96 protein-coding genes and 14 pseudogenes are annotated in these 112,695 nt (G+C 41.7%); 48 read left to right on the forward strand and 62 right to left on the reverse strand.

The features are described from left to right. Positions 1–214 (reverse strand): transposase (locus tag B9T29_RS11480; protein WP_143223887.1); only part of this gene is annotated, 214 nt, incomplete at its 3' end. A 456-nt stretch (positions 215–670) separates the two neighbouring features. Here B9T29_RS11480 and B9T29_RS16595 point away from each other — a divergent pair. Together B9T29_RS16595 and B9T29_RS11490 are read left to right on the forward strand one after the other, a co-directional pair. Beyond that, positions 671–979: a DUF6088 family protein gene (locus B9T29_RS16595; protein ID WP_228146602.1), complete on the forward strand. Its 309-nt coding sequence runs from the start codon at positions 671–673 to the stop codon at positions 977–979. 58 nt (positions 980–1,037) lie between these two features. Further along, complete coding sequence (locus B9T29_RS11490) at positions 1,038–1,646, forward strand: HAD family hydrolase (protein WP_086176063.1); 609 nt, start codon at positions 1,038–1,040, stop codon at positions 1,644–1,646. Between the two features lie 103 nt (positions 1,647–1,749). On the opposite strand, the gene B9T29_RS16390 is transcribed toward B9T29_RS11490, so the two are convergent. Next, a complete protein-coding gene (locus B9T29_RS16390; protein ID WP_086176064.1) occupies positions 1,750–2,016 on the reverse strand; it encodes a transposase family protein in 267 nt (88 codons plus the stop codon). Between the two features lie 62 nt (positions 2,017–2,078). On the opposite strand from B9T29_RS16390, the pseudogene B9T29_RS11505 reads away from it, so the two are divergent. Then, positions 2,079–2,303 (forward strand): annotated as a pseudogene (locus B9T29_RS11505) (cation transporter); the annotation flags it as partial. 47 nt (positions 2,304–2,350) lie between these two features. Here the strand turns inward: B9T29_RS11505 and chrA are convergent. Next, positions 2,351–3,691: a chromate efflux transporter gene (gene chrA / locus B9T29_RS11510; protein WP_086176065.1), complete on the reverse strand. Its 1,341-nt coding sequence runs from the start codon at positions 3,689–3,691 to the stop codon at positions 2,351–2,353. Next, a complete protein-coding gene (locus tag B9T29_RS11515) occupies positions 3,691–4,614 on the reverse strand; it encodes a chromate resistance protein ChrB domain-containing protein (RefSeq protein ID WP_086176066.1) in 924 nt (307 codons plus the stop codon). The genes chrA and B9T29_RS11515 overlap by 1 nt, the downstream gene beginning before the upstream one ends. A 1,550-nt stretch (positions 4,615–6,164) precedes the next feature. Between B9T29_RS11515 and B9T29_RS11520 the strand changes: the two genes are divergently transcribed. After that, a complete protein-coding gene (locus tag B9T29_RS11520) occupies positions 6,165–6,764 on the forward strand; it encodes a hypothetical protein (RefSeq protein WP_086176067.1) in 600 nt (199 codons plus the stop codon). 122 nt (positions 6,765–6,886) lie between these two features. Then, positions 6,887–7,176: pseudogene (locus tag B9T29_RS11525) on the forward strand (transposase); the annotation flags it as partial. Between the two features lie 60 nt (positions 7,177–7,236). Here B9T29_RS11525 and pcaU read toward each other — a convergent pair. After that, positions 7,237–8,061 carry an IclR family transcriptional regulator PcaU gene (pcaU, locus tag B9T29_RS11530; RefSeq protein ID WP_086176068.1) on the reverse strand — a complete coding sequence of 275 codons (825 nt, stop codon included), beginning with the start codon at positions 8,059–8,061 and terminating at the stop codon, positions 7,237–7,239. A 277-nt stretch (positions 8,062–8,338) separates the two neighbouring features. Between pcaU and B9T29_RS11535 the strand changes: the two genes are divergently transcribed. From B9T29_RS11535 to B9T29_RS11605, 15 genes are all read left to right on the forward strand, one after another. Then, positions 8,339–9,019, forward strand: a complete 681-nt coding sequence (locus B9T29_RS11535) for a 3-oxoacid CoA-transferase subunit A (RefSeq protein WP_086176069.1) — start codon at positions 8,339–8,341, stop codon at positions 9,017–9,019. Positions 9,020–9,032: 13 nt separating this feature from the next. Continuing rightward, a complete protein-coding gene (locus B9T29_RS11540; protein WP_086176070.1) occupies positions 9,033–9,689 on the forward strand; it encodes a 3-oxoacid CoA-transferase subunit B in 657 nt (218 codons plus the stop codon). 117 nt (positions 9,690–9,806) lie between these two features. Then, entirely contained in the window at positions 9,807–11,012 is a 1,206-nt protein-coding gene (gene pcaF, locus B9T29_RS11545) for a 3-oxoadipyl-CoA thiolase (protein ID WP_086176071.1), read from the forward strand. Between the two features lie 22 nt (positions 11,013–11,034). Then, positions 11,035–12,390, forward strand: coding sequence for a 3-carboxy-cis,cis-muconate cycloisomerase (gene pcaB / locus B9T29_RS11550; RefSeq protein WP_086176072.1), 1,356 nt, complete (start codon positions 11,035–11,037; stop codon positions 12,388–12,390). Then, a complete protein-coding gene (pcaD, locus tag B9T29_RS11555) occupies positions 12,387–13,175 on the forward strand; it encodes a 3-oxoadipate enol-lactonase (RefSeq protein WP_086176073.1) in 789 nt (262 codons plus the stop codon). The genes pcaB and pcaD overlap by 4 nt, the downstream gene beginning before the upstream one ends. A gap of 42 nt (positions 13,176–13,217) precedes the next feature. After that, on the forward strand, positions 13,218–14,573 hold the full coding sequence (locus B9T29_RS11560) for an MFS transporter (protein WP_086176074.1): 1,356 nt from the start codon (positions 13,218–13,220) through the stop codon (positions 14,571–14,573). A 14-nt stretch (positions 14,574–14,587) separates the two neighbouring features. Further along, a complete protein-coding gene (pcaC, locus tag B9T29_RS11565) occupies positions 14,588–15,022 on the forward strand; it encodes a 4-carboxymuconolactone decarboxylase (RefSeq protein ID WP_086176075.1) in 435 nt (144 codons plus the stop codon). 26 nt (positions 15,023–15,048) lie between these two features. Then, complete coding sequence (pcaH, locus tag B9T29_RS11570; RefSeq protein ID WP_086176076.1) at positions 15,049–15,774, forward strand: protocatechuate 3,4-dioxygenase subunit beta; 726 nt, start codon at positions 15,049–15,051, stop codon at positions 15,772–15,774. A gap of 15 nt (positions 15,775–15,789) precedes the next feature. Then, a complete protein-coding gene (pcaG, locus tag B9T29_RS11575) occupies positions 15,790–16,419 on the forward strand; it encodes a protocatechuate 3,4-dioxygenase subunit alpha (RefSeq protein ID WP_086176077.1) in 630 nt (209 codons plus the stop codon). Between the two features lie 151 nt (positions 16,420–16,570). Beyond that, the gene (gene aroD, locus B9T29_RS11580) at positions 16,571–17,425 is read left to right on the forward strand and encodes a type I 3-dehydroquinate dehydratase (RefSeq protein ID WP_086176078.1); all 855 of its coding nucleotides are present in this window, start codon (positions 16,571–16,573) and stop codon (positions 17,423–17,425) included. Between the two features lie 45 nt (positions 17,426–17,470). Beyond that, the gene (locus B9T29_RS11585) at positions 17,471–18,931 is read left to right on the forward strand and encodes a NosD domain-containing protein (protein ID WP_086176079.1); all 1,461 of its coding nucleotides are present in this window, start codon (positions 17,471–17,473) and stop codon (positions 18,929–18,931) included. Between the two features lie 103 nt (positions 18,932–19,034). Then, entirely contained in the window at positions 19,035–20,342 is a 1,308-nt protein-coding gene (locus B9T29_RS11590) for a carbohydrate porin (protein ID WP_416202490.1), read from the forward strand. Between the two features lie 178 nt (positions 20,343–20,520). Continuing rightward, entirely contained in the window at positions 20,521–22,950 is a 2,430-nt protein-coding gene (locus B9T29_RS11595; protein WP_086176081.1) for a glucose/quinate/shikimate family membrane-bound PQQ-dependent dehydrogenase, read from the forward strand. Between the two features lie 149 nt (positions 22,951–23,099). Further along, positions 23,100–25,151: a TonB-dependent receptor gene (locus B9T29_RS11600; protein ID WP_228146603.1), complete on the forward strand. Its 2,052-nt coding sequence runs from the start codon at positions 23,100–23,102 to the stop codon at positions 25,149–25,151. Between the two features lie 712 nt (positions 25,152–25,863). After that, positions 25,864–26,982: a Fic family protein gene (locus tag B9T29_RS11605; protein ID WP_086176083.1), complete on the forward strand. Its 1,119-nt coding sequence runs from the start codon at positions 25,864–25,866 to the stop codon at positions 26,980–26,982. A gap of 497 nt (positions 26,983–27,479) precedes the next feature. Here the strand turns inward: B9T29_RS11605 and B9T29_RS11615 are convergent. Continuing rightward, a pseudogene (locus B9T29_RS11615) lies at positions 27,480–28,815 on the reverse strand (ISNCY family transposase). Between the two features lie 156 nt (positions 28,816–28,971). Next, positions 28,972–29,481, reverse strand: coding sequence for a MerR family transcriptional regulator (locus tag B9T29_RS11620; RefSeq protein ID WP_171264041.1), 510 nt, complete (start codon positions 29,479–29,481; stop codon positions 28,972–28,974). A 224-nt stretch (positions 29,482–29,705) separates the two neighbouring features. On the opposite strand from B9T29_RS11620, the gene B9T29_RS11625 reads away from it, so the two are divergent. From B9T29_RS11625 to B9T29_RS11630, 3 genes are all read left to right on the forward strand, one after another. Then, entirely contained in the window at positions 29,706–30,056 is a 351-nt protein-coding gene (locus B9T29_RS11625) for a DUF3147 family protein (RefSeq protein WP_086176086.1), read from the forward strand. A gap of 396 nt (positions 30,057–30,452) precedes the next feature. Continuing rightward, positions 30,453–30,599: a hypothetical protein gene (locus B9T29_RS16300; RefSeq protein ID WP_171264042.1), complete on the forward strand. Its 147-nt coding sequence runs from the start codon at positions 30,453–30,455 to the stop codon at positions 30,597–30,599. A 319-nt stretch (positions 30,600–30,918) separates the two neighbouring features. Continuing rightward, entirely contained in the window at positions 30,919–31,620 is a 702-nt protein-coding gene (locus B9T29_RS11630) for a VIT1/CCC1 transporter family protein (protein ID WP_086176087.1), read from the forward strand. Positions 31,621–31,789: 169 nt separating this feature from the next. Here the strand turns inward: B9T29_RS11630 and B9T29_RS11635 are convergent. Next, positions 31,790–32,059, reverse strand: a pseudogene (locus B9T29_RS11635) (DDE-type integrase/transposase/recombinase); the annotation flags it as partial. Between B9T29_RS11635 and B9T29_RS16600 the strand changes: the two are divergent. Both B9T29_RS16600 and add read left to right on the forward strand, forming a co-directional pair. Beyond that, a pseudogene (locus tag B9T29_RS16600) lies at positions 32,050–32,280 on the forward strand (haloacid dehalogenase); the annotation flags it as partial. The pseudogenes B9T29_RS11635 and B9T29_RS16600 overlap by 10 nt on opposite strands. Positions 32,281–32,592: 312 nt before the next feature. Continuing rightward, complete coding sequence (gene add, locus B9T29_RS11645) at positions 32,593–33,615, forward strand: adenosine deaminase (protein WP_086176088.1); 1,023 nt, start codon at positions 32,593–32,595, stop codon at positions 33,613–33,615. Between the two features lie 521 nt (positions 33,616–34,136). Here the strand turns inward: add and B9T29_RS11655 are convergent. Then, complete coding sequence (locus B9T29_RS11655; RefSeq protein WP_228146596.1) at positions 34,137–37,094, reverse strand: EAL domain-containing protein; 2,958 nt, start codon at positions 37,092–37,094, stop codon at positions 34,137–34,139. Between the two features lie 369 nt (positions 37,095–37,463). Next, complete coding sequence (locus B9T29_RS11660; protein WP_171264043.1) at positions 37,464–38,351, reverse strand: diguanylate cyclase; 888 nt, start codon at positions 38,349–38,351, stop codon at positions 37,464–37,466. A gap of 396 nt (positions 38,352–38,747) precedes the next feature. Here B9T29_RS11660 and B9T29_RS11665 point away from each other — a divergent pair, with 396 nt between their 5' ends. The 3 genes from B9T29_RS11665 to B9T29_RS11675 are packed head-to-tail and all read left to right on the forward strand — an operon-like array spanning position 38,748 to position 40,497. Next, positions 38,748–39,323: a nuclear transport factor 2 family protein gene (locus B9T29_RS11665; RefSeq protein ID WP_086176146.1), complete on the forward strand. Its 576-nt coding sequence runs from the start codon at positions 38,748–38,750 to the stop codon at positions 39,321–39,323. Further along, positions 39,299–39,799, forward strand: a complete 501-nt coding sequence (locus B9T29_RS11670) for a chalcone isomerase family protein (protein ID WP_086176091.1) — start codon at positions 39,299–39,301, stop codon at positions 39,797–39,799. Before B9T29_RS11665 ends, B9T29_RS11670 begins: the two co-directional genes overlap by 25 nt. Positions 39,800–39,810: 11 nt before the next feature. Then, the gene (locus tag B9T29_RS11675) at positions 39,811–40,497 is read left to right on the forward strand and encodes a response regulator transcription factor (RefSeq protein WP_086176092.1); all 687 of its coding nucleotides are present in this window, start codon (positions 39,811–39,813) and stop codon (positions 40,495–40,497) included. A 5-nt stretch (positions 40,498–40,502) separates the two neighbouring features. Here the strand turns inward: B9T29_RS11675 and B9T29_RS11680 are convergent, their stop codons facing one another. From B9T29_RS11680 to B9T29_RS11730, 10 genes are all read right to left on the reverse strand, one after another. Next, entirely contained in the window at positions 40,503–41,837 is a 1,335-nt protein-coding gene (locus B9T29_RS11680) for a sensor histidine kinase (protein ID WP_086176093.1), read from the reverse strand. A gap of 39 nt (positions 41,838–41,876) precedes the next feature. After that, a complete protein-coding gene (locus B9T29_RS11685) occupies positions 41,877–42,926 on the reverse strand; it encodes an SAM-dependent methyltransferase (protein WP_086176094.1) in 1,050 nt (349 codons plus the stop codon). A gap of 8 nt (positions 42,927–42,934) precedes the next feature. Continuing rightward, a complete protein-coding gene (locus tag B9T29_RS11690; RefSeq protein ID WP_086176095.1) occupies positions 42,935–43,714 on the reverse strand; it encodes a DUF1295 domain-containing protein in 780 nt (259 codons plus the stop codon). 25 nt (positions 43,715–43,739) lie between these two features. Next, on the reverse strand, positions 43,740–44,936 hold the full coding sequence (locus B9T29_RS11695; protein ID WP_086176096.1) for an SAM-dependent methyltransferase: 1,197 nt from the start codon (positions 44,934–44,936) through the stop codon (positions 43,740–43,742). After that, complete coding sequence (locus B9T29_RS11700; RefSeq protein ID WP_086176097.1) at positions 44,933–45,727, reverse strand: DUF1365 domain-containing protein; 795 nt, start codon at positions 45,725–45,727, stop codon at positions 44,933–44,935. Before B9T29_RS11700 ends, B9T29_RS11695 begins: the two co-directional genes overlap by 4 nt. A 9-nt stretch (positions 45,728–45,736) precedes the next feature. Further along, a complete protein-coding gene (locus B9T29_RS11705) occupies positions 45,737–47,020 on the reverse strand; it encodes an NAD(P)/FAD-dependent oxidoreductase (protein ID WP_086176098.1) in 1,284 nt (427 codons plus the stop codon). Further along, positions 47,017–48,003: an acyl-CoA desaturase gene (locus B9T29_RS11710; RefSeq protein ID WP_086176099.1), complete on the reverse strand. Its 987-nt coding sequence runs from the start codon at positions 48,001–48,003 to the stop codon at positions 47,017–47,019. Before B9T29_RS11710 ends, B9T29_RS11705 begins: the two co-directional genes overlap by 4 nt. A 138-nt stretch (positions 48,004–48,141) precedes the next feature. Further along, complete coding sequence (locus B9T29_RS11715; protein WP_086176100.1) at positions 48,142–48,690, reverse strand: lipocalin family protein; 549 nt, start codon at positions 48,688–48,690, stop codon at positions 48,142–48,144. Between the two features lie 1,308 nt (positions 48,691–49,998). Beyond that, positions 49,999–50,490 (reverse strand): GNAT family N-acetyltransferase, encoded by a 492-nt coding sequence (locus B9T29_RS11725; RefSeq protein WP_086176102.1) that lies wholly within the window; start codon positions 50,488–50,490, stop codon positions 49,999–50,001. Further along, positions 50,480–50,746 carry a DUF1778 domain-containing protein gene (locus B9T29_RS11730; protein ID WP_086176103.1) on the reverse strand — a complete coding sequence of 89 codons (267 nt, stop codon included), beginning with the start codon at positions 50,744–50,746 and terminating at the stop codon, positions 50,480–50,482. Before B9T29_RS11730 ends, B9T29_RS11725 begins: the two co-directional genes overlap by 11 nt. 365 nt (positions 50,747–51,111) lie before the next feature. Here B9T29_RS11730 and B9T29_RS11735 point away from each other — a divergent pair, with 365 nt between their 5' ends. Further along, the gene (locus B9T29_RS11735) at positions 51,112–51,339 is read left to right on the forward strand and encodes a hypothetical protein (RefSeq protein ID WP_086176104.1); all 228 of its coding nucleotides are present in this window, start codon (positions 51,112–51,114) and stop codon (positions 51,337–51,339) included. Positions 51,340–51,609: 270 nt separating this feature from the next. Then, a protein-coding gene (locus B9T29_RS11740) for an IS3 family transposase (RefSeq protein WP_143223888.1) occupies positions 51,610–52,769 on the forward strand; the annotation gives its coding sequence in 2 pieces (ribosomal slippage) (positions 51,610–51,847 and positions 51,847–52,769; 1,161 coding nt in all). Positions 52,770–53,098: 329 nt separating this feature from the next. On the opposite strand, the gene nudC is transcribed toward B9T29_RS11740, so the two are convergent. Beyond that, positions 53,099–53,872: an NAD(+) diphosphatase gene (nudC, locus tag B9T29_RS11745; protein WP_171264044.1), complete on the reverse strand. Its 774-nt coding sequence runs from the start codon at positions 53,870–53,872 to the stop codon at positions 53,099–53,101. A 383-nt stretch (positions 53,873–54,255) separates the two neighbouring features. On the opposite strand from nudC, the pseudogene B9T29_RS11750 reads away from it, so the two are divergent. The 3 genes and pseudogenes from B9T29_RS11750 to B9T29_RS11760 all read left to right on the forward strand — a co-directional run. Next, positions 54,256–54,399, forward strand: a pseudogene (locus B9T29_RS11750) (cryptochrome/photolyase family protein); the annotation flags it as partial. A gap of 261 nt (positions 54,400–54,660) precedes the next feature. Then, positions 54,661–54,888: a hypothetical protein gene (locus B9T29_RS11755; RefSeq protein WP_086176148.1), complete on the forward strand. Its 228-nt coding sequence runs from the start codon at positions 54,661–54,663 to the stop codon at positions 54,886–54,888. Positions 54,889–54,995: 107 nt separating this feature from the next. Beyond that, positions 54,996–55,127, forward strand: a pseudogene (locus B9T29_RS11760) (transcriptional regulator); the annotation flags it as partial. 44 nt (positions 55,128–55,171) lie between these two features. Here the strand turns inward: B9T29_RS11760 and B9T29_RS11765 are convergent. Continuing rightward, on the reverse strand, positions 55,172–55,798 hold the full coding sequence (locus tag B9T29_RS11765) for a hypothetical protein (protein WP_143223889.1): 627 nt from the start codon (positions 55,796–55,798) through the stop codon (positions 55,172–55,174). Positions 55,799–55,990: 192 nt separating this feature from the next. Here B9T29_RS11765 and B9T29_RS11770 point away from each other — a divergent pair, with 192 nt between their 5' ends. Beyond that, complete coding sequence (locus B9T29_RS11770) at positions 55,991–56,119, forward strand: DUF2256 domain-containing protein (RefSeq protein ID WP_086176107.1); 129 nt, start codon at positions 55,991–55,993, stop codon at positions 56,117–56,119. Here the strand turns inward: B9T29_RS11770 and B9T29_RS11775 are convergent. After that, positions 56,116–56,367, reverse strand: a complete 252-nt coding sequence (locus B9T29_RS11775) for a TIGR03643 family protein (RefSeq protein WP_409976742.1) — start codon at positions 56,365–56,367, stop codon at positions 56,116–56,118. The two genes, B9T29_RS11770 and B9T29_RS11775, sit on opposite strands and share 4 nt — an antisense overlap. Before the next feature lie 388 nt (positions 56,368–56,755). Here B9T29_RS11775 and B9T29_RS16850 point away from each other — a divergent pair. Together B9T29_RS16850 and B9T29_RS16855 are read left to right on the forward strand one after the other, a co-directional pair. Continuing rightward, positions 56,756–56,902 (forward strand): annotated as a pseudogene (locus tag B9T29_RS16850) (hypothetical protein); the annotation flags it as partial. Between the two features lie 31 nt (positions 56,903–56,933). Beyond that, positions 56,934–57,587 (forward strand): hypothetical protein, encoded by a 654-nt coding sequence (locus tag B9T29_RS16855; RefSeq protein ID WP_416202491.1) that lies wholly within the window; start codon positions 56,934–56,936, stop codon positions 57,585–57,587. A gap of 380 nt (positions 57,588–57,967) precedes the next feature. Here B9T29_RS16855 and B9T29_RS11785 read toward each other — a convergent pair whose 3' ends face one another. The 5 genes from B9T29_RS11785 to B9T29_RS11805 all read right to left on the reverse strand — a co-directional run bounded on the left by B9T29_RS11785 (position 57,968) and on the right by B9T29_RS11805 (position 64,654). Then, positions 57,968–59,869 (reverse strand): bifunctional metallophosphatase/5'-nucleotidase, encoded by a 1,902-nt coding sequence (locus tag B9T29_RS11785; protein WP_086176109.1) that lies wholly within the window; start codon positions 59,867–59,869, stop codon positions 57,968–57,970. A gap of 455 nt (positions 59,870–60,324) precedes the next feature. Further along, positions 60,325–61,503 (reverse strand): acetyl-CoA C-acetyltransferase, encoded by a 1,179-nt coding sequence (locus tag B9T29_RS11790; RefSeq protein WP_086176110.1) that lies wholly within the window; start codon positions 61,501–61,503, stop codon positions 60,325–60,327. Between the two features lie 83 nt (positions 61,504–61,586). Next, positions 61,587–63,356, reverse strand: a complete 1,770-nt coding sequence (phaC, locus tag B9T29_RS11795) for a class I poly(R)-hydroxyalkanoic acid synthase (RefSeq protein ID WP_086176149.1) — start codon at positions 63,354–63,356, stop codon at positions 61,587–61,589. A 119-nt stretch (positions 63,357–63,475) separates the two neighbouring features. Continuing rightward, on the reverse strand, positions 63,476–63,820 hold the full coding sequence (locus B9T29_RS11800; protein ID WP_086176111.1) for a phasin family protein: 345 nt from the start codon (positions 63,818–63,820) through the stop codon (positions 63,476–63,478). 87 nt (positions 63,821–63,907) lie between these two features. Next, a complete protein-coding gene (locus B9T29_RS11805) occupies positions 63,908–64,654 on the reverse strand; it encodes a beta-ketoacyl-ACP reductase (RefSeq protein ID WP_086176112.1) in 747 nt (248 codons plus the stop codon). A gap of 418 nt (positions 64,655–65,072) precedes the next feature. Between B9T29_RS11805 and ppk1 the strand changes: the two genes are divergently transcribed. Further along, positions 65,073–67,151: a polyphosphate kinase 1 gene (gene ppk1, locus B9T29_RS11810; protein WP_086176113.1), complete on the forward strand. Its 2,079-nt coding sequence runs from the start codon at positions 65,073–65,075 to the stop codon at positions 67,149–67,151. A gap of 117 nt (positions 67,152–67,268) precedes the next feature. Further along, positions 67,269–67,496 carry a hypothetical protein gene (locus B9T29_RS11815; protein WP_086176114.1) on the forward strand — a complete coding sequence of 76 codons (228 nt, stop codon included), beginning with the start codon at positions 67,269–67,271 and terminating at the stop codon, positions 67,494–67,496. A gap of 224 nt (positions 67,497–67,720) precedes the next feature. On the opposite strand, the gene B9T29_RS11820 is transcribed toward B9T29_RS11815, so the two are convergent. The 10 genes from B9T29_RS11820 to B9T29_RS16610 all read right to left on the reverse strand — a co-directional run bounded on the left by B9T29_RS11820 (position 67,721) and on the right by B9T29_RS16610 (position 75,792). Beyond that, entirely contained in the window at positions 67,721–69,355 is a 1,635-nt protein-coding gene (locus B9T29_RS11820; protein WP_086176115.1) for a SulP family inorganic anion transporter, read from the reverse strand. Then, on the reverse strand, positions 69,352–69,768 hold the full coding sequence (locus tag B9T29_RS11825; protein ID WP_086176150.1) for a hypothetical protein: 417 nt from the start codon (positions 69,766–69,768) through the stop codon (positions 69,352–69,354). Before B9T29_RS11825 ends, B9T29_RS11820 begins: the two co-directional genes overlap by 4 nt. 264 nt (positions 69,769–70,032) lie before the next feature. After that, entirely contained in the window at positions 70,033–70,389 is a 357-nt protein-coding gene (locus tag B9T29_RS11830; RefSeq protein ID WP_086176116.1) for a hypothetical protein, read from the reverse strand. A 46-nt stretch (positions 70,390–70,435) separates the two neighbouring features. Then, entirely contained in the window at positions 70,436–71,395 is a 960-nt protein-coding gene (locus B9T29_RS11835; RefSeq protein WP_086176117.1) for a hypothetical protein, read from the reverse strand. A 109-nt stretch (positions 71,396–71,504) separates the two neighbouring features. Continuing rightward, positions 71,505–71,861: a roadblock/LC7 domain-containing protein gene (locus tag B9T29_RS11840; RefSeq protein WP_086176151.1), complete on the reverse strand. Its 357-nt coding sequence runs from the start codon at positions 71,859–71,861 to the stop codon at positions 71,505–71,507. A gap of 71 nt (positions 71,862–71,932) precedes the next feature. Further along, complete coding sequence (locus tag B9T29_RS11845; protein ID WP_086176118.1) at positions 71,933–72,475, reverse strand: GTP-binding protein; 543 nt, start codon at positions 72,473–72,475, stop codon at positions 71,933–71,935. Positions 72,476–72,819: 344 nt separating this feature from the next. Beyond that, a complete protein-coding gene (locus B9T29_RS11850) occupies positions 72,820–74,040 on the reverse strand; it encodes a tyrosine-type recombinase/integrase (RefSeq protein WP_086176119.1) in 1,221 nt (406 codons plus the stop codon). A 433-nt stretch (positions 74,041–74,473) separates the two neighbouring features. After that, positions 74,474–74,866 (reverse strand): GntR family transcriptional regulator, encoded by a 393-nt coding sequence (locus B9T29_RS11855; RefSeq protein WP_228146598.1) that lies wholly within the window; start codon positions 74,864–74,866, stop codon positions 74,474–74,476. Positions 74,867–75,083: 217 nt separating this feature from the next. Beyond that, positions 75,084–75,617, reverse strand: coding sequence for an SDR family NAD(P)-dependent oxidoreductase (locus B9T29_RS11860; protein ID WP_228146599.1), 534 nt, complete (start codon positions 75,615–75,617; stop codon positions 75,084–75,086). Next, positions 75,610–75,792 (reverse strand): hypothetical protein, encoded by a 183-nt coding sequence (locus tag B9T29_RS16610; RefSeq protein ID WP_228146600.1) that lies wholly within the window; start codon positions 75,790–75,792, stop codon positions 75,610–75,612. Before B9T29_RS16610 ends, B9T29_RS11860 begins: the two co-directional genes overlap by 8 nt. A gap of 383 nt (positions 75,793–76,175) precedes the next feature. Here B9T29_RS16610 and B9T29_RS16615 point away from each other — a divergent pair. Beyond that, positions 76,176–76,365 (forward strand): annotated as a pseudogene (locus B9T29_RS16615) (Y-family DNA polymerase); the annotation flags it as partial. 261 nt (positions 76,366–76,626) lie between these two features. Here B9T29_RS16615 and B9T29_RS11870 read toward each other — a convergent pair. The 6 genes from B9T29_RS11870 to B9T29_RS11895 form a co-directional block, all read right to left on the reverse strand. Continuing rightward, positions 76,627–79,824 carry a site-specific integrase gene (locus tag B9T29_RS11870; RefSeq protein ID WP_086176120.1) on the reverse strand — a complete coding sequence of 1,066 codons (3,198 nt, stop codon included), beginning with the start codon at positions 79,822–79,824 and terminating at the stop codon, positions 76,627–76,629. Positions 79,825–79,828: 4 nt separating this feature from the next. Further along, positions 79,829–82,162 (reverse strand): hypothetical protein, encoded by a 2,334-nt coding sequence (locus tag B9T29_RS11875; protein WP_086176153.1) that lies wholly within the window; start codon positions 82,160–82,162, stop codon positions 79,829–79,831. Between the two features lie 12 nt (positions 82,163–82,174). Continuing rightward, a complete protein-coding gene (locus B9T29_RS11880) occupies positions 82,175–82,639 on the reverse strand; it encodes a hypothetical protein (protein ID WP_171264045.1) in 465 nt (154 codons plus the stop codon). Positions 82,640–82,891: 252 nt separating this feature from the next. Beyond that, entirely contained in the window at positions 82,892–83,947 is a 1,056-nt protein-coding gene (locus B9T29_RS11885; protein WP_086176121.1) for an NAD(P)-dependent alcohol dehydrogenase, read from the reverse strand. 48 nt (positions 83,948–83,995) lie between these two features. Then, positions 83,996–84,634, reverse strand: a complete 639-nt coding sequence (locus tag B9T29_RS11890) for a carboxymuconolactone decarboxylase family protein (RefSeq protein WP_086176122.1) — start codon at positions 84,632–84,634, stop codon at positions 83,996–83,998. A gap of 107 nt (positions 84,635–84,741) precedes the next feature. Then, positions 84,742–85,236, reverse strand: a complete 495-nt coding sequence (locus B9T29_RS11895; RefSeq protein ID WP_086176123.1) for a cupin domain-containing protein — start codon at positions 85,234–85,236, stop codon at positions 84,742–84,744. A 211-nt stretch (positions 85,237–85,447) separates the two neighbouring features. Between B9T29_RS11895 and B9T29_RS11900 the strand changes: the two genes are divergently transcribed. Further along, on the forward strand, positions 85,448–86,335 hold the full coding sequence (locus B9T29_RS11900; RefSeq protein ID WP_086176124.1) for an AraC family transcriptional regulator: 888 nt from the start codon (positions 85,448–85,450) through the stop codon (positions 86,333–86,335). A 33-nt stretch (positions 86,336–86,368) separates the two neighbouring features. Here the strand turns inward: B9T29_RS11900 and B9T29_RS11905 are convergent, their stop codons facing one another. After that, entirely contained in the window at positions 86,369–87,271 is a 903-nt protein-coding gene (locus tag B9T29_RS11905; RefSeq protein ID WP_086176125.1) for a LysR family transcriptional regulator, read from the reverse strand. Positions 87,272–87,609: 338 nt separating this feature from the next. Next, positions 87,610–88,791 carry an MFS transporter gene (locus B9T29_RS11910; RefSeq protein WP_086176126.1) on the reverse strand — a complete coding sequence of 394 codons (1,182 nt, stop codon included), beginning with the start codon at positions 88,789–88,791 and terminating at the stop codon, positions 87,610–87,612. A gap of 333 nt (positions 88,792–89,124) precedes the next feature. Between B9T29_RS11910 and B9T29_RS11915 the strand changes: the two genes are divergently transcribed. From B9T29_RS11915 to B9T29_RS11925, 3 genes are all read left to right on the forward strand, one after another. After that, positions 89,125–90,189 carry an alpha/beta hydrolase gene (locus B9T29_RS11915; protein ID WP_086176127.1) on the forward strand — a complete coding sequence of 355 codons (1,065 nt, stop codon included), beginning with the start codon at positions 89,125–89,127 and terminating at the stop codon, positions 90,187–90,189. Positions 90,190–90,266: 77 nt separating this feature from the next. Next, complete coding sequence (locus B9T29_RS11920) at positions 90,267–91,439, forward strand: MBL fold metallo-hydrolase (protein WP_086176128.1); 1,173 nt, start codon at positions 90,267–90,269, stop codon at positions 91,437–91,439. A 92-nt stretch (positions 91,440–91,531) separates the two neighbouring features. Continuing rightward, positions 91,532–92,671 carry a catalase family protein gene (locus B9T29_RS11925; RefSeq protein WP_086176129.1) on the forward strand — a complete coding sequence of 380 codons (1,140 nt, stop codon included), beginning with the start codon at positions 91,532–91,534 and terminating at the stop codon, positions 92,669–92,671. Positions 92,672–92,714: 43 nt separating this feature from the next. Here the strand turns inward: B9T29_RS11925 and B9T29_RS11930 are convergent, their stop codons facing one another. The 7 genes and pseudogenes from B9T29_RS11930 to glnT form a co-directional block, all read right to left on the reverse strand. Beyond that, positions 92,715–93,116: a hypothetical protein gene (locus B9T29_RS11930; RefSeq protein WP_086176130.1), complete on the reverse strand. Its 402-nt coding sequence runs from the start codon at positions 93,114–93,116 to the stop codon at positions 92,715–92,717. A 579-nt stretch (positions 93,117–93,695) separates the two neighbouring features. After that, a pseudogene (locus tag B9T29_RS11940) lies at positions 93,696–94,292 on the reverse strand (IS4 family transposase); the annotation flags it as partial. Next, positions 94,286–94,509 (reverse strand): annotated as a pseudogene (locus tag B9T29_RS11945) (hypothetical protein); the annotation flags it as partial. The pseudogenes B9T29_RS11940 and B9T29_RS11945, both read right to left, overlap by 7 nt. 299 nt (positions 94,510–94,808) lie before the next feature. After that, a complete protein-coding gene (locus B9T29_RS11950; RefSeq protein ID WP_086176133.1) occupies positions 94,809–96,143 on the reverse strand; it encodes an FMN-binding glutamate synthase family protein in 1,335 nt (444 codons plus the stop codon). A 27-nt stretch (positions 96,144–96,170) separates the two neighbouring features. Next, entirely contained in the window at positions 96,171–96,896 is a 726-nt protein-coding gene (locus B9T29_RS11955) for a protein glxC (RefSeq protein ID WP_086176134.1), read from the reverse strand. Positions 96,897–96,929: 33 nt separating this feature from the next. Beyond that, positions 96,930–97,844: a class II glutamine amidotransferase gene (locus B9T29_RS11960; RefSeq protein WP_086176135.1), complete on the reverse strand. Its 915-nt coding sequence runs from the start codon at positions 97,842–97,844 to the stop codon at positions 96,930–96,932. 66 nt (positions 97,845–97,910) lie between these two features. After that, on the reverse strand, positions 97,911–99,308 hold the full coding sequence (gene glnT, locus B9T29_RS11965) for a type III glutamate--ammonia ligase (RefSeq protein ID WP_322853472.1): 1,398 nt from the start codon (positions 99,306–99,308) through the stop codon (positions 97,911–97,913). A gap of 294 nt (positions 99,309–99,602) precedes the next feature. Between glnT and B9T29_RS16860 the strand changes: the two are divergent. Then, positions 99,603–99,821: pseudogene (locus B9T29_RS16860) on the forward strand (helix-turn-helix domain-containing protein); the annotation flags it as partial. On the opposite strand, the pseudogene B9T29_RS16865 reads toward B9T29_RS16860, so the two are convergent. Next, positions 99,820–99,882: pseudogene (locus B9T29_RS16865) on the reverse strand (hypothetical protein); the annotation flags it as partial. The pseudogenes B9T29_RS16860 and B9T29_RS16865 sit on opposite strands and share 2 nt — an antisense overlap. Before the next feature lie 92 nt (positions 99,883–99,974). Between B9T29_RS16865 and B9T29_RS16870 the strand changes: the two are divergent. The 3 genes from B9T29_RS16870 (at position 99,975) to B9T29_RS11985 (ending at position 103,568) form a co-directional block, all read left to right on the forward strand. Continuing rightward, complete coding sequence (locus B9T29_RS16870; RefSeq protein WP_410169417.1) at positions 99,975–100,202, forward strand: cupin domain-containing protein; 228 nt, start codon at positions 99,975–99,977, stop codon at positions 100,200–100,202. A gap of 324 nt (positions 100,203–100,526) precedes the next feature. Beyond that, positions 100,527–101,840: an ammonium transporter gene (locus B9T29_RS11980; protein ID WP_086176137.1), complete on the forward strand. Its 1,314-nt coding sequence runs from the start codon at positions 100,527–100,529 to the stop codon at positions 101,838–101,840. Between the two features lie 414 nt (positions 101,841–102,254). After that, positions 102,255–103,568 (forward strand): ammonium transporter, encoded by a 1,314-nt coding sequence (locus B9T29_RS11985; RefSeq protein WP_086176138.1) that lies wholly within the window; start codon positions 102,255–102,257, stop codon positions 103,566–103,568. Positions 103,569–104,219: 651 nt separating this feature from the next. Here the strand turns inward: B9T29_RS11985 and B9T29_RS11990 are convergent. The 8 genes from B9T29_RS11990 to B9T29_RS12025 all read right to left on the reverse strand — a co-directional run bounded on the left by B9T29_RS11990 (position 104,220) and on the right by B9T29_RS12025 (position 112,140). Further along, positions 104,220–104,885 (reverse strand): sarcosine oxidase subunit gamma, encoded by a 666-nt coding sequence (locus B9T29_RS11990; protein WP_086176139.1) that lies wholly within the window; start codon positions 104,883–104,885, stop codon positions 104,220–104,222. A gap of 2 nt (positions 104,886–104,887) precedes the next feature. Further along, the gene (locus tag B9T29_RS11995; protein WP_086176140.1) at positions 104,888–107,800 is read right to left on the reverse strand and encodes a glycine cleavage T C-terminal barrel domain-containing protein; all 2,913 of its coding nucleotides are present in this window, start codon (positions 107,798–107,800) and stop codon (positions 104,888–104,890) included. Continuing rightward, positions 107,797–108,132, reverse strand: a complete 336-nt coding sequence (locus B9T29_RS12000; protein WP_086176141.1) for a sarcosine oxidase subunit delta — start codon at positions 108,130–108,132, stop codon at positions 107,797–107,799. Before B9T29_RS12000 ends, B9T29_RS11995 begins: the two co-directional genes overlap by 4 nt. Positions 108,133–108,143: 11 nt before the next feature. Next, positions 108,144–109,382 (reverse strand): FAD-dependent oxidoreductase, encoded by a 1,239-nt coding sequence (locus B9T29_RS12005; protein WP_004704294.1) that lies wholly within the window; start codon positions 109,380–109,382, stop codon positions 108,144–108,146. A gap of 38 nt (positions 109,383–109,420) precedes the next feature. Continuing rightward, the gene (gene folD, locus B9T29_RS12010; protein ID WP_086176142.1) at positions 109,421–110,320 is read right to left on the reverse strand and encodes a bifunctional methylenetetrahydrofolate dehydrogenase/methenyltetrahydrofolate cyclohydrolase FolD; all 900 of its coding nucleotides are present in this window, start codon (positions 110,318–110,320) and stop codon (positions 109,421–109,423) included. Continuing rightward, the gene (gene purU / locus B9T29_RS12015) at positions 110,317–111,183 is read right to left on the reverse strand and encodes a formyltetrahydrofolate deformylase (RefSeq protein ID WP_086176143.1); all 867 of its coding nucleotides are present in this window, start codon (positions 111,181–111,183) and stop codon (positions 110,317–110,319) included. Before purU ends, folD begins: the two co-directional genes overlap by 4 nt. Positions 111,184–111,415: 232 nt before the next feature. Next, on the reverse strand, positions 111,416–111,649 hold the full coding sequence (locus B9T29_RS12020; protein WP_086176144.1) for a hypothetical protein: 234 nt from the start codon (positions 111,647–111,649) through the stop codon (positions 111,416–111,418). A 170-nt stretch (positions 111,650–111,819) separates the two neighbouring features. Then, positions 111,820–112,140 carry a DMT family transporter gene (locus B9T29_RS12025; RefSeq protein ID WP_086176145.1) on the reverse strand — a complete coding sequence of 107 codons (321 nt, stop codon included), beginning with the start codon at positions 112,138–112,140 and terminating at the stop codon, positions 111,820–111,822. A 254-nt stretch (positions 112,141–112,394) separates the two neighbouring features. Here B9T29_RS12025 and B9T29_RS12030 point away from each other — a divergent pair. Beyond that, a pseudogene (locus B9T29_RS12030) lies at positions 112,395–112,695 on the forward strand (formyltetrahydrofolate deformylase); the annotation flags it as partial.

Here is a 112,695-nt window from a genome sequence, read left to right on the forward strand (position 1 = left end):
GTTTGACTTCTTTTTCTAGATCTATGATCCTCTGTTGCTCAGGGGTGAGTTGACGTTTACTTGAACCATCTGGATTAGCCATACGAATCCATTTATCTAATGTCGAATATCCGACACCAAGTTTTACAGCAATTGATGCTAATGATTCATGTGAGTTCACAAGTGCATAATCGATTGCTTGCTGTTTAAATTCTGGACTAAAGCGTTTAGCCATTTGTACATCTCCAAAGTTAACATTACGTTATCTGTAGAGGGACTATGTGTCCATTATTTTGTCTAGGATCAATATTTATTTGCTGCAAAGCCAAATGAGGACACGCCCTAGTCAAAAATAAATTTTTTCCCTTTGTATTATGCAAAATTCTTATGTGTAAATTTGTAATTTTTTTATCGGGCTTTACACCTTTTATGTCTGAAATTATATGAGTTAATAAATATTAATTTTTTGAAAAAATTGTATATTTTTTATTCAAAAACTAAAGTATTCTATGACAGGTAAAGCTCAGTTACATTTTACTGTTACTGGCAATGTAAGACATCAAATTGCAAAGTTTAACCGTGGGCGTGTTTTTTAGACAGTATTTAAGTGGAATCTGGTTCACGCCAAACAATTCAACGCAGCCTATATCGTCTGGTGGAGGAAGGTCTTATTAAACGTATCTAAAACGGAATTTATTACAAATCAGCAATAAGTAGAATTTTAAATGGCAGACAAATGCCTCCACACCCCAATAGAACTATCAAAATTATTACCGCTAAAAACAAGGAAAAAATCCAATTATATGGTGGAGCAGCAGCGAATAGATTAGGCTTAAGTACTCAAGTGCCGATGTATAAAACATTTCATACGAATGGCATAATGAGAGAGATCAAGATTGCGGGTACTAAAATATATTCATTTATATGGATAATGCTAAATTACTTCAATATTCTGGAACTGATTAGCCACTGCTTTAGTAGAAATGTTCTTTCTAGATAAAATGGTGAATTAACAAGTTATTTATGAGTGGTAAATGTTAGTCTAAAGAATTACTTATATGCTAAATAATCCGGCTGATTTCAAGGTCATCGTTTTTGATGTATTCGGTACTCTGATAAAAGCAGAACCGAAACGTTCACCCTACAGGAAATTAATGAAATGGCTAAAAGATCAAGGTCGAAGGCCTGCTTCTGACGATGTTGCCGTAATCATGTCTACATTTGGAGAATTTACAGAAGTAGCAAAACGATTTGGGAAAGATATTCCTGCTCCACTACTTCAGGAATTAAATGAGGATTTAAGTGATGACCTACAAGCGATGACACTATACGAAGATACGGTTACAATTTTAGAAAAATTAAGACAATCTGGATTTAGAGTAGCGCTTTGTTCTAATCTAGCTAAACCATATGGTGAGGCTGTATTTTCAATACTTCCTAACCTGGAAGCATATGCATGGAGCTATGAAGTGGGAAATATCAAACCAGAACCAGAAATTTATCAGTACTTAATTGACCAGCTGAATTGTCAACCGAGAGAAGTATTGTTTATAGGAGATACCCTGTTAGCTGATGTAACTGGACCCCAGGCATTTGGCATGTCAGCCAGATTAATTGATCGTAAAAAAGGACAGAAAATTTCAGATATTCTGAGTGACTTGCTTTAATGATTTTCAAATTTTTAGATGAGTAAAAACTCCTCAATATCAGGAAAAGATTGACTAAAAATGCCGGTATTGTGGTTGTCTATAAATAGACCTCTTTCATAAATCATTTTTTACTCAACTCCAAGTTATAGATTCCAGCGATTAAACTGAATCTCAAACCCAATCTTTTACCTCTGTTTCGGTAATGTCCAGTAAGGATTTTAAAGGTCTTCAGGCGACCAAATACATGCTCGATCCCGATTCTTCTTTTGTTGATTTCCTGATTATAGATTTTGAGTTCAGAATCCAGTTTACAGCCTAATTTACAATACCAACGAACAGCCCAAAGAATGATTTCACCTTGAAAGTGCCGACCGTGGAAGGGAGTCATCTGCTGTATCTCGAAATAAATAAGATATTTAGCTTATCATGTCAGCCTATTTACAACAGTGCCAAGAGATTCAAGAAGTTATTGAAGAATTAGATAGTCAAATTACGATTACGGATCTCCATGTCTGGAAAGTAGGTAAAGGTAAATTTTCATGCATTCTTTCTTTAGAATTGCACAATGTTAATTTAACCGCAGATGATGTTCGAAAAGCACTCTCTATACATGAAGAAATCGTTCATGTGTCTGTAGAGATTAATTGTAAATATCGTCTTCTTGCTGCGGTTTAAATATTCTTGCTATATGAGCCATGTCTAATGACATGCTCATATATCTATTAAAAACTGAATTTAACAATCAGCCCTAAAATTGCGGCTATTCCAATAACTCTCAATACGCTTTGATTAAATTTAAATAAGGCGATACAGGCTGCTAAGGTAATCAAAGCGGCTATATAGTCAAAGTGCCCCTCAAAGCCTTTTGGCCACAATACATGATAAGCGAAGAATAACGCCAGATTTAATATTACCCCTACTACAGCAGCAGTAATAGCAGCAAGGGGGGCGGTAAACTTAAGTTGATTATGTGTGGATTCTATAATTGGAGCGCCAGCCAGAATAAACAGGAAGGAAAAAATGAAGGTGAACCAAGTTACGATAATTGCCCCTAAAGCCCCAGCAATAAACTGATAATCTGCACCTAGTAAATCAGGACTATAAGCACCAATGAAGCCAACAAAAGCGACTACCATAATTAAGGGACCGGGTGTACTTTCACCCAATGCCAAACCATCAATCATTTGTGTCGGGCTTAACCAATGATAGTAATTTACTGCACCTTGATAAACGTAGGGTAAAACAGCGTAGGCTCCTCCAAAGGTCATTAATGCAGCCTTGGTAAAAAACCATGCCATTTGGGTATATGCATGATCCCATCCAAAGATATAGAACAAACTTAATAATGGAATGAACCATAAAAAGGCAGCAATAACAATAATCTTAGCAAGTCGTGACCACTTAAATAGAGCATGTTCAGGTGTCGGCGTATCATCATCAATGATAGCTTTGCCGTACGATTTACCATTCGATTGATGTGCATTACCGGAAAAAAGTTCAGGATATTTTTTACTGGTGAAATATCCAGTTAAAGCTGCAAGTAAAACAATTAAGGGGAATGGTGCGTTAAATACAAAAATGGCAATAAATGCAAAAATGGTAATCAACCAAAGAAATCTGTTTTTAAGAGATCTACTTCCAATGCGGTAAGTTGCATGGAAGACGATAGCGGTTACAGCAGGCTTGATGCCGTAAAATAATCCAGCAATGATGGGAACATCACCAAATTTGACATAGACCCAAGACAAGGCGATTAAAATAAAGAGCGAGGGTAAGATGAAAAGAATGCCGGCAATTAATCCCCCTTTGGTTTTATGCATGAGCCAACCAATATAGGTGGCTAATTGCTGGGCTTCAGGGCCGGGTAACAACATGCAATAATTCAAAGCATGCATAAAACGTTTTTCAGAAATCCATTTCCTTTCTTCTACCAGTTCCTGATGCATTACTGCAATTTGTCCAGCAGGCCCACCAAAACTTATAAAGCCGAGTTTTAACCAAAACCATATAGCTGCCTTAAAACTGACTTCTGTTTCGATTTCTTTTGAGTCAGGTATTATCATTATTGTTCAACATTGAAGTTGGCAAATAGGCCATCAAAGATTTGATGAGTAAGTTGGATTAGTTGGTCATCATTTTGAATACTTGACCGTAAGCCATGCATAATTTTTTCTAGACCAATGGCTTCAGGTGGTTCTTGTCCACCAATATCTAAATAGTGAACAATTTCAGCAATCTTTTTTAAGGCAGTATTTTCTAATGCAAAGCTATGTATCAGAACTTCGAAGGAAACATAGTGATTAACATGAGTGAATGTTGCACCATCAAAGTCAAAACCAATCGCTTCAGGCGGGCAGTCATTAATATTGTCTAGCCAAAGAAATGTAGGATTATCATCAATAAATTTTTGAATGAGCCAAGCACAAGCTAAGCGATCTATCCAGGGACGTTTTCGTGTAGCCCAGACTTTATTTTGGAATGTGTGCTTAGACAAGGTCTGAATTTGATCATGTTGTACATTCGGTTCATCAATTTCACCCAAATGCGCAACCTTAAGTTCCAATCTGCTTAAACTGTTGAGAGTGATGTGTTGAAGCTCATTTGGAAAGAAGTCAATTTCAATCAGCGCAGTTAAATTTTTTCTCAATTTCCGAATGGTTTTTAAATGTTCATTTTTCTGATCAACATTAAGATTTTTTTCTAATACTTTAAGTTGAGCTATAAATTCATCATATTCAGCTCTACGATCGAACAGTTGGATTAAATTGAGATTGTCTGGGCAATCTGCATGAAAAATATATGCGCTGCCATCAGCCGTGGTGTGTTCTTCAATAATTGAGTCGAATTTTGAATTGAACTTGAATGGTAATAAGTAAACGCCATCCCTAAGCGTCACTGCACCACAACTTTTTATGGAGCGCCAGATTCTCATCCTGACAGTGGCACTTTGTGATGAAAGGCTAGAAACTAAAATTGATAAATTCATGTAATAATCTCTACATTTTATGTAGATAATAGTACAGGTTAAAATTATTTTAAATAATTTATTATGTGTTTTTGAAGTACACCCCAAAGTAACGTCATGGTGACCAAAATCCTGAACCTGAAATCAATGGTTTATAAGCCGTGGAACATCAATTTTAGTAAGCTTTAAGCGAGTCTTAGATTTATACGTGACATTAAAAAGCTTTACCCTACAAAATCAGTGATCTATGAATACCTATGACAGTCTAAGTCCAGGGTAATAATTTTGAAGTTTAATTAAAAATCTATTTCAGTCACATTAATTTACATTTTGATGAGTAGATTGTGAATTATTGTTATGAAAAATTAATTAGCAAGTGATTTAATCAACCTCATAATAACAATAAATAAATATAAATAGAGAAGGGTAACAGAACTTTAACTCTCTAATTTTTTGTTATAAAAACACGCTCAAAGAAGCAAATAAAGAATTAGAGAGTTATGCTTTCCTTACCCAATTTACTACACTTTATATTGTATAAATCATATGAAGCATGGGCATATAATCCGTACTTTTTTGTGTTCTTCCTAACTATAAATATCCTACATGCATATTTCCAAATTAAGCACAGGATTCAGCGACCATATTTAATTTTACATATGTCTATAAAATCTTTAAAGATATTTTTAATATTCAGCCATATATATAAAATGCCTACTATTCTCAGCTAAAATTAGATGATTTTTCATTCATTATTTAGTTGTTAATTTTCATATTATTACCGTTAAATTTTATCAAAAATTAAAAAATAACTTATATGTAACACATTATAAAGAAAATTTATTTTTAAATTAATATTTATTTAATAAATTAAAATTGACCTTTATAGTTTTTTTAGAGTTAAACATATTACATTTTGTTTAAATTTTAACACATAAATTGGCATTTTTAGTAATAGAGTACTCAACCATTAAATGTTTTAATTTTTTACATAAAAACAATAAATAAGTACAAAAAAGCATTGCAGAAAAGTTCTGGCTTTCTAATTTTTTATTATAAAAAATGTTCAAAGAAGCGAATGAAGAGTTAGGGAGTTCCAGAGAGTTAGGATGTCAACCACCATGAAAAATTGTTAACAGTTTAAAAGAGGAAGAATTGGTTAATATTTATTCTTGTGAAAATAACGGTCGAATTACACGAGTTAGATTAACTGACAAGGGACAAAAAATGACAAAAAATCTTAATGATCTCAGTGGAATCATTTTATATAAATTTTTTGAAGGATTAACCCGCTACAAATTGAAAAGAATGTCAAAAAGCCTTAAATGTATTTTCAAAAATTTAGCCTGTTAATATAAATTTAATTAAAGGTTTTATTCTTTATTTAATGTTAGAAAGCTATGAATAATCCAACTTTAAGTTAGGGAGCCTTTGTTGAATAAATCTATTATTAAAGGCTTATTCAGCAATATATATTTTAAATATTTATACCACAACTCTATGTTGAAGTATGAAAATATACACTTATTAATAATCAAACTTTATATTAACTAATTAGGGTACTTTAAAAAATGAATGCTTTAGAAAAAATTTTACCATCATTTATGACTAAATCACATCAGTTTAATGGTAATGAAGAACGTAAAAACCAATTAAAAAATGATCTATTTGATATCAATGCTAATCTAAAAAACTTGGCTAGTAATATTGAAGAATCTATACATAGTCTAGTTTTTATTGATCTTGATGATTTTTTGACAACACGAGGTTGGAATTCAAAAATTGACACTGCAAAAAATAAGACCTACAAAAAAAATAATAAATTCATTAAGTTGTCTCCAATAAGTACATTAAATAAAAACATTTCTTTCTTGGTTGGTCATAACTTAGTTCGAATTCAAGATCATTGTATTGAATTATCTTTTAAAGATGTTGTTCTACAGAGTGCTATTCATACAGCTAAGCTAGGTATAGAAATTAATAATAAGTCAATTGAAGAACTTGAGGATTGTTTAAAGAAATTTCAGATGATAAAAAGTAAGTTAGAAGAATCAATAGCGAAACTGGATTTAAGCCAAATTAATTTAGAAACATTTAAAGCTAATTTAAATAGCCGTACAAAACAGCCTAATTTACGTGAAGCACTTATAAAAATTTTGGAAACTATTTAATTTTATAGATTATCTAAAATTAACATACTAAGGATTATACGGACTGAATAGCCACCGATTTTGTAGACACCTTTTAGTTAGGTAATGGACTGCCACCACTCTCCTAGACACCTTTCAGTCCAGTGATTCCACCAAGAAAAAATGAGAACCTTGGAAAGACAAAAAGCTGAGGTCTTTAGAGAGAAATTAATTATTGAAAACGGTCAAATTCCTAGGAAGAACAATTTGGAAAAAGTGGTCTGGGTATCATCGCCGAAGCTTGGTAGAAACTAAGATGCATTGCATCAAATTATTGGGAGATAAACTCAGTGCTAGGAACTTTCAAAGCCAAGTGAATGAGATTCATGCACGTGTGACAGTATTAAATAAATTTACGGAATTAGGCCGACCTCATACCCAAATTGTCACTTAAACCTGAGTAGATTCGGGTAGCTATAATCTTTAAATCTTTGTGCAACAAAGCCTTAATAAATTATAAAATATTACGCAGTTCTCGAGCTGTTTCTTGAAGTAAAGGTAAAATATTTTGAACTAAGTAGTCTTTAGTTGTTCGAATGGTTGGAGAAACAATATTTAATGCAGCAATTACTTTAAACTTATGATCATAAATTGGTACAGCAAGGGCATGTACTCCCAATTCATGTTCCTCACATGAATAGCACCAATCATCCTCTTTTATTTTATACAAAAGTTCTAGAAAGAGCTGATTGTCAACAATAGTATATTTAGTCAGTCGTTGCAGAGGGTATTTTTCTAACCATTCTATTTGCTGATTGCGTTCTAAATGTGCTAATAAAATCTTTCCTGCAGAGGTTGCATGTGCAGGTAAACGGTTTCCTAAATGTAAACCGTAGGGATTAACGCGATCTGTTTGCTGATGTGCTGCACTGCGAGCGATCGTAATAGCCTCATATCCATCTAGCACCATAACTGAAAAGATCAAAGATGTCTGATTGGTCAATAAATTGAGTAAGGGTTGAGACATTTTAGGAAGCTGAGCACCACCAAGATAAGAACCTGAAAATTTTAAAATTTTAGGGGTTAGGTAGAAATAATGACCATCAGATTCTAAATAACCTAAATATTCAAGGGTGAGTAAATGGCGTCGTGCAGCAGCTCGTGTCATGCCTGTTCGTTCTGCTGCCATAGAAATATTTAAACGATGTCGGTCAGTACCAAAGCTGTCCAGAATCGCCATGCCTTTACTGATGCCAGCGACAAAGTCTTCGTGCCGAATGGTTTTTTTATTGTCTTTATTGTGCAGCTGCTTTTCGGTGTGCTGTATTACTTTACTCATATTGTCTCTTTCTCCATTTTATTGCATGCATATTTTTACTATAGCGTGAAATCAGACTGTATTAATCAGGTTTTGTTCGATATGTAGATAAATTGTTCGATGATCGAACAAAACATGTGATTACTATCTAGTCCAAAGTAAAGAAATTATAAAGAATGAACGGATAAGGAAATCGAACTAAAAAACTAGGGAATGTCGTTTTAGCTGAATCGTCCTCCAGTACAAGTTAGTTTTCCGCGCCTTTTCAAATTTGCATGATGCACAATGGAGTTATCTAATGATAGATAAAAGTGCGGCATCCCTCGCGGAAGTGCTCTCCCAAATCACCGACGGCTCAACCATCATGATTGGTGGTTTTGGTACAGCAGGACAACCTGCTGAACTAATTGATGGCTTAATTCAACTCGGTATTAAAGACCTCACCATCGTCAGCAATAATGCAGGCAATGGTGACTATGGTCTCGCGAAGCTACTCAAAGCGGGTGCAGTAAAAAAAGTCATCTGTTCGTTCCCGCGTCAGTCCGATTCTTGGGTCTTCGATGAACTCTATCGTGCAGGCAAAATCGATTTAGAGCTGGTTCCACAAGGCAATCTGGCCTGTCGTATTCAAGCGGCTGGTATGGGCCTGGGTGCAGTGTTCACTCCAACCGGCTATGGCACCTTATTGGCGGAAGGCAAAGAAACCCGTCACATCGACGGTAAAGATTATGTTTTTGAATATCCAATCAAAGCGGACTTTGCTCTGATTAAAGCCCAGCAAGGCGACCGTTGGGGCAATCTGGTTTATCGCAAATCGGCACGTAACTTCGGCCCGATTATGGCAATGGCAGCAGGCGTGACCATTGCACAAGTCTCTGAAGTAGTGGACTTAGGTGCTTTAGACCCAGAGCACATCATCACCCCAGGCATTTTCGTTCAACACGTGGTACAGGTTCAACCTGAACCTGTTGCTGTGTAATCGGGAGAACATCATGAGCTATCAAAAACTCAGTCGTAACCAAATCGCTGAACGTGTCGCACAAGATATCCCTGATGGGGCTTATGTTAATTTAGGCATTGGCTTACCGACCAAGATTGCCAGCTATCTCCCTTCAGACAAGGATGTGTTCCTGCATTCTGAAAATGGTTTATTGGCTTTTGGCCCACCACCAGAAAAAGGCCAAGAAGACCCTGAACTGATCAATGCAGGTAAAGAATATGTGACCATGCTGCAAGGCGGCAGCTTTTTCCATCATGGTGATTCTTTTGCCATGATGCGTGGTGGGCATTTGGATATTGCAGTACTCGGTGCCTTTCAAGTGGCGGCGAATGGTGATTTGGCCAACTGGCATACAGGCGCACCGGATGCGATTCCTGCGGTAGGTGGTGCGATGGATTTAGCCGTAGGTGCCAAGAAAGTCTTCATCACCACCGATCATGTCACCAAACAAGGTGAACCGAAAATCGTCGCTGAACTGAGCTACCCAGCTACGGGTTTGAAATGTGTAGACCGGATCTACACCGATCTATGCGTGATTGATGTTACTAAGACAGGGTTAAAAGTGATTGAAAAAGTCGACGGTTTGAGTTTTGCAGAATTGCAGGGGATGACGGATGCCACTTTGGTGGATGCGACACAACAGAATTAATGATTTGAATCCCCCTAAATCCCCCTTTGCTAAAGGGGGACTTCTCTAGCATCAAGTGCGGTAGGTCTCCCTCCTTTTTAAAGGAGGGATTAAGGGAGGATTAAGAGAAGAATAGATATGAAAAACGCATATATTATCGATGCCATCCGCACCCCATTTGGACGTTATGCAGGTGGACTCGCTCCAGTACGTGCCGATGACTTGGGTGCCGTACCAATTCAAGCCTTGATGCAACGTAACCCCAGTGTCGATTGGACCCAAATTGATGACGTGATCTATGGTTGTGCCAACCAGGCCGGTGAAGACAACCGCAATGTCGGTCGTATGTCGGCATTACTTGCAGGTTTACCTGTAGAAGTCCCTGCAACCACCGTCAATCGTTTATGTGGCTCATCACTAGATGCGATTGCGATGGCAGCACGTGCCATTAAAGCTGGTGAAGCAAACCTGATCATTGCAGGTGGTGTGGAAAGTATGTCACGTGCTCCCTTTGTGATGGGCAAATCAGAAACAGCGTATGGCCGTAGCCAGAAGATTGAAGACACCACCATGGGATGGCGTTTTATCAATCCTAAGCTGAAAGCCATGTATGGTGTAGAAACCATGCCGCAAACCGCAGAGAATGTGGCACAACAGTTTAATATTGATCGAGCAGATCAAGACCAGTTTGCCTTGACAAGTCAACAGCGTACAGCAGCCGCTCAGGCCCAAGGCTTTTTTAAACATGAAATCATCCCTGTGAATATTTCACAGCGTAAGGGTGATCCAATTGTGGTGGATACTGATGAACATCCACGTGCATCGACCACCTTAGAGGGTTTGGCAAAACTCAAGCCTGTGGTGACAGCAGAGGGCAGCGTCACAGCGGGCAATGCATCAGGTATCAATGACGGTGCGGCTGCTGTACTGATTGCTTCGGAACAAGCGATTGAACAGTATCAGCTCAAGGCACGTGCCAAAATCATTGCTTCAACGGCAATGGGTGTAGAACCACGCATCATGGGCTTTGCTCCAGCGCCTGCCATTAAAAAGCTATTGAAACAGGCTAATCTCAGTATCGAGCAGATGGATGTGATTGAACTGAATGAAGCTTTTGCAGCACAGGCACTTGCGGTGACGCGTGACCTTGGTTTAGCCGATAACACCACGCAAGTAAATCCAAATGGTGGTGCAATTGCGATTGGCCATCCACTCGGTGCATCGGGTGCACGTTTAGTCACAACAGCTTTAAACCAATTAGAACAAACCGGTGGTACTTATGCCCTATGCTCGATGTGTATTGGTGTTGGTCAAGGCATTGCAATGATTATTCAGCGCGTTTAAAGCAGATTTAAGGATAGCGATCATGAGCCAGTTATATGCCAGCTTATTTTACCAAAACGAGGTGACTGAAATTTTTAGTGATCACGCGTTGGTGTCATACATGATTGAGGCTGAAGTGGCCTTGGCACAAGCGCAGGCTCAGATCGGGGTGATTCCAGAATCTGCGGCAACAGCGATTTTTCAAATTGCACAGACTGCGATTGATCAGATTGATTTTGATGCTTTAGCTGTTGCAACAGGTTTGGCAGGCAATATCGCGATTCCTTTTGTGAAGCAGTTGACTGCGATTGTAAAACAAAGCGATGAAGATGCTGCGCGTTATCTGCATTGGGGCGCAACCAGTCAAGACATTTTAGATACCGCATGTATTTTGCAATGTCATGCTGCAATGACGCATGTTGAACCTTTAATTCATCAATGTTACCGCACTGCATTGACCCAAGCTGAACAGTATCGCTCACAAGTGATGATTGGACGCACATGGTTGCAGCAAGGGTTGCCGATTACTTTGGGGCATAAATTCGCGCGTTGGGCCTCGGCATTTCATCGTGATTTAGCCCGTATTGAAGCCATGAAATCACGCGTGTTTACTGCTCAATTGGGTGGTGCGGTTGGTTCATTGGCATCTTTGCAGAATCAAGGCACAGCAGTTGTGCAAGCATTTGCAGCACAGTTACAACTTTCTGTTCCAAGCTGTACTTGGCATGGCGAGCGAGATCGTATTGTTGAGATTGCCAGTGTTTTAGCCATGGTGACTGGCAGTTTGGGCAAGATGGCGCGTGACTGGTCGTTGATGATGCAAACTGAAATTGCAGAAGTATTTGAGCCAGCAGCGAAAGGGCGTGGTGGGTCATCAACCATGCCACATAAACGTAATCCTGTTGCTGCGGCATCGGTTTTAGCCGCAGCCAATCGTGTGCCTGTGCTTATGTCGAGTTTGTACCAAAGCATGGTGCAAGAGCACGAGCGTAGTTTAGGTGGCTGGCATGCAGAATGGCTGGCATTGCCTGAAATTTTCCAGCTTTGCGCAGGCGCCTTGGAGCGGACTTTGGACGTTTTAGAAGGGATGCAAGTCAATGCTAAAAATATGCAACGCAATCTTGATTGTACGCAAGGCTTAATCATGGCGGAAGCCGTGATGATGGCTTTGGCACCACATATGGGGCGTTTACAGGCTCATCATCTGGTGGAAGCGGCATGTAAAACAGCCGTGGAAAAAGGCGTGCATTTAAAAGAGGTCATTTGCGAACTCGATCAAGTTAAAGCCTATTTTAGCGCAGCCCAGATTAACGACATTTTTAAACCCGAATCTTATCTTGGCAATATCCAAGACCAAATTGATGCGGTTTTGCAGGAAGCAAAAGGAGAGGCAAAGTGAATATCGCGATGACCAATCGTCAGGGTAAGACCTTATCCATTGCAATCAGTGGGCAAGACCATGCCCCTGTGATTGTATTTTCAAACTCGCTCGGTACTGATCAAGGCATGTGGCAGCCGCAAGTTGCTGCTTTCGAACAGCAGTTCAAAGTAGTGACCTATGACACCCGTGGTCATGGTCAAAGCGATGTGATTGAGCAGACCACTGTACAAAACCTTGCAGAAGATGTGATTGATATTTTGAATGGTTTAAACATTGAAAAAGCACATTTTTGCGGGATTTCAATGGGCGGCATGACGGCTTTGTGGCTCGGTATTCACCATGCAGATCGTTTTCATAGCATAACTGTGGCGAATTCAGCAGCCAAAATCTGGAACGAAGAAGGATGGAATGCGCGTGCCGATGCCGTGATTGAAAATGGTTTGGCAGATTTGGTCGCGACTACACATACACGCTGGTTTAGTGAACAGTTTGACTATCAACATGATGCTTTGGCGCAGCGCACCATTCAGTCTTTAGCCACTACGCCGGCATTGGGTTATGCAGAATCTTGTCGAGCATTGGCAAAAGCGGATTTGAGTACTGAAATTCAGCAAATTTCGGTTCCGACTTTGATCATCGCTGGGGCGTTTGACCCAGTCACCACAGTGTCCGATGGTATCTATATGCAACAACAGATTCAAGACAGTGAATTGGCGATGATAGACGCATCGCATCTTTCCAATATTGAGCAACCTGAGCTGTTTAACCAAACCCTCAGTCAGTTTATTGGATCGATTCAATAGTTTAAGAATTTTTAAAAGGACTTTCAGCCCAAGGAGGCAGGTATGGCGTCTCAGGAATACGCTACTCAAAAAACGAGTATAGACGCACAAGCACTGATTAATGATGCACCGATTAGCAAATATCAGTGGTTGATTGCAATTGTATGTTTTCTCATTGTTTTTGTTGACGGTATTGATACTGCGGCAATGGGTTTTATTGCTCCAGCCTTGGCACAAGACTGGGGGATAGACCGCTCGCAACTGGGTCCAGTTATGAGTGCAGCCTTAGGCGGCATGATTATTGGCGCTTTGGTGTCTGGTCCAACCGCTGATCGCTTTGGGCGCAAGATTGTTTTAAGTGTTTCGATGCTGATATTCGGTGGCTTTACTTTGGCATCGGCGTATGCGGCTGACTTAAATACCTTAGTGATCCTGCGCTTTTTAACCGGTATTGGTTTGGGTGCGGCTATGCCGAATGCAACCACGCTATTTTCTGAATACTGTCCACAGCGCTCTCGCTCTTTGCTCGTGACTTGTATGTTCTGTGGATACAACTTGGGTATGGCGACAGGCGGTTTCATTAGCAGTTGGTTGATCCCAAATTTTGGTTGGCACAGCTTATTCTTATTGGGCGGTTGGTCGCCACTGATTTTGATGATCTTGGTGATTTTCTTCCTGCCAGAGTCTTACCGTTTCCTGATTGTGAAAGGTCGTGACAGCGAAAAAGTCCGCAAAATTCTAACGCGTATTGCACCGACGCAAGTACAGGGTGTCACTGAGTTTCATGTACCTGAAGAAAAAACCGAAGGTACCGAGAAGAAAGGCGTGTTTGGCATGCTGTTCTCTCAGAAATATGTCAAAGGTACGGTTTTATTGTGGCTGACCTATTTCATGGGTTTGGTGATGATTTATCTGCTCACCAGCTGGTTGCCAACCTTAATGCGTGAAACAGGTGCAACCATGGAACGTGCAGCATTTATCGGTGGCTTGTTCCAGTTTGGCGGTGTACTCAGTGCTTTATTTATTGGTTGGGCAATGGACCGTTTCAACCCGAACCGCATTATCGCAGGCTTCTATTTTGTCGCAGGGATCTTTGCTTTTGCCGTAGGGCAGAGCTTAGCAAATCCAACCTTACTTGCCATTTTAGTGCTTTGCGCAGGTGTTGCGATTAATGGTGCACAGTCGGCTATGCCAGCCTTAAGTGCCCGTTTTTATCCAACGCAATGCCGTGCAACAGGTGTGGCATGGATGTCAGGGATCGGGCGTTTCGGTGCGGTATTTGGTGCATGGATCGGCGCAGTTTTACTGGGCAATGACTGGTCGTTTACTGCCATTTTAAGCCTGCTGTTAATTCCAGCAACAGCAGCAGCAGTCGCTATTTTTATTAAATCACTGGTCGCACATACAGATGCGACTTAATTGAGGTTTCTCCCATGAATGATGATCAACGTTATGAACAAGGGATCAAAGTCCGAACTGAAGTGCTGGGTGAAAAGCATGTCGGTCGTTCACTTGAGAACCTGAATGACTTTAACGCAGATTTTCAAAACTTCATCAGTCGTTTTGCCTGGGGCGAAGTCTGGTCTAGACCAGGCATGCCGCGCCACACCCGTAGCTTAGTCACTATTGCCATTTTATTGGCACTGGGCCGTGAAGATGAGCTGCGTATGCATTTACGTGCTTGCTTCAACAATGGTGTGACCAAGGATGACTTAAAAGAGTTGATTTTGCACTGTTCACTGTATGCCGGTTTGCCCGCAGCGAATGCAGCCATGCACATGGCAGAAGAAGTTTTTGCAGATTTGGGCATCGCCCCGCAAAAGCTGAGTGAACAGCAGCTCAGCCCAGAACAAACGAATCAAGAGTAATGGAACAAGATTAAGAGGGACGTCACATGTCACAACTTATTTTAGGTGCTTATGCACAACGCAATACCGAAGATCATCCGCCAGCATACGCACCCGGCTATAAAACCAGTGTATTACGCTCGCCAAAGAATGCCTTGATCTCAATTGCAGAAACCTTAACTGAAGTGACTTCACCGCAGTTCAGTGCCGAGCAATTTGGACCTAAAGATAACGATTTGATTTTGAACTATGCCAAAGAAGGTTTGCCGATTGGTGAGCGCATTATTGTGCATGGCTATGTATGTGACCAGTTTGGTCGTCCAGTCAAAAATGCATTGCTCGAAGTCTGGCAAGCCAATGCTTCAGGTCGTTATCGTCATCCGAATGATCAGTTTATTGGTGCGATGGACCCGAACTTTGGGGGCTGTGGTCGCATGATGACTGATGCCAATGGCTATTTTGTATTCCGTACCATTAAGCCGGGTCCTTATCCGTGGCGTAACCGGATTAATGAATGGCGTCCAGCGCATATCCACTTCTCTTTAATTGCCGATGGTTGGGCGCAGCGTCTGATTTCGCAGTTCTATTTTGAAGGCGATACGTTAATTGATTCGTGTCCAATTATTAAAACCATTCCTTCGGAAGAACAACGTCGTGCATTGATTGCCTTGGAAGACAAGAGCAATTTTATTGAAGCAGACAGTCGTTGTTATCGTTTTGACATCACTTTACGTGGTCGTCGTGCGACTTATTTCGAAAATGATTTGACTTAATTCAGGGAGAACAACATGAACCATTGGAACTTTCAAGAATTGCATGAAACGCCATCTCAAACAGGTGGGCCATATGTACACATTGGTTTGTTGCCACAACAAGCCAACATTGAAGTGTTTGAAAACAACTTTAATAATCAGTTGGTTCAAGAAAAAACCTTAGGTGAACGTATTCGCTTAGAAGGTCAAGTGTTTGACGGCTTAGGTTTACCGCTACGCGATGTATTGATTGAAATTTGGCAGGCGGATGCCAACGGTGTCTATCCAAGTGCAGCCGATATTCAAGGCAAAGCGGTCGATCCAAACTTCCTTGGTTGGGGACGTACAGGGGCTGACTTTGAAACTGGTTTCTGGAGTTTTAATACCATCAAACCGGGTGCGGTTCCGGGACGTAAAGGGACAACTCAGGCACCGCATATTGCACTGATCATCTTTGCTCGCGGGATTAACATTGGCTTGAATACCCGTGTGTATTTTGAAGATGAAGCTGAAGCCAATGCGCAAGATCCTGTACTGAAAGGTATTGAATGGGCGCCTCGTCGTCAGACCCTCATTGCAAAACGTGAAGAGCGTGATGGTGAAGTGGTGTATCGCTTTGATATTCGTGTGCAAGGTGAAGACGAAACGGTCTTTTTGGATATCTAAATTTTCCAAGATTTAGTGCGAGACATCTTGAACTAATTCTAAAGATAAAAAGTTTATGCGTGGTGATGGCATGACTCATTTCGTTCATCCCACGTATATTTGCCACTGATGACAGAAGTCAGGCAATAGTTTGAAAATACAAGGAAATGTAATGATTAAGATTAAAAAAATTGCGATGCAACTCTGCTTAAGCAGTGCTGTTTTAGCGGCAATGCCTGCGGCATTTGCAGTCGAAGCTGCTGCGACACACCACTATGTGGTGAAAAAGCTCAATATTGGTGACTTACCTGTCAAAACCATTGTACCCATTACCGCAAAAACAGCAGAGCAAGCCATAGCCCAAGCGCAAGTGATTGCCAACAACCCTAATGCAGATGTGGCTGAGTTTCGCATCGACTTACTTGAGTTTTCTGCCGACACCAAAAAAGTGATTGCATTGGGTCAGCAGCTGAATCAAATTCTAAAAGATAAACCTTTAATTGCCACCATTCGTACCCACAATGAAGGCGGCAAAATGACGGTGTCTGATCAAGACTATGAAAAGATTTATCGCGAATACCTGAAAAAACCGTTTATGCAGTTGCTGGATATTGAAATGTTCCGTGATGCTGGCAGTGTGGCGAAATTAACCCAATTGGCACATGACAAGAAAGTGTTGGTAATCATGTCGAATCATGATTTTGCCAAAACACCTGACCAACAAGACATTGAAAATCGCCTGCTGAAACAAGATCAGATGGGCGCAGATATTCTCAAAATTGCGGTAATGCCAAAGTCAAAACAAGATGTCTTTACCCTCATGAATGCCACGCTGGCGGTGAGTCAAAAAAGTCAAAAACCACTACTGACCATGTCGATGGGGCAGTTGGGCACGATTTCACGTGTCGCGACTGCCAATATGGGCGGTAGCCTAAGTTTCGGCATGATTGGTGAAGCCTCTGCGCCAGGTCAAATTGATGTGACCCAATTGAAGCAGTTGCTGAAAACAGTACAACCAACCCCTTAAATGCACTGCGTTATTCATCTTCAAGGACAGAAAAGGATTTAAAATATGAAACCATCAACTTTACGTTTGACCACATTGGTTTTGAGTTTAGCGGCATCAGGTTTTGCCAGTGCAGAAACTTATATTGTTGACCGCTATCAGGATGATAGTGCAAAAGGTTCACTGCGTTGGGCAATTGAACAATCGAATGCCAATGCAACGCAAGAAAATGAAATTCAAATCCAAGCTGTGGGCAAAGCACCCTATACAATTAAATTGAATCAGCCTTTACCGCCAATTAAGTCTTCAGTGAAAATTATTGGTACCCAGTGGGATAAAACGGGCGAATTTATTGCGATTGATGGTTCAAACTATATTAAAGGTGAAGGCGCGAAAGCGTGTCCGGGGGCAAACCCTGAACAATATGGTACCAACGTCCGTACTACGACTTTACCCGGTCTGGTTCTGCAAGATGTGAACGGTGTGACCTTAAAAGGTCTGGATATTCACCGTTTTTGTATTGGCGTTTTGGTGAACCGTTCAAGCAATAACTTGATTCAACATAACCGTATCAGTAATAACTACGGTGGCTCAGGCGTGATGTTGACGGGTGATGATGGTAAGGGCAATCCAACCTCAACCACCACCAATAACAACAAAGTTTTGAATAACTTGTTTGTAGATAATGGCGATGGTTTAGAACTCACCCGTGGCGCGGCATTTAACCTGGTGGCCAACAACTTATTTACTTCAACCAAAGCCAATCCAGAACCGTCGCAAGGTATCGAAATCCTGTGGGGCAATGACAATGCGGTGGTCGGTAACAAATTTGAAAACTATTCGGATGGTTTACAAATCAACTGGGGCAAACGTAACTATGTTGCTTATAACGAACTGACCAACAACTCGATTGGCTTTAATCTCACGGGTGATGGCAACATTTTTGACAGCAATAAAGTTCACGGTAACCGTCTGGGCATTGCCATTCGTTCAGAAAAAGATGCCAATGCCCGTACAACGTTGACCAAAAACTTAATTTGGAATAACGCTAAGGATATTAAACGCTGTGAAGCGGGTGGTTCTTGTGTGCCTAATCAACGTTTAGGCGCAATTGTGTTTGCTGTGCCGGCCCTAGAGCATGCAGGTTTTGTGGGTTCTCGTGGTGGTGGTGTGGTCATTGAAGCGGCGAAACTGCAAAAAACCTGTACACAGCCGAATGAACAAGGCTGTAATGCGATGCCAAACCAAAACATCCACGCGCCACGTTTAAGCTATAGCAAAGGACAAATTACCGCTGTTGTCCAAGCACAACCAAATCAACGCTATCAGGTTGAGTTCTTTGCGAATCGTCAAGCGAATGGTCAAGAAGCTGAACAGTATTTAGGAATGCAAGTTGTGACGACGAATGCTCAAGGTCAAGGTCAAGCAACGTGGAAAGCATTGAATAGTACTGCAAGTGTGACGGCGAATGTGACCGACCATTTGGGTGCAACTTCTGAACTGAGTCCAGCCGTTCGCATTAAATAATAAAAACCGCATGGAAAGCTCACTTGAGTTGAGCTTTCCTCACAAAAAAGGATGTTTGGTTATGCAACAACAATTATTAAAACCATCGATTTTAAAAACACATATGGTAAAAATTGGCACACTGTCTTTGGCGCTACTCGGTTGCCAATTGGCTTCAGCCAATGAATTTTATTCGGCAGATCGTCAATGGTTATTCGGTGATTGGAACGGTGAACGGAAGCAACTGGAAGATCAAGGTTATAAATTTACAGCAGCAATTATGAGTCAGGCGGCGACCAATTTGGCTGGTGGTTATAACGATGACAACACTTTGGAAAATGCGGGACAACTGACTTTAGGTGCTAATTTTGATTTAAGTAAAATAGCAGGTTGGGAAAATACCACAGCAGGCTTGATGATTACCAAACGTGATGGTAACTCATTAACTTTAGAGCGGATTAAAGACCCGCGTGCCAGTACTTTAGGCAATACTCAAGAAATTTACGGGCGTGGCAAGATCTGGCGCTTAACTCAGGCTTGGATCAAAACAGGATTTGATGATAACCGTGTCCAATTTAAGATTGGACGTATGGGCATGTCGGATGACTTTAACAGCTCACAATGTGAATTCCAGAACTTACTGCTCTGTGGTGGACAGTTAGGTAAATCAATTGGTTCGATCTGGTACAACTGGCCTGTAGGACTCTGGGGCACCAATATTAAATACCAATTTGCACCTGCATGGTCACTTGGTTTGGGCGTGTATGAAGTTAATCCAGACAATGTAAAAACACAATCCAATAGTGATGGTTTTAACCTTGACATGGACAATGTTGAGGGGGCAACCATTCCTTTAGAGTTGGCTTGGAAACCAAAGTTAGCCGCATTTAATAGCTTACCTGGTGAATATAAACTCGGTGCATTGTATTCCACGGCTGAAGCAAAAGATATTCGCAGTGGTGAAATACAAGATGGTAAATACAGTTTTTGGTTGAATGCACAACAACAACTCACACAACATGGAGCTGATCCGAAGCGTGGTTTATATATCAGCTTTAATGGTGTAGTGAACGATAAGGCCACAACATTTGTAGAAAGTACACAACAACTCGCTCTTTGGTACAAAGGGCCTTTTGACAGTCGTCCGAATGATTCCATCGGTTTTGGTTTAGCCAATTATGTCGTGAATGATCGTGCGACGGACAAGCAAATCGCTACCAACGAAGGTCGTGGTTATTACAGTTACGATGCGCTTGCCAGTGACTATGTCCCAATTCAACGTGACGAACTCAATGTAGAACTTAATTACACCTACCAATGGTCTCCAGCGGTCATGCTCAGACCAAACCTGCAATACATCTACCAACCGACAGGGGTAAAAGAAGTAGAAGACGCGTGGGTGGCTGGTTTAACCATGAAAGTGAATTTTTAACAGTATTTAGATAAAAATGATTAAAATATAATCAATATTACTGTCTAGTTTAAATACGTTAGTCGATGCTTTCACAGGTTTAACCTGTGAAAGCATCAGAATTTATTTGTGATGATAAATGATACTCAAAGGAGAGAGGGAGTGGTCATTTAAACTCACGGCACTTGGAGTAAGATGTATGTCTGAAGCTCAATCTAAGCCAGGAGCCATATTTAAAATATGGTGCTTTATCCTTGGTTTGGCCTTATTGTTAACAGGCCTATTTTATTTAATTGGTGGCGGAAAGCTCATCAGTTTAGGTGGCTCTTGGTACTTCTTTATTGCAGGCTTAGTGACCATCGTTTCATCGATTTTCATTTTTAGAAAAAAAGCCCTTGGGGTTGGATTATTCAGTTTAGTCTTTGTAGGCACTGTCATTTGGGCATTGATTGATACTGGCTTCGAATTTTGGCCACTGCATTCACGCTTAATGTTCCCCGCAGGTTTATTTGCTGCCGTGCTATTTACCTTGCCATCTATTCGTAAATATCAGCAACAAACTGCAATGTCTGCACCTGCTTATGTTGTAGGTGGTCTGACTGTCCTAGGCATGTTGGGTGGTATGTACGGTATGTTTATTCCACATCCAACAGTCGAAGCTTCTGGTCAGGAATTACCGCTTGTCCCAGTGGCACCAAATAAACAACAGGTTAATTGGGATCATTATGGTAGTGATGCAGGTGGTAGCCGTTTTGCCGCACTCGATCAAATTAACCGTAATAATGTATCCAAGTTAAAAGAAGCTTGGCGCTTCCAAACGGGAGATAAAACCACAGGTTCAGGCAATGGTGCAGAAGATCAGATGACGCCATTGCAGGTTGGCAATAAAGTATTTTTGTGTACCCCGCATAACAACATGATTGCTTTGGATGCGGATTCGGGTAAACAAATCTGGAAAGCTGAAGTCAACTCTAAAGCCGATGCTTGGGAGCGTTGCCGTGGCGTTGCTTATTTTGATTCGACGCAAGCATTGGTACAGCCAAACTTGGCAGGTGCAAACGCGGTCACTGCTGTGGCAACTAATACAGCCTGTCCACGTCGTGTTTATACCAACACACCTGATGGTCGTTTAATTGCAGTGAATGCCGATACAGGTGAGCGTTGTAAAGACTTCGGTGTCGATGGGACGGTAAATTTGCTTGAAGGTTTGGGTGATGGCACCAAAGCACCGCGTTTTGAAGTCACTTCAGCACCAACCATTGCAGGTACCTCTATCGTTATTGGCAGCCGTATTGCGGATAACGTGGGTGCAGACATGCCGGGTGGTGTAATTCGTGCATACGATGTCATTACAGGTCAATTGCGTTGGGCATTCGATCCACGGAATCCAAATCCGAACTATGTACTTAAACCAGGTGAAACCTATAAGCGTAGTTCAGCCAACTCATGGGCTGCAATGTCTTATGACCCACAAATGAATACCGTGTTCTTACCGATGGGAAGTTCTTCGGTCGACCTTTGGGGGGCAAATCGTCAACCCTTAGATCATAAATACAATACTTCGGTATTGGCACTTGATGCGACCACAGGTAAAGAAAAGTGGGTCTATCAAACAGTGCATAATGATTTATGGGACTTTGATTTACCTATGCAACCAAGTTTGGTGGATTTCCCACTGAAAGATGGTTCGACTAAACCTGCTGTAGTCATTGGTACGAAGTCTGGTCAGTTCTTTGTACTTGATCGTGTTACAGGTAAACCATTGACCAAAGTCATTGAACAGCCTGTTAAAGCCGCTGATATTCCAAATGAACAATATAGTTTGACCCAACCACGTTCTATTGAAATGCCACAAATTGGTAATCAAATGCTGACTGAATCAGACATGTGGGGTGCTACGCCATTTGATCAATTGATGTGTCGTATTAATTTCAAATCGATGCGCTATGAGGGGCTTTTCACTGCACCAGGTACTGATGTTTCATTGAGCTTTCCGGGTTCACTCGGTGGCATGAACTGGGGTTCAATTGCATTCGACCCAACCCATCGTTATATGTTTGTGAATGACATGCGTCTAGGGCTTTGGATTCAGTTGATCAAACAAACGCCTGAAGACTTGGCGATTCAAGCCAATGGTGGTGAGAAAGTGAATACAGGTATGGGTGCAGTACCAATGAAAGGTACACCATACAAAGTCAACAAAAACCGTTTCTGGTCAGCGTTAAGTATTCCTTGTCAAAAACCGCCTTTTGGCACCATGACCGCAATTGATATGAAAACTCGTCAAATTGCATGGCAGGTTCCTTTGGGTACAGTCGAAGATACAGGTCCGATGGGCATTAAGATGGGCTTAAAAGCACCGATTGGTATGCCAACCATTGGTGGGCCAATGGCAACACAGGGCGGTTTAGTGTTCTTTGCTGCAACGCAGGATTACTACTTACGCGCTTTCAATTCATCGAATGGTGAAGAATTGTGGAAAGCACGTTTACCTGTGGGTAGCCAAGGTACACCAATGAGCTACATTTCACCAAAAACGGGTAAGCAATATGTAGTTATTTCTGCTGGTGGCGCACGTCAATCGCCTGATCATGGTGATTATGTGATTGCTTATAGTTTAGAAAACTAAAACGTATTATTGTTGTGAGAGTCCTTCTACAAAGAGGGACTTTCTACATTCCTACCAAGATGATAAGAAAAGGATGTCTTGTGAAAGTACATAATCGCAATCCATTTCCCTTTAACTATGCGTTTTTGACAACGGTTATTTTACAGTCGATGGCATTGCATGCTCAAGATATAGCCGAATATCAACTTCCTGTGATTAAAGTCCAAGCAGTGCGCACTGAAAGTAAATTATTACAGGCACCAGCTTCTATACAGAAAGTGCAAGCTCCAGAATCTCAACTCAGCACGAATGTGAATGTGTCTGAACTATTGCAAGGTGTGGCGGGTTTACAAATCAATAACCGTGAAAATTACGCGCAAGATTTGCAAATTTCCATGCGTGGCTTTGGTGCGCGTTCTACTTTTGGTGTGCGTGGGATACGACTGTATGTCGATGGTATTCCTGGAACCATGCCCGACGGTCAGGGACAAAGCTCCAATATTGACTTAGACAGTTTAGACAATATTGAAGTTTTAACAGGTCCATTTTCTGCCATTTATGGTAACTCATCGGGTGGAACCATTCTAACCGAGACCAAAGAAGGTCAAGGGAAAGACTCAATCCAAGTGGGGGTAAATGCAGGCAGCCACCATAAACAACAAGCCAATATTCAATTACAAGGGGGTTCAGACCAAGCCAATCAACCTGCCTATGTGATCAGTTCTTCCTATTTTGATACGGATGGTTTCCGTGATCATAGCGCTGCGCGAAAAGTGTTGAATAATGCCAAGCTCACTTGGAATTTGGAGGATGGTAGTAAGATTAATTGGCTCATAAACCGTACAAAAATTGAGGCAGATGATCCTCAAGGTTTAAACCGTGCGCAATGGCAAGCTAATCCGAAGCAAGTGAATGATGCTAAAAATATCTACGATGTGCGTAAAGAAATTGAACAAACCCAAACAGGGTTGACATGGAACAAACCCCTGAATGATCAGCAAGAGTTGTATGGCATGGTCTATTTTGGCAATAGACAGGTTGTGCAATATCAGTCGATCCCGAGTAGTGCCCAAAAAAATCCACGACATGCAGGGGGCGTGATCGATTTTGATCGAGATTATTATGGTGCAGATTTCCGTTGGACGGGGAAAGAACTTTTGCCGAATACTACATTTATTGCAGGTTTGGCATTTGATCAGATGCGGGAAGATCGTCAGGGGTATGAAAACTTTGATGCGACAGGCCGTTATGGTGTGAAAGGTAATTTACGTCGCGATGAAATCAATACCTTATGGAATCTCGATCCTTACATCCAAGCCTCATGGCAGTTTTTACCACAGTGGCATTTAGATACAGGTTTACGTTATAGCAATGTGCATTATGAGTCCGATGATCATTACATCACCACAGGCAATGGTGATGACAGTGGTTCAACAGATTATCAAAAGTTACTTCCAACTGTCGCTTTAGGTTGGGATATATTACCTGAGCTTTATACTTATGCTAGCTATGGTAAAGGCTTCGAAACACCAACCTTTACCGAGATGGCCTATCCTACAGTAGGGACTTCAGGCATTAACTTTAATTTAAAACCTGCGACCAGTGATACCGCAGAACTTGGCTTAAAATCGCAGAATACCTTAGGGTTATTTACTTTTGCTGTATTTCACACTGAAACTAAAAATGACATTGTGCCTGACGATGCCAATGGTGGGCGGAGTACATTTCGTAATGCAGAAAAAACCTTACGTGAAGGGCTAGAGCTGTCGTGGCAAAAACAGCTCTGGCAAGCACTCAATGTTCGAACCAGTTATAGTTATTTAGATGCGACTTTTGATGCTGATATTCCAGCGACCACAACTAAACCGCTGATACAAAAAGGAACATACATGCCTGGTATTGCCAAGAATCAAGCTTTTGTAGGCTTGGCATGGCAACTTGAACAGGGCTTTCAGGCGGGTTTGGAAGCACGTTATATGGACAAAATCTACGTCGATGATATCAATTCCGATACTGCACCGAGTTATACCGTTGTTGCGGCAAATATTGGCTATTTGTGGGTCAATAAAGACTGGAAAATCAATACTTATGCACGAGTCGATAATTTGTTTGATCGAAACTATGTGGGTTCCGTGATTGTGAATGATAGCAATAGCCGTTTCTTTGAGCCCGCAGATCGAAGAAATTTTAATGTTGGGCTATCGATAAAGAAAGTATTCTAACATACAAAAAATCAGGCAGTATCACCAGTTAAGCTGGTGGACTACTGCCACTCTCCTAGACAAATTTAGTCTATTCTTTTTGCTTAGGAGAGAACTTTATGAGTGGACAACAATGTGCAATATACCCAAGAGTTTAAAAATGAACCATTTAAGACTATCGCAAGATGGTCCCTATGTATTCGACTCCGTAAAATAGACAGTTAACTCGCTAATTTTATCCACAAGAAATGGGGACAATTTCAGATCCAGACGCATTTAAAGCAGCTTCAAAATGAGGCTGTCTCGTGTCTAGGATACTGGGAGCAGTCCAGACTTAATTTTGGGGGTCAGATCATCCTGTTGGGCTTTTTCATGTTTGGCTGTTAGGTAGGTCTGCTGCTCTACCTCACACTTCTGGTGCTAGAACTTATCATTATTGTTTTCTGTTCTGGAACTTACATTTTAATGCAACTGTTTTTATTTACTGCGTAACATCAGTAAATGGGCTGCCAACTTAGACCAGACACTTTAAATGGTTTCTAACAGGCCCTATTCATGGGCCTTTTGAGTATCTGTTTAACATAAATCTCTTATGCGAAATCCAATTGTTAGAACCCAAGTAGAACTGTCCTAGATAAATAGATGAGCTAATTAATCAATATATTTGGCTCATTATTTGAGCCAAATATATGCTATATTCAACTCATCTTAGATGTTTAGAGAAAGATTGAAAATGCAGGAATGGATTTGGAAAGCACAAAACTGGACAAATTTCACATGGCAAGATTCCATTATCTTACCTAAAACCAGACAGATACATCAAAAAATAGGGATTCTTCTTGGACAAAGTCAGCATGATTTAGCAAAAGAACAATTCACTCTAGATACTCTACTTGCCAATCTTGTTGCTTCATCAGCAATTGAAAATGAAACCATCAATGTTTTTTCATTGCGATCATCTTTAGCTCAACGCTTGGGTGTCACTCTTGAACAGCCCTATCCAAGCTCAGATCGATCAGAAGGTTTAGCCAATATCATGCTAGATGCGCTTAACGATGTTAAGCAACCACTGACTGTTGAGCGTCTCATGCAATGGCATCGTTGGCTTTTCAATGATCCAGACTGGACAATGCAACGTTTACGGATTGGTAAACTTAGGGGATCAGAGCCTATGCAGGTCGTTTCAGGTCGATTGGATTACCCTAAAGTACATTTTGAAGCACCTCCAAGAGCAGGCTTAGAAGATCGCTTAAATGCCTTCATAGAGTGGTTTAATCAGAGTCTGAATGATTCATTGCTTGATCCTCTGTTACGTGCAGGCATTACCCATTTATGGTTTGTTACTCTGCATCCTTTTGATGATGGTAATGGCCGTATTACACGTACACTTACAGACCTTGCTCTAGCTCAAATGGATGAAAAGAGCATCCGTTTGTATGCAATGTCTACTACGATATTAAACAAACGTAAAAGTTACTATGAGGTATTAGAACAAACCCAAAAAAATGATTCTGATATCACAGATTGGCTGATTTGGTTTCTAGACACATTGAATGATAGCCTTGAAAAAACCTTAGCGCAGATCAGTCGAACATTGTTTAAAAGTCAGTTTTGGCATAAATATTCAAATTTAGCCCTGAGTGAAGAACAACGCAAAGTTCTAAATCGTTTATTAGACGGTGGAGAAAATGGCTTTGAACATGGTATTAGTGCTTCACAATATCAAAAGGTTGCTAAAATCAGTAAGGCAACAGCTACTCGCCATTTATCCGACTTACTTGAGAAAAAATGTATCGTCAAATTGGAAGGTGGTGGACGTAATACACGCTATCAGATCAATACTCAGTTATAGATATTCTAAGCAATAAAAAACCCCGGTATCCTGCCGGGGTTTTTCGTATGGGTTCGCTCGGTATAACTCCTGTCGTACCTTACTGTCCTTGTGTGTATCTATATTCTTATTATTGTGTAGAACTTCCTGTTCCTGATGAATCCATCATAGAAAAATTTCAGGAACCTCGACAGCAGCAAAGGGCCGGAATTGATGTGAGCATATGCGTACAAGACCGGCTAAAAACTGTCCCAGGTTTATCCGCAGAAATTGGGGATAACTTCATATCCTGGAAGCTTGATAACCGGGCAAAAATGCCAGAATTGAGCGTTTTTTAGCCTATTTTATTGGCTAAACATTACAGATTTGCTTAAAAAACACACGAGTTGTTAAAACGTGTGTTTTTTGATCTTTTGGGTTTTGGATTTATTGGATTAAGTAATTGATAAATAATTACTTTTTAAAATACTGTTATTCCCAAGTAGAAATGTCCTACCTAATAACCAAATAGAAATGTCCTATATGGACATTTCTAAGTCAAGCCCAGGATTCAGATTTCGTTGTTGAATTGCTGTTTTCTGTGCACGTCTGCTTGGCATCTTTTGAGAACGATTGCGTTTGTTTTGTTGTTCCAGTTCTTCATGCTGCTGTTGAATATGAGCTAATATAGAACCCAAACGTTTATTTTCAACAACCTCTCGCTGGTTGAGCTGACTTAATTTATCAAAGATGCTGTAATTGATTTTTCTTCCTCGTGCATGATGGTCACAGTACCATCCGGGTACTCTAGAAATGAAATGTATTGCCCAACAAGCTTATGATTCCGCTCTGTCGGTTCAAGCAGATAAATACACTTGTCATAGGTAATCGTCAGATTCTTGGTGACCTTGCGCGGTTCCTGCCAGGTAAAAATATCAGCCAGTTCAAGATCAGATTCGGTTAGGGGCCGATGTAAGTTCTTTGAATTTCGCGCACACTTGGCAAACTTCTGATTGAAATGCTCAATAAAGCAGGGTAGCCATGCATTGGCTTCAGCAATCGAACAGATGCCTTCCAGGCGCATTTCCTTGATCAGACGGTCCTGAAGGGTTCGGTTGGCACGTTCTACGCGACCCTTGGCCTGTGGGGAATTGGCGAAGATAATATCAATGTTTAACTCGTTCAGAATCCGCCCAAATTGCGTGATCTTGCTGTCCTGACTGGATTTCTGATTGACTCGGAATACCGAGTGTTTATCGCTATAAAAGGCCAAAGGCTTACCGTATTGTTCAATGTAGGCTCGGGTTGAAAGCATATAGTCGAAGGTCGTTTCCGCCTCACAAAAGCGCAAATGCAACAGCTTTCCTGTGGCATCATCGATATACACCAATAAACAGCACTTAGCAGCGCGTCCTTCGAACCAGTCATGATATGAGCCATCAATCTGGATCAGCTCACCGAAGCAATCCCGGTTATAACGTGGCTGATATGAACGCTTCAGGCGCTTGGATCGAGGAATCCAGAGCTCATTGGCGTCATCCAGCGCCGAAGCGTTTCTACCGGAATATTCAGGGAAAATATGCTGCTGAGCTTCTCATGGGCCAAGGTGGGTCCAAAGCCCAGCAGATGTTCAGAAATAATGGAAAGACACTTTGATTTTAACAAGTCATCATGACGATGATGGCCCAGTTGACCACGACTGGCATGCATCATGCCTGAAATACCATCTTGATTAAGCTTGTGCAATAACCGGGTAATTTGACGGGTGGAAAGATTCAGGATTTCAGCAGCACGGACTTGGGTAATACGATGATCTCGAACGTCTTGCAGAACAGCAAGACGTTGAATTTCTTTATCAGACATAGTGATCAGCATCTATATTTATATCCAGTCCATGGTGATAAAAACCATCATAAACTAGACATTTTTATTGGTGAGAATACAGACACTTTAAATGGGTTCTAACATTAGCATTTCGTATAATCTACATTATGTTAAATATTGTGAGATTAGACTCAAAGAGAGGAAATACTAGAGGTTGCGAATCCGTGAAATTTCCTCTGGTGAAATTCCTAGTGACTCTAAAAATTTCTGATGCTCTTCAGGCTCCATTTCTTCAAATTTTTGATGCCACTTCATCATATCTTCTTTTGATAAACCAGCAGCAGTCATAATTTCTACCCATTTCGCTTTATTCATGAACTTTTCCTTTAATAAAATTGATTTTTTTAATAACTCAATGATGGCTTTTTGCTGACCCCTTAAGTTATTAATCTCTTTCTCCAATGCCCTAAAATGATTTTCCAAGATTTGACCTTGGGATATGCTACACGGTTCTAAAAGCAAGCGGATATCTGAAATTGATAGTCCGTAAGCGCGATAAGAGACTATACTTTTCAGTCGCTCGATCTCACTTTCACCGTACCATCTGTAACCATTTTCAGCTATAAATCTGGGTTTTAATAAACCCTGTTTCTCATAATAAAGAACGGTGGTTCTCGATAAATTGAGACTTTTAGCTAAGCGGGATACAGTAAGCATATTTTTTGTCATTCGTTCATTGTTGAATTAAGGTAAACCCTTTACTTATAGACAGGTCAATCTGGAAAAATGATTTATTTCACAAATTAAGGATACCCAAAGCACAGTCATTTTTATTTTAGGCTGACAGCTCATTATCGCTCCTCAGCTATCGATGAAATAAAATATGTAACTGATTCCAACCCGCTATAAAATAAAATTTTGATTAATTACAGGAAATGCACATGGTCTGGCTTATTGCTAAGTATGCGCTCACAGCTGGGATGGTAATACTTATTTCAGAAGTGGCCAAACGTAGTGACCGTTTAGGCGGGTTGATTGCAGCCTTACCCATTGTAACGGTACTGGTGCTGATATGGATGAAACTTGAGCATCAAGATCCACAGAAAATTTCAAATCATGCCTGGTACACTTTTTGGTATGTAGTGCCGACCTTACCGATGTTTTTAGCATTTCCCCTCCTGTATCAGCGTTATGGATTTTGGCCAGCTCTAGCCCTTTGTTGTGTAATGACCCTTGTGATTTTTTTGGCATGGGCCGCTATCTTGCACCATTTCGGTATTGATTTAATGTAAAGGATGAAACGATTACTCAGATTGAATCAGGATAAATCCTTTTTTACGGAAATGTTCATTTCACTAAAACCCACAACCTTAGGGATGATCAAAAGCCTTGTAGAGATTAGTAGATTTTTCAATATGCCCACTCTTTAGGTAATTGAAAGTGGAACGACATGATATGAATAAGCATCATTGGGAAGCTGTGTATACCAAACTCGGGCTTTTTTATTCCCCCTTCTATGATTGCCCCCATCAAGTGGGAAAAGCATTCAAAAAATAGTATTGATTAGAGCTTAATTTTCAAACTTGAAGATTGAGCTTCTTTCATAAATCATTTTAGAAACTAAAAATTGTTCTTAAAACCAAAATTGAAAATAGATTTTTAGCAAATATTGGATTCATGAGTGTGGCATGGATGCCACACGTTTCCCATCCCTTGCGCTGCATTTTAAAGCAGTGCTTAAAACTGGCTCAGGAAGTCGTGTATGGGAAACAAAAGGTTTTTCTTGCGGACTCAAAATATATTCTGAGATCCTCATTTTGACCTTTCAAAAGTAGAGAGATTGCCTACACAAAGGTATCAAAATAAAATCAATTAAATATGAGGCCATGCTGATTTAAAAAAATCTAATATTGAACATTTTTTAATTTATGAAAGAGACCTATTATCTGAATCTTAATTTGATCGCCAGTGAACGAAATACCAATGATATCAAGCCTGGGATGCAGTCCTGGATTGATGGGTATTTAAAGCAAGTTATTCAAAATGGCAAGGATAGCTATGGATAGGGATTATATTCGCTATTGTCTCGCTCAATTAAGGTTTCGTCATCCTATATTGACTATAATCATGTGGATAACAGCAAGAGAGTTTATTGTGCGCCATTCTTATCATATTGAAAAACATTATATTGAACGTGCTGGATGGTTGCGTGCAGCGGTGCTGGGGGCAAACGACGGGATTATTTCAGTCACTAGTCTGGTGGTGGGAATAGCGGCCAGTGGCGCATCTACCCATACCCTACTGGTGACCTGTATCGCCGGATTGATCTCTGGGGCTGCATCAATGGCTGCGGGTGAATATATTTCGGTTAAATCCCAACAAGACATTGAACAGAATGATCTGGAGATGGAAGAACGTGAACTGCAACGCCATCCCGAACATGAATTGAATGAGTTAAAAAATATTTATATACAACGCGGATTACAATCCACTTTAGCTGAAGAAGTCGCCCGCCAGCTGACCGCACATAATGCTTTAGATGCCCATGCTCGTGATGAAATTGGTATTTTAGATCATACCTCTGCCCAGCCATTTCGCGCTGCGTTTTCTTCAGCCACTGCATTTACAATCGGTTCACTCTTTCCTTTAATTTCCATTATGCTGCTGCCTGAGCAATACTTAGAGAAAGGCGTCATGCTGATTGGGGTATTAAGTCTTGGCGTTATGGGTGCACTGGCCAGTTATGTGGGCGGAGTCAGTATCTGGAGAGGCTCAATTCGGGTGATGCTTTGGGGCATTATCGCGATGTTATTCAGCTCCTGGATCGGATCATTATTTAATGTGAGCGTGGCATAAGAGCGCTTTTTATATGTTCCGCACTCTCTCCATGATGGATTTGACATCCTCACCGTCCTTTAAGGACGGTGATTTCTACTGCTAGACGCTTATGCCCAAGCACAAGTATGTTCTTAGGGCACTGTTGCAAATAGAAATTTAAATCGATGATGTTCCCTTTAAAAAGTGATTAGAGACTGAAAACTCTATTCATTAGACACACTTCACCCTGAGGCTGACCATAATAAAATGACGAAGCTTGTCCTTTACGTAGTGCACGCATGACTTCAATACCCTTAATTGTGGCATAAGCCGTCTTCATCGATTTGGATCCTAACGTGGCCCTGATGATCCACTTTAGCTTGCCATGATCACATTCGATCAGGTTATTTTTATACTTAACCTGCCTGTGCTCAAAGTCTATTGGACATTTTCCTTCCCGTTTTAACCGTGGCTGAGCAGATTCTAGATCAGCACTACTTTTGTGATACGGTCGTGAACCGCATGGTTTCCAAATTGACTGACCAAAATCTTTACCGACAACTTCGTATTAAGTACAACATTTTTAAGCAATATTAACTTGATCAGGCCGATATCGAAGATGCAACTCGTTTGAATCCTGAACAGGAACGATTAGCATCAATGTATGTCGAGGAGATGTGTAACAACTTTAGACCGAGCCCTAGAATTTAACAGAATAAAAGAACCTATATTGATGAGGTCAGTTATGCTCGCCTCATCATATCTATAGCCAATTACTTAATTTAGCAGTACACCAAAAACCTTATAAAATGGTATTTTACAAAAATATTTACGTTCTACAGCCTTTAGAATTTAACTATATATTGTGTAATACGAGTCAATATCTAACTGATTATTCATCAAATTCACTACAGCATATATGATTATGCAGTAGCCGAATGAATCCACTTCCGATTATGCTGTGAGGACATCACGCTTTTTTTGACTGGATAAACCGTTAAGTGAATAATAATGATTGATAAAAATATCCCGCTCACCGATTTACACCGCCACCTCGATGGCAATATCCGTCCGCAAACCATTTTAGAACTGGGGCAGCAATTTCAGATTCAACTACCTGCCAACACCTTGCCCGAACTACTGCCGCATGTTCAGGTCATGGACAATCAGCCCGACCTGCTGAGCTTCTTAAGCAAACTGGACTGCGGCGTGAAAGTCTTGGGTGATTTGGAAGCCTGCCGCCGTGTCGCATGGGAAAATATGCAAGATGCAGCACAGCAAGGTTTGGACTATGTCGAACTGCGCTTTTCACCCTTTTATATGGCGATGAGCCATCAACTTCCACTGGCTGGCGTAGTCGAAGCCGTGATTGATGGCGTTCAGCAAGGCAGCCGTGACTTTGATCTTCCTGCTAAGCTCATCGGTATTATGAGTCGTACCTTTGGGCAAGCTCGCTGTCAGCAAGAACTGGATGCCTTACTGACTCATCGTGACCAGATTACCGCACTAGATTTGGCCGGTGATGAACTGGGCTTTCCAGGGGAACTGTTTATTGATCATTTCAAGCAAGCTCGTGATGCAGGCTGGAACATCAGTATCCATGCAGGCGAAGCCGCAGGTGCAAGCAGTATTTGGCAAGCGATTCAAACCCTCGGTGCAACCCGTATCGGGCATGGGGTGAAAGCTGTGGAAGATGCAAAATTACTGGATTATTTAGTTGAACATCAGATCGGGATTGAGTCCTGCATTACCTCAAATCTGCAAACCAGTACCGTTGCCGATATTGCTCAACATCCGCTTAAAACCTTTCTTGAACATGGCATTTTAGCCACGATTAACAGTGACGACCCTGCAGTTGAAGGCATTGATATTCAACATGAATATTTACACGCAGCAGCGCAGGCAGGCTTGTCCGAAGCACAAATCCGACAAGCGCAGAAAAACGGTTTGAGCATCGCCTTTTTATCCGCTCAGGAAAAACAGCAGCTTCAAGAGAAAGTATCGCAGCGTAATGCCTTTCCAGGAATCAATTAACCACTTGTTCTACTATAGCTAATTACTTAATTTAGCAGTACACCAAAAACCTTAAAAATGGTGTATTAGAACCCGTCTAAAGTGTCTATATCCTCACCACCTTTAGAGAGAAAGATTATTAAAAATATCAAAAAAACTATCAGCCTGTTTTTTGTTTATACGAACCATAAACTACTGTCTACTGTTCTTAGTTTAAAAAATTTCATAACCTGCAAGAAATTATTGAAGCCGCTCAACGTGAGCAACTAGGACGACAAATGGTTTGTAATCTTTTAGATATTGCTCAGTTAACTGATCAACCAATCAAACATATGATTTTGAACCAAGAAAGAGCATTTGAGGAAATGAAAAACCGAGATCAGGTCTAGGCTTTTCATTTAAAAAAACACATAAAAATTAATAATATATACTCAATTTTTCATGTAAGCCCCAAGTGGAAATGTCCGGTTTCTCCAAAGTTGCAATGACTAACTATTTTTTAGAATTTTACTACTGGACTGCCATGATTATCCTATTTAATTTTAATGCTGGGTTTGCTGAGACAATAGATACTGCTTAAGCTCATCAATAGGCATCGGTTTGCCAAACAGATAGCCCTGATAATGGTAACACCCCTGTTTTTCCAATACCTCGCGTTGAGCTGCGGTTTCTACCCCTTCAGCCAGTACAGAAATACCCAAAGTTTTTGCCAAGACAATAATCATTTTGGTAATTTCGGCATCATTGGCACTGATCACAATATTACGAACAAAACCTTGATCGATTTTTAATTGATCAATTGGAATTTGTTGTAAATAAGTGAGAGAAGAATAGCCTGTACCAAAATCATCGAGAGAGAACATGATCCCATAACGTTTAAGAATCGTCATTTTTTCAATAATGTCTTCTAACCGCATCACTAAAGCACTTTCGGTCAGTTCAAGCTTGAGTAAATGTGCAGGCGCCTGGGTACGTTCCAGAATGTCGAGCACGTCTTGAACAAATTCATCACGGGCAAATTGGCTGGCGCTGACATTTACAGCCATGCTGAGCTGAGCAGTTTGCGGATACTTGGCCCAGTCACTCAATTGCCGACAGGCACTTTCTAATACCCAATGGCCCAGTGGAATAATAAAACCATTTTCTTCTGCAACGGGAATAAAACGGGCAGGTGAAATCATCCCTTTGACTGGATGCTGCCAACGTAACAAGGCTTCTACGCCAGTCACCTGTTGTGCACCATTGACTTGAGGCTGGTAAAATAGCACCAGCTGATTTTTTTCTAGGGCTTGACGTAATCCGGCATCAATTTCAGCACGTTCCTGAACCTGAGATTGAATCAGCAGATCAAAGAAGCGATAGTTATTCCGGCCATAATTTTTTGCTTCAGACAGTGCCATATCTGCGCGTTTAATCGGATCCTGCACATTTTCATACGCTTTTAGCCCCAACAGGCTGATCCCGATACTGGCAGAACTACGATATTCTGAGTCTGCAAAAAAGTAGGGTTGAGCCAGTGCCTGTAAAATACGTTTTGCCGTCTTTTCCGCTTGTTGAATCGTCTCCGTTTCAGATGCTCCAAGTTGATCAAGCAACACCACAAATTCATCACTACCGAGTCGAGCAACCATGTGATTATTTTCTACACAATCTAACAGGCGAGTGGCAACTTGCTGTAATAAGCGATCTCCAGTTTCATGACCTTCGGTATCGTTTAAAGCTTTAAAATTATCCAGATCAATGCACAAAATCACGCCGAGCTGTTTTTTATTTTCTGCCTCTCTCATGCTTTGTTCAAGATGTTGCAAAAACAGGCTACGGTTGGGTAATTTGGTCAAAGAGTCATAGGATGCCAACAGGCGTACTTGTTCTTCTGAAGCTTTATAGGCAGAAATGTCGCTAATAGACGCCACATAATGCGTGGTTTGGCCATTCTCATCACGTACAGCGGCAATCAAGATATGCTGTGGATACAATTCACCATTTCTGCGCTTATTCCAGATTTCCCCTTGCCAGGATCCGGTTGTGTGAATATGTTCCCACATGCGGGCATAGAAGTTTTTGTCATGCATGCCGGATTGCAGGATTTTAGGCGTATGACCCATCAACTCTTGTTCGCTATAACCGGTAATTTCGGTTAAAGCACGATTGGTCCGTAAAATAAGCATATTCGGGTCTGTAATCAGCATCCCCACCTGGGAGTCAAATGCAGTTGCAGCGATACGCTGGTTTTCTTCTGCTTTTTTACGTGCAGTAATATCCCGTGCCGAGCAAAAAAATACATCATCATTATCCAGATGCACCAGGACCGAACTGATTTCTACTGGATAACGCTCACCTTGAGCGTTCTGATAATAAGTTTCGAAGCGAATCCCTTCAGGAGTAGAAATCCCAGTTTTTATCAGATCTTGTAGCTCTGTTTTATTATAGCCGTTATCCCAGTAACACAGTGTTTTGCCCAAGGCTGCTTGTGGAGTGCTGCCGATCATACGAAAAAAGGAATCACTGCCTTCAAGAAGCCTGCCTTGGCAATCTATGACATGGATACCATCTTGTGCATTACGCAACAGCATCCTGCTACGACGATTGGCCAATAGGTTCGCCTGGATTTGCTGCCAGAGTAACCAGGCAGCAATCGTGGTCACTGCAAGGAAAAGCAAGCCCAGCAAAACGGCTTTGATCAGGTCCTCATACCATTGGGCCAGATAGTCTTTTTCACCGAAGGCAACAACGACAAAAATAGGCATGCTGCTGAGTCTACGAAAGCTCCCTATACGTGGAACATGATCGGTGGTTTGTCGTGTATAAATGGTGCCAGACTGTGCCCCGGAGTGAACCAGCTGAAACAGTTCCGGTGGTCCCGCCACAAAACCGACCTGGCCATTCGCTGTTTTGAGCATGGGATTGCGTGCAATAATTCGCAGATCCAGGTCTTGTACCAGCACCACGCCTTTGGAACCTACATCCAGTTCGGCAATCAGATGATTAAAGTAGCTGGCAGGTAATGCAGCGACAATCATGCCTGCAAAAGTTCCATCAGCCTGATTGTAGCGTCGTGCAAATAGATGAACCCAGCCTTGACCATTGGGATATTTAATCAGTTTAGTAACAAACAGCTGATCCGTATTTTTCTGTTGGGCCTGTTTAAAAAAACTATAGTTTGCGTAATTGGATGTTTGAGCGCCAATATCATGATCAGCGAATTGGACTTGACCTTTTGCATTGGTAATGTGTATTTGTGTAACAGAACCGATCCAATCTTTTTCTTTCAGAATAAACAGATTGATATCTTTATTATCTATTTGTTTTTTATTATCTAATTCTTTTTCTATATAGGTTTGTAAGGTATACAAAGACAAATCGATTTCTTGTGAACTGCTGCTCACGCTTTTTTCAAGCAGTGATGTTAAATTTTCTACACCAGTCCGAGCTTCAGCTTCTGCGTGCTCACGTGCAGTGTGCAAGGTATAGGCCAATAAGCTGATCATAAAAATATTCATGATCACTACAGTAAGGACAAGAAGGATAAAAATCGATTTGTTTTTGATTGGCATATTCCCCCTGTGATCCCAATGCAGTACCCCAAAATATAATCTTTTGGGGCTAACTGAATAGATTAAAAATCATTCAAAAATTACCATAATCTAACACACAATAATATTGGCTCTCTTGCTTAAATCAAAAAACACATTTTTTATAATTCCGAGCAATTTTGTTTCAATAACCATCAGTGGATGAATTTTCGCCATGTTCAATAAGTTCAAGAGATAAAAAGGGGGGGATTTTATCTCTTGAAAGCCCGCCTGATGTCACTTAGCTATATCTCTCAATGAGCCACCCAGCAGACCAGCAACCTACAAAATATTTCGTCATGCAAAGACTGCCCGGTCTCGTCCCTGCTGCTTTCCTGAATACATCGCCTGGTCTGCTCTTGCAATGGCTTTTTCCATGCTTTCATCAGGCCCGACGTGGATAATACCGACCGTGGCGGTGATATAGATCACTTCACCACTTTTTAGTCGGGTCGGATTGCTATGCAGTGACTGAAAAATTCTGTCGATAATCTCATGCAGTGAATCGGCATTGTCCACTTCTAGAAAGATTAAAAATTCCTCGCCACCAAAGCGAAAAATGTTGTCCGTATCTCGAAGAGAATCACGCAGTATCTGTGCCGTATGGGCAAGAACTTCATCACCCGCCTGATGTCCATATTGATCATTGACCGCTTTAAAATGATCCAAATCCAGTAAACCGACCGCCAATATTTTCTGGTTTTTTTCAGTACTCTGACGCAAGGTACTGAATTGATTCTCCATTCCATATCTTAAGGCCAAACCGGTTAACGGGTCATACTGCAATGCCTGGGTAATCAAATGGGTTCTAAAATAAATCAGCAGTTCCAGCAGATCATTCTGACTTTTTTGATATTGACTGACTAAAGCTGCCTCTATGCACTGATTGTCACTGAGCTTGGAAAATATATTATGCAAATGATGATGCACAAGATAATGCACCTGCTCCAGTTCCCGGGTTTTATCAGGATTGATTTTTTCAAATTTAGTGTGGTTTGATTGAAACCATTTGCCAAAATGACACAATAAATGACTCTCTTTCGCGGAAAATTGTGGCTCGGCAGGTGTTTTTAAAACCAGATACTGAAATACTTTTTGCGCCCAAGCGATATGTAGCCGAATGCCCTCATCTATCTCGATCAGTGCTGCATTTTGAGATTTTTTAGTGTGATGTAATTGATCCATAGAAAAGAGTATCTCAAATAAGCATATTGAATAGGTTGAACAACCGGTCATTTCCAGCATTTAAAACTTCATCTCGGCAAGCACCCGATAAAGTATTGATCTAACTTTTATTTTACTTGATTTGTGGTGTTTTATTAAGTTGAATTTAAGATAAGAGCGATGTGAAAAAGTATAAATCCGGGCTGAATAAATCGACTCAGCCCGCCGATAGCAGAACGTACAGTGCCATTTTGGGCTCTCTTTCATCATGCGCTATGATGAATATTTTTAAGCCCTCTCTTTCTTAAAAGCAAAGCTTGGAATCTTCCGATCCTAACCTTGGGAACAGCTTTACTCTTCACATTCTGTTCACGACTCTTTATCTAGGGTAAATACATGAATTTAAGACGGACAGTGATGATGAAACATGTTAAGAAAATAATAGCAGCAGCCTTGTCCTTACCGCTGCTATCTTTGGCCGGATGTCAAAGTATTCCCAGTTATTCAAACGATTATGCAAAATCCAGAAGCGCTGTTCAGGGGGTAGCCCTGGATCAGGCCAAAGCGCTGGATATTGGCACCCGTTTTACCTCAGCATTTAATACTTTGGGCACACCGGCTTTTGTAGAACGAGCTGGCTCGCTGTATGCCGATCCGCTGTTTATTAACGATACCCTGTCGCAGTTTTCATCCCGGCAAAATCTGGTCCAGCATTTTCAGGGCATGAACAAACGGGTCAGTAACGTCAGTGTCAAGCTGTTAAATACCTCTTATCATCAGGACTCTGCCTATGTGCACTGGCATATGGCCTATGATTTTAAAATGTTCGGCACGACCCGCAGTATGGACTCTTTTGGCATCAGTGAAATCAAGGTTAACGAGGACAATAAGATTATTTTCCAGCAGGATTTCTGGGACCCGGCCAATGGCCTGTACCGTTCCTTGCCTTATGTCGGAGGAGCCTATTCATGGCTACTGCCTTTCAAAAAATAGCCATCAGCACGGCGTTACTGATGGGATGTAGCTTCAGTCCATGGACGCAGGCACAAAGCTTGAATCAATGTGGTAGTGGTCCACTGCTGGTGGCTCAGAAACAGGTTGGCGTTGCCCGGTATTATGCCCAGAACTGTACAAAACCATGGAAAGGCCAGAATATGCAGATTGATTTTTCATATACACAGGATATTCCGGAATGGGCTTTCAAGCGCGCAGCCTCTCATTTTCTGAAACGGAATGAGCGAGAGTCTAAGCATCTGACAGTACTAGATAGAATCACTCAGCTTTATAAGCCGGTAAAATCAGGTGATCTGTATCGCTTAAGCTATAAATCCGAGACTCAAACCCTGACCTTGGTGCTGAATCAGCAGGTACTGGGCCATCTTCAGCATCCGCTGGCACAACAATATTTTAATATCTGGCTAGGTCCTCAGCCATTTAGTGCTAAATTGAAACAGCAATTATTAAATTAGTATCCGCAGCTATGTCCAAACATTTTATCCTCATGGTCGAAGATCATTACGAACTGGCTTCTACCTTATGCGAGTTTCTGGAAGAACACGATTTTGTGGTGGATCATGCCCGTAATCTGAATGCTGCGCGCCAGTTATTGAAACAGCAGCGCTATCATATCTTGCTTTTGGATATTAACCTGCCTGATGGTTCCGGTTATGAACTGTGTGAATGGCTGCGTCATGAAGAAGGTCAGGACTTGCCAGTACTGATGCTGACCGCTCGGGATACACTGGATGATAAACTCAAAGGCTTTAATTCGGGCACGGATGATTACCTGGTCAAGCCCTTTGATTTTAACGAGCTGGTAGTGCGGGTCAAAGCCCTGATCAAGCGTTCACTGGGTGAAGTCTCCAGTAGCCGTCTGCAAATTTACGATCTGGTTCTGGATCCGGCCAGACAGCAGCTGACCCGGGCTGGTCAGACCATTGAGCTGCCTCCAATTCAGTTCAAGCTACTGAAACTGCTGATGCGCCATTCACCCAAGGTACTAACCAAACAGGAAATTATGATGGAGCTTTGGGGTGATGAAGAACCGGAAAGCGATGCCCTGCGCAGCCATATCTATAATCTGCGTAAAATGGTCGACAAGCCTTTTGAGCAGAAGTTGATTCATACCATATCTGGTGTGGGTTTAAAGATCGCTTTAGACACTTAAGCTTTTCAAGCGGAAACTTCGTTTAAATACACCACTACAATTAGTCCGGTCGTCATCGCCAGATCAACATCTTGATGGGTGCTGAGATAATACTGCCGGTCAAACAGCTCCACCCGCCAGCCCAGCTGCTTGCATAGCTTCTGTACCAGTTGCAGTCCAATGCCATGCCCTTTGATTTCCAGTTGCAACTGCTGTCCGGAAAGTTCCTGAACCTTGGAATTATTCGGCAAAGGAATGCCAACCCCATTATCAGCGATCAATACTTTATTTTTTTGCAGAATGACATCAATTTCGGTGCCTTGCGAATAGTTCAGTGCATTGCGCAGAATATTGCCAAACACCATTTTGGTCATGGATGGATAGAGCTTACGCGGCTGTTCATCGAGATCTTTTTGCAGATCAATTTGCATGCCTTTGTTATGGCTAACACTGTCCAGATCCTGAACCAGATTTTCCAATAACTGCGACAGCATGCTCGGTTCCGCGGTTAATGTATTGGTGGTATTGCGTGCAATGGCTAGCAAAGTGTCAACCAATAGCTGCATATCTTCAATGGTGTTGTGCAGACGGGTGAAGGATTTGTTGTCGCCATAACGTGCCTGACACAGCTGCACATTGCCTTTTAGAATGGTCAACGGCGTACGCAGTTCATGACTGACATCCCCGGTAAACTCGCGTTCGCGCTGAATAAACTCGTTTAAGACTTGATGATATTTTTCCAGCGCCTGCTTGAGATATTCCGCTTCCAGATTAGAGTCGGTTCGGATGTTCTGAAACGGTGAAACCTGATTTTTCTGATGTTCCCAGTCAATCTGCTCCAGTGCATTCGCCAGACGGGTAATCGGTGAAAAATAGCGCCGGGCACGGCGATTCCACCACCACAGCACACTATAAAGTACAAACAGGCTGACCATTAGCGGCGCCAGACCAAACAGCCAGACCAGCTTGTTGACGTTGCTTTCGCCAAACACCAGCAGCACATGCTGTCCGTCTTTTTCGCCATAAACGGTCATGCGTTTCTTGCCATCGACAAAATGCCGGGTCACCCCTTGCTCAAGCTGCATGTGCTGAAACTGGGCGGGGGGCACATCGTTCCAGCGGTATCCATACAGGTTTTTGGTATCCGGCAATTCTGCGGCAGGATTGCGTTCCAGCCGCTGCCAGTAGTGTGACATTTCCTGTTCCAGCGCGGTTCTGAGCAAAGAACCCTTGATTACCCAAGCACTACAGGCAATCCCGATCACCACGGACAGGGCAATGAATCCAATTTGCAGCCAGTAGTAGCGGTTAAACACCTCACCCAGAGGATGATCGCGCTTGTCCCTAAACAGCCTTAACATTGATACATTCCCCGCTGGTCCATCCGATTCTCCGTTCAATTATACGGCTTTCTTTTTAAACAGAAAGTGGCCAATCACCCACTCACGTCCATGGTCATAACCGAACAGCTCGGCACAGGCCATAAAGAAAATCCGCCAGCGTTGCCACCAGATTGCCGCATCTGAGCCATAGGTCTGTTCAAACAAGGGCTGTAGCTTGGTCTGTTTACGGTCCATGTTTTCCAGCCAGGCATTTGCGGTGCGTTCATACTGCGTGCCGGCCCATTGCCAGTGCTGCTCCAGCTGTAAATGCTGCTGGAAATGCAGAAAGGTTGAGGCGGCCGGCATCAGACCGCCACTAAAAAAATAACGCGACATCCAGTCAAATTCATTTTTGACTTCAAACGGATAATGCAGGAAACGGTGACAGAAAATATGGCACCACAGCAAGCCATCCGTTTTGAGCCAGGTGCTGATATTTTCAAACAGTTTCTGGTAATTACGTACATGTTCAAACATTTCCACCGAAACCACACGGTCGAAAGAAGCGGCTTCCAGTTGCAGTACATTGACGTCGCAGGTCATCACCGTCAGGTTTTCCAGTTTTTTCAGACGGGCCTGTTCCTGAATATACTGACGCTGGGTCGAGGAATTCGATACCACGGTAATGCGGGCTTTGGGATAATGCTCGGCCATGTACAAACTGAAAGAACCCCAGCCACAGCCTATTTCCAGAATATCCTGTCCATCCTGCAGCTGTGCACGCTGGCAATAGCTGGCCAGTGCTGCTTCTTCCGCCTGATCCAGTGAGGTATGTGCCTGTTCAAACAGGCTGGCGCTGTATTTCAGACGCTTGCCCAGTACTGCCTGGAAAAATGCGGTGGGCAGTTCATAGTGCTGCTCATTGGCTTTGTCGGTCTCGATGGCAATCTCGCTGTTTTTCAGCATATGCAGCACATCCATATAGCGCTGTGCCGCCAGTGCGGGGTCGAAGCGACCTTCCTGTGCCAGACGTTTTTTACTTAAGCTGCGAATACCGGCCCGAATCACCGGATCGGGCAGTTTGCCGCTTTCGATCAGTTTTAAAGATTGTTGAATCATAAAGTCCATGTATTTACCTACTCTTTGGGTGGCCAAGGAATAAACATTGAAGTTCGTCGTTGATAGTCTTTATAGTTGTTGCCGCGATGTGTCAGCGCCTGTTGTTCACTAAAGGGAATCCCGGTGATGTAGTACAGAAACAGCCACATCAACAGCGGATACAGCCATAATTCATAAACACCTGCCGCCAGACCGAGGATTGGATAGGCAAACCAGTGCAGCCATTCAAAGAAATAGTTTGGATGGCGTGAATATTTCCACAGTCCCCGATCCAGGGTTTTGCCCTGGTTTTGCGGATCGAGCTTGAAACGGTAGAGCTGCTGGTCAGCCGTGCTTTCCCCCATTAGGGCTAGCAGCATAATCAGGGCTGCCAAGAGCACCGTGAGTTGTGTCCAGTCATTCCACTCCTGGACTGGAATGCTCAGCAGCTCAAGCATCGGATAGGAAAACAGCACCACCAGACCGGCCTGAAACATAAAAAAGGCCAGAAAACCGAGATGCTGATAATCGCCCATGGCCCGGCGCATATTGGCATAACGGGTATCTTCTGCAGTTTCATTGGCATAACGGCGCAGAAGATGCCAGGTCAGGCGTAAAAACCAGATGCCGCTAAATATGCCCAGAAATACCCGAACCAGCAGCGGTGCAGTTTCCATCACCCAGGCCGCGATGATCACGTTGAGTGCAATACTAAAGCTCCACGCCACATCGACCAGTCCGGCACGCTGGTTATAGGTCACCAGCAGCCAGCTACAGAACATGATAAAGACATTCAGCACCAGTAAATTCAGCAGCATGTCAGCCTTCCTGTTTTATCTCGGCTTAATAAGCGCTGGCTTCGAACAGCAGATGCACATCACTGATCACGCCTTCGTGGAAGCCACCTTCGCAATAACACAGATAAAAATCCCACATCCGGATAAAGCGCTCATCAAAGCCGAGTTGCAGAACCTGATCACGTTGCTCCAGAAAGCGCTGGCGCCAGCAGTGCAAGGTTTGTGCATAACTCTGGCCGATATCTTCCAGATGCTTGAGACGCAGTTTTTGCTCGGAAGCTGCTTGAGTCATCACACTGATACAGGGAATAAAACTGCCCGGGAAAATATAGCGCTTGATATAGTCAACGGTATTCAGGGCTTTGGCATAGCGGGCATCTTCAATGGTGATGGCCTGAACCAGGGCCAGACCATTCGGTTTCAGCAGCTCACGGCATTTACGGAAATAGGTCGGCAGATACTGTTCACCGACGGCCTCGATCATTTCAATCGACACCAGCTTGTCGTATTTGCCTTCCAGTAAACGGTAATCTTTCAGCTGGACAGTAACGCGATGTGACAGTCCGGCTGCGGCGATCCGGGCCACGGCTTCATCATACTGTGCCTTGGAAATGGTGATGGTGGTGACTTTACAGCCATACTGCTGCGCGGCATAAATGGCAAAACCACCCCAGCCACTGCCAATTTCGACTAAATGATCCATCGGTTTCAGCTTGAGTTTCTGGCAGATCAGCTCTTTTTTATAATCCGAAGCCTGTTCCAGACTCATACCGGACTCTTTAAACACCGCACTGGAATACATCATGCTGCAATCCAGGAACAGCTTGAAAAAGTCATTGCTCAGGTCATAATGCTCGGCAATATTTTTGCGGCTGCCATCAATCGAATTCCTGCGCGATTTGTACCAGGCCTTTAACAGCAACTGGCTGGCCTTAGCCACTGCATTCTGGTTCATCCGGTCCAGTACATCTCGGTTACGTGCCAAAATGCGGATCACATCCACCAGATCTTCACTGCTCCAGTAACCGCGGATAAAACCCTCTGCGGCTCCCAGTACGCCATTACGGAACAACAGTTCCATCAGACGGGGATCATGCACCTGAATCACCGCCTGCAGATCACTGTTTTCCCCGACGGCCCCGTTCCAGACGCCTTTAAAAATCAGCTGACCATGCTGCAATTTCAGCAAATGGCGTAATACCACCGGCAGTGTGCTTTGCTCTCCCATGAACAGTGTCTTCATCGCAATGTGTTTCCTTTTTCTTTTTTAGGATGCCGGTAAAACGGAATTTTCTTTTTCCATAAACGAAAGGCATGCAGATAAATTCCGCTGACCATCTTGAAGGGTTCAAGAACTTTCAGCACAGCATAACGATGCTGCTGTGAAGGAACTGTGATGGCCTGCAGGGAAAATTTCAAGGTGGCATCAAATTGCAGTACGCCCTGCTCAAACAGCTGCATATGAATTACGTTCTGCTGATCAGAGAAGCTGAAGCGCCAGCGGTAATCCAGTGCCATCGGCATGAACGGCGATACATGAAAAGCCTTTTTAAAATCAAACTGGTGACTCTGGTACGGCACATGTTCAGCTGCATTGTTCCGGCAGTCGTGAATGTAAACCTGACGTTCATTCCACGGCGTATTGGTAATTTCACTCAGCACAAAGAGCAACTGGTCGGTGGCATCAAAGACCAGATAAAACACCACAGAATTAAAACGAAAGCCCAATGTGCGCGGTAGGGCCAGTACCCGGATGGAAGCGGCATGCGGTAACAGATAGTTTTCCCGCTTGATTAGCAGGCGTGCGACCTTTTGCCGAATCGAGCCACATTCCATGGTCAGAAAGTCACGCTCATCCAGGGTCAGGAAATTCCAGCGCCTAGATGACCACAGCCAGGATTTTCGGGTAAAGGTCGAGAGTTGATCCGGATCAAACCATAGATAGGTCAGCTGGGTTTCAAAAGCATGGACTTTGGGCAAATAACGGCGATGCCGAATTTCGGCAGCAGCGATCGCCAATGGATAGATCTGCATCATGTGCTCCTAGGCCACCTGCTCAGTCTGCTGCAATAGCTGATCGACCACCCAGGCTGCGCTGCGCGCCCCATCTTCGTGAAAGCCCCAGCCCCAGTAGGCGCCACAGTATGAGGTGCGGTTCTGGGCATTGACTTCGGTCCAGCGTTGTTGGGCTTCAATCGCAGGCGCATCAAACACCGGATGGCGGTAATGCCGTTCTACCCAGACTTTTTTCGGATCCAGGGCAAAATTAGGATTCAGGGTGGCAAATACCTGGGTTTTACAGTTCAGGTTCTGCAGCTGGTTCATCCAGTAACTGAAGCCATAGTGCATGCCGCTGTGCTGGAACGGGGTCTGTTCGGTGGCCTGACTCGGCGTGACATGCACATGCCAGCTGGCCCACTGGCGACGGGATTTGGGCATAATACGGGTATCGGAATGCACCACCATGCGGTTATCCTGATAGCGGAACTTACCCAGTACGTCCAGTTCCTGCACTGACGGGTCTTTCAGCAGTTTCAGGCTGTCATCGGCGTGGCTGGCAAAAATCACCCAGTCAAAACGTTCACTGCCTTGTTGAGTTTCAATCAGCACATCATTGGCACTACGCGAGACATGCAAAACACCGATCTTGCGGAAGCTAATATTGGCCTGGGCCTGAATGGCACGGACGTAGCGAGCTGATCCGCCCTTGACCGTGAGCCATAAGGGCCGGTCTTTTAGCTGCAACATGCGATGATGCTGGAAAAAGCTCACCACAAATTTATACGGAATCTGTCCGGCTTGCTCCACCGGACAGGACCACAGCGCCCCGCACATCGGGTAGAGATGTTCCTGACGGAAGGCTTCTGAGTAGCCATGCCGATTCAGATACTCATCAATACTGAGCTGTGCATCAACCTGTTCCACATCTAGGTCTTTATTGGCCGCATAGAAGCGGAACAGATCCGACAACATCGCGCGAAAATCAGCATTGAGGAAGTTTTTCGGCCGCAACAGCAGCGAGAATTTTTTTGAAGGATTGTACTGCAAACCGGTGACCTGATTATTCACCGAAAAGCCCATGTCACTGCTTTGCGATAGAATCCCGAGTTCTTTCAGCATTGCACAGAACAGCGGATAGTTGTGTTCATTAAACACAATAAAGCCACTGTCTACTGCGACCTGTTCACCATCTATATTCAGCTGATGGGTATCGGTATGGCCGCCAAAGTAGTTATTCTTTTCAAAGACCGTGACCTCATGCACTTTGCTGAGTTTCCAGGCGGCATACAGACCGGAAATACCTGAACCAATAATCGCAATTTTCATGGTGATTCCTTCGATTGAATCGTGTGAGTGCCTGCCGTAGCGGATTTTTTCTGTTTTCTGAGCTGAGCAATTTTACTGGCTTCATAGACCCGTGCTGGAATTGGCTTGAGTCCCCAGACCAGCCCGAGCCAGGACATGAGTTTCAGTAGGTAATAGGTGACATCAATCTGCCACCAGTAAAAGCCTTGCCGTGTGCTGCCTGCATAATAATGGTGATTGTTGTGCCAGCCTTCGCCTAGGGTAATGATAGACAGGAATAAGTTGTTGCGGCTTTGATCTTCAGTGTCAAAATCACGGCTGCCGTAATGATGCGCCAGTGAATTGATACACAAAGTGGCATGGATCAGTAACACGGTAGAGACCACAAATCCCCAGACCAGCAATTGCAGGCCGGAAGTGCCGAGTTGCGGTAAAGCCATGGCCAGCCATTCGCCTAGCGCATAAATCCCGCCCGCAGTCAGCAGCACCACAATTAAACTGAAACGATCCAGCCAAATCAGTTCCGGATATTTCAGCCAGTCCTTGATCACTTCTTGACGTGTGGCAAAGTTATATTCATTCAGAAACCAGCCGACATGGCTGTACCAAAAACCATGCGTGGAGGAATGCGGATCTTGTAGCGTATCAGTATAGCGGTGGTGATAACGGTGATGCGCTGCCCACCATAGCGGGCCACGCTGTGCACTCATCGTGCCGAGCAATATGAAGAGGAACTGTACCGGACGCGAGGTCTGAAAAGTTTTGTGTGACAGATAGCGATGGAAAAAAGCGGTGATGGAAAACATCCGGATCAGGTAGAACAGCAACATAAAGCCAATCGCAAACCACGACACTCCCACCCAGAACACGGCGAGACAGGCTAGATGTAACAGAATAAAGGGCAAAATCCTCAGCCACTGAATCTTGCTGTTTTCAGCCGTCAGTGTTTCGGGAGTTGTGGGTGTAGACCAGCTGTCTATCCATCGCATCAGACTTTTCAACATGGACTCATCCTATTTTCAAGCGATTGTCTTTATTCTATTTGATGAGTCTAATCAGTCAGATATGAATTTTATGTGAAGTGAAATAAAAAAAGCCGAACTGTGTAGAGAGAGTGGTCAGTTCGGCAAAAGGGTAACAGATTAATGCGGCAATTTGATCAGTTTTGTCACGTCATAACCATAATGTTTTGCAGTTTCCAGATAGGATTGATAGGTGACTTCATCCAGTTGCGTTTCACGCGATAAAATCCACAGGTATTTGTTACTTGGTCCGCCGACCAGTGCCACTTTATATTCCGGGTCTACGCGTAATACCCAGTAATGACCTTTAGTAAACGGAATCCACCTTAATCCTTGTGGCAAAAAACTGACCTTCAGTTTGCTGTTACCCTGATTTTGCGGATAGGCAACACCTTCAGAGCTGATCATCTCACCATTGGCAATCTGGCAACTATTCAAGACACGCATGCTTTGATCGATATTGAGGCTATATTGCGCCGTGATATTCGAGACACACTTACGTTGAAAATACATTGGTAAATGCGCAATTTCATACCACTTTCCTGCATAGCGCTGGATATCCACCTGATCGACTGCCTGAGGGGCAGCACTTTCTGCTCGGGTCGTTGTACTTAAGCTGATGATGGCCAGTGCTGTCGCTGCAAAAACAGACTTGAATAGCATCTTCATTTTTTAGCCTTGTTGTATTTCAGGCTTAAGATAACCTAGGTGGGTGTGAACAAAGCGTGAAGATAAAATGGTGAAATTCAGTATTTGTGATTGAATAATTTAAGCTGGATTAATCTCATTGTCCGTACAATAATTCTATCAAATGGAGTGTAAAACTGTAGGCGTCCGCTGAGCCCGACTTTTTTATCTGATCAACATCACGATAGTGTTCACTTAAAATGAAGTGGACACCTATTTATGGATTTAAGGACAGTCAGATAAGGTATATACTTTATAACAACAGCTAAAATCACCTAGGAGCAGGCAAATGCCTATTAAATTTGTAATTCGATTCACTAGTATTTTAGTTTCATTATTAATTTTGGCTGCTCTTGTCAACCAGTTTTTCTTTTCAAGTCAAGTAACAACGGACGTATGGATCCTTTCATTCCCCATTATTGTGGGTATTCCGATCTTGGCATCTGTTATGTGTGCAACAGATAATGAATTAAATCAATTCCATTGATTGGTGTATTTATATGAATTGATAAAATTAGTGATCTAATCGCTGAAAAATTCATTATAAATTATAAGATGTAATGCCAGTCAGTTAAGAAATTGACTGGCATTTTCTTGGATATTTCTGTGGTTTGATCATAAACATCCGCAGTACCGCCTGTTACAAGAGAAGTTTTATCAGTCGGGGAAGCAAATGCACAGAATAGTCAACAAGGGGTTGTCTTTCGTTTAAGAATTAAATATTAAGCGATTATTGAAAAATTATAAAAATAAAAATTTGATCTTGCGGATTTTTAGATCATCTAAAATTAACATATTATAATTTAACCCGAATCTCTAATAAGAAATTAACTTGAAAGAAAGGTGGCTGAAACCATTAGGGAGCTACCATACAACCTATGCCTTCAGCCCGCTTGTTCGATTTTACATATTTCTTCTGCATGATTGATGATTTTTTCAGAAATTAGAAACAACCTATTGGCAATTTTTAAAACACAGTAACAAGCGTTTGAGAATGCAGTCTTCTCAATTGAAAGTTTCAGAAATCGTGTTCATCGCCATTTGGTATAAATGCTCTCATTCCAATAATTTCAAAGCATTTTTCTTTTCATTAAAATACCATCACAGTCAACTCTTTAGAGATTTACCCCGTTGCCAGAGGATAAGTTATCTCATCAGAGCTCATCGATTGGCACAGCATACTTTGCCTTGATGAAAAATTGTCAGAGCAGTTATTGCAAATTGCTGAATAAGTCTGTCACCTATTCTTGTTCGTAATCTACCAGTCACTCCTGTTGCTAGTAGACCACTTTAATTAAAATTAGGTATTTCACTCACTGGATATATTAATGTTAATGGATTTGATGTTAATGAAATAAAGCCAAAACGCTGATAAAACTCCATCGCTTTTTGATCCTTTGCATGTATGACAACAAAATTAACACCAATAATTTGAGCAACTTTTGAAACTTGTTTAAGAGCATGTGCTAAAAGTACTTTTCCAATTCCTCGCCCCTGAGTTGTTTGATCAACGGCAAAGCGACCTACAACCACACAAGGTAATGGATAACGAGGTAATCGTTTAGTAAGAACATCATCAACTACATCGAATCCTATAGAAGTACTCGATAGACAATAAAATCCTTTCACCTGTGTATCATCGTAATCAATAGCTACATACGTTTTACTTGTTCCTGATTTCTGATGTTGCGATGCGTATTGTTTTATGAATTTATTTAAATCATCTTGGCCACAATTAAATTTTTTTTTCTGATGATGGGCTTGTAAAACCTCAATTTTCATCCAATAAACTCATTAAATTTTTCATCTCATCATTTGCAGGGCGTGGGTTTTCAAGCATGTTCATTAACATATCACGATCAGCATTATTCACTTTTAACTCATGATTAGATTTAAGTAATTCTTTCGCTCGTTCAAATGAGGATTGGATCATAAAGGAACTCACACTGAGACCCAATAAATTCGCAGCTTGTTCAATCACATTTTTTGCATCTACTGTTGAACGAACATTGATTCGTTCTGTTGCTAAGTTAGCCATATTTTTCACCAATAAGTACATCAGTTTGATGTACAAATTATAGCAGATTAAGGTAGTGCTTCAAGATTCAAATTTGCATATTCTGTTTTGAAATATTTGAATAGAAAATTAGTGGCTTACTATGAACCAAAATGAGTGGGAGGGTTTGAATAAGAATACGCAAGTTATTTATAGATTGATTCGACTACGTTACTCGTATGCAAAAATCAGTGTATTCAAAAGCATAAATTACTAGGAGTGATTTGTAATCCGCGGTAAAAGCTCATCTGCACGGGCTATTTTTCGTGTTTTATAGATTCTCTTTTTAATTTTAAAGAAAAAGTTGTTCTTCCATATTGGAAAAAATCATAAAAATAGGATAAAAATTGTTAAAAGTTAATGAATTAATTGCAAAATCTAAAAATGGTACTGAAATTATCGTTTCTTTAATTCCCTTAAATAAAATACAGAATACACGTCAAGGTTTTAAAGAAATTGAAGTGGGTAAAAGAGTTCTGCTGGAATCTGGAATTGAGGTAGATTTAAATTTAGATGGTCGTACATTTTATACATCTTTAAATAAATTATTTAAGCTAAATCAAAAAGTTATTTAAAAAATAATATATTGCTTAATTAATTGAATAGCCGCTCTAGCATAATCTTATTAAAGGTAAACTAATGTTTAAACAAAATCTAAATGTAAAAGACCAATTCGGTATCAAATATTCTATTCAGGCTACGGTTGAGCGCCATTTTAGTGCTAGCCAGTCTTGTTCCCATGTCAAATATATTACCGTAGATGGTGAAGATATTTGATCCTAGACAAAATAATGGACACATAGTCCCTCTACAGATAACGTAATGTTAACTTTGGAGATGTACAAATGGCTAAACGCTTTAGTCCAGAATTTAAACAGCAAGCAATCGATTATGCACTTGTGAACTCACATGAATCATTAGCATCAATTGCTGTAAAACTTGGTGTCGGATATTCGACATTAGATAAATGGATTCGTATGGCTAATCCAGATGGTTCAAGTAAACGTCAACTCACCCCTGAGCAACAGAGGATCATAGATCTAGAAAAAGAAGTCAAACAGCTCAAAGAGGCAAATGACATACTAAAAAAAGTGCATGTGTACTTCCTCACCGATCAAGGCAAGAGAAGTACACGGTAATCAAAGATTTTGCAATGAAACAGGTTAAAGTCACTACGTTATGCAAATACTTTGGTGTCAGCACTTCAGGCTTTTATACATGGAAAAAACGTCAGATACGAATCACAAAGCAGTACGATGATTTAAAAGCGATGTATTGGCAGCATCATGCTCGTTTAGGTGCTCCATCCCTTGTTCATGATATGCATGATCTTGGTTATAGCATGAGTGAGCGTACTGTTGGTCGGATGCTTAAAAAGCTAGGTTTAGGCAGTAAAATAGCGCGAAAATACAAGCATACGACTGATTCAAATCATCGCTTGCCAACAGCACCGAATTTGTTGGATCGACAATTTACAGTGACTGAACCTAATAAGGTCTGGACGACTGATATTACGTATATTCGAACTAAAGAAGGTTGGTTATATTTATGCGTGATGTTAGACCTGTTTAGCCGACGTATTGTGGGTTGGCAGACAAGTACACGGATAGATCGTCAATTGGTATGTGACGCATTTAACTATGCTCTTGCTCGTCAAGGCTATCCAATAGGCATGATGATCCATTCGGATCAAGGCTCGCAGTACTGTAGTCGTGATTTTAGATTTGCATTACTCACTAACAGGGCAATCCAAAGTATGTCTCGTAGAGGCAACTGTTGGGATAATGCAGTTACTGAGAGCTTTTTCCATACGCTGAAAGGACATGTAGTACATGACAGTGTATTTTCTACGAGAAAAGAGGCAAATTCGGTCTTGTTTGAATATATTGAAGTTTACTACAATCGAATCAGAAGACATTCTGCCAATGATTGGTTAAGCCCAGAGGCTTTTGAACAGAAATATTTTAAGAATTTAGAGGGAAGTACTATCCACGATAGTGTCTAGGATCAATTCGCCCCAGCTTTGAAATGTTTTTCCAAAGTACTTCTAGCGGAAAAATTTTCAAGATTATTTAAGTCATTCCAACCCTACTTGGAATTAGGTCTCTTCATAGGGTTATATCAAATAGAGACTGCAAATTATCTATCGAATTACTTTCCACTAAAAAATTATTCAGCCAAATGTTTAGCACACTTTATTTCAAAATAGCGTGTCTGAATGGGCAAGCTGCTTGGCCAATATAGAAAATTCAGTTTTACTTTCAATCCAGCATCAATTTTTTATCTTTCTTGTTCAGCAAAAAAGAATTATTCAGATCTCTCTATTTCAAAATTTCAAAGCCATTCTTTGCTGTCATCTGCAACAGGCGTTCCATGCATCACATGCTGAATCATGGCATAAGCGATACTGCCCTTGAACGGAATTTCGGGTAACTGATCAAATTTGAAAAACTGCGCATCGCTGAGTTCATCTTCCTGGATCTGAATTTCCCCTGCGTGATATTCCGCCTTGAATGCCATCATCAGGTTGCTGGGAAACGGCCACGGCTGACTGGCCAGATATTGAATATTTTTGATCTGCAGCCCCACTTCTTCCAGTGTTTCACGGCGTACTGCCTCTTCCAAGGTTTCCCCGACTTCAACAAAGCCTGCAATCAGGCTGTACATCTGGGTTTTGTTGCGGGCATTTTTTCCCAGCAGAATTTCATCTGTACCCCGGGTAATGATGGTAATGACACAGGGATTCACCCGCGGATACTGGTTATAGCCACAGGATGGACAGACCATGGCATACTGGCTGGCGTGTTGCTGGGTGGCGTGACCGCATTTACTGCAAAAGCGGTGATTACGGCGCCATTCCAGTAACTGTACCGCACGGCTGGCCTGTTCAAACTGCGGTCTGCTCCAGACTTGCACCAGTTGTCTGATCGGAACCAGCTGATAACCTTCCGGCACTGCTTCATCTTCTTTTAGATCACGGGCAATGATCTCGCCATTTTCCGACAGGTTCAGGTCGTGCTGCAGTCTTTCTACCTGCGGCAACTGAAAATGGTCATCCACCAGTAATTGCTGCTGTCTAAAAATATACGCTTTTGAATGCATGCTCATACGATCCCCTGATTAAAAAAAATCCCATACAGAGGGGTGTATGGGACAAAACTAAGGAAGCTTACATGGAGTAACTTCTACCCAGATACTAGGCACAAGCTGCCTGAATTACAACTATAATAATTTGTATCTTTTTGATTAAAATCACATAATTTTCACACCATCTATGCATTAAGGAATAATGCGAAGCGAGTTTTATCAACTGGCTTTAGCATTATAGAGATGAACAGTCTGTTATTGCAGCAATCATGATTTCTGTGCAATGCCAGAGGATCATTTGGTCGAGTTGAATTGATACAACATGCGGGCTGATTTTTATTTTCACAAAAAATTGAACTGTCTGGCTTTACACTGCGCTATCTTTCATCGGGTCTGGAATGGCTATGCGTTTCGGTTTAATTCTGGGTGACCAGCTTCATCATCAGCTTGCTACGCTCAAAGCACTGGACCGTACCCGGGATGTGATCCTGCTGGCCGAAGTTGTTGAGGAAGCCACTTATGTCGCCCATCATCCGCAGAAGAGAGCCTAATTACATCAACTTTTGTTGTAATAGCTGCTCATGATGAGATTCTTAAAAAAGCTTGTCTCTGACAAACCCGGTACGTTTCAATTCGCTGATTTCGGATAATTCGTATTGTATTAATTTTAGAAAACCTTAACTTTAGATAGATCAATCTAATATATTATTTTTCTAATAATTTGTTAAATATCAATTATCTAATAAAGCTTTAAATCCTCTTGCTAAGCCTGTATGGTATTCTCTCAGAAAGATATTCTAGAGGATAATATGCATATTTTTTCTGTAAAAGATTTAGATCGGTTAATAGATGAAAATCTCAAAGAAAATAAACAATCTAATAAATTATTAATTGGGTATAAGTTATTTCATGAACTCATGAATGACTCAAAATTTTATACAGAAGTTACAGAATCCGCTCTTAGCTCTACTAAAAGAGAATATAAAGGTTTAAAGCTAAAAATAACTACAGATGAATATCAACTTCACTTTGAATAGATCTCACATGGAGAACTAAAAGCTATGGAAAGAATGGTTATTGCTTTTATACTTGTGATTGTTCTAGTTTTACTGATCATTTTTTATTTCAAAAAATAAAAAATATAGTTTCAGCAATTGAGAATCGTGATAATGATTTGAAGATTTCAAGCATCAAAAAATATGTTGAAGCGATGGGTGGAAAGCTTCGTATTGATGTTGAGTTTCCGACAGAAAAACACATAGGTTTCAATGTTTAACATTGAAAATGGGAAGATTATTTCCACAGCCCATACGAAAATGGTTATTTAACAAAATTGGCTATAGGATAGCTCTTTTTGAGACCTGAAGCAGGAAATTTTGCGTATTTTCCACAATCAATGTGGCCATCTGTGTCCAGCGAGAATGTTGAGCCTGTACGCATGCCGACCTTATATTTCTCGTTAATTTTCTTGCGGTAGTGAGTGTTGAAGAAAATATGGTCTGAAGCGTTCATGAACTTGGTTAGTTTTTCAGATTCAGTAGGATACTTTTCCTTGTAGCGAATATGACAGTTCAGGATCTCGGAAAACATGACCTTTTCCTGATCATAGCTCTGCGCTGAATAAAGCTGAGTATTGAGAGCATAATGATTCATAGCAAAAGCTTTCATTTCCGGTTGAATAAATGTCTGATTGATATAGTGCTCCACATCATCCCGAACATTATTCTTATTTTTATCCTCACCAAGATACGAGTCAGTTTTATCCAAATTAATGCCCAGACGATCTGGGAATACGATTTTATAACCATAGTACCCAACAACTACAGGCAATGCCACAAACCCCAGGATCATAGAACTTAAATTTTTGACCGGACTTATTGGAGTCCCTTGAGATTGAACGGATGGTGGCAGTTTTTGGGGAGATTCTGCATATGCAACAGATGACATCAATACCAGTATTAGAGGAATTATTAGTAACATGATCATATGTCTAATGATAGCTTTAAACCACTATACCAATTTTCCTCAGCAGGGCTTGATTATCTTAGGGTTAATATTGTGGAATCACTAGATGAACACGAAATATTGGCATTAAAAGTTTAGAATTTTCTTTATGAGATATCAGAAATATGAAACCGAATTAAAACTATCCACTGCTTGCGCCCTTTTACTTGGCGCAAAAAATGGCAACGCTGCTGGGAGGAAGTACGATACTGTTCTGAACGATGTAAACGTGAGCCCAGACGGCGGTCAAAATCAAACGCTTAGAAACGCTTGTATTGCCGTGAACAATAGGCCCGTATCACATCGGGTGAACGCAGCTGCAGATGCTTGGTTTTTCGACCGGTCACACGTTCACGCCACATTTTAAAGCTACTGGGTTTCATATTTTGCCGCATCAAGCGGATCACCGCAGCTTCATTCAAACCAAATTCACGTTGAATGGCTTCAAATGGGGTTCGGTCTTCCCAAGCCATTTCAATAATCCGCGATAGGTCCGCTCCCACATATTCAATTACTCGACGCACCACAGGCCCCTGATTGTTTTCATTCTTTAAATAAAATTTGAGAGATAAGATTTAAATTTATCTCTCTGCGTGTCTTGGTCCGATGAAACTGGCCAAATTCATCCTAATCGTAAAAAACTGGAGATGAATATTTTGTGATTTTTTAGGGATTCTATTTTCTTTTAGTCCTGTACGGCTGGTGAGGTCAAGATGTGCTCTAAGTACCTACTACCAAAGCCTATGCTCCGGGTTGTTGTTAATGATATCCCCTCTATCAGACGGTATGCTGATGCTAAAAACACCTTGGGGAAATTGTGCTCGAAATTATTGCTCAGCTCTGTGGCGGGATGGGTTTATTCTTGATTGGCATGATTTGAATGACCGACAGCCTAAAGAGATGGCTGGTGAAACCTTAAGGATATGGTTGACCAAATTTACCGGAACACCGTTGAAATCACTATGTTCTGGTATTGGTCTGACCTTGATTGTCCAGTCCTCTACAGCCACCACACTTGCGACTATCGGTTTTGTCGGAGCTGGAGTATTGAGTTTTACCCAAGCGATTGGAGTGATTATTGGCGCCAATATCGGAACAAGCAGTACCTGGTTGGATGGTGGCTTTGCTGGGGGTGAAGTTTTCTATCGCCACTTTTGCCTTACCCATGATTGCTGTAGGCGCGTTGCTCAAATTGTTAACGCGTGGTCGGTTGGCATTATTCGGTTTTGTGCTTGCAGGTTTTGGCCTGATTTTCTTTGGAATTGAGCAATTACAGTTTTCGATGTCAGGTCTTGCTCAACAAGTCGATTTGTCTATTTTTCACTATCATTCATTTGGGCAGAAGCTGTTTCTGGTCTGGATCGGACTGATCATGACGGTGTTGCTGCAGTTTTTCAGTGCCGCGATTATGGCGACTTTAGCTGCTGTGGTGCCAGACTATCAACAAGATAAACAGCGCTTGACCTCTTTATTACACATGATGGTTTATATTCGGGTTCTGCGTAGTGATTTGGAAGGTGTTCCCTATGCACGGGCTATTCGGACCCAACCACAGATTTATCAAGTGGCTTTAGATTTTTTAAATATTCTAGAGCATTATGTCAGCCGTCCGGATTTTTTAGAAAATTCTGAAAAGATTGAAAATTTCAAGCAGGAACTGGCCAATCTCAAACAGTGGAGTGATGAGCATCGTGCAGCCTTACGTGAGGAAGTGATGCATATGCCACCTTGAACCGGTTGAGTGTAGCCAGAAGCTTAAAACTGCTGGCGGCAAAACGCTGGCTGGACCGATTAATCGCCGATACCAAAAGATTATCCAAGGTGCTGGCCGAACGTTAACATCGAGAGCCGCCCTCTGCTTTTAACAGTTCCCAGACTTTATATTGCCGGTATCGAGAAGCACTTTTCTGCCCAATCCGTTTGAGCTGCATAATGCCGATCAGCTAGATCTCTTTTGCCTGATATTCTGGGCTTTTTACAAGATCGAAGCTTTACTCATAAGCTGCCGGAGCTCTGTGTAAGATTTTACACCTGGCTTCAACCAGGTACAGTACTTTATTTGCATGCCCCGAGTCAGTCATAGACCGGCTGACTCGGACCAATAAAATCAGCTTATTCTTTATAGGTCTGGGTACTGTATTGCTCAACAGCTAAACGTTTCAGCACTTTTTCATTTTTTGCATAATTCAAGAAGGCTTCAGCATAATCCAGTCCTACCTCTACACGACGTTCGCCGGTGATATTTTTAAAACTGCTATAAAAATCCTGACCATCTGCCAGAAAATTAATGGTAATCACTTGATAGGTCTGGTCTGGATTTAAAGCTTCATAGAGTCCTTGTGCATTACGAACTTTTAAGTTGGATATACGTTGACCTTTGGTTTTGGATAAATCCACATCCCACTGCAGTCCACCCGCATATGGATAACTGCCAGTATTATTATTTACGACAGCATCCATTGCATCTTCAAGTACATTTTTAATTTCTAGCCCAGTCGCTTTCAACTGCACTAATGTGTTTTTAAATGGCAATACCGTATAAATTTTCTCTACAGAAATATCACCTTGGGGGAGATCTACCCTGACACCCCCGCCATTTTGGATCGAAATATCGGCATTAAAATACTTTTTGCCTTGTTGTAAAAATGCTTCAGCCACAAGTTGCTGCACATCTCCACCATGCTGATTGGTAAAATCTGATTTATTACAGATATCTCCTAAACTGGAATGTGAGATATCTTTTGTCGTTCCTGGTACACGACGCAGGCATAGATTTTCCTGGGCAGTAGCAACGATTTCTTTACCCAATAAATTTTTAGCCACTTTATAAGGCTCAAGGATATCTAAAGCGGCAGCATCAGGCTGAACGATACGCAAGCTATGACTGCTTTCAATATCTTTTTTAATCGCATCCAATTCAGTAGCACTCAAGGCTGGAGCATCTTTAGCGCTGCGCTTAAAATCATCTCCAATCAATACATTGGCTTTGCCGGTACATGCCTCAACTTTTCCGTTGGCATCAAAATTTACTTTTAACTGGCCAACCATATAGGCATATTGCCAGGCTTGTACCACACAAACCGGATCACCCTCTTTATTTTTTAGGGTCGTTGGGTAGTCCCCTTCCGGGCTGAGACCATAGTTTTTCAGCTTGGCATCGGCCAGCAGGGTATGCGAATCACCGCCCACAATAACGTCAACACCAGACAATTGTGCAGCCAGTGCTTTATCCATGCCGTAGCCTAAATGAGACTGTACAATAATTTTATTAATGCCTTGCTGTTTGAGCTGATCAATATAGTTTTGTGCAGTGGTTAATTCATCTTTAAAAATGGTATCTGCATTGGGACGAGAGGCATTTTTGGTTTTATCGGCAATTGTTAAACCGATGAATGCAATTTTCTGTCCTTCTTTGTCCATAATGGTATAGGGTTTCACCAGATCAGTTTGATAGAGTGCAGAGGTTTTTCCAAACTCGACATTGGCACTTAAAACTTGTGTTTTATTTTTACAGCGACCTTTATTATTCAGGAAACCAATAAATTTTTTTAAGCCTGCATCGGTATTATCAAATTCATGATTGCCTAGCGTTAATGTATCGAAACATACCGTATTCATGAGATCTGCTTCTGCTTCACCTTCTTTTAAAGTAAAGTACAGATCGCCAGTAATCGCATCCCCTGAATGAATTTTTATCGGGTTTTTCTCCGTGCTGGCGAGGCTATTCATCAATGCCGCAACTCGTGCAAAACCCCCATTTGAAACCTGGATTGACTCGCGATTACCTGCAGAGGTTTCCAGCAGTAATTTGGTACTTTCTTCATCCAAATGTGAATGGCTGTCGTTAATATGCAATACATTGACTTCCAGCGGTTGTGATTGAATGATCGGTGTTATATTCGTATTGTCTTTACTATTATTACACCCAACTAAAAATATACTGGAAACCAATAAACTACATGTGATACCTGAATATTGAATGCTTCTGTTTTTAAAGGCCACGGCCATCCCCATTTGACTATAATTTAATCACCTATCATGTGGGACTATTGTTTAAAATTCATGAATTTAGCTATTTTCCCCAGAATAAAATAAGGAGAAATTTTATATTTCTCCTTATCGATTAAATCAACACAAAAATTCTAAAGATCCTAGCATAGAGCTATTATCGCCACCTATCATTTAAGATTGTTTGGATGTGCTCAGCAATGCACCCATCCGCTGTATGTCTTCAGTTTTTAAATTGATACTTTATTCAATCAACTCAATTCCTTACCAATCCATCCAATTAGCCTGATGGAAGTCCCCACTTATTTTTAAGTGGGGACTTAGTCCATGATCATAAAGCTTTAGCCGCGATTCCTGTTGCCAAAAAGTGACCCACATACAGCACCCAGTTCAAAATCAGTTAGGGACATGTAGGTTTGAAATCTTTATGCAACAAAGCTTCTCGTAATCAGAAATAATGTTTAAGGCCGCTCAACTGCTAATGCAACGCCCATTCCACCACCAATACATAAGGTCGCTAGTCCTTTTTTCTTGTCACCGCGTTGCATTTCATGTAACAGCGTGACCAGAATTCGACAACCTGAAGCTCCAATCGGATGGCCTAAGGCAATGGCTCCACCGTTGACATTGACCTTGTCCATATTCAGGCCCAGTTCTTTCGCCACCCCTAAAGCTTGTGCGGCAAAGGCTTCATTGGCTTCAACCAGATCAACCTCGTCCAAAGACCAGCTTGCTTTTTCTAGCGTCTTTCTCACAGCATTTACTGGACCGAGTCCCATCACTTCAGGCTCAATACCAGACATGCTATAGGCTTTAATTTTCGCTAGTGGCTGTAAACCGAGCTCTGCTGCTTTATCGGCACTCATCACCAATACGGCTGCTGCACCATCATTAATCCCCGATGCATTACCTGCAGTCACTGTCCCATCCTTTTTAAAGGCTGGGCGCAGCTTGGCGAGACTCTGTTCATTCGTTTCGGCCTTGATATATTCATCACGGTCAAAAACTAACGGATCACCTTTACGTTGTGGCACTTGAACCGGCACAATTTCCGCATCAAATTTCCCTTCTACCTGTGCTTTGACTGCATGCTGCTGAGACGAGAGTGCCAAAGCATCCTGATCTTCACGGCTAATCGACAGTTTTTCCACAATATTTTCAGCGGTCATTCCCATGTGATACTGGTTATACACATCGGTCAGACCATCATAGACCATGCTATCCACCAATTGCGCATTACCCATCTTCTGTCCGTTACGCATATGGATAATATGGGCACTTTGTGACATCGACTCCTGACCACCTGCCACGACAATATCGGCTTCACCAGTGGCAATGGCCTGTGCTGCCAAATGAACAGCGCGCAGTCCCGAACCACATACCACATTCAAGGTTGAAGCGGGTACTGAAACAGGAATACCCGCAGCAATTGCCGCCTGTCGTGCCGGATTCTGTCCCACACCTGCAGTCAATACATTCCCCATAATGACCTGATCTACCTGTTCTGGCTTCACTCCGGCAGCGTCTAATACCGCACCAATCACCACCTTTCCTAACTGCGGTGCACTGACACTGGCCAGGCCACCCAAAAAACTTCCAATCGCAGTACGTTTTGCAGCAACAATCACAACTTCTTTCATTTTAATTTCCTGTTTTTTTAACTTACTTATTGCTTAATACTCCTGCCCCCATACGATTGGCCGGCAGTGAGAATGCCTAAATACTAAAATAAACTGACCTGTACATAACTACCTGGTGCTGCTTCCTTGGCAGGATAAGTTGCACTACCTATCGTACGCGCTGGAACCTGATCGCCGGTATAAGGTGCGATCCATTCCTGCCAGCGTAACCACCAGGATTCTGGATGGAACTGGGCATCTGCCAGCCACTGTTTCGGGTTTTCATAGGGGGTATTATTGGTATAACAGCCATATTTGTTACGGTTTGGCGGATTGACGATTCCTGCCACATGTCCAGATTCACCGAGTACCAGTGTGGTTTCCCCACCCAGATAGGTAGAACCTTTAAAGCACGCATCCCACAGTGCAATATGATCTTCCTGGGTCGAGATAAAAAAGTTCGGTGTTTTTACTTTCGACAAGTTTAAACCTACACCATTGACCTTGATCTTATTCGGCTGAATCAGTTCATTATTCAAATACAGATTTCGCACCAGAAAATTGTGCACATGTGCGGCAATGTTGGTGCCATCACTATTCCAGTACAAAATATCAAAGTCGGATGGATGATTGCCCTTCAGGTAATTTTCAATGTAATAGTTCCAGTACAGGGTATTTTCACGTAACAGACTAAATGTCACCGCCAACATACGGCCATCAAAATAGCCCACCTGTTGATTCAAAGTTTCAATAGCTTGAATGACCGGCTCATTAATAAAGGCACCCAAACTGCCTGGGTTGTCAAAGTCCAACAGTGTTGCCAGATAGGTTGCACTCTTGACGTGATTTTTCAGGCGTTTCGCCACATAGTACGCCTGCGTCGCAGCAAGCACCGCTCCACCCATACAATAGCCAATTGCATTGACCTCTTTTTCTCCGGTCATTTCCTCAATGACACGTATCGCCTCAACCGTACCGGAGGTAATCAGGTCATCAAAGCGCATGTCCTTTTGTTCAGCCCCCGGATTACGCCAGGACATTAAAAATACCGTGTGCCCTTGCTGACGTAACCAGTTCACAAAAGAATTCTGCTCACGCAAATCCAGAATATAATATTTGTTTATAAAAGGCGGGATGAGCAGAATAGGCGTCTGATATGCAGTTTCAGTTGCCGCTTCATACTGTAACAATTGAAAAACCGGATTTTCAAAGACCACCGCACCCGGCGTATAGGCCAGATCTTTTCCCAAACGGAACGAGTCATTATCGACCATGCGTACGGACAGATATTTACTGCTGTTCATGATATCGTCATGGAAAATTTCCATGCCACGCACCAGATTTTGCCCGTGTTCCTGTACCGTCTGATGAATCACTTCCGGATTGGTCCACAAAAAATTGCCGGGTGAAAAGGCATTCACCATTTGGCGGGTGAAAAAGTGGATACGGTGACGGACTTTATCCGGGATACCTTCAACTTCGTCGAGCATTTCTTGCACCAATTGACTGAAATGCAAATAGGACTGGGTCAAGAGATCATAATTTGGTTCTTGCCAAAGTGAATCTTTGAACCGGCGATCACCCTGCTCAGGTTTCACTAGCGGTTGGATATCCTTGTTGACACTGCGCAGCATGATATTTTGGTAAATCTGCATCTGACCGATCCACCATTTGCTCTGCATCTCGATCAAGCGTGCCGGATTTTTGGTTAGTGCCTGAAAGAACAGGTTCATATCTTCACTGTTGACTTTACTCAATGCATCATTGAGTGGATTATCGCCATAGTGAAATTCTTGTACTTTCTTCCAGATTTCTTCATGTACATCGAAAAAACGCTGGACGTTCTGATTAAACTGAAAAAGATTCTGCTGCATTGCACCACTCCGCATACTGGGTCATTCCTCACTTTCGATCAGGAATGGGATAGAAAGCGGGGAAGTGATCTCCACTTCCCCGCTCGCTAGTCTTCAATCTTCATTAAGGTTGCTAACCGTTATTTATTGTTCGGCATCGATTCGCTAACTAACTTGTCAAACTCGGCTTTAAATTCAGTTGCCAAGCTTGCCAGTTTTTGGCCATCGTCAATCATTTGCTGGCTAAGTTTGGTCATGGTTTCTACTTGCTTCATGCCACAATTGATCATACTTTGCATGTCTTTGACTTCACTGTTGGCAAATACTTGCGACAATGTAATATCGGCATAATGACGTGCAGCATTGAGTTGTAAATTGGTCAGATCCGCAAAGTTTTTCGCCACCAGACTGTTAAATTTTGCATAAGGTTCAAACATATTTTTGTACTGAGCATTCATGTTTGAAAAGATATCACCGTATAGCATGTTGTATTACTCCATTGATTTATAGTACTTAAAATTTAGTTATTGTTTAAAAAATAAATGAAAAAACTGGCTCAGTGAGCACAGGACTTATTGCATGTATAAACCGCCATTGATCGATAAGGTTTCACCAGTAATATAGGTGCCATACTCACCGACTAGATACATGACTGCCGCTGCAATTTCTTCAGGCTGAGCAAGACGCTGCAAAGGAATCTGGTCTTCAATACTTTTTACGACCTCTTCCCGCATGGCAGTAACCATCGGTGTCGCAGTATAGCCCGGTGCCACGACATTCACGCAAACATTGGAACGTGCACCTTCCTGGGCCAAGGCCTTGGCAAAACCGATCATGCCCGCTTTTGCGGCTGAATAATTAGCTTGACCAAACTGTCCTTTCAGACCATTGACCGAACTAATATTGACAATCCGTCCCTGCTTTTGCTCCAGCATTTTATTAAAGACTGGATGGGTCACGGTAAATAGCGTCTTTAAATTGGTATCGAGTACCTGTGACCATTGTTCGAATGACATTTTCTTAAATGTTGCATCGCGCGTGATGCCGGCATTATTCACCAACACATCTACGCGACCTTCAGCCTTTATCGCATTCTGGATCGCGGTCGTTGCATCAGCATGATTGGTTAAATCCGTTAAGACAAAACGAACGTCTTCCTGTTGGAAACCCTCATTTTTTAGCCACTGCTTTTCCCGGTCTTCCTCACGTGGGACCACCGTTGCAATAACTTTATAATTAGCCTTCACCAGCTGACGACAAATCTCACTACCAATACCACCTAGTGCTCCTGTCACAAATGCGACTTTTCTTTCGGACATATCTTTACCTTTAGCAAATCGAAAAAATGGTTGCGTGGATCCACAAAGATTCCTGAGAATCTGGACTTAAATTAACCTTTTCTATGTTAAAGCTCGATTACAGGCGACTGATTTTTTTATAAGCAAATGTAACTAACGATATGTTTGAGTAACCGCAAAAAGAAAAACAAAATAAATAGTGCAATAAAACCACTAAAAAGTATAAATAACATACACTTAAATGATAAATAAGATGCAATTTCACAAATCTGTAATTTAATATCCGCAGAATATTGAATTGCATAGAATTCCATTCTAACCTTTTATTAATACATTAATTTTCTTTTTAATTTACTGAAAATCAATTGGTCTCATCTAAAGGTTTTAGGAATGTTTATTCAATTGATTTGAACCTTGTTATCTCGCTATAGAGCCATAAATGACTGCTTTGAATATGCCTTCAAATTCTTCCATACATACTTTAAAAACTTATATTAATAGAGATCTTTCCTTACTTGAGTTTCATAAACGAGTATTGGCTCAGGCTAAAGATACTGAATACCCTTTACTCGAGCGTCTAAATTTTTTAATTATTTTTTCGCGAAATTTAGATGAATTTTTTGAAGTACGTGTCGCGAGTTTGATACAGCAATTTGAGCTGTCAAGCCATAGTAAGACCAGTCCAGATAATTTATTCATCTCAGAAATACTGACGACGATTTCTAAGCTTGCACATGAGGCAGTCGAGGAACAATATAAAATTCTGAATTATAATATCTTGCCGCAACTGCAAGGTAATGGAGTCAATTTTATTCAGCATGGTGATATCCTTCAAAAACATAAAGCATGGATTAAAGATTATTTTCATCATGAAGTTCAACCTGTTGTAACCCCCATCAGTTTAGACCCCGCACACCCTTTTCCTCGTTTAGCCAATAAAAGCTTAAACTTTATTGTCACTTTGGAAGGCAACGATGCCTTTGGACGAAAAATTGATTTAGCAATTGTTCCTGCACCTCGATCATTGCCAAGATTAGTTAAATTGCCCACACATGTTTCTGGTGAGGCTGAGCATTACATTTTACTTTCCGCGATCATTCAGCAACATATTCATGAATTATTTCCAGGGGTGACCACCACGGGGTGTTATCAATTCCGGGTAACGCGAAATGCCGACCTCACCGTATCAGAGGATGTAGAAGATTTAGCAATTGCTTTAAAGGGGGAACTCTCATCCCGGCGGTTTGGTCGTGCTGTCAGACTTGAAGTGAATAAAGCTTGTCCTGAAACAATTACTGATTATTTACTTGAACAATTTGATCTTGATCAAGACCAGCTCTATCTGGTGAATGGCCCTGTTAACCTGGCACGCTTTATATCGAACTTTAATTTACCAGAGTTACGTTTTCCTCCCTATGTACAAAAATTACCGAAAGTGTTGTATGGCAAAAAATCCATCTTTGATGTATTAAAAACCGAAGACGTTTTATTACACCACCCTTTTCACTCTTTTGCTCCGGTCATTAAGTTGCTGAAAGAGGCAGCCCGTGATCCACATGTATTGGCCATAAAACAAACCCTTTATCGCAGCGGTGTAGACTCTGAAATCGTGCAGGTCCTTGCTGAAGCGGCACGGAATGGCAAGGAAGTTACTGCCGTAATTGAATTGCGTGCACGCTTTGATGAAGAGTCAAATATCGAAGTTGCCAATCTATTACAAGAAGCTGGCGCGGTTGTTGTATATGGGATTGTCGGCTATAAAACCCACGCCAAAATGATCCTGATTGTGCGTCGTGAAATAGACAAAATTAAACGTTATGTCCATTTAGGCACAGGCAACTATCATGCGACCAATGCCAAAATCTATACCGATTATGGCTTACTCACCAGTGATGCTGATATTTGTGAAGATGTACATAAAATCTTTCAAGAATTAACCGGTATGGGAAAAACCATAAAACTGGAAAAACTTTTTCACGCGCCATTTACCCTGCATTCACAATTGCTTGAACTCATACAGCAGGAAATTAAAAATAGTAAAGCAGGAAAAAAAGCGCAAATTATTATTAAGGTAAATGCATTAACTGAACCTCAACTGATTCATGAACTTTATCAAGCATCACAAGCGGGTGTACAGATCGATTTAATCGTTCGTTCAATTTGTTGCTTACGACCCCAAGTTGCAGGGCTCTCCGACAATATTCGTGTACGTTCAATCGTCGGACGTTATTTGGAACATACCAGAGTGTATTATTTTTATAATGATGGTGACAGCAAACTGTATTGCGCCAGTGCGGATTGGATGGGACGTAATTTGTTTTCTCGCATCGAAACCTGTTTCCCGATCGAGAATAAAAAAATTCGCAAACAAATTCTTGAAGAAGGATTGAATAATTATCTCAAAGATAATCGGCGTGCATGGGAATTACAAGCCGATGGAACCTGGATACAATGTCAGCCTGATAATGGACAGGCACTCTACATTGCCCAGCAACAATTAATGAATCAGATTTTTTAACGATAATTTGCAAGTTATTGTATAAATGACAATCACTTGCAATGATTTAAATTTATTTTAACCAGATTGTAACAATCCAATCCTAAAGTAAAACTCAAGAGGGAATGAGTCAACTACATGAATGATATTAGTGTTAAAAAGATCAACAAATTGATTGAACAGTTTGAACAAGCAGGCAATAAAACACAAGCTCTTGAAATAGGCTATAAAACGTATGCCATGCTTATGTCTGATCAGAAATTTGCAGATAAAGTGACCAAATCAGCAGAAAATGCCGAAGAGCGACTTTATAAAAAAATAAAAATCAAACTTATTCCTGAGAAACATCATTTTAAAATAAAGTAAGAAGTACAAAATCTTTAATAAACTTGTAAATTATTTTATGTAATTGCTCTAGATCAATTGTCAGATATAACCTGACAGATCCTATTAAAATAGAACACTGTCAGGATCGGCTTTGAGCAAGTACATACTTCAAATACCACATGTGTGCTGATTTTAGCTGAATGATCAGGTATAGATGCGCTTTCTTACAGAGTTGTATCGTATGAGTGGTGTACTCCCTGCGCTCAAGTTGCTGTCGAAGCACGATTTTCTAACTGGCTCACGGCATCATCGACACTTTGTGCATCATAACTAGAGCGGGGGAATAAAGGACTATTTACATACAATAAAGTTTCTGCGACTGAACGGCGTACGCGTGCCAATTTCAGCTCAATCCCCTCCTCTTGCAAATGCTCAGCCAGCAATAACAATGCTTCGATACTGGTACTATCCAGGCTTGGACATTCTTCAAGATTTAAAATCACATGCTGATAATTTTGCCCAGAAACCTTCTTTAGAATCGCATGACAGATTTTTTCTGCATTGGCAAAAAACAGGGGATGATCAGGTCGTGCAATTAAAATAGCATCAGGTGCTACAGCTTCAGGAAAACGGTTGATATCAACAAAATCATGCCCGCCATTGAGACGTCCAAGCCAGGCAATTCGAGGAACAGAGTAGCTTTTCAATAACATTAAAATGCTCACCAGCACCGCGATCAGTAACCCATTGAGCACACCAAAAATAATCACTGCCCAAATTGCAACAATCGCCAGCAAGCGATCTTTATGCCAGATAAAATACTGTTTAAATGGTGCAAAACGGATATGCCCACTGACCGCATACATCACAATACTTGCCAAAACGGGTTCAGGAATATTGGCAATATACTGGCGAAAAAACAGCAGAAAAATCACTACGGCCAGCGCTGCCACCCAGGCCGATTTTTTGCTTCTTGCTCCTGCAGACTCATTGGCTGAAGTCGCCGAATAGCCTGCACCAACCGCCATTCCCTTAAACAGTCCTGAGCAGATATTGCTCACGCCCAATGCAATCAGGTCACGATTTGGCTGGATTGCATCATGGTATTTTAGGGCCGAGGTACGAATTGAAGTATAAGATTCGGCATAAATAATCAGTGCAACTGCCAGTGAAAGTTCTACCAGTTGCAACCAGCTATTCATATCCAAATGGGGTAAGTGAACACTCGGTAAAACCAACTCAAAATGCCCAACAGAACGGATTCCCCAGGCCTGAGTATATCCCATCACATTGAAACTAATGCCTAAAATAATCAGCAACAAGGCCACTGGAATAGTTCTATAGCGCTGGGTTAATTGCAAAGTGAAAAAGGTACACAGTCCCATGATCAAAGCATGCCAGTTCCAGTTCGAATAGGCTTGTAGCATGTCCCACAACTGACGGAAAAAATCACTATGCTCAGGATGTACCTGTAATACTAAAGGAAGTTGTTTCAGCACAATGCTGAGTGCCAGGCCAAAGGAAAAACCCTTCAGCACAGGTTTTGCAATAAAATGGGTCACATCTCCAAGCTTAAATAACCCTGCGATCACCAGTAAAATGCCTGACAGAAATACCAGCGCATAGGCCAGACCTGCGCGTTCAGGCGAAGAAAACATCACTATGGTTGCCAGACTTGAACTCATGACTGCGGCAGAAGATGAGGTCGCAGAAACAATCGCAAAACGGCTATTCCCGATCAGACCATAAAACACTAAACCCAGCACCAGTGCCACCAAACCACTTTGCGGTGGCAACCCCACCATATTGGAATAAGCGACTGCTTCAGGCAGCAGCAAACCTGCGATAGATAAACCTGCGATCACATCAAAAATCGGGAATTTTTTAGCAACGGTCATACATTTGCCAAATCTTGTACAGTCAATGAAATAATCTGGCAAGGAATGAGAGCATCTTCATCATGCAGATACACCGCACAGAGTCGGTGATAGCCATCGGCGATAATTAAATGACGCTTTCCTAAATCACGGACCAGCAACAAAGGTGAAAGTGCTTTGCTCTGCTCAATTTTGCTCAAATCACGTACCACATGAAAATTGTGCTCATCAAGCAGCGGAAGCTGTGCTGCACGAAAAATATCTTTGGCTTTAAACTGAGTGATGGTTTCGACTTGTAACTGGCTCAGCAGTTTTTCAACCTGTGAAGGAGGCAACAATAAACATAAATAAGAACTCGCAGCAGGATAATCATGCGATTCTGGCTGATCGCGCCATACAATTGAATGTTTGGGTTTTTTATTATTACTATCCATGGTTTCAGCTTTCTTACAATGCCTATAAATCATCTGACAGCATAACAAATCATTCAAATAAAAGTCTGTAAAAAAAGAGGTTTTAATTAGGACTTGATTACCCATAAAAACCAGGCATGATAATCGGCACAGCAAAAGTTGAACACGGTTATTTTTATCTCATGCGTTCTAAACAAAGTCTTTTTTTAAATTAAATGAAAGCCATCATATGATAATAAGCATCTCAGACAGAGATGCTTAGATAAATTTGATTTGAATCTAGTATTAAGAAAAGTCCAGTTCTTTTTCAAATGCTTTTAGTTCAAAACGAGCCATGGCTAAATTTGATTTAGAACGATCTAAAACAAGATAAAGAAATAAATTTTCATTGCTTTCAAGTGGGCGAATCAGGTGATATTGCTTGCCTAAAGTAATTAAAATATCTTCAATATCATCATTTAATTGAAGTGCTCTGGCTATTTTACGTTTCGCGCGTATGACTTCGGTATTGCCTGCTGCAGCAAGTTCTAAATCTATGCCGGTTCCTTGAACGGCTAAAGCTAAACCACTTTCACTATCTACCAATGCTGCTGCAATAAAGCCATCCATCGCAGTTAAACTGTCTAAAATGATACGAGCCATATTAATTTCTACCTTAAATTAAGGGTTTCCCCGGAAAAATATTGATTTAAAGACCTAATTTTTTACGCAGTTTCATAAAAAAACTGCGCACTTTAATCATCTGACCTTGATCAGTTGATTCATCGCTTCTCATGAATTGCGCTTCATGAAAGTCAATCCATGAACCCATTTTGAGCATATCGGTGAGTGCAACAAAACGGATGATTTGTTGTTTGGGAATGTTTAATTGATTGATTGCAGTTTGAATCTGAGTGCCCTGAGAAAAACATGTCGCAATTTTTAGTAGATTTCGACGTTCATACCCGGGCTCAAACTTTGGCCAGATCTGCAATTTAAAATATTGATTGACATGAACCTCTGGAAGTTCGATGTTGGTAGAACAATAGGCCTTCTGCCACAACCAGCTACGTAAATCCTGAGCTTGTGTATTCTTCAGCATCTCTTGCACAAACTGATTCGTGGCATAGGTTTGATTCAGACTTTTGTCAAAACCAGTCACTGGATGATCAGAATTGACCCAGACGCGCTCAGTCATGGTATCGGCTAGAGCCAAGAACCCTTGATAATCGAATAACTGGATAAAACCGTTTCGGGCTAATAGGCATTGATCAAATACGGTCGAGATATCAACAGATTTTTCTACAGTTGTATCGGGCAGATGAAGATGATCATCCGGTTCGTAATCAAAGAATTTTTCTTGTAACCACTCACGTAAATGATCTAACTGGGTTACAGGATAAGATAAGGTGTCATCGACAATCATGCCCTGTTGTTCAGGCATTTTGATCAGACGCAGGTACTGTACATGAATCTGTGAGAGAATTTTTTGAATGCTGGATGATGCAAAAAAGGCATCATTCACCATCAGCAGGTCAATATTTTTTTCAGCGATATTGACCCAGCGTACCTGTACTTCACGAGGAACAGATAACAATATTTGACTTTTAAGCTGGTCAAGTACATTCAGGCTCACCCCGAACACAGCAATATTCAAAAATGTTTTCATTTTCTAACCGTATTAAGTCAGGTGTGACTACAATAGATAATTTAAATTCATTTAAATACAGTGAATTACATGAAATTAATCAATCACGTGTTTTCATGGAGGTAATCATCTATGCATTTATTTTGGCTAAAAATTTTGAGGTTTTCTTGACTTCATAGCGCATTTGTCCCATCAGAACATCAGATGAGCCTACTGCTACAATCAGCATTGGATAGTGGGCATGTTCTACCCCCGTTAACACGACATGACCATTCTCTGCATCGAGTGAAAGCGTCTTACAGCCGATCAAGTTGATTTCTGAAATGAAGGCAGATATCATCGCTAAGATTGAGCTACTGACCGCCGCAATTTTCCCCGTATTTTCCAGCTTTTTTTTACTAGCCAAAGCCAATTGAAAACCGTCAGAAGAACACAGCATGACAAAATCGAGGCCGCTCACGTTATTTAATAGTTCATGAATTTGCATACGACCAGTTTCAATCAATGATTGAGGAATCTGGCGCGAAAGAGGATTGATATTCACTTTGATTTCATCCTTTAAAGCATAACCATGCTGCGAGTTTCAATAGCAGCAATTAAGACTTCCACCATCAGCAGTACATCATCTTTTTGTCTGGCATCGACCGCAAATATTGGGTAACTGTAGTGGTGTAAACTCATCCAATCCCGATAAATCTTGAGGATCTGATCCTGTTGTTGATCGAGATGAGTAATCCCAATCACAATATTTTCACTATAGCCTTGAAAAGCATTGAGATAGGTTTGCAAATCTTGCAAACGCTCTGCACGTGAATGATCAATTAAAATACCGATACCAATGGCACCTTTACAGACAATAGACCACATAAAATCAAAGCGATCCTGACCGGGAGTGCCATACAGTCCGATTTTGGTATCATCTTCAAGCACGATTTCACCATAGTCGATTCCTACCGTGGTGGAATATTTGCTATGCCTATTTATGTCAGTATTCATGGCTTCGGTTTCTATGACCGGAATGTCAGAGAGCGCTTTAATGGCTGCCGATTTTCCAGCGCCCATACTCCCGCCAAAAACAATCTTGTATTGCTGTAAAATCATATAGATACTCATTTTATCAAGGCTGAATAGATTTATATAAAGTCAGTTTGGCGGTTTTTTACTTAAAGCAGCCAGAATTGAACTGCATATTTAAATCATTCGTTTGGACTGTCGCTGGAACCAAGCAATAATGATATAAAGTTGCCATAAGCCGAAATTTAAAAATTCGTCATATGTTGGGAAGTGAGCTTAGGCTTTGGAGTGTGAATAAACTGTGAATTTATTTGATATTTCACACATTAATGTGACTTTTATGTGCTAGAACACATTTAAATTATTTTTATTATCACTGATAAAAATTTCTAGTCTATAAGGCAGACCGCCCACCTTAGTCTTCTAATAGATTAATCTTGTACAGCCTGATCCTTAATCAGGCTGGCTATATAATTCCCCCACCACTGCATCATTTCAATACGTTGTACAAGATATTCAGCATGATTATAGCTTGCCCGCGTTTTATTTTTATCCGTATGTGATAGTTGCGCTTCAATCCAATTGGATTGAAATAATCCAGATTCATTTAATATTGTACTAAAAGTAGAACGTAAACCATGTGCAGATAGTTCATCTTTATCATAGCCCATTTTTCGAATGGCTATATTCAATGTATTAAAATGCAGAGGTCTATCTGGATAACGGGGACTAGAAAATACATATTTTTCACCATGAGACCAGGCTAAGGCTGATTTTATCAGAGTCATTGCTTGGTTTGACAAAGGAACCAGGAAATCCGGAATATCATGGCCTAAAATGACTTTCCGTCGGAACTGTTTGATATGCAAAGCCGGTATTTTCCAAATTTTATTATCTAAATCAAAATGATGTGGTTCACAAAGTAGAAGCTCAGCTCCACGAACTCCAGTATAAAGTTTAAATAATAAGGCTTTTTTTATGATTGGATCCGTATTTACTTGACTCAATCTGGTGATAAAATTAGGTAAATCTTCTGATTTTAAATAAGGATAATTTTTTTTAATTTTAGTTTTTATTAATATTTTATTTAATCCGTGAGCAATATTATATTCACAGTAACCCATTGCCACAGCATAATCATAAATTTGGTTTAAATAACTGTAGGCTTTTTTAACCGGTTCCTTAACATGACGTGCTTCTATATTTTTAATGATAGTCACTAAATCATAGCGTTTCACTTCATTAAATGGAATATCTCCTAAATCAGGATAAATCTCATGATTTAAACATTTTTTTGCCAACTGAATAACACCACAACGGGGTTCATCTTTAAAAGAGTTTTTTATTTTAAACTCTAACCATTCTTCGCAAATGTCTTGAAATGTTTTTATATTTTTTTTATGTACTGTTTCATTTTTATAACCATTAAATTTATATTCATCCCGGGCGGTTCTTGCCTGTTTTAATGACATGAAAGGATATTCGCCCAAATTCACTCGCGGACGCTTATTTGTACCTTCTATTGAATAACGATAACTCCAGGATTTACGTCCATTCGCTTCCACCTTCAAACTTAAGCCATCGTCATCTGTAAGAAAATAAACTTTTTCCTTGGGCTTGGACTGGCGTATCTTCGCTTCCGTAAGACTCATAAATTTAAACCCAACCACTAAAATGACACTGCAGATTTTAATTATAGCAAATTTAAGCAATTTTTATGTGATGCGTATGATACGCATCATATAAAAATGTAAGATATTATTTTTATTAGGTAAATATTATAAAAATTAGTTTTTAGTAACCAGTATAGTTACCATCACTACATACTTAAATATCCAACTGATCAAGCTTCATTTATGCAATTTTAAAAAGAGCTAATCTGGCCATCTTACAAAATTCGAAGATGACCTCTTAAAAATCCCATCTATCAAATTGTTAAAATCACGATTGCTATCTGTAGGAGGAGTTGAATAGGTAGTTATTTGAACGATTGGAGCTTTTCTATATTCATGGTAAAAGATCCTAAGTAAATCTTATTTACATAGCAATATAAAAACACGATCTTTTTAATAACAATGTATTAGGTCAGATATCAATAAGTATTCTTCCATTTATTTTTAGTTTAGTGTTATTATCTATCGCTTCTCGGAACTGTTTTTGAATCTGTTTGAGTTGCTCTATATCTGTTTTGCTGGCATTAATTGCTGCCAATTGCGTTGTTGCAATATAAATGAGTGGTGCAGCCAGAAAGAAATTTCTTAATGAGTGATGACTCATAGATGAAACGCGAACAGGTCTATTCGGTTCTAATTCAAGATAGCCTTCAGCCGCCATTTGTCTGATCAGTTCACGGACAGGAGGTCGAGATAAACCGAATTCTTCACTTAAAGTGACTTCGTCTAAAACAGCTCCTGGCGCTAATTCCATACTGATAATACGGCGCTTTAATGTTTCAGCTAAAAGTGCTTTTTTGTCCATGAACTCCCTCTCCTTGATTTCACTCTTTGTTCAAGAGTGAGAACCCTGTATACAGATTGTCTATTCTGTATTTTTTAAAATAATACAATCTGTATACAGGTGGATGAGATAATGAATCGGACAGAAAATATAATATTTCTTCATGTCTAAAACAGGGGTTGATCGGACTGATTTATCCTAATTGTCTAAACAGAATTTATAGATGTGGACTGTAGGATCACCACGCCATTTCATTACCCTGAAAATCAATAAACTGTTGTTCAGTCTTTCCAAGAAAACCTTCTATCACGCGTACAATTCCTGTGGTGCTCTCTTTAACAGTGACAGGTGCATGACTTCCCCCCATTTCAGTTTGAACCCAACCTGGATGTAAATTCAGGACACCGATTTGTGCTGGAATGGCCTCATTTTGTGCAAAACCACGGGTAATACTGTTCAGCGCAGCCTTACTGGCACGATACAACTCCATACTGCCATCATCGTTTAAAGCAATACTGCCCATACGTGAGCTCATAAATGCAATCACGCTGTTTACTTTCATTAGAGGAAGAAATTTTCTAGCAATTGTTACAGGTGCAATGCTATTGACCCAAAACAGATTCGAAATTTCATTTGGCGTACAGTGCTCAACGCGTTGATGTTCTGGTCCTGAAATACCCGCAGAAACCAAGAGTAGATCAATGGAATGCTCAGGATACTTGCTGATGATGCTATTGGCAGTTTGCTCATGGCTTAAATCTAATTCAGCCAATTCCAGTTTGTCTGGATGCTGCTGAAAGCAGTTGATTCAGATCGGCAGGCACTTGGCTTGTATCTCGAATAGTCGCGATTACACTCCAATGCTGATTAAGTAACTCACGAGCCAGTCCTAAACCAATTCCTCTTGAAGCACCTACTACAATTGCACGCTGATTTTCTTTAGTCATAAATGTACCTATTCATTATATATTTCATGGTGTAAGAATCATCTTAAAGGTGAATGTCATTCTAGGAATAATCAAGTAATTCAGCATAATTTATATCAATGACTATTACTAAGGTTAGTTAATATTTTCCAGATTCAATAACAAGCTTAATCAATCTACCTTTGATTTATCTATTATATTTTTAATTCTCACCCGAACATTCACTCAGGAAAAGTAGCCTCCAACAAACTCGATATGGTTCACTCACCGATATAGTTGGATATTTTGGTATAGACATTTCTATAGAAAAGTTAGTTTTTTTAATTTCCTATGAAAATTAAAATTAAAATTAAAAATATTATCAATTACTTAAAAATATACATACCATATTAACAAACTCTTAGATTGATGAATATTTACTAAAACTTACTGCCTATGAGTACCTATTTGACCTCACATAATATGCACAAAACATGAGAACTAAAGCATTTCGATGTTTAGGTCTATCCTGCTGCTGGGATCGGTCGATCAAAAACCGAAGCAAAAATTGCCAATCATTTCGCCAAGAAAAACAAGTTTTTTGGTTGCATGTGTATTGGAGTAAATTTTGTTGTAATACATGCAAAAGATAAAAAATTGATGGCGTTTTATCAGCGTTTGAGTTCTATTCCGTTAATATCAAATCCATAAGATTACTATTTCCAGTGAATGAAGTACCTAATCCCTGCTCAAATGGTTCACTAGGAGCAGCTAGTAAACCACGAACAAGAAAGTGGGCCAGACTTCTCCAGTAATTTACATTTACTTATAAACAGGGAAAATTTTTAAACAATCCTTTTTCTCAATTTGCTTAGGCTATTGAATCCAGAGTTCATCTTCTTGCATGATTTTTAACATTAGATTAAATAAAACCAGAACAGTCACATTTTTATTAGAGTCTTTTCTTTGAAAACTGAATTGAACTGTTCGCTCAGGTGCATTCATATTAACTGGATAATTTTGTTTATCTAAATTTAAGTCTTTTCCTAATATTGGCTCTATTCCAGCAATAAAACTTCTAATTCGTTGCTCATCGTCTTTATCTCGACATACAAAATGCAAAAAATTCTTACGCAACTTACCAAAGAGTAATAATATTTTTAGAGCATTCACCGTGATTTTTTTCAGATATATTTCTGGTTCCTTATCTTTTTGATCGTGCAAGTCAAGGAGGGTATTTAGATCATTTGAATGAGACAACTTTTTAGCCTTATTGTGAATTTCTTCAAACCAACCTTCATCTAAAATTTCACTATTAACATTTTTAACCATTAACTTATATTTTTGGGAGTGCATCCATTTATTACTCATAAATTGACATCGTTGCATCCACTCTTTAGCTTGAGTATCCCCCCTTGCACGGCTAGCACTATAATTTATCAAACGCTGATAAGGAGTTAGAGCACTTTCTTTGATATTAAATTTCTTTTCTTTTCGATTTGAAACCTCAATAGGCTGTGTTTGCTGATAATAAAAATCAAACCATTTCTGCTGTTGGATATAACGATTTAAATCAATATCTTCTGTTCTTAAATTCACTTGGCCAGAACAATATTCTAGGACTTTTTTTGAAATCATACACGGCGAATTATAAATTCGATCAACAATTAATAAATCTAGGACATGAAGATAATTTGAAGCTGTCTGTTCGATACTACTATGCCCCATCCAAGCGGCAAGCACTTGCCATTTATGTTGAATGATCTTTTCATTAGCGCGTGCTTTAACACCAAACAATAAATCCCGCATCTTTTTTGCTTTTATCCAAGAACAATCTGTGTATGTCTTGATCATTTCTTTTGAACCTAGCAAAGTTATTGCTAGATAGTTAGCAGCACTGTGACGCAAAGTATGAAAACTAAAGCCATGATGCATACCTAATATCCGATTAAACAAATCTACTGTAATTTTGCTGATACATTGATCAGTTAACACCCGATGATTAACACTAAATAGCAGGTCATCTTTTTGATTAACCAAATATTGCTCATAACGGTGCTGTATATAACGTTGTACTATTAAAAATTCATCTTCTGACAATGCAATTTTCAGTGGTATTTGGCGATTTGCACTTTGCGTCTTCAACCGGCGATATGAATTGTCTCGGATATGAAGCGTGATATTATTAAAAATTGAACTTTTCCCATCTTTAAAGAGTAACTCTGGGCAAATAATATCTTGTATTTTAAGACAACGAACTTCATTCAATCGAAGTCCAGTTCTATAACTCAGTAAATACATCAACTTTAAACAACTAAGATGATCAACCCATTCTGATGCTGTTGGTTCCTGACTTAAGCTTTCTAATTGTTCCAACAGCTTGCCAAATAGCGAAGGACTCACTAAGCGTGCATTGCAAATATGTAAATGCTTAAAACTTGAATTCTGTAACACCAATACCTCTGGTGCATCATAGTTCTCTATACAAAATTGATGAAAATCTTTGAGACGACCAAAACGGTATTCTGCAGTTTGGTGCATCTTACGAGAGGTTTTTCCTTTAACCAAATCACGTTGAACTGCTTTTTCATCACGCTCACTACTGTAGTTCAATAGCTGCCGATATAAATCTTCATAATCATCAATGGATTGTTGATTTAAATCCAATTTATTGAGCCAAATTTCAAATATAAATTCTTTACCAAACGATCCTAAGTAGCTTTCAATGGTTGATAATTGAAGCCCTCTTTTTTTTAAATGCACTAACCAGTGAATTAAGCGTAGTTGAGCATCAATTAAAGACTTTTCTTCCGTATTAGCATCACTCATCTTCTCCTCTAACACACTTCTGGTTTCTTGCCAATAACGTAGCGTTCGTTCTTCTTTATTCCTCTTTTTATCTAAGCGCTCAACTTGTTTACGTCTACTCTTCTTTTGATCAAACAACATCAACTCATACGGTATCGTTTGTAATTTGCTTTGAGCAGTCGGAACTTCAGGATGTAACTGCTCTTGTTCAAAATGAATAGGTCGGTTCTCTTGCCCAATATGATCGTGTTCATTACTCCACAGCAATCTTAATTCAGATGGCCTTAAGACCACAGTATTGATCTCTTGTTGTAGCACATTACTCAAAAAAATATCTAAACTGAGTTTTGAATTAAACTCGAGTACCATTTGCACATCATTAAATGCACGAAATCCACGGCGTTTAATTTGATATTTTAAATCTCCCAAACTTTTGTTCGGGCTCATTTTGCTCAGGCTTTCCAAAATACAATCATGTAATGTTACTTGCAGTCGATATTCTTTATGAGTCGCTTTCAATCTTTTCAAATATTGCAAGAATAACTGAGCATATGGATTTAAAAAAATATGTCTCCACTGGTATAACTTCCGCTGTTCTACGTCATTACCGTATTGGGAGTTTTCAACACGATAATGCAGTAACAATGGATTAGTGATCTTTTTGTAGCGGGAATGATATAAGCGTAAACAATTCAAATCTGTATTAAATTCAATAGCCTCCTGCAATTGCTTCTGGATGGCAATCAGATGCTGTTCGTCTGCACAGCCTGAAATATAGATCAAACTTAAGCATAAATTCCCCCATAAACTTTTAGAATCATCCCAATATTCAAGTGAATCTTTCCAATATCGTTTCAACTCATTGAGTACCTGAGCATGTAACTGCCCCTGTTTTAACCGTGACTCCGTACTTTCAATTTTTCGAGGTAGCACAATACGTTTAGTATTTGGATTTAGCTTTATCTCGTATGGTTTTGCATTTAGCTTTGTAAGGTTGAATTGCTTTCTTCTTTTATTAAATTCATTTTCAGTAAATTGCATCAGCTTGGATTGTTCAGCTCGGCTCAATTTACGACTCAAATATTCAACACCATCTTTAAGATCATGCCATTTTTCCTTGATCTGCTGATCAAGTTTTTGCTGCATATCTTGCGTCAATACTTCATGTGAAGAAGGCTGTCTATCTAGCGACTTCTTCACCAATTTCTCAATATCAACAAATAGATCGTCTAGTCGCGTTTTTATTAGTTCTTTGATTTCTTGCATACAACTATTTTCGCTCTAAGTGTTGAATTGATAAAGATTTGATATTCTCTTGAAGCTGCTGACGAACTTGTTGCACATATACATTCGGAATAACTGAAGAATGAGGATGAAACGCCTCGCGGTCGCGTTGGTCATGACCATAAAGGGCCTGAATTAAGTGAAATGCTAATGATGGTTTACCCTCTTGCTGCTCATGCATCAAAAAGTTCATGTCAAAATGACGTAACCAATTCGAATACATTTTTTTAGGAAAGACTCCTTGCATATATGTATTTACCCAGCTCCTCGATAATGGGATTAACTTAATTTTTTTACTCTGCCACTCTTTGGCAGTCATCGGAAGGCTCTCTTTACTAACTATGATCATTCCAAAAAGATCATTTATAGTAATTTTCTTCTTTACAAAGACTTGTCTAAAAAGTGAACCGTATGCTTCAATAATTTGTTCTAAAAAAGCGGTGTAATTTTGTAATGCTTTGAAGAAAAAATCAGTTAAAGGAATAAAACGACCATCCTTTCTTGCCTTGCTATTCTTTTTATCGTTTACATATAAAATTTTAAGCTCAAAGCAATAATCTTCCAAATCACCCAACAGATTTTTATTAGGCCGTCTGGCCAAGCTTAGCAAGCTAACATGCCACATCCAACATGCGTATGCATTCAGTTGATTAATGATATGTTGATCTTTTTGAACACTTTCCTGACAATGCCTATGTAAAATATCAAATTGATCTTTCACAAAATTGGGTTCGAGTGCCAATTGACTCCCTACCCTCCCTTCAGATTTCACTACAAATTGTTGCTGCAATAATTTTAGTTCAGCTGTATCTTCTGCAAATTGAGCTGAATGCGGTGTAAGTGCTTCTACTAAATAGGATAAATATGTGGTATCGAGTTGAGCTTTTGGTAGCCCTCCATAGTAGATACCAGGCATGTGATGCTGACTATCCCGCCCCGCAATCACATGAGCAAGATATTCATTATATGTTTCATAATATATGTGAAAATATAATTGTGCTTGAAGTTTTTCAGCCGTGATCGAGCCTACGAACTGATTATCAAGCCATTGCTTAAGCTTATTATTGATCTTGGCTGAAGTGATCAGCTGTGGCTTAGATACTTGTTCTATGTAGTCAAACCATGCCGCAGGTAGATGTAATTGATGCGACATCTCTTCATTCCATCGCACATGCTTTAAACTCTGAATTTTCTGCTCTGAAATTTTTAAATCTAAATTGAGTAAATATTCCCGTCGTTTTCTTGAACCATTTTGGATCAAAATTCCATCTTGAATAAGCTCGTTAAAATCCATCAGTGCTATGGGAGATAATCCAGTCAAAAGTGACAATAAACATGCTGCAGCGATTGCAGCATCACTCCAGTGCCCAGATAATTCTGTTCTCAACACATAAACAATTTGCTTCAGTACCTCTGGCGCCAAATAATGTGGATTTGTAACAAAAGGAGCATGACGGCGTTGGCGATGCCGCATTAGATGCGTCGCATTATCACTGAGGATATAGTTTAAATTTTTAGACTTTTCATCTTCTGAATAAAACTCCATTTCAGGATCTAATAGATCAACTTCACCATCTTCATCTTTGTGAAGAGAGGCATCAAAAAAACTGATCTTTGCGTTATGTCCAATATCTACTTGCTTTCCTGATCTTATTTCACGAGATATTCTGACTTCATTTTTCGTTGGCCATTGTAAAGCTTTGCCTTGTTTTGACTTACGTTGACGATGAACAACACGACCATCATCTAGCCGTTTAAATATGATCAATAGTGCCGACAAATATTCTATTACTTGTGTTTCTTGAAAATCATTAATATTAAAAAGTTGATTACGATCCTCCTTTTTCAAGTTACGTTCGTACATGACATAACGATTTAGTAGCTCACTGCATTCTTGAAATAATTCAGCATGAATAGAATCCAGAACATATCGTGATACATAGCGAAAGAGATCACAAACATGTTTTTGCTTATTCTCAGCCTTTTTTATTTTTGCAAATTCTTGATACTGCCGATATGTTAAAAAACTCGCTTGCAGAATCAAATAACGTTCAGACGACAACTCTTGAGTATTACTAGTATTCGGACATGCAAAATAACTTAAAGAAGCTAGCAAATAATACTTACCAATTTGTCTCGAGCTGGATATATAGCCATATATCTGTTGCGCCATTTTATATAGAGTACGGACTATTTCATACAAATCATCTGATAGATCAACAAATTGTGTATTCACAACATGATCACGTAACAGACAATAATCTTGTTGAAATTTTTCTGCTAAATCTAAGAATTGCTCTTGTGTTTCAATGTTTGGCATATTCATTTTCGCTTAATTTTTTATCAAATTGAATTTACAAAATTCATTTCGATCTGAACAATTTGGTAAAAGTTGATCTTTTATTGAATTCTTTGTCAGCTGAAAAAATCGAGCAAAAAATTTAGCATCTAGTGCTTTCTGGGCTTTTCTCTCAAAGCACAAATGTTGCTGTGACTTTTCGATAAACTCATCAAGATTATGTATCAACTGTAAGATTGCAACATAATTAGAATGCACACGTAAGCCAGGCTCCGTTTGCATTAGTAGCAGGATTTTTTGCCAAATTTTCACATAGATTATTTTGAACTTTGCTTGTACTACTACTTTCTGACTCTGTTTAATCTTTTTGATTTTCAGTAATTCTGAGTTGATTTTTACTATCTCAAGTTGAACATTTTTTCGGTCAAAGCAAAAAGGCAATATAAATTGCCCCATAAAAATCTCTATATTTTTTATCAAATGTTCAAATTTCAACATTTCTCTTTATAGTAAAAATGAATATTATTTCTTATATGAAATTTTATTTAATTTATCAACTCAATTTATTCAAAATTACAATTCTCAATAAAAACATGTAGTTTTCCTGTTAAATGTGATCTAATCCTTATAAATTCTTCCACTTTTTTTTAGTTTTCTGTTATTTCTTAAAGATAAACGCTCGTGAAAATCACTAAACAGCATTTATGGTCAACCACATTCATCTTGTGGCTGACCGACTTGATGTAGTATTTAAATGTTCTTAGTCAATGATTTCATATCAATCACAAAACGATATTTCACATCACTTTTGAGCATACGCTCAAAAGCTTCATTGATATTTTGCATATCAATCATCTCAACATCAGAAACAATATTGTACTCCCCACAGAAATCTAGAAGTTCCTGAGTTTCCTTGATCCCACCAATGACTGAACCTGCAATTGATTTTCTACCCAAAATCATTGGCACTGAATTGGCACTGATCTCTCCTAAATATCCCACCAGTACAATTGTTCCATTTAGAGCTAAGGTTGGAATATAAGGTTTCAAGTCATGGTCATAAGGTACGGTATCAAGAATTAAATCAAACTGGTTGGCTACTGAATTCATTTGCGATTCATCGGTAGATAAAACAACATGATGTGCACCTAACTGTTTTGCATTCTCTTCCTTATTGACAGAGCGGGTAAATAATGTCACTTCTGCTCCTAAGGCATTGGCAAGTTTAATTGCCATATGTCCCAAACCACCCAAGCCTACTACAGCCACTTTGCTGCCTTTTCCAACATTCCAGTGACGCAGTGGTGACCACGTAGTAACTCCAGCACAAAGTATCGGTGGTACCGCTTTTGTATCCAAACTTTCAGGAACTTTAAGAACAAAATTTTCACTGCAAATGATCGTTTGGGAATAACCACCATAAGTTGGTCGCTGGTCATGACGATCCACACTACCATATGTTTGAGTATTACCCTCTTCACAATACTGTTCCAAGCCTGCATGACATGCTGGACAACTCTGGCATGAATCCACCATGCAACCAATACCAACCAGATCATTCACTTTAAACTTGGTTACTTTGGATCCAACTGAGCTAACACGTCCTACAATCTCATGACCAGGTACTAAAGGATAGGAACTAAATCCCCAGTCATTTCTAGCTTGGTGTAAATCGGAATGGCAGACACCACAATATTCAATTTTAATCACCACATCATCTTCACGTGGATTTCTGCGTTCAAATTTAAAGGGTACTAAAGGGCTTTGTGACGATTGTGCGGCATATCCCAATACTTCGATGGTCATATGTTTCTCCAATATTTAAGCTGTGGCTATTTATCTTTTAAGTCGCATTCAGTGTGATTGATCCTGAAAAATTGCATTGGCTTTTTTAAAGCGTTGCCCTATTTTCAGATTTACTTTTTCAGTTAATATTTTTTCTATCTCTTCAAAATTGTGAGAAGTAATCCCTTGATTTTTCGCGATCCCAAGATGTGATTGGAGCTGACTACCTACACCTTCCATTGAGGCCAGCATACCCAATGTGGCTATTTCACGCTCTTGCCAGCTCAGTACATCCCTAGAAAAAATATCTCCAAACAAATGGGCTTTTAGATATTCATCAATCTCAGGCGAAAATTCAAATAAAGGGCCTTTGACGGGTTGACCCACCAGTTGGGTTTGATTTTCTGTTCCCTGTATTTTCGCCTGATAATCCTGAGGCAATGCCTGACTATTTCCTCCCTCTGCATCGATAATGCCTTTAACTTTACGCTGTTCAAGTAACTGCATAAAGGTAGTTAACGCATTGAGGCTACGGGGAAAACCCGCATAGGCATAACTTTGTACCAAGATCGCCTTAATTTGATTGATGGTTAAACCTTGTTCAAGCCCATGAACGAGAGCTTGATTCAACTTATCCATGTCACCTGAGGCGGCAAACGCAGCAATCGGAATAATTGCCTGTTGCTGCTGAGATAAAGAATCTTCCACTTGCTGAATCTCCTTGATTTTTACAGTAGGTGATACAATTTCTGTCGCATACCCCCTAGGTAATAAAGTTCCTACCAAAGTGATTGATAAGAATAGACCTACAAATTTCAATGATTCGCCTCTTGGTACTGCTCATCCGAAACAGGTTCCAGCCAATCCACGTTATGGCCATTTTCATCTGTGCCAGTAAGTGCCAAATGAGTCATGGCTTTTTTGCCGCTTGCACCATGCCAGTGTTTTATTCCAGGTGGACAATAGATCACATCACCTACAGCAATTTTTTCAGCAGGTTTGCCCCATTCCTGTACAATGCCCTCACCCTCCGTCACAATCAAATATTGGCCTTTTGGATGGGTATGCCAGAATGAACGGGCATTTGCATTAAAACTAACATAGGCGCTGGGCGTATTAATCCCTTCTGTCACACTGGTTATAGGCTTAATCGCAACAGAACCTGTAAAATTCTTATCAGAACCATTCATCACTTGTTGCTCACTGGCTTTTTTAACGATTTGAGATTCAATACTAGATTGTTTATCCATTGCAGGTACTCCCATTGAAATCATTAAGCTGGTCACCAAAGTGACTGTTTTAATATTCATATTTCTTTCCCAAGTTGACAGCAACTCCTGTATTAAAAGTAGGAAATCAGGCTGAAGCGTTGTTATTTCCAAGTATAGAAATCAATCTTTGAATGCGTTGTTCCATTTCTCTTTCAAATTTGCCTATTCCTCCAAATTATTGTAATTCCCTCTACAATTCTGAATTGAAATACCTAGAATAAAGAAGCAGAGATAAATAGGTAAAATCTGAATGACAAATGTATCTTCGGGCAATAACGAAGAATTGATTCAGTTAATTGATCAATACACTAAACAAAACAAGAAATTTGAAATGACCATTCCTGGGCTGACGTTATATCGTGGAGATGCTCCCACCCAGCCTAGTAGCAATATATTGGATGCCAGTTTATGTCTAATCGCCCAAGGGAAAAAACAGGTTATTCTAAGTGAGGAAATTTACACTTATGATGCCAATCATTTTCTTTTTACCGCAATCGATTTGCCTGTGATTACCCAGATTATTGAAGCCTCAGTTGAACAGCCCTATCTTGCTCTGGTACTCAGACTAGATCCTTATGTATTGGCTCAACTCATGCTTGAAGCACATATTCCTTTCAAGCATACAAATAACGGCAAAAAGGGAATGGCTGTCGGGCAAGTGAGCCCGGAACTTAATGATGCCTTTGTGCGTTTATTAAAATTACTGGACAGGCCACAAGATATTGCGATCTTGTCCCCCCTTATTATCAAAGAAATTTTCTACCGCTTACTGATGAGTCCACAAGGTGAAAGGCTTAAGCGAATTGCGGCAACAGGCACAACGGGACATCGTATTGTTAAAGCGATTGAGTGGCTAAAAATCAATTTTGCAAAGTCTTTTAGTGTTGACGAACTAGCCAGCACTATGGGTATGAGTGCTTCAAGTTTCCATCAACACTTTCGTGACATTACCTCAATGAGTCCACTGCAATATCAGAAAAGAATCAGACTGACAGAAGCCCGTCGTTTATTGGTGACCGAAAATCGAGATATATCCTCAGTCAGCTTACAAGTCGGGTATGAAAGCCTGTCACAGTTTTCCAGAGAATATAAACGCTTTTTCGGAACATCACCTTCAGTCGATTATAAAAAATTATAATTTTTAAGAATCAATTTAATTGATACTACTAAGCTAATTCGGACTGCTTACTCTTAATCTATCAATAACAAGTTTCAAAGCTGGTGACTGCTGTCTACGATGAGGATAATACAAATGAAATCCTGGGTATGCTATTGCATACTCATCCAATACTTTTATTAATTGCCCTTGTAATAAACTGTCCTGAATGAGCTCTTCAGGAATATATGCAATGCCTTCTCCAGCCAATACTGCATCAGCAATAAGCTCAGAATCATTAAAGACCCATTGCCCAGAAACTTTAATTTTAGTTTCAATGCCTTCAACCAAGAACTCCCATTGATACAATCCACCTTGAGTAGACAATCGATAGCCAATACAGTTATGTTGAATCAAATCTTGAGGTTTTTCTGGGATGCCCTTTAGCGCAAGATATTCAGGCGTCGCCACCACAACCATTCTGACATCTGAACTAATCCGAACAGCGATCATTCCTTCCGCTACCCGACTACCAAAACGAACCCCTGCATCAAAACGTTCCGCTACAATATCAACCATGCCATTATTTGCAGTTAGCTCAATATTGATATCTGGATAAAGCTGCGTTAATTGCTTTAATTTCGGTAATAGCACATAACGGATAGCATGATGACTTGCATTTATTCTTACATTTCCCGCAGGTGTATCTCTTAGTTTCGACAGTAATGATAATTCATTATCTATATGATCAAAACTCGCTCCAATCGTTTGTCTTAGCTTCTCACCAGCCTCTGTTGGAGAAACGCTACGTGTAGTCCGAGTGAGCAACAACATCCCTAAACGCTCTTCCAGTCCACGAATGGTATGGCTCAAAGCAGACTGGGAAACACCTAGCTTACCTGCTGCCTTAGTAAAACTTCCTTCACGTGTCACCATCAGAAAGGCATATAGATCATTATAGTTCTCTTTTGTAATCATATAGATCCAGTATATGGTCCAGTAATTTAAGCGTTAATATTAGAAATAATACCACTTAGAAACGTATGATTTATTAATCCTATTCATGACTCTATCCCATTTTAGCTCCTTACTCATACATTTTCGTATTTCTATAATCTGTAATGCTCCGCACAAATAATTGAAGTTAAAAATAAAAAATCTATAACTCTTAAAAACTATAAGAGATTTGAACGAGGTATCTCCCTCTCACCACGTTCATTATTAAAAGAAATATATAAGCTCTAATCCAACATTCTGCCAGTAGCAATCGTCATCACTGTAATCATATCCATTTTTGAATTTCCGACTTAATTGGATTATTTCGTTGTCAAACGTGAAACCAGAATAGAGGAAATAACCAAGATAAGTGCACTGGCTACAAAAGTCATCTGATAACCACTCTGGTCAAATAAAATTCCACCTAGTGTTGAACCTAAAGCAATTGCAAGTTGAATCACGGCCACCATTAAACCGCCGCCCGCTTCTGCATCATTGGGTAAGGTACGTGCTAACCATCCCCACCACCCCACAGGTGCTGCTGTTGCTAAGAACCCCCAAATGCAAAGTAATACAGCAACGACAATCGTCCAAGTTCCAAAAAATACGAGTGACAATGCGATAGCAGCCATCATGATAGGAATAACGACCAAAGTTGCATAAAAACGACGCTTCAAGAACGTATTAATTACGGCAGTGCCAATAAATCCCATAACCCCAATACCCAGTAAAATAAGTGACAGGGTAAAAATATCAACTCGGGTTATAGTTTCCAAAAATGGTCGAACATAGGTATAAAGAGAAAACTGCCCCATGAAAAATAAACTGATCGCTAACATACCCATCATAACGACGGGATTACGCAATAACCCCAAAATGGATGATTGCTTTTCTGTTTGACGAGAAGTAGCTGGCATTGAAGGCAAACTCAACCATTGCCAGATAAAGGCAAGTACAGCCACAGGAACTAAGCATAAAAATGCCCCACGCCAGCCAATGATTGAACCGAGATAACTGCCTAAAGGAGCAGCAATCACCATTGCCAAGGCATTACCACTGTTAAAAATTGCTAATGCTTTAGGAACTTGTGAGCTTGGCACTAATCGCATTGCCATTGCGGCTGACATAGACCAAAAACCACCAATGACTAAACCAATCAACGCCCGACCTAGCATATAAACTGTATAATTTTGTGCAAGTGCCACGATTGCACCTGAAACCGCCATAATGGCCGTTAAAACTAACAAAAGTGTTTTACGATTCATCTCTCTTGCTAAACGAGAAATCGTCAAACTTGTGATGACAGCAAAAGCGCCTGAAATTGCAATTCCCTGCCCAGCCAAACCTTCTGTAACATTAAGATCTGTTGCAATCGGCGTTAGTAAACTCACTGGCATAAACTCTGATGCAATCAAGGCAAATACGCACAGGGTCATGGCAAATATGCCACTCCAGTATGCTGGCTGCTGTTCTATCTCGGAAGATTGATATGCAGTTGTCATAGACTTACTCTATAAAAATGAGAAAGCCATAATAAAGGTGCTACACATCCTGAATAAGTACCTTTCCATGAATAGAGTTATGTATATAATTCATGAATAATCAAAGTATAAATATCGTATTTTTAGCAGTTCTTGCATTTGCACTTTAAGAGAATCAAATAATTTTTCTTTAAACACATTATTTTCAGCCATTTAAAATTTTCACCATCCAATTAATGAATATCACTCATAAGTCTATGCTGTTTTTTTAGGCTAATACTCCTCTGAAAGAATAGATAAACTCTTTTCAATCCCTAAATTTATGAATCATCTTTTTTACAGGAAGCAGGAATCATGCAATCACATATAAAGAAATTTCGTAATGCGACTCTAACAGCAACCCTTATTGCAACAATGGGCTTATTGACTTCAACTTCAATAATGGCGGCAGATATGCCTAAAGATGCAGATAACTTCTATCAAAGTAGTCAAGTTACGATTCAAAAAGTGACATTCAAAAATCAATACAACATGAATGTTGTCGGTAATTTAGTTATTCCTAAAAATTTAACTAAGAATACTAAAGCTCCTGCAATTATTATAGGCCACCCAATGGGAGCGGTGAAAGAACAAAGCTCAATGCTTTATGCACAGAAATTGGCAGAGCAAGGCTTTATCACTTTAGCAATTGATTTACCGTTCTGGGGTGAAAGTGAGGGACAACCTCGCAACTTAGTTGCACCCGAACTCTATACAGAAGCTTTTAATGCTGCGGTAGATTATTTAGGTAGTCAAACTTTTATTGATCGTAATCGTATCGGCGTATTGGGTATTTGTGGTAGTGGTAGCTTTGCGATCAGTGCAGCAAAACTAGATCCTCGTTTAAAAGCTATTGCTACTGTTGCGATGTATGATATGGGTGCTGTAACACGTAACGGGTTAAATCACTCGCAGACACTTGAGCAACGTAAGAAAATGCTAGAAACAGCAGCAGAACAACGCTACTCAGAGTTTCAAGGTAAAGGAAAACAATGGATAAACTATTTACCTAAAACAGTCGATGCCAATAGCGATCCTATCGTAAGTGAATTTCATAACTTTTATCGAACACCACGCGGAGCAGCAATTCCTAAAGGTCAAACTTTAGAGCAAACTCAAAATAGAGCTTTAACCAGCGAAGTTAGATTTGTGAACTTCTATCCATTTAATGACATAGAAACCATCTCACCACGTCCAATGCTATTTATTACTGGTGATCAGGCACATTCCAAAGAGTTCAGTGAAGAGGTCTATAAACGTGCTGGTGAACCTAAAGAGCTATATTACGTCAAGGGTGCAGGCCACGTTGATCTTTATGACCGAGTTGATTTAATTCCTTTCGATAAATTAACCGATTTCTTTACTAAAAACTTAAAGTAATTTTTTAATTTAGCCAAGTTGAACAGACTCAAATCAACTTGGCTTTTTTAACTGAAAATCTAGGTGTTTGTCAGACCATGATGAGAAAAAAATATAAAGTTTCCCTAATCCTGTTTGTATTTGGTGTAGCTATACTACTTACTGCCTGTGCGACTTTAAATCGTCCTCAATTTGGGCACTTACCCGAACAGGCACGTCTGGAACGAATCAAGCAATCTCCTCATTATGTACATGATGAATTTGCCTATCCTATTGCAACCCCAATGCTACGTGATGGAGAAAGTACCCTAAAAATCTTCTGGGATAATTTCTGGGCAGAGGAACAACAGACTGTACCCACGCAGGCTCTTCCAACTGTTAAGACTAATTTATTGGCATTAAATCCCCACCAGGACGTAGTAATCTGGCTGGGACATTCAGCCTATTATATTCAGTTGGCTGGAAAGCGTATTCTGATTGATCCTGTACTTAGTGACCATGCTGCACCTTTTTCATTTTTAGTGAAAGCATTTAAGGGAACAACGTTTTATCAAGCCAAAGATATTCCAGAGATTGACTACCTACTGATTTCTCACGATCACTATGACCATCTCGACTATGAGACTGTCACCCAACTCAAGGATAAAGTTAAGAATGTTGTTGTACCACTTGGTATCGGTTCGCATTTTGAATACTGGAGTTATCCTTTATCAAAAATCCATGAAAATGACTGGTTTAATACTCTGAGAACTGACACTGGGCTAAATATTCATACTTTACCTGCCCGTCATTATTCAGGTCGTACCTTTACCCGAAATAAAACCTTATGGGCCAGCTATGCGCTAGAAACGCCGACCCACAAAATTTATTTCGGTGGTGACAGTGGCTACGGCCCACACTTTCAGCAGATTGCATCCCAGTTGGGTGGTTTTGATCTTGTGATGCTGGATAGCGGGCAATATGATCCTCGTTGGCCACTCATTCACATGAACCCAGAAGAAGCTGTACAGGCCGCGATGGATTTAAAAGCTAAAGCCATGATGCCAATGCACGTTGGACGTTTTTCTCTTTCACCACATGCTTGGGATGAACCTTTTAAACGTGCAGTTAAAGCCAGTGAAACTGCCGACCTAACATTAGCCACTCCCAAGATTGGTCAACCGATATGGCTAAATGAACCAATAACCGAATTTCCTCATTGGTGGGAAAGCTTATCTCTAACTGGACTGTTCCCAGTCAACTTGAATCAAAAAATGTCACAGATATTATAATTATTTCGTGTATTAAATAAGCTTAAGGAATTTCACCTCATCAGTATCAAAAAGCTGAATATTATACTGATGCGAGAGCAAGGAGAAAAATAATGCTCAATCTTATGCAACCAATACACTTAAGCCAGCTGTTCACTGTAACAATGTTAATCAGTGCTTGCACGGCCGTGCAAGCTAATGCCTTTCCTACAACGCTTAGTCCTCCTAACAAGATGGTTTACCCCAGTATAGATCCCGGTTTGAGTGAAAGTCTTTATCCTAATGAAGCTGCTATGGCTGAAGAAATCTCAGACGTGATTGAAAAATCTATCCGCAAACAATATTCCGTAGGCACTGCTCTGCGTGATGCACATCCCAAAGCGCATGGCTGTGTACGAGCTGAGTTTCAGATAAGGGAAACACTTCCTAAAAACTTAGCTCAAGGAATTTTTATTCCCGGTAAAACCTATCAGGCATGGATTCGTTTCTCCAATGGATCACGTGACGCCACCCAGGCAGACATTAAAAAAGATGCTCGTGGGATGGCGATAAAAGTTTTAGGTATACCTGGAAAAAAACTTTTAGAAGACGAAGCCTCGACACAAGACTTCATCATGATTAATCATCCAGTTTTCTTTGCCAATGATCCTGATCGCTATATGGCGTTAATGCAGGATATTAACAGCGAGAACTTTTTTAGAAAATTTCATATTCCTTTTGCGCTAGGACCTAAGGGAACTTTGATCGCTTTAAACCTCAAAACTAAAATTTCAAATCCTCTACAAACACGATATTGGTCTATGGTGCCCTATCAGTTGGGATTAGGTTCTGATCGTCAAGCAGTAAAGTATTCTGCTCGCGCGTGCTCACCAATCGCAGACCCTATCCGCGATCAACCCAGTCATGATTTTCTGCGTGAGGCACTTCGAAACAGTTTGCAAAAGGATGATGCCTGTATGGAATTTCTGGTGCAAGCTCGAACATCAAACGCAATGTCAGTCGAAGATTCCATGACCGAATGGAAAGAAAGCCAAGCTCCCTTTTATCCGGTGGCAACTATCCATATTCCTAAACAGATTTTTGATACGCCAGATCAGAATAAGTTTTGTGAAGATCTTTCTTTCACACCTTGGCATGCTTTACCTGAACATAAACCGCTCGGCGTAATCAACCGATTGCGTAAGGTCATTTATGAGCGGATCAGTCAAGTCAGGCATGAGATGAATTCGGCCAAAAGACAAGAACCGCTGTAGCCTATGCTTTTTTCATCACACATCTTGTATGGTGGCTTTAATTCTAGTGACTATTCAGATGGTTGAACTTTTGAGGGAATGCTTTTATTAAGCCGTTAGTGAGAGCATCGGCCAGCTTCATCATATGTTCTTCTGCTTTAGCATACTCTGAAATACCTTCAGTATATTTACCCTGAAGTAATGAAGTGGCATAAACCAAAGTAGTATCTATATGCACTTTTAACATTTGGCGCACAACATCTTTTGACCAATTTGGATTTGCAGCTGCTAGAAAATCTGCTATTTCTTGGGCATTGGCATAAGCTATGGTAATTGCTTTATTCAAAGCGGGCTTATCATTTGCCTTTGCTGCTTTTACAACATTGACAGCAGCATTAATGTGCTCCTGCAATAACTTTGTTAATTCATCCCCTGCTTTATCACCATAAAACGGGTTTAATTGCATTCCCAATATCGGACTGGTTTTGCATTAATCTACTGGTTGTTGCTGGAAACGATGGGGAATCAGTTGCATAGGTGTAACGGCAGCATATGTCCATTCCATATGTTGAGCCCATAACATTCGCATAGCATCCTGTAATTCATTAGTTTTTGAATTACACGCTAAAGCGGTGTGTTTGATTTCGTTATGAGCAAATGTGTTGGTTGAGATCAAAGATAGACTTAGTAATGCTGTGAATAAAACAGGCTTAATAAATTCAACTAAAACCTGTTTTTTTGTTTCGATCGAAAGTCCATGTTTTTCTCCTGAACTATATTTTAACTTAATATTTATCATCAGTTTTTTTAATATAGAAGCGATATATATTATCTCCTCTATGAATACATTTTTTATGATAAATCTGACTATTAGTTAGTGTTTTTATTAGGGAAATATTGAATTGGCATACGTTGAACATCTCTCTATAGAACGACGTAAGGCAATAATATCTTTCTGTGTATTAACCTCCACAAAAACGGACGGTTAACTCGCTAATTTTAGCGATAGAAAGTGCTAAGGGGTTCACTGCTGTCCCACAATTTTTTACAAGAGGAGGCTCAAATGAGCTTCCTGTTGTTTGATGGGGATTTGGTCGGGTGAGAATAAAGCTTTTAACGTTTTTCTTTCAAATAAATTCACTTGAATTATTCTGAGTAAACGTTGAACTGTCCAGCCTTCTTTTCCTAAATGCCCGGCAAAACTCACCAGTAAATAGGCGATCATCGCAATCCAAATTTGCGTCTGAATTGCGTTCTTGCTTCGGCCTAAAAAGGCTTTTAATTTCAGATTCTGTTTAATCGCTTTAAAGAACAATTCTACTTTCCAGCGGTCTTTGTAAATTGCTGCAATGGTAGAGGCGGCTAAATGAAAGTTATTGCTGAGAAAGCTAAAGTGCTTGCCACTTTGCCGATCTATATATCCAATTCTTCTTAATACTGGTGCTTTTCTTTTTAGGGCATGTGCGCTATTCAGCTGTATGGTCTCATCTTTTAGAATCCCTTTGGACTCAAGCACGGGATGTTGCTGGATCACCTGATAAACAGCCTTGGGCATAAGACGTGTGACAAATCCAACGTTTTGAGCAATCAGATTCGCATACCATTAGTAATCGACATAGCCTTTATCAAAGACCACAAGATTGCAACATAATTAGAATGAACGCGTAGACATGGCTCAGTTCGCATCAATAACAAGATTTTCTTCCAAATTCTTACATAGATTATCTTGAACTTTGCTTGTAATACTATTTCTGACTCTGTTTAATCTTTTTAATTTTCAGTAATTCTGAGTTAATTTTTACTAACTCAAATTGAACATTTTGTCGATCAAAGCAAAAAGGCAAGATGAGTTGCCACATAAAAATCTCTATGCTTTTTATCAAAGAATCAAATTTTAACATTTTTATCGACATAAAAAATAAGCTTAACTTTATATATGAAATTTCATTTAATTCATCAACTAAATTTATTAAAAATTACAATTTTCAACAAAAACATAGAGTTTTCTTATGAATGTTGATCTAAATTTTATAAATTATTCCACTTTTTTTTAGTTTTCTGTTATTTGATTTTATTATTTCAATAATTTTTTAATAACGCGGTTCTATCTCAGCAAGCATAAGATGGAGATGATGCGTCTCCATCTTATAAAGGTGTATTAATACTGCGTTTGACCTGGAATCCAGTTGGTTCCAGCAAGTGGTACACGAGCCATTGCCGCCGCCTCGACATTCAGCGCCACCAGATCTTCCGGATCCAGATTGTGCAAATGCGATTTACCGCAGGCACGTGCCATGGTTTGTGCTTCCAAGACCAAAACACGCAGGTAATTGGCCAAATGGCGTCCCCCTTCAACCGGGTCAAGGCGTTTGGACAGTTCTGGATCCTGAGTCGTAATCCCTGCAGGGTCACGGCCATTTTGCCAGTCATCATAATAACCCGCCGCTGAACCAATTTCTTTCAGTTCTTTGTCTAGACGCGGATGGTTATCCCCGAGCGCAATCAGCGCTGCCGTACCAATCGCTACCGCATCTGCTCCCAAGGCCATCGCTTTCGCCACATCGGCACCTGTGCGGATACCGCCAGAAACAATCAGCTGAACCTTACGGTGCATGCCCATTTCCTGCAGGGCTTGTATTGCTTGCGGAATGGCAGGAAGAATAGGAATACCGACGTGCTCAATAAACACTTCCTGGGTAGCTGCGGTACCGCCTTGCATGCCATCCAGCACGATCACATCTGCACCCGCTTTCACCGCCAGTTTTACGTCATAATAAGGACGGCTGGCCCCGATTTTGACATAGATTGGCTTTTCCCAATCGGTGATTTCACGGATTTCGGCAATTTTAATTGCCAAGTCATCTGGACCCGTCCAGTCTGGATGACGGCAGGCACTACGCTGATCGACACCGACTGGCAAAGTACGCATACCTGCCACACGTTCCGTCACTTTCATGCCCAGCAGCATACCGCCACCGCCGGGTTTAGCACCTTGCCCGAGTACGATTTCAATCGCATCCGCTTTACGCAAATCGTCAGGGTTCATGCCGTAGCGCGATGGCAAATATTGATACACCAATGTTTGCGAATGACCACGTTCTTCAGGGGTCATGCCACCGTCACCGGTGGTGGTGGATGTACCGACCATAGAGGCACCGCGGCCTAAAGATTCTTTGGCATTGGCAGATAATGCACCAAAGCTCATACCGGCAATCGTTACAGGAATTTTTAAATGAATCGGTTTTTTGGCAAAGCGTGTACCCAGTACCACATCAGTACCGCATTTTTCACGGTAGCCTTCCAGTGGGTAGCGTGACATGCTTGCACCAAGCAGCAGCAAATCATCAAAGTGCGGCACTTTACGCTTGGTACCACCGCCACGGATGTCATAGATGCCGGTTGCCGCTGCACGCTGAATTTCTTGAATGGTCAAACGATCAAACGTTGCAGATTCACGTAACACGGGTTCAAATTCTTGGATAGTTTGAGTCATGATTGATTGCTCCATTATTACGCTTGATTAGTATGCAGATGCATTGTCGACTTTGAAGTTGTACAGTTGGCGTGCTGAACCGTAACGTTTGAAAGAAGCGGGATCTTCATCAAATCCGGCTATAGACAGCAGTTCTGCCAGCTCTTCCAGATGTTCCTGACGCATTTCTTTTTCAATACAGTCTGAACCGAGAGACTTCACCACGCCTTTGACATAAATTCTGGTTTCATACAGCGAGTCGCCCAGCGCATCACCTGCATCACCGCAAACCACCAGACGGCCAGCTTGCCCCATAAAGCAGCTCATGTGTCCAATACTGCCGCCCACCACAATATCGACGCCTTTCATTGAAATGCCGCAGCGTGCCCCAGCATCCCCTTCAATCACCAGCAGACCGCCATGCGCTGTTGCACCTGCTGCTTGAGAGGCATTGCCTTTGATATGCACTGAACCTGACATCATATTTTCGGCTACGCCCACCCCAACATTACCGTTGACGATGACATGAGCTTCTTGATTCATGCCGGCGCAGTAATATCCGGCATGGCCGTCAATCGTGACATTCACAGGGGCTTTAATGCCGACTGCAATATTATGCTGGCCACCTGGATTGCTGACTTTCCAGTCCACAATGCTATCGGTCAGTTCTTTGCTATGCAGGGCCTGGTTTAAATCACGGATGCTGTCTACGCTTAAATCAAATTCATCTTTTAAAATTGAAGTGCTGATTTTTTCTGCAAATGCTGTATTCATAGGGTTATTCCTGTTTTCTATTCTGGGTCATTCTTAAGCGGCTTGATCTGCACTGCGTTGCCAAACATATAAGGTGGCTGGTTCTGGTTCCCAAACCTTGGCTTTGTCAATATTCGGCAATGATGCCAAGGCTTGATATTCGGAAGCCATGGCCACATAGTCATCGGTTTCTGCCAACACCGCCGGTTTGCAGGCAATCGGATCACGGATCACGGCAAAACCGTTTTTGGTGCCGATGGCAAAGGTAAAGAAACCGTCCAGATCGTCCAATGCATTGTTCAGTGCTTCTGCCAGGGAATCCCCTTGCTGTAGACGCCAAGTCAGATAGCCTGCAGCCACTTCGGTATCATTATCTGTTTCAAAGCTGATGCCTTCACGTTTTAACTCTTGGCGTAAACGGGCATGATTAGACAGAGAACCGTTATGCACTAAACACAAATCAGCACCGGTGGAAAATGGATGACTGCCTTCCATGGTCACTGCACTTTCAGTGGCCATCCGGGTATGACCGATAATGTGACTGCCCTTCATATTCGCCAAACCAAAACGCTCAGAAATTTCGGCCGGCAAACCCATGCCTTTAAGAATTTCGATGCTTTGACCGACACTCATGATCTTGAGCTGCGGGGCAATTTTGCCAATCGCCGCGCGCACTGTTTGTTCATCAGATTTTGCTTTAATGACTGCAGCCGTGGCATTCTGGAACCAGTCCATGTCAGTATTCAGTTCTGCTTTCAGTGCTTCTGCAAATGCAGACCAGTCAAATTCATCTTCAACCGACTGCAAGGTGAGTTTGACCCAGCCCTCAGACACTTCGTCACCATAAATGGCAAAGCCTGCGCTGTCAGGACCACGCCCGGTCATCGACTCCAGCATCGGTTCAAACAGTTTACCGAGCTGTGATTCCAAAGCTGGATTTTTTAAGTATAAGCCTACGATTCCGCACATAATTGTTCTCCGCTAAATGCTCTTTTTAATTCATGTCCTAGGGACGCTATGGGGTGAAAATAAGGTTTAGAAAAATTCGGTATAGCGCTGAATTTCCCAATCTGAAACATGGCGGCTGTATTCAACCCATTCCATGCTTTTTTGCAGGATGAATTCATCAACGATTTCAGCACCGAGTGTTTCTCTAAACAGCGGATCTGCTTTTAGAGCCTCGACAGCTTCTTTCAGGGATTGAGGCAGGGTGCCAATACCACGTGCAGCAATTTCTTCCAAACTCAAGGTATACAAGTTTTCATTGCATGCAGGTGGCGGGGTCAGTTCACGTTCAATACCGTCTAAGCCGGCAGCAATAATCGCTGCAGAAACCAAGTAAGGATTGCAACCGGCATCCGGCAAGCGCAGTTCAATACGGCCATAAGGAATACGAACCATGGCAGAGCGGTTATTTGAACCATAGGCAATAAATGCCGGTGCCCAGGTCGAACCTGAAAGTGAACGTCCAACCACCAGTCGCTTGTATGAGTTCACAGTTGGGGCGCAGAAGGCACACAGGGCCGGACCATGCTCAAGTAGTCCTGCAATAAAGTGATAGGCCATTTTTGACAGGCCCATGCCTTGCGGATCACTGTCATCATTAAATAGGTTGCTGGATTCTGCACTGCCTATTGATAAGTGGAAATGCATGCCATTGCCGGCACGTTTTGGGTCCGGCTTGGGCATAAACGAACAGACCATGCCCAAATCATTGGCAATTTCACCGGCCGCCATACGGAAGAACGTAAACATGTCCGCCGAGTTCATGGCATCACTATAGGTATAGTTAATCTCAAACTGGCCGTTTGCATCTTCATGGTCAATTTGGTAAATATCAAAACCGACTGGAATTAATGCCTCAGTAATCCGTTCCAGAAACTGGCGTGAACGGGATAGGCCTTTATAGTCATAGCAGGGCTTGTCCAGATTGTCTGACTCATCGACTGCTTTCAGTTTGCCGTCTTCACCACGGCGGAACAAGCTGAATTCAGGTTCCAAGCCGGTATTGAGGGTCCAGCCTTTAGCCGACAGACGCTCAACTTGCTTGCGCAGTACATAGCGAGAATCATAGGGATGCGGTTTGCCGTTGACATGGCCCTCACAAACCACACGGCCATAACCCGGCTGCCAGGGTACCGGTGTTAAAGAAGATAAATCACCCTTCACCATAAAGTCTGGACCATGCGGCTGCATCCCCATCCCTGAAATGGCAAAACCGGCAAAACCTACCCCTGCACCTTCAATGGCTTTGAGACCCGAAATCGGTACAGATTTTGTTTTTGCTGACCCATGAATATCGACAAACTGAGCCAATACATATTTTAGTTGATGATCATCAATGACTTTCTGTACTTCTGCACGGTACTTGGGCTTACTAATGATGTCCTGTTCTTCTTCAAAGAACTCTTTTACGATGGCCTGCTGGAACATATTTGACATACTCCCGATATGACAAAAAATGATATTTGGCTCGAATAATGCACAGATATTTGATTCAATGTATTATTCAACAGAAGAAACTTTCTTTCCTAAAGAGAAAGCAATTCCCTTGCCAACTTTTTTAGATCGGTTAAAAAATTTGTGCTTGGGGCCTAAAAGCCTTAATATTCCTAAAGAGAATAAAAGTTTCATAAAATAATACTTTCATTCCACATCGGGGCTGCTTTTTAATTCTGATTAAGAGTCAGCAGGATTTAGATTCAAAACAGTGCGAGTTGATCCATAATGAGACAAAACAAGAACAGCCTTAAACTGGAACAGTACATTGGCATTCAAATCAAACGTTGCCGTCAGGAACAGGGCTTGAAACTGGCGGAAGTGGCGCAGACTGCTGAAATCAGTCAGGGCATGCTGAGTAAAATTGAAAATGCTCAGGTCTCGACCAGCCTTGAAACGCTGAGCCGTCTATGTGAAGTACTGGGAATCCCCTTATCCACCTTATTCAGTCAATATGACCATCAGGAAAGCCGGGCCATGATTGTGAAATCAGGCGAAGGGATGGAGGTGGTGCGTCGCGGTACCGAAAAAGGGCATACTTATCACCTGCTGACCCATTCCCGCGGGCCGCGCAAAAACTTTGAAGCCTATTTGGTCAGCATGGATGATGCCAGCGAAGAATTTCCCACCTTTGCCCACCCGGGAACAGAGATGCTGTATCTGATTGAAGGTGAAATCATGTACCGTCATGGCGATGAAGTGTTTCATATGCAGCCAGGCGACTGCTTGACTTTAGATGGTGAAATTCCGCATGGCCCAGAACAATTGATTAAGGTCCCCATCCGTTTGATCTCCATGGTGAACTATGGAGATAACCAGGCCGAATAAAGCGGCCCTGTTTTTATAAAAAGATGGCAATGCCATCTTTTTTGCTGATCAGCTTCAAATAAACAGCGTGGTAGCGTAATCAAAGTTTATCTTGCCCTACCCTTATTGCTCTTTCGCCATCTCAACAGTTCCATCTCCCTATCAACAGCCCCCTCCTTTATGACAGCATCCCTCGGCTGTTCCATGGATCAGGATTCAACTCTGGTATAAGAATTGCTTTGCTTAAAAATAAATAAATATTCCCAATAAGAATATATTATTTCAACGAATTGATTTTGGAATATTGATCTTTACAGCCTAGTGAAAAAATCCGGAGTACAACCTATGTGGGTAAATCATTTAAAAAGAATTGTCGCAGCGAGCCTGCTGCTACCAGGCTTGGCCTTTGCAGGTGAGACCGGTCTGGATAGCGCCTCCACCGTATGGATGATGCTGTCGACACTGCTGGTGCTGCTGATGTTTGTTCCCGGCTTGGCGCTGTTTTATGGCGGGATGGTCCGTGCCAAAAATATTCTGTCCATTTATACCCAGTTTTTTGCTGTGGCAGGCGTGGTTTGTGTATTGTGGCTGACTGTGGTTTATAGCATGAGTGCAGACAAAACCCATATGCAAGCGGGGGTAACCAATCTCTACAGCTTTGTTGGCAGTTTAAATAAGGCCTTTCTGGTGGGTATTGATGAAAATACTCTGCTGGGCGGTGTACCTGAATATATTCTGATTATTTTTGGCATGACCTTCGCGATCATTACCCCCTGTCTGGCCATAGGTGCTTTTGCAGAACGCATGAAGTTTGGTGCAGTGGTATTGTTTTCTGCCCTGTGGCTGGTTTTGGTATATGGACCAATGACCCATATGGTCTGGGGTGGTGAAGGTGCAATCATGCACACCTGGGGAGTTCTGGACTTTGCTGGCGGTACCGCGGTGCATATTAATGCCGGTGTTACTGCCTTAGTCGGCGCAATCGTATTAGGCAAGCGTAAAGGCTGGCCGGTTGCACCCGTTCCCCCGCACAATGTGGTCTATACCATGATCGGCGCAGCATTTTTATGGGTAGGCTGGTTCGGCTTTAACGTCGGTTCTGCATTCGCGGTCAATGCATCGGCAACCATTGCCATGATGACCACCATGGTGGCGACCTGCGGCGGCATCTTAGGCTGGATGGTGATTGAAAAAATGCATACCCAGCATGTCACGGCTTTGGGCCTGGCTTCAGGCGCGATTGGCGGACTGGTGGGCATTACCCCTGCAGCAGCTTATGTCGGACCTTTTGGTGCGTTGGCGATCGGCTTTATCACCGCCATCTGCTGTTTTTATGCCGTGACCAAGCTGAAACATAAAATGGGGATTGATGATGCTCTGGATGTCTTTGCCCTGCATGGTATAGGCGGCATGGTCGGCTGTATGCTCACCGGTATTTTCTGCATCCCGCAACTGGGCGGCAAAGTGGCCGACATTTCCCTGCTGAACCAGTTGGCTGCACAGGCAGGCAGTATTGTACTCACCGTGATTTATTGTGGCGTGCTGACCTGGCTGATTATGAAGTTCGTCGATAAGACCATCGGTTTACGTGCAACCCCGGAACAGGAAGAGCGCGGTCTGGATGTCAGCGATCACAACGAACGTGCTTATAACAACTAAGTCCACAGCCCGCTTTCAGTTGATAAATTAAAATTTCATTTTAGTCCATTTAAAATATTTCAACTTCACCAAGCAAATGCTTCAGGGCATTTGCTTTTATTTTTGCAAGTACAATGCTCAGACTGGCAATTCCCATCTGCTTTCTCGGGGTAAAAACAGCTGACCATGGCTAAAGGGCTACTTCTTTTGAGATATAGACGCTGTAGCTTGAAAATGATTATGATAGATCGTTTAACCGAAAATTAAGTAAAAATATATATTTGAAAAATAATAAAATAATTATTAATTAAAGACTAATGGTATAAGAATTGCATCTTGAATCATGAAAGAAATATTCCCTTTAGTAATACCAATTCCCACCAAAAAATGGGCAAGCTAATGTAAATCTATATTCATGAGATTCAGGAGCAATTCATGATAATGAACAATGTGAAGAAGTTACTCATGCTGAGTGTACTGCTGTCGCCTAGCGCAGTTTTCGCCGCTGAGGGAACGATTGATGGACCTGCCACTGTATGGCTCATGGTTTCTATTGTTATTGTCCTGCTGATGTTTATTCCAGGACTTGCGCTGTTTTATGGCGGTATGGTCCGCGCCAAAAATATCCTGTCTTTATTTACCCAGTTTTTTGCGATTGCCGGTATTGTCGGCATTTTATGGGTGGCCGGAGTATATAGCCTGGCAACCGATACCACCAATATGCAAGAAGGCGTTTATAATCTGAACAGCATTGTCGGTGGCCTGGATAAACTGATGCTGAAAGGCATCACGGCAGAAAGCCTGGCAGGTGGCATTCCTGAATATATCTTGATTGTGTTCCTGATGACATTTGCCATGATCACGCCGTGTATTGCACTGGGTGGCTTTGCGGAAAGAATGAAATTCCGGGCAACGGTTATTTTTTCATCTCTGTGGATAGTGCTGATCTATGGCCCAATGGCCCATATGGTGTGGGGCGGCAAAGGCGCACTATTCCATAACTGGGGAGTATTGGACTTTGCCGGCGGTACTGCCGTACATATTGCAGCCGGGGTCACGGCATTTGTCGGTGCCATGGTGGTGGGCAAACGCAAGGGCTGGCCTGCTACCCCCATGCCACCGCACAATGTGGTATTCGTGATGATTGGCGCAGCATTGCTCTGGGCCGGCTGGTTCGGTTTTAACGTGGGTTCGGCTCTGGCCATCAATTCTTCAGCCGCACTGATTTTCATGACCACCATGCTGGCAACCTGTGGTGGCATTGTCGGCTGGATGTTTGCTGAAAAAATGTATTCCGGCCATGTCACTGCCTTTGGTCTGGCTTCAGGTGCCATTGGCGGCTTGGTGGGCATTACCCCGGCGGCCGCTTATGTTGGCCCTTTTGGTGCAATTGTGATTGGCCTGCTCACCAGTATGGCCAGCTATTACGCGATTATGATACTAAAGAAAAAGCTCGGCGTAGACGACGCGCTGGATGTATTTTCCTTACATGGCATTGGCGGTATGGTTGGCTGCCTGCTGACCGGTATTTTCTGTATCCCCGAGTTGGGTGGTAATGTTGAAGGTATTTCCCTGCTACCACAATTCTTTGCACAGCTTGCCAGCATTTTGATGACCTTTGCCTATGTCGGCATCTTGAGCTGGATCTTGCTGAAAATCATTGATAAAACGGTGGGGCTACGTGTAACAGCAGAACAGGAACAACAAGGCCTGGATGTCAGTGATCATAACGAACGTGCCTATAACTAAGTGCATAAAAAAATGAATAAATAAGGGCTTCGGCCCTTGTTTTTTTATAGCTGCTTGGGATAAACATCGCTTTGCATCATTTTCATACATGGCATGGCTATGCTGCCCTTTGGGGATTAAATACCGCTACTGTCCATCTGCGGATTTTAACTGTTGGGCACCCTGTCATCGGGTTAAACCGGTACTCTCATCGCTCATTCTCTCTTTATGGGAAAAATAGGAATGGATAAGTTGCTGACGGCTTCATTTCGGTCATTTTCCCACAACACGTCTTGGAGATTGTATGATGAAATGCCGAGTGCTCCATCAACTATAGGTTGCTGAACATTCCAAAAAGAACCACAAAGAGAATTCTCTATACAGGGTCATCATTATAGAAAAATCGGGTAGCGCGATCATGTAGCCATGGCTGCAAGAGCAAACGGCAAATTTCGTCCTATCGGTTTGAATAATTTAAATTTTTTCTTGATCAAGACTATGCTTCATTAAGCGGCAAATGCTTGAAAGCATAGCTTTAGCAAATGGACGGTTGTACGCTCTTATGATAAAGGTTTATTGCTGTCCTGATGCCAGCACATAAAGCAAATGGCTGCCAGCTTACGCTAACAGCCATTCAAGGGGATTGCAGTTGGGGGAAAACAGAATTGTTATTTATGCAATGCTGAGCAGCCCATCAATACCGACAGCTTGACCATCAAATTCTGCAATGGCATCCAGCAGTACCTTCCACAAATACAGTGCAGAGGCCCGATCACACAAGAGATTGAATTTCGGCGCTTGGGCATCGCTAACATTCATCACCACAGTATTAATGCGTGCCACCGAGGTCTGTGCAATCTGACCTGCAGCAAAAGCTTCTGCGGACAAATCGACGGCACACAGCTTAGCCATGATCAAAGCCACAGATTGTCCGGTCAGCTGAATCCAGGCATGGCTGTCCTGGCGCGGCAGCAAATAGTTGGCGCGGTCACTCAGCTCCCACTCCAGTTCCAGTGCGGCAACACTTTCGCCAAAATCCTGCATTGCACCCAGCACCAAATATTCGGTCGCAGATAGCCGTGCCACAATGCTGCCATTAGCCTGATGACACAATTTGTTGGGTGCATCCGGCAATGCAAAACCCGCTGCACTTAAATAGCTGGCACTGTCGGTTCCCCGGAAACCGACGCGTGGCATATTGGTTAAATCCACCAGCGCACATTGCTGAATGTGTCGGGATTCAGCGCCTGCAAGAAACATGCGTCCGGTGCCATAAGACTGATAGGCCGCACAGGTTTTTTGAATGGGACTGCGTTCCGCTTGAGGTAAAATACTCATGATCAGATCTCCTGACGGGCATTATTAGGGTCATAAAAAGGCGCTTTTACTACTGTGGCGTAGATGCTTGCGCCTTTTTCCACACGAATCTGGAACTGCTGGCCCACTGCGCTTTGCTCGATACCGACATAGGCCATGCCAATAATTTGGTCCAGGGTCGGTGAATATTCACACGAGGTTACGTTTCCTGTAATTTTGTCACCATCCAGCACAATATGGCCTTCCAGCGGTTTTTGCTGCTGTTTGTCCAGCACAAAGGACACCAATTTGCGTTTCATGGGCTGCTGTTCCAAAATGGCAATGGAACGCTTGCCCACGAACCAAGGCTTGCTTTTCGCCACAGCCCAGCCTAAGTCCACTTCTTTAGGATGCGACATGCCATCGGTATCCTGACTGATAATGATATGACCCTTTTCCAGACGCAGCAGTCGCTGGCTTTCTACCCCAAAAGGCTTCATTGAGAATTCTTGACCCGCCTGCATCAGCAGATCCCACATGAACTCGCCATAGCGTGCGGGGAAGTGAATTTCATAGCCCAATTCGCCTACAAAACCGACGCGCAAGATACGTACAGCAATGCCCTGGATAGTTCCGGTGCGCAAACCCAGGTAGGGAAATGCTGCTGCACTGAAATCGACATCCTGACAGACCTTTTGCAGCACTTTGCGGGAATTCGGACCGGCAATATTCACCGCCGCAAATGCCGACGTGACATTGGCGATATCGACATTTAAGCGCCACTGCGCATTCCATTTCAGCATTTGCTGGTAAATGCGGTCTACCCCGCTGGTGGTTGCCGTAACATAAAAATGGTTTTCACTTAAACGCCCGGCAACACCATCATCAATCACCACACCATCTTCGGCAGTCATGACCGCATAACGGGTTTTACCCACCGGCAATTTTACAAAACCGAAGGTATATAACCGGTTGAGGAACTCGCCGCTGTCAGGCCCGCGAAGATCTAGTCCGCCTAAAGTAGAGACATCAATCATGCCGACATTCTGACGTACATTGCGCACTTCGTTTTCAATATGCTGCAAACGGCCAGAAACTTCACCATAATAGGCCGGACGCTGCCAGTTGCCTGCCGGCATCATTTGTGCACCTGCCTCAATATGGCGTTGATGCATGGCAGTTTGACGGAATGGATCAAAACCACGTCCCGCAATATGCGCCAGTTTTTCTGCGGTGAATGGTGGGCGGGCGGTCGTAACCCCGGTTTCGCTCACTGTCCGGTCTGTATATTTTGCCACGAGACGCGCAGTGGGCAAGGCTGAATGACGGCCTTGAGAAGGTCCCATGCCCACGGTAGAAAAGCGCTTGACCAGCTGTATATCACGGTAGCCGGATTTGGTGGCATTGATAATATCGCGGATTTGCAGGTCTTCATCATAATCGACAAATTCTTTGCCTTTAGGATGCGCGAAAATCGGCCATGGAAAATTCACGGCTGCTTCGACAACAGGTTTTTTCGCTGCTGCTGCAGCATTGCCCAAAATAGTATTCACTGCATCCGTGGCGGTTTGCACCGCATCTTGCAGAACATTGTCCAGCTGATGTACACCGGCAACAGAGCCGCTAATGTGCAATCCCTGAGGTAAACCGGAAATGCTGAATTGTGCCTTTTTGTCGTTATAGTTCAGTTTTGCCCCGGCTTGACACAGCAGCTGGTACACCGGCATATAACCGGATGACATGGCCAGCACATCACAATCAATTTTCTTGCTGTGTGTACCCACCTGGCCTTCTGCAACAATACTGCGTATATCGACTCCGGTCAGATGCTGCATATCCTTGCTATGCAAGGCTTCATACACGGTACTGCTGAGATAGACCGGAATCTGGTGCAGTTCAACCGCTTTTTGCAAAGCGGAATCTTCTGCACCCGCGCGCATGTCGATCAGGGCAGCCACAGAGATACCGGCTTCGGCCAGATCTAGGGCAGCCAGATAGCCGTCATCGTTACCGGTTAAAATAACCGTTTTCTGGCCGGGCCGTACCCCATACAGTTTGACCAGACGTTGTACCGCACTGGTCAACAGCACGCCGGGCAAGTCGTTGTTGCGGAACACCACCGGCTGGTCAAAACTGCCGCTGGCCACAATGCATTGCTTGGCACGGACTTTATACATGCGCTTGCCTTGAATGACCGGTAAATAATGATCGGTAAACCAGGCATTACAGATAGCTTGTTTCAGCACGCTAATGTTTTCATGCTGTTCTACTTGCGCAATCAGTTTGGCCGCACATGCAGAAGCTTTTTTGCCTTCGGCATCAAAACGCGCATAATGCAGGCTGCCACCCAGTATTTTATCCTGTTCGATTAGCAACACTTTCATGCCGGCATTCGCGGCGGTTAACGCTGCCTGCAAGCCGGCCGGACCGGCACCAATAATGGCAATATCCGTAAATAGATAGGCTTTGTCGTAATATTCAGGTTCGAAGTTTAGATCAAGTACACCCAGCCCGGCTTTTTTACGGATCATGGACTCCCACAGCTTCCAGACCCCTTTAGGCTTGTAGAATGAGCGGTAATAGAAGCCGACAGGCATAAATTTTGAAAATTTGCCTAAAAACGCATCGCTGTCTTTCATTAACGAGCCAGCATAGTTTTGCCCCATTGCCGACAGATTTGCTGCAATCTCGGTGCTATCTGCCAGTACATTCGGCTCCTGCGGCAATTGAATCAGCGTATTGGCATCTTGTCCCGCCATGGTTAAAGGTGCACGCGGACGGTGGTATTTAAAAGAGCGCGACATAATCCAGCGCTGATTGGCAATCAAGGCACTGGCAATACTGTCGCCCGCATAGCCCTGAAAAGTCTGCTGATCAAACTGAAAAGTCACAGGCTGGTTGCGGTCAATCAAAATGCCATACGGCAAAGGCAGTCGGTTTAAATCTAGATTGCTCATGCGGATACCTCCTGTTTAGCAGCCTGTTCTGCTGTTTTTTCTGTAGCTGCCGGATTTTCAAAATCGATGCGCTGGCTAAACATTTCCTTGGCATCAAAGGTACGCAGAATTTCATCGCTCACTGTATGGCGCTCGGCAATAAACCAATAACTGCTTGGAGTATGCATCCACCATTCCAGTACCACGCCAGCGATATTGCTTTTATTGAACACATAATCTGCCCATTCTTCATTGCTGCAGGTGTTCTGATCGGGCATGGTTTTCAGCTCGCCGCCATAACTAAATTCACTGATATTTCGTGGACCATTTAAAGGACAAATCATTATTTTCATGGGTTTACTCCTTAATGGCTCGCCGCAGTGGCGCCCATTTCATTAACTTGCTGGAAGCGGCTGAAACGCGACAATTCAAATGGCTTGATCAGATCCGGCGTACGGCCAGTCGCCACAAGTTCCGCCATGGTCTTGCCGCAGATCGGGGTGGATTTAAAGCCCCAGGTGCCCCAACCTGCATCCAGGTAATAATTGTCATAAGGCGATTTGCCCATAATCGGGCTGTAGTCAGGTGTCATGTCGGTCATGCCCGCCCATTGGCGCATGAGTTTGACATTGGCCATAAACGGGAACATTTCAATGGCATGAGCCAGCAGGCTTTCTTTTAAATCCAGGGTAGAACGGGTGTTGTACAGCGGATAAGGGTCTGAACCGCCGCCAAAGACAATTTCACCGCGGCTGGTTTGCTGCACATAGCAGTGCAAAGCAGACGAGCTGACCAAGGGGTTGATAAACGGTTTAAACGGCTGGGACACCATGGCTTGCAGCGGGAAGGTATGAATCGGCGACTTGATATGCAGCTTGTTCATTAAAATGCTGGAAGCACCGGCAATCGCCTGCACCACGCAGCCACACTTGATGCTGCCGCGGTTGGTTTTCACCGCCGTGACCTGGTTTTTTTCAGTCACAAAATCCTGTACTTCAGTCAGCTGGTGGATTTCTACGCCGCGTTTCGCTGCTTCCTTGGCATAGCCCCAGGCCACGGCATCATGCCGCGCTGTGGCACCATCCATATGCCAGAGTCCTGCCAGAACCGGCAAATGTGCAGGATCAAGATTCAGACACGGTACCAGCTCCTTAATTTGCTGGCGGTCAATCATTTCGGTACGACCGCCAAAATGCTTATTCACTTCGGCACGCTGGCGGAAGGCACGCACAGTAGAATCAGTATGCGCCAAAGTCAGCTGGCCGCGCTCTGAATACATGATGTTGAAGTCAAATTCATTGGACAGGTTTTTAAATAAATCAACCGATTCTGAATAGAACTTCACCCCTTCTGAGGTCAGATAGTTGGAACGGATCACCGCAGTATTGCGCGCCGTATTACCACCGCCAAGATAGGATTTTTCCAGCACAGCAACATTGGTGATGCCTTGATATTTTGCAAGATAATATGCGATTGCCAAACCATGACCGCCAGCGCCAATAATCACTACGTCATAGTGTGATTTCAGCTCCTTCGGTGGAGGCAAATCAACTTCAACAGGATATTCACTGCTTAATCCGTATTTGAGCAAACCAAGTGGCATGATTTCTTCTCCAAGGCATCTTTTCCAATGCCGCTAGCTTATTTTTTAAAAATGTTTGCCTGCATACGCGCAGCATCAAGGGTATTTTTCATCAGGTAGGCAATGGTCATGGGTCCGACACCGCCCGGAACAGGCGTGATGGCTTTGACCACAGACAGCGCATCGTCATAATCGACATCTCCGACCAGACGGTTTTTGCCGTTTTCCTGAATGCGGTTAATCCCCACATCAATGACCACAGCACCCGGTTTTAAATACGATGCATCGATCATTTTCGGTCTACCGACGGCTGCCACCAGAATGTCCGCATTTTTGCAAATGTCGCGAATATTCTGGGTGCGTGAATGGACAATGCTGACGGTGCAGCTTTCTTTTAATAACAGCGCCGCCATCGGCTTGCCGACAATGTTGGAACGGCCCACCACCACGGCATGCAGTCCGGACAAATCCGGCCCCAGGGTATCTTTCAGCAGGCGGATACAGCCGGTCGGTGTACATGGGGTTAAGACCTCACGACCCTGACTCAGACCGCCGACATTTTCACTGTGAAAACCGTCAACATCCTTAAGCGGATGAATGCGCTGCAACACAGCCGTTTCATCAATATGCGCCGGCAATGGCAGCTGCACCAGGATGCCATGCACGGTGGCATCTGCATTCAGTTCATCAATTTTCTGCAACAGCGTGTCAGCCTCTGTATCTGCCGACATGCGGTATTCCAGTGAGCGGATGCCGACATACAGCGCTTTTTCAACTTTGTTGCGCACATAGACATGACTGGCTGGATCATCTCCGACCAGGACTACCGCAAGGCAAGGCTCAATACCTTGCGCTTTCATCTGCTGCACTTCGCTTTTGATCTCGTCCAAAACGGTTTGTGCCGTTGCTTTGCCATCGATTATCAACGGCTGTGAGTGTTCTTGAATGGCTATGTTCATTTAAATACCACCGTACGGTCATCATTAAGGAATACGCGGTGTTCAACAAAGTATTTCACTGCTTTGGACAGCGCGACTGTTTCGGTATCACGCCCTACCGACACCAGGTCATCCGGTAAATAGGCATGGTCTACCCGCTGCACTTCCTGCTCGATAATCGGGCCTTCGTCCAGATCACCGGTGACAAAATGTGCCGTGGCCCCGATCAGTTTTACGCCGCGTTCAAAGGCCTGATGATAAGGCTTGGCCCCTTTAAAGCCGGGCAGAAACGAATGGTGGATATTGATGGCACGTCCTGCCAGCTGACGGCACAGGTTATCTGACAGGATCTGCATATAGCGCGCCAGAATCACCAGTTCGGTACCGGTTTCATCCACAATTTTCAGCAATTCCTGTTCCTGCTGTGCTTTGCTGTCTTTGGTCACCGGCAGATAGATAAAGCGCAGGCCTTCACGTTCTGCAATTGGACGCAAGTCCAGATGGTTGGACACCACCGCAGTAATCTGGAAATCCAGTTCGCCTTTATGATGGCGATACAGCAGGTTGAGGAAACAGTGATCAAATTTGCTGACCAGGATCATGACTTTCATCGGTGCGCTGCAGTCATAGAAGGTCGCCTGCATCGCGAACAGCTGTTCGACTTCGGCAAAGCTGGCTTTCAGGCTGTCAATATCGCCACTGGCGTCATTGAAACGGAACACAATACGGGTAAAGAAATAGCCGGTGGTCTCGTCATCATACTGTGCCATTTCACTGATATAGCAGCCGTTCTGGGCAAGGCAGCCGCTGATGGCGGCAACGATGCCGGATGCAGCCGGGCAACGGATTTTTAGAATATATTGGGCTGTAGCGTTCTGGGGCATAGGGGGTGCTTCCTATAAATTCTCAATCTTTAAAGTGAGTTTCTATGCGATGTTTAATTTTCCCTTTAGGAAAATTATTTTCTCTGTGAGAATTTATATAGGATTTTTTTTCAGCCGTCTACAGCTTTAGGAAAGTTTTTTTATTTTTAGGAAAGTTTTTTAAATTATTGATTTTTATTAAGATGTGCGAAAGCACCAGCAGGAAATTAATCTCCTGCTGGCTAGATTTGGCTTAACATAAAACCTCTACCCGATGAAACTGCTTCAGCTGCAACAATTCCTGAAAAGGCTGGGCAGACTGCATCAAATGGTTCATCTGTTCATGAAACTGCTGAACCAGACCCTGATTGCATCGAATCAGCCAGCCTTTCATAAACTTCTTGTTCATATTCAGCATATACACCTCACAGGTGGTCGGTGTTAATAAGCGAATTTTCTTAATCACAAAGTGTTCCGGATAGCTCATCGCATTCTCCTTTTACAAAGTTCAATTGATAAAAAGCAAATACCGCGCCAAGTTTGCCAATAGCCGATTTGTCCTGTTTGATACCGGCTAAATCTGGAATTTATTCCTGATATGAATATTTTATGCATTAAAACTGCGCATTTGCTTGATGGTCTGCACCAAATTGCAGATCAGGAGGGTTCGGATAATTTCATTAATAGCAGTCCAGCCGTAATCAGAATGGCGGCTAAAATACGCATCAAGGTGGCCTGCTCGCCCAAGATCAAGATGCCCAGCAAAAATGCCCCGACCACACCAATGCCCGACCAAATGGTATAGGCCGTGCCTAAGGGCAGCGTGCGCATGGCATAGCTCAACAGCAGAAAACTTAAAATCACAAAAACCACCGTCATGAGGGTGGGGACCGGCTTGCTAAAACCGGCTGAAAGTTTCATGGAATAGGCCCAGATAATCTCAAAAATACCGGCCAGAACTAAAACTATCCATGCCATCTGTATTGACTCCCTGAATTGAGTTTTATGCCGGATCAGCTCAGCGTTCGGCTGATTTTAATACTGCGATGGCTGGCCAATTTTACCTATACCCCTAAAGGCATACTCATAAAAAGTAGCTGAATTTAAACAAGAAATATGGACAACGACGTGTGTTTTTATATAAATTTTTACAAGAAATTAAATTTACTCTTAAGAATATCCATCTTGAGCACCTGAGTTTTGACTGCCTTAAATACCGGAGCAAATCGACCATGACGCAGTACACTTCAGCCCAATATATTCTAAAAATCCGTTGCCCGGCTGCATCCGGCATCGTTGCCGCCATCAGCGGCTGCCTTGCCCAGAACGGCTGCTATATCAGTGAAATGGCACAGTATGATGACGAGACCACCGGCTATTTCTTTACCCGTATTGTGTTCCGTTTCAATGACGCCAGTGGCGATATTGACAGCCTGAAAGCCAGCTTTGCCGAAGTCGAACAGCTGTTCGCGATGCAGGCGACCTTCTATGACTGCAGCGCACCGATGAAAGTCATGATCCTGGTCAGCAAAT

The sequence above is a fragment of the Acinetobacter sp. ANC 3903 genome (assembly GCF_002135315.1).
GTDB lineage: Bacteria > Pseudomonadota > Gammaproteobacteria > Pseudomonadales > Moraxellaceae > Acinetobacter.

What these genes read in the sequence shown, in the direction of transcription:
- B9T29_RS11840 (WP_086176151.1), bottom strand. Translation starts at nt 71,861, where the DNA reads ATGCAAATTCATGAACTATTAAATAACGTGAGCGGCCTCGATTTTGTC.
- B9T29_RS11990 (WP_086176139.1), bottom strand. Translation starts at nt 104,885, where the DNA reads ATGAGTATTTTACCTCAAGCGGAACGCAGTCCCATTCAAAAAACCTGT.
- B9T29_RS11675 (WP_086176092.1), top strand. Translation starts at nt 39,811, where the DNA reads ATGTCCAAACATTTTATCCTCATGGTCGAAGATCATTACGAACTGGCT.
- B9T29_RS11800 (WP_086176111.1), bottom strand. Translation starts at nt 63,820, where the DNA reads ATGCTATACGGTGATATCTTTTCAAACATGAATGCTCAGTACAAAAAT.
- folD (WP_086176142.1), bottom strand. Translation starts at nt 110,320, where the DNA reads ATGAACATAGCCATTCAAGAACACTCACAGCCGTTGATAATCGATGGC.
- B9T29_RS12005 (WP_004704294.1), bottom strand. Translation starts at nt 109,382, where the DNA reads ATGCCACTTGGTTTGCTCAAATACGGATTAAGCAGTGAATATCCTGTT.
- B9T29_RS11765 (WP_143223889.1), bottom strand. Translation starts at nt 55,798, where the DNA reads ATGTCATCTGTTGCATATGCAGAATCTCCCCAAAAACTGCCACCATCC.
- B9T29_RS11700 (WP_086176097.1), bottom strand. Translation starts at nt 45,727, where the DNA reads ATGCAGATCTATCCATTGGCGATCGCTGCTGCCGAAATTCGGCATCGC.
- B9T29_RS11600 (WP_228146603.1), top strand. Translation starts at nt 23,100, where the DNA reads ATGGCATTGCATGCTCAAGATATAGCCGAATATCAACTTCCTGTGATT.
- B9T29_RS11850 (WP_086176119.1), bottom strand. Translation starts at nt 74,040, where the DNA reads ATGAGTCTTACGGAAGCGAAGATACGCCAGTCCAAGCCCAAGGAAAAA.
- nudC (WP_171264044.1), bottom strand. Translation starts at nt 53,872, where the DNA reads ATGAGCATGCATTCAAAAGCGTATATTTTTAGACAGCAGCAATTACTG.
- B9T29_RS11875 (WP_086176153.1), bottom strand. Translation starts at nt 82,162, where the DNA reads ATGCCAAACATTGAAACACAAGAGCAATTCTTAGATTTAGCAGAAAAA.
- B9T29_RS11950 (WP_086176133.1), bottom strand. Translation starts at nt 96,143, where the DNA reads ATGACTCAAACTATCCAAGAATTTGAACCCGTGTTACGTGAATCTGCA.
- B9T29_RS11790 (WP_086176110.1), bottom strand. Translation starts at nt 61,503, where the DNA reads ATGAAAGAAGTTGTGATTGTTGCTGCAAAACGTACTGCGATTGGAAGT.
- B9T29_RS11925 (WP_086176129.1), top strand. Translation starts at nt 91,532, where the DNA reads ATGCTCAATCTTATGCAACCAATACACTTAAGCCAGCTGTTCACTGTA.
- B9T29_RS11980 (WP_086176137.1), top strand. Translation starts at nt 100,527, where the DNA reads ATGTGGGTAAATCATTTAAAAAGAATTGTCGCAGCGAGCCTGCTGCTA.
- B9T29_RS11895 (WP_086176123.1), bottom strand. Translation starts at nt 85,236, where the DNA reads ATGAATATTAAAACAGTCACTTTGGTGACCAGCTTAATGATTTCAATG.
- B9T29_RS11665 (WP_086176146.1), top strand. Translation starts at nt 38,748, where the DNA reads ATGATGAAACATGTTAAGAAAATAATAGCAGCAGCCTTGTCCTTACCG.
- B9T29_RS11985 (WP_086176138.1), top strand. Translation starts at nt 102,255, where the DNA reads ATGATAATGAACAATGTGAAGAAGTTACTCATGCTGAGTGTACTGCTG.
- pcaU (WP_086176068.1), bottom strand. Translation starts at nt 8,061, where the DNA reads ATGAGTAAAGTAATACAGCACACCGAAAAGCAGCTGCACAATAAAGAC.
- B9T29_RS11825 (WP_086176150.1), bottom strand. Translation starts at nt 69,768, where the DNA reads ATGGATAGTAATAATAAAAAACCCAAACATTCAATTGTATGGCGCGAT.
- B9T29_RS11885 (WP_086176121.1), bottom strand. Translation starts at nt 83,947, where the DNA reads ATGACCATCGAAGTATTGGGATATGCCGCACAATCGTCACAAAGCCCT.
- B9T29_RS11705 (WP_086176098.1), bottom strand. Translation starts at nt 47,020, where the DNA reads ATGAAAATTGCGATTATTGGTTCAGGTATTTCCGGTCTGTATGCCGCC.
- B9T29_RS11915 (WP_086176127.1), top strand. Translation starts at nt 89,125, where the DNA reads ATGCAATCACATATAAAGAAATTTCGTAATGCGACTCTAACAGCAACC.
- purU (WP_086176143.1), bottom strand. Translation starts at nt 111,183, where the DNA reads ATGCCCCAGAACGCTACAGCCCAATATATTCTAAAAATCCGTTGCCCG.
- B9T29_RS11585 (WP_086176079.1), top strand. Translation starts at nt 17,471, where the DNA reads ATGAAACCATCAACTTTACGTTTGACCACATTGGTTTTGAGTTTAGCG.
- B9T29_RS16870 (WP_410169417.1), top strand. Translation starts at nt 99,975, where the DNA reads ATGGATGATGCCAGCGAAGAATTTCCCACCTTTGCCCACCCGGGAACA.
- B9T29_RS12020 (WP_086176144.1), bottom strand. Translation starts at nt 111,649, where the DNA reads ATGAGCTATCCGGAACACTTTGTGATTAAGAAAATTCGCTTATTAACA.
- B9T29_RS11535 (WP_086176069.1), top strand. Translation starts at nt 8,339, where the DNA reads ATGATAGATAAAAGTGCGGCATCCCTCGCGGAAGTGCTCTCCCAAATC.
- B9T29_RS11560 (WP_086176074.1), top strand. Translation starts at nt 13,218, where the DNA reads ATGGCGTCTCAGGAATACGCTACTCAAAAAACGAGTATAGACGCACAA.
- B9T29_RS11680 (WP_086176093.1), bottom strand. Translation starts at nt 41,837, where the DNA reads ATGTTAAGGCTGTTTAGGGACAAGCGCGATCATCCTCTGGGTGAGGTG.
- B9T29_RS11820 (WP_086176115.1), bottom strand. Translation starts at nt 69,355, where the DNA reads ATGACCGTTGCTAAAAAATTCCCGATTTTTGATGTGATCGCAGGTTTA.
- B9T29_RS11785 (WP_086176109.1), bottom strand. Translation starts at nt 59,869, where the DNA reads ATGGGGATGGCCGTGGCCTTTAAAAACAGAAGCATTCAATATTCAGGT.
- B9T29_RS11715 (WP_086176100.1), bottom strand. Translation starts at nt 48,690, where the DNA reads ATGAAGATGCTATTCAAGTCTGTTTTTGCAGCGACAGCACTGGCCATC.
- B9T29_RS11830 (WP_086176116.1), bottom strand. Translation starts at nt 70,389, where the DNA reads ATGGCTCGTATCATTTTAGACAGTTTAACTGCGATGGATGGCTTTATT.
- B9T29_RS11880 (WP_171264045.1), bottom strand. Translation starts at nt 82,639, where the DNA reads ATGTTGAAATTTGAACATTTGATAAAAAATATAGAGATTTTTATGGGG.
- B9T29_RS11960 (WP_086176135.1), bottom strand. Translation starts at nt 97,844, where the DNA reads ATGTGCGGAATCGTAGGCTTATACTTAAAAAATCCAGCTTTGGAATCA.
- B9T29_RS11655 (WP_228146596.1), bottom strand. Translation starts at nt 37,094, where the DNA reads ATGAATATTTTTATGATCAGCTTATTGGCCTATACCTTGCACACTGCA.
- B9T29_RS11670 (WP_086176091.1), top strand. Translation starts at nt 39,299, where the DNA reads ATGGCTACTGCCTTTCAAAAAATAGCCATCAGCACGGCGTTACTGATG.
- pcaG (WP_086176077.1), top strand. Translation starts at nt 15,790, where the DNA reads ATGAACCATTGGAACTTTCAAGAATTGCATGAAACGCCATCTCAAACA.
- B9T29_RS11930 (WP_086176130.1), bottom strand. Translation starts at nt 93,116, where the DNA reads ATGCAATTAAACCCGTTTTATGGTGATAAAGCAGGGGATGAATTAACA.
- B9T29_RS11620 (WP_171264041.1), bottom strand. Translation starts at nt 29,481, where the DNA reads ATGCTTACTGTATCCCGCTTAGCTAAAAGTCTCAATTTATCGAGAACC.
- B9T29_RS11725 (WP_086176102.1), bottom strand. Translation starts at nt 50,490, where the DNA reads ATGAAAATTGAGGTTTTACAAGCCCATCATCAGAAAAAAAAATTTAAT.
- ppk1 (WP_086176113.1), top strand. Translation starts at nt 65,073, where the DNA reads ATGACTGCTTTGAATATGCCTTCAAATTCTTCCATACATACTTTAAAA.
- pcaC (WP_086176075.1), top strand. Translation starts at nt 14,588, where the DNA reads ATGAATGATGATCAACGTTATGAACAAGGGATCAAAGTCCGAACTGAA.
- glnT (WP_322853472.1), bottom strand. Translation starts at nt 99,308, where the DNA reads ATGTTCCAGCAGGCCATCGTAAAAGAGTTCTTTGAAGAAGAACAGGAC.
- B9T29_RS11905 (WP_086176125.1), bottom strand. Translation starts at nt 87,271, where the DNA reads ATGATTACAAAAGAGAACTATAATGATCTATATGCCTTTCTGATGGTG.
- B9T29_RS11855 (WP_228146598.1), bottom strand. Translation starts at nt 74,866, where the DNA reads ATGGACAAAAAAGCACTTTTAGCTGAAACATTAAAGCGCCGTATTATC.
- pcaH (WP_086176076.1), top strand. Translation starts at nt 15,049, where the DNA reads ATGTCACAACTTATTTTAGGTGCTTATGCACAACGCAATACCGAAGAT.
- B9T29_RS12025 (WP_086176145.1), bottom strand. Translation starts at nt 112,140, where the DNA reads ATGGCATGGATAGTTTTAGTTCTGGCCGGTATTTTTGAGATTATCTGG.
- add (WP_086176088.1), top strand. Translation starts at nt 32,593, where the DNA reads ATGATTGATAAAAATATCCCGCTCACCGATTTACACCGCCACCTCGAT.
- pcaF (WP_086176071.1), top strand. Translation starts at nt 9,807, where the DNA reads ATGAAAAACGCATATATTATCGATGCCATCCGCACCCCATTTGGACGT.
- B9T29_RS11870 (WP_086176120.1), bottom strand. Translation starts at nt 79,824, where the DNA reads ATGCAAGAAATCAAAGAACTAATAAAAACGCGACTAGACGATCTATTT.
- B9T29_RS11755 (WP_086176148.1), top strand. Translation starts at nt 54,661, where the DNA reads ATGCATATTTTTTCTGTAAAAGATTTAGATCGGTTAATAGATGAAAAT.
- B9T29_RS11710 (WP_086176099.1), bottom strand. Translation starts at nt 48,003, where the DNA reads ATGTTGAAAAGTCTGATGCGATGGATAGACAGCTGGTCTACACCCACA.
- aroD (WP_086176078.1), top strand. Translation starts at nt 16,571, where the DNA reads ATGATTAAGATTAAAAAAATTGCGATGCAACTCTGCTTAAGCAGTGCT.
- B9T29_RS11685 (WP_086176094.1), bottom strand. Translation starts at nt 42,926, where the DNA reads ATGGACTTTATGATTCAACAATCTTTAAAACTGATCGAAAGCGGCAAA.
- B9T29_RS11805 (WP_086176112.1), bottom strand. Translation starts at nt 64,654, where the DNA reads ATGTCCGAAAGAAAAGTCGCATTTGTGACAGGAGCACTAGGTGGTATT.
- B9T29_RS11835 (WP_086176117.1), bottom strand. Translation starts at nt 71,395, where the DNA reads ATGAAAACATTTTTGAATATTGCTGTGTTCGGGGTGAGCCTGAATGTA.
- B9T29_RS11730 (WP_086176103.1), bottom strand. Translation starts at nt 50,746, where the DNA reads ATGGCTAACTTAGCAACAGAACGAATCAATGTTCGTTCAACAGTAGAT.
- B9T29_RS11695 (WP_086176096.1), bottom strand. Translation starts at nt 44,936, where the DNA reads ATGAAGACACTGTTCATGGGAGAGCAAAGCACACTGCCGGTGGTATTA.
- B9T29_RS11995 (WP_086176140.1), bottom strand. Translation starts at nt 107,800, where the DNA reads ATGAGCAATCTAGATTTAAACCGACTGCCTTTGCCGTATGGCATTTTG.
- B9T29_RS12000 (WP_086176141.1), bottom strand. Translation starts at nt 108,132, where the DNA reads ATGAAAATAATGATTTGTCCTTTAAATGGTCCACGAAATATCAGTGAA.
- B9T29_RS16300 (WP_171264042.1), top strand. Translation starts at nt 30,453, where the DNA reads ATGGATGCCACACGTTTCCCATCCCTTGCGCTGCATTTTAAAGCAGTG.
- B9T29_RS11595 (WP_086176081.1), top strand. Translation starts at nt 20,521, where the DNA reads ATGTCTGAAGCTCAATCTAAGCCAGGAGCCATATTTAAAATATGGTGC.
- phaC (WP_086176149.1), bottom strand. Translation starts at nt 63,356, where the DNA reads ATGCAGCAGAATCTTTTTCAGTTTAATCAGAACGTCCAGCGTTTTTTC.
- B9T29_RS11515 (WP_086176066.1), bottom strand. Translation starts at nt 4,614, where the DNA reads ATGAATTTATCAATTTTAGTTTCTAGCCTTTCATCACAAAGTGCCACT.
- chrA (WP_086176065.1), bottom strand. Translation starts at nt 3,691, where the DNA reads ATGATAATACCTGACTCAAAAGAAATCGAAACAGAAGTCAGTTTTAAG.
- B9T29_RS11900 (WP_086176124.1), top strand. Translation starts at nt 85,448, where the DNA reads ATGACAAATGTATCTTCGGGCAATAACGAAGAATTGATTCAGTTAATT.
- B9T29_RS11955 (WP_086176134.1), bottom strand. Translation starts at nt 96,896, where the DNA reads ATGAATACAGCATTTGCAGAAAAAATCAGCACTTCAATTTTAAAAGAT.
- B9T29_RS11690 (WP_086176095.1), bottom strand. Translation starts at nt 43,714, where the DNA reads ATGCTGCTGAATTTACTGGTGCTGAATGTCTTTATCATGTTCTGTAGC.
- B9T29_RS11540 (WP_086176070.1), top strand. Translation starts at nt 9,033, where the DNA reads ATGAGCTATCAAAAACTCAGTCGTAACCAAATCGCTGAACGTGTCGCA.
- B9T29_RS11520 (WP_086176067.1), top strand. Translation starts at nt 6,165, where the DNA reads ATGAATGCTTTAGAAAAAATTTTACCATCATTTATGACTAAATCACAT.
- B9T29_RS11590 (WP_416202490.1), top strand. Translation starts at nt 19,035, where the DNA reads ATGGTAAAAATTGGCACACTGTCTTTGGCGCTACTCGGTTGCCAATTG.
- B9T29_RS11920 (WP_086176128.1), top strand. Translation starts at nt 90,267, where the DNA reads ATGATGAGAAAAAAATATAAAGTTTCCCTAATCCTGTTTGTATTTGGT.
- B9T29_RS16610 (WP_228146600.1), bottom strand. Translation starts at nt 75,792, where the DNA reads ATGACTAAAGAAAATCAGCGTGCAATTGTAGTAGGTGCTTCAAGAGGA.
- B9T29_RS11845 (WP_086176118.1), bottom strand. Translation starts at nt 72,475, where the DNA reads ATGATTTTACAGCAATACAAGATTGTTTTTGGCGGGAGTATGGGCGCT.
- B9T29_RS11660 (WP_171264043.1), bottom strand. Translation starts at nt 38,351, where the DNA reads ATGGATCAATTACATCACACTAAAAAATCTCAAAATGCAGCACTGATC.
- B9T29_RS11815 (WP_086176114.1), top strand. Translation starts at nt 67,269, where the DNA reads ATGAATGATATTAGTGTTAAAAAGATCAACAAATTGATTGAACAGTTT.
- B9T29_RS16390 (WP_086176064.1), bottom strand. Translation starts at nt 2,016, where the DNA reads ATGACTCCCTTCCACGGTCGGCACTTTCAAGGTGAAATCATTCTTTGG.
- pcaB (WP_086176072.1), top strand. Translation starts at nt 11,035, where the DNA reads ATGAGCCAGTTATATGCCAGCTTATTTTACCAAAACGAGGTGACTGAA.
- B9T29_RS11625 (WP_086176086.1), top strand. Translation starts at nt 29,706, where the DNA reads ATGGTCTGGCTTATTGCTAAGTATGCGCTCACAGCTGGGATGGTAATA.
- B9T29_RS11490 (WP_086176063.1), top strand. Translation starts at nt 1,038, where the DNA reads ATGCTAAATAATCCGGCTGATTTCAAGGTCATCGTTTTTGATGTATTC.
- B9T29_RS11910 (WP_086176126.1), bottom strand. Translation starts at nt 88,791, where the DNA reads ATGACAACTGCATATCAATCTTCCGAGATAGAACAGCAGCCAGCATAC.
- B9T29_RS11605 (WP_086176083.1), top strand. Translation starts at nt 25,864, where the DNA reads ATGCAGGAATGGATTTGGAAAGCACAAAACTGGACAAATTTCACATGG.